The sequence below is a fragment of the Pseudomonas sp. R9.37 genome (assembly GCF_963878885.1).
Classification (GTDB): domain Bacteria; phylum Pseudomonadota; class Gammaproteobacteria; order Pseudomonadales; family Pseudomonadaceae; genus Aquipseudomonas.
This window is the reverse complement of record NZ_CAWNZA010000050.1, coordinates 55,011-166,897: the sequence shown is the minus strand read 5'-3', so window position 1 is coordinate 166,897 and position 111,887 is coordinate 55,011. Positions and strand designations below refer to the sequence as shown.

The window sequence follows — 111,887 nt, the reverse complement described above, 5'->3', positions numbered from 1 at the left end:
ACCTCCTCCACTTGAAATGCCGGGATCGCCGAGCAGTTATTCGCAGTGACGGCCAATCCGTTGTGATGCAAGCGGACCAAGCGCTCGTCGCTTATCGCCAGAACGACACCCTCGAAATCCATCTCGGCAAAACCGTCAGCACGATGCCGCAGCTCGATAGTCGACCGGTTTTAATAACCGTATGCGTTGCTCAAACTGTTGAGTGACGATGGGATCAGATGCAAATTTCATGAGCCGACCTGACAGGAATGCGCAGGCGCACTCTAATTCAGGGCTGCGTCGGATAGTGACAGGAGCATGTCGTGGCGTGTTAAAACCCTCGCCTCGACGGCAGGTTTCTCGTGTAGACCACTGATCTGGCAAGCTTTTTCAACTTTGCGCGAATGCAACAAACACAACGTTCGACCTTGCATCCAAGCGCCTGGGTCTATATATTCCCAACCCTGCTGCACCGCGCTACCGCCCGAATGGCGAAACTGGTAGACGCATGGGACTTAAAATCCCCCGCTCGTAAGGGCGTCCCGGTTCGATTCCGGGTTCGGGCACCATAGATATCAAGGGCTTGCATGAGGAAACTCATGCAGGCCTTTTTCTTTTTTCCGCAATTGACACACCTGTTCCGCAATTGCCCTCCTGCGGCGTCCAGCCGAATGCAATTACCCTCCTGTAACCTCAATCGAACTACCCATACATTCCCATGCTCTATCGAGAGTCGCCTGGGCCCTCCAGGCCAACCCGCAGGGAGTGAGTATGTCTGATGATCTGAAAAACCGTGGGCCTCAAGATCGTGCTCGAGTGAACACATCAGAACCTTGGGAGCTAAAGCACTGGACGAAGGAGTTTGGGGTAACAGAACAACAGCTCAAAGACGCGGTTAAAGCCGTAGGCCCGATGGTGACTGACGTTCGTAAAAAGCTCGGCAAGTAGTGTCAGACGCGCCCTGCGCTTGGCGGGGCGTGTTCAACTTCTTTGCGGTGTCTGCGGCAACCTACGGCGCCACACCGAAGAAGCTCCCTGCTACGCTGTTCGCCTCAGGGAGGAACACCGATGCCACATTCAGATGTGATCCTTCGCCGCTCTCAAACTGCTATGAAAACCTACTCGCTCTTGAGGAAACCTGATGCGCGCTGGATCTGTCGCCGCCTCATCTCTCGTAGTAGACCTTGGCGGAATATGTGTAGTCTCGTGCCAGTTTCGCGCACCATTCGGGGAAGCCGCCTACGGGATTTTCCGAATAGGCTTTCCAGTCCGCGATGAGGCGGTCGAAATGCTGCACTTCAGATGTCAGATACGCCAGCGCTTCGGGATCAGGGGCTTCTGCTATGAGTCGTCTGGCACGCTCCAGCGCTGAGGTCGCCTCGTCAACACTGCCTAAGAAGAAAGACTCGTCAAGATGATGGGTGGCATGGCCAACCCCTCTAAGCGCGAAGTCGATCAGCATCCTGCGCACAGGCATATCTTCCGGGAACCCAGAAAGTGCTCTGGTAAGCAGTTCAGGGTCACGGTTGAGCATCCCGAGCCATCGCACGGGTAAGGTTGTGACTGCATCTTCCTCCATCCATGCCTTCAACGTAGGCAACAGAAACCGGGCGGTGAGCGGCTGCGTCAGAAACTGATGGGTTTTTGAGGATCGCGAATTGGCTTCGAGAATTTCGATTGCTGCGCGACGTGCGGCGGCGCTATCAAACGAACTGGATGCGACGAGAAACCGTTCAAGTGCAGAAAATGCTTCGCGACGTAGCCCTTGTTCTCGATATCGACAATAGCTCGCAAGTGGCTTCAGGTTGGAATGTGCATCAAGGCTCTCCGCAAGCGCCAGAAGCCCTTCGAAATTATCATTGTTCCAATAATACATGGCAGTAAGGCCTAAGAAATGCGGCTCCGAGAGTATGCTCGGCGAGCGGCGCGAGCAAGATGAAAGCCATGCCTCATTAAATTGATGTCGTTGCCAAATGTTTAAACTCCCGCAGCGAGCAAAATTGCTGAGCTGTGCCCGCACAGCTGGATGCCATTACGCAACCAGTAACCCCCGCTCGCTACGGTCCAAAGACGTGATCACCCACCCTTTCCGCAAGCCGGGCACGAATAAATGTTCGAAGGTCTTGCGGTTGGCGCTGGCGTCGATCCTCGCTGATCCCCGGGGGAACTAACATCGGCTGTCCTGATTGCAAAATTGAGCCGTCTTTTCCATGGCCATTTTTTAGGCGGCTTGCACACTGTTCGACCATGCAAAGCCGGCTCTACAGCCTGTCACACCCCGAAAATAGCCTCAATTTCGATATTCAGTTCCGGGGAAAACAACGTTGAAACTTCGACCAGGGAGCTGGCAGGCAGATGTCCTTCATAGTGCTGCATCAGCACCTTGCGCAGTTCGCCGATTTGGCTGAAGTCGGTGATGAATAGAGTCACCTTCAAGAGTGCAGACATATCGGTGCCCTCTTCGGCGGCAACCGCTTTAATCTGCTCCAAAATAGCATTGGCCTGTTTTTCTAGGCTCTGCCCTTGAGCATCAGTTCCGAACGCTGTGAAGCCTGACAGGTACAGGGTATTGCCATGTTTCACCGAATGCGAATAGGGCCCCACGGCAGGAGGAAGTGCTGCGTAAGTTTTACGTTCGATATTATTGCTTGGCATATTGGCGTGTCCGAAATGTCAGTAGAACGGCCGTGGGAAACGTGAGGACTAAGGGGCCTGAATTGATTCGGCCTTTAGATTAATTGTCGTAGAAATACCACATGACGGCCGCCACCGTGACGACCCACCCGAGGGTCAGCAGTATTGACAGACCCGCAAGCCGCTTGTCCATGATGCCCTATCAGTTACCAAAATGATCGAAGTCAGAGCGCTCCCGGCAAGCGTAGTTCAATGCGCGAAGCCTGCAATGGTGAGCCCGTCGTTGCGGCACACCCCCGCTTGGATTAATCGAAAACTCCCCTCCGGCCCGCTTACGGCATAAGCGCCTAAAACTCATAAGCGCGCAATTATTTAGCGCGCCTATTATCTCGATTCATTCTTTTGTATTCCTGGATTTACGTCTGCGCCCCAAGCTGCAGCCGAGAGTCACTGTGCTGCATGAACAGTCTGTTTTGTTCGCGCTCAACAAAATGACGTGGATTGCCACGCCAATAAATCCCGGCCCTCGGAGGCCTATATGAAATTAAGATCCTTGAATATCGCGCGCAGGGCTTTCGTCTGCTTTGGGCTAATCACACTTCTGCTCATCAGCTTGGCAGGGTTCTCGTATCTGCAGATAGATCACCTGCGTAATGCAGAGCAGGACATCGAGCAAAACTCATTGCCCAGCATCCAGGTCATTGACGACATTCAAATCGCGCTGCTCCATGCTCGCCTTGAAAGTATCCGCATGCTGTCGAGCACGACCAAGGATGTGCATGATAAATCGCTGTCATTGGTCGAAGGCGCCATACAGACGCTCCAGTCGAAGACCGAGTTTTACCGTGAACACCTGATTTCTGGCCAGCAGGATGAACTGCAGTTTTCGAAGACAAGCCAAGCTATGAATGTTTACATCGACGGCCTCAAGAACGTACTTGCCCTCGATATTGCTGATCATGATCAAGCTGTCCTTTTTGCGAACACAGAGCAGGCACAGCGAGCAGGCGCCTATCAGGAGCAGCTAACAATTCTTCGTGAGCAAAATGCGCGTCAGGCGGTGGTGTCGGGGCAAGACGCGACAGATGTATATACCCATAGCGTTAACGTCTTGATTTCGGTACTGGTAGTCGCATTTATCTTAACCATCGTCCTGGCGACCCTGTTCACTAAAAGCATCGTCAGCCCCATCAGCGCCTCGCTGAAGTTGGCGGAAGATATCGCGTCTGGCGACCTCACCCACGACCTTGAAGTGACAGGTTCAGACGAAGCCTCGCGCTTGATGCATGCTCTCAATCGGATGCAGAAAAATCTCAGAAGCACGATTTTAGAAATCTCGGGAGCGTCTGCTCAACTGAGTACCGCAGCCGTTGAAATGACTTCGATCACAGAAAGTGCCGATCGCACCCTTCAGCAGCAAAACAGCGAAATCGAGCAAGCAGCCACAGCAGTGACCGAAATGAGCGTCGCCGTCGAAGAGGTCGCGCGCAATGCCAACTCCACATCTGAAGCGGCCACGCAGTCCAGCTTGGCGGCTGATCTGGGCAATCAAAAAGTGACTGAAACGTTAACGGCCATGCGCGGACTGACGGAACTGGTCGAAGTCTCCTCAGACCAGGTGAAAGAACTCGCAGGCCAGGCTCAAGACATCACCAAAGTGCTGAGTGTGATCAGGGCGATTGCCGAGCAAACGAATCTCCTGGCGTTGAATGCAGCAATTGAAGCGGCACGTGCGGGTGAACAGGGCCGTGGTTTTGCAGTGGTGGCCGATGAGGTTCGGGCGTTGGCGCACCGCACCCAAACTTCGACCCAGGAAATTGAACAGATGATATCCACCATTCAAGCCGGTTCTTCAGCCGCAGTGGAGTTGATGCACAAGAGCACTTCTGAGGTTTACACCACGCGAGATACGGCAGAGCAAGCAGGCCAATCGCTGCGCCAAATTATTGATTCCGTGCTGGAAATCAACGACCGCAATATTCAGATCGCAACCGCTTCCGAGGAGCAAGCTCACGTTGCACGTGACGTAGATCGCAGTCTCATAAGCATTCGTGACTTGGCAATTCAAAGCACTGAGGGCACTCGCCAGACGTTGACTGCAAGCAATGAATTATCACGTCTAGCCGTGAACTTGAACGACTTGGTTCTCCGATTCCGGACCTAAAAGCTGGATCAAGCACAGTGCAGGGTTCATGGCACAGATTCACAAATTCAACAGTGACACGCTCAGCGACAGACAGCAGAGGATAAAAATGGCTTCTCATGAGATTGCCTTGCACTCTGTGCTGAGCGCAGATGAACGCTCTGAAATAGCTGAACTGGAGGCCACGAGCACTATTTTGCAGCTTGTTACGCGCCTGACAGGGATGCGATTTGCAGGCATTGCCAAATTCACGGAAAAGGACTGGATAGTTTGCTCAGTGTGCGACCCAACCCATTTAGGGATAGAGGCTGGAAATACCCTGGAGTTGGAAATCACCCTCTGCAGCGAACTGAGAAGAAACCCCAAAGCCCTCTTCATTCCAAAAATCAGTGGCGATCACAGATATTCAGATCGCCATGTCGTCAAGCAATACGGACTGGAAAGTTATGCAGGCGCGCCTATCTTCCTTCCTGATGGACGCCTCTTTGGCGCTTTATGCGCGCTGGACTCACGCTCAATATTGTTTGAAGACCCGGATCTTGAGGAGACGTTAGTTTTATTCGCCAAGTTAATAGGCTGCATTTTTTTCACCAACCTTGCTGCTGAACAAAAGCCAGCAAGTCCTTGTCAGGCTACGTAGAACTCATTGATTTAATCGTCAGCGTGCAACACTCGAGTGTGTTTCCGGTCCTGGGCCGCAAGGTCCTGCTCGATGGCCAGGCGCTTGTTTTTATGGAGCGCGAAGTACTGGAGGAGACTGGGATCGAGTCGAAGTGCGAATCCACCGTGGCGTTTACCCGCAAACACTCCTATCAATTTGGCAAATCGAATATTTCCTTTATTTGTCGAATGACACCCCTTGCGCAGCGTATCAACATACCGGACACCGCCGAGACCTAAGGATTGAAATGGGTGGCGCTGCATGCCTACCTTGCGTGCCGCCTCCGACCGCCTGTCCAACCGGCAGTTCGTCAGCGATGTAGCGCTCAGCCCAGGGCTCGTCCGCCCCCTTCAAATAAGCCTCCGGACCATGCACGTTGAGACTTGCTATCGTCCAGGTTTTTGCTGCCAAGCAAGGCGGACGACGGCACTTAATGACATAGACTGTTAAACTCGCCCTTTCAAATTCCATGTGTGATCAGCGCAGGAGGCTTAAATGTCTGTCCTAATTCGCAACAATGTACGCGTCCACGGTTCAGGCCCTGCCACTCTAGTTTTTGCGCATGGTTTTGGGTGTGATCAAAATATGTGGAGACTGGTCGAGCCGGCATTCCGCGAAAACTTTCGGACGATTCTTTTCGACGTCGTAGGCTGTGGGAAGTCAGACCTCTCAGCCTACGAGGTTGTGAGGTACTCATCATTAAAAGGGTACGCGCAAGACATCGTGGAGATTATTGAGGAGTTTGCGGACTGCCCGGCCATATTTGTCGGGCATTCTGTCAGCGCTATGGCTGGCGTAATCGCCGCCAATAAGCGTCCTGACCTATTTGGGGCGCATGTCATGGTTGGGCCTTCGCCGTCGTATATCAACGATGGTGAATATTTTGGTGGTTTCAGCAGGGAGGACATCGACTCACTTCTGGAGACGTTGGAAAGCAATTACCTTGGTTGGTCGAGCTCCATGGCCCCCGCCATCATGGGCGCGCCTGGACAGCCCCATCTTGGTGTCGAATTAACAAATAGCTTCTGCCAGACAGACCCTGATATTGCGAAGCGGTTCGCCAGGGTGACTTTCCTATCTGATAACCGCAATGACGTGGCCAAGTTACTGGCGCCGGCGCTGATTATTCAGTCCTCCGACGACATCATTGCACCTGTCGAAGTCGGTCGTTACCTCAACAAGGTGATCCCGGATAATCGTCTTGAGGTGATAGAAAACGTGGGGCATTGCCCGCACCTGAGTGCTCCTAATCTATGCATCAATGCGATCCAAAGCTTCATTGCGAGCGTTCAGGGTCGAATTGCTCATGGGGGCTAATGACGACCCACTCCCTGATGCCGACTTGCTTTACGAGCACGCTCCCTGCGCCCTCATTATCACCAGCAAGGCCGGTTTAATCCTTCGGGCAAATGCCACCTTCTGCGAGTGGCTGGGGTACTCCAAAGATCAGTTGGTTGGCCGACGTAAACTTCAAGAGTTGCTGACTATCGGAGGACGGATTTTCCATCAAACTCACTGGATGCCTTTACTTGAGATGCAGCGTTCCATCTGCGAGGTAAAGCTTGAGTTTGCGACGTCTGAGGGTAAAAAATTACCCATGATTCTCAACGCAACAAGGCGGGAGCACCTTGGAGGCATTTTCGATGAGGTTTGCGCTTTTGTAGTGATCGAGCGGCATCGATTCGAGCAGGAAGTGCTGATTTCCAAACGGCAAGCTGAGGAATCGCTCGAAGCTCACCTGGCGCTTCAGCGGGATTTGTCGGTTGCCGATGCCAGGCTGCGGGTTGCTCTGGAGTCGGCCAAAATGCACGTTTGGGACGTCGACCCGGTGACACTTGAGCGTCGTTACGATAACAGCGTCGCGCAATTGCTCGGTTATCCGTCAAACCAAGATGTTTCGGCCTCAGTGTACTCAGACCTAATAGACCCTAATGACCGCCCAAGAGAGGCCGAGTTATTTTCGGCGGCTCTCGGATCGGTTGCTCAGGAGTATCGCTGCACTTATAGATTGAACGGCGTTGATGGCGTTCAGCGCACGGTACTCTCCACTGGGCGTGCGGCATTCGACCCAAATAACAAGCTCGTTCAGTTTGTCGGTATTCTTCATGACATTACAGACGTAAAACGGGAGCAGGCAGCAGCAGAAGATCGTGCTCTGTTCTCTGAGCAAATGATTGGCATAGTGAGTCACGATCTGCGTAATCCCCTCTCGGTGATCTCAATGGCCACCGAGGTGCTTGAGCGCAATGATCTGTCCCCTAAGCAGCGACAATTGGTTCGGCACACTCAGGAAGCGGCGCAAAGGGCACGCAGGCTTATCAACGATTTGTTGGATTTCACGCAGGCCAGAATAGGGCGCGGTATTGGGGTAACAAAAACGACTATCGACCTACACCTGCTGATCGGTGCGGCTGTCGAGCAGCTTCGAATCGTTTATCCCAAACGAGAGTTTCTGCATTCAATCAATGGCCAGGGTCTATGCATGGCTGACAGCGATAGGCTTACGCAGCTTGCAGGCAACCTTATTTCCAATGCTGTTACGTACGGAGCGGTGGATCGCCCGGTGACAGTAACCTCCTCCATTACGGAGCAAGGTTTCGAGTTGGTGGTGCACAACTGGGGTATACCGATTCCTCCAGACTTTCTGGCCACGGTCTTCAGTCCGATGACCCGTGGTGTCAATCTTGCGCAAGACAGTCGCAGCGTTGGATTGGGGCTTTTCATTGTTCGCGAAATCGTGAAGGCACACGGCGGCACGGTTTCGGTTAGTTCAACCATTGAAAGTGGGACAGCATTCATGGCTACCTTTCCGTTAAAGTAAGCCTGGATTAAGTAGCTATAACGCGCTCTACGGAGCGCCTTTCTTATACGTATGCTTTCGCCAGATGCAAAAAGTCCAGCGCGGGGCTGGGCATTGACGGCTGTTATGTACGCTTAAAATTGGCAACGATGCACCCATTTACCTCGTTGCGACAATCAACTGTCAGGTCGTCCAGGTAAGGCTGTATTTCCAGGCACTCCATTAGACCAAGCAGGTTCTGGGCGGAATCACGAACGGGCTGCCATTCTTGATGATCGAATAACATCCAGTCGCCACAACGAAAAGCGTGTTCAGGCAGGTTGCTGCAGAGTTGCCAGAGGTTGTGGAGATTGCTTCCAACTTCGCTGGGCATTGCTGTGCCACAGACGACCAACGTATCGTTCAACGGCAGCATTGTCATTGACCAGGCTTCACAGGCAGGGCAAGACGCAATAGCTCCTCGCTGCTCATCGGCACTCATCGCCAAAAATTCCAGGGCAGGAAACGTTTCACAAACGGCGAGCACCCGCTTGTACTCCCCCTTCCCATACCATTCCCAGAGTGTTGTTGCGAACCCCATCTTGAAGCTCCTGAACCCCTACCGCCGCTATCAAAATCCGCATGTCGTCGCCTCTTTGATTGGGCGGCAATTTAGCATTTGCGGCATCGAAGCCGCCCAGGAAGGATATTTTCCCAATGCATCGCCGGTGTCGAAAACTGATGTATTAGAGGTGGCACCTCTACATTTTTCGGGAAGTAAATTCACTCTCTCGATCATCGATCAACGCTTCAAAGCAATTGTGCACGCAGGTCTCTGTTGGAGATCGAACCACAGCTGCCGTTCCTTGTCTTTTTGCCCTCCGCAAATCCCCCCCGCGTCCTGCCGACCGACAATCACACTCGCATCCTGATCCACTACAACTGGTTACCCACAAACGCATCACGCTCAACTTTATAAAAAAGGTTCTCTTGGGTGCGCCCGGCGACATCCTTCGTCGCGGAATGCGACAACCTTCCGCCGATTTTCTCCATGGCCCGTTGTGAGCGAATGTTCTGAGCGCCGATATGGAACCACACAGTATCGACCCAGCGAAATGCGTGGTCGAGCATCAGCCGCTTGAGTTCCCCATTCGCTGCGCCGCCCCATTTTTCGCGGGCTAAAAATGTGTACCCAATCGCAACCTCACGTTTTTCTTCGCTGAAGTCGTAGTAGCGAGAACTGCCTATCAACGCGTTGCTGGCACGGTCGATCACCACCACAACGCTCTGCGACTTCAATGCCTGGTCGAACCACTCACGAAATACCGGCGCTTGATAGCGGGTTGGGCTCGGGTGCTGAGCCCAGAGCAACGGATCGGCTGCAACGCGGTACAGGGCTTCGAAATCTGCGCTGTCCAAAGGGCGTAACTCAAGCGTGTGCCCGACGATGGACGGCGGGATGGGCAGCGATTGCATCGATGTTTCTCCATGAATTCGATGTGGGCGGGTCGTGACCGTGTAGGCCGTTAGCATCGCAATAATCAGCCTGTTTGCACCAGACCGATGAGCAGCCAGGCAAACCTCACTCACGCTTGAACACTCAAAAAACTCAAATAGATTTTATGCAGAATCTATTTAATAGATGTTTACACTCATGTATCTTCACTCTCGCTTGAGAAATTCCTCAACGAACACGACCCAACCGTCGTGCTTGACCTACGATTAAAGGCCTGATGAGGCCGAGGTGATGCAATGAGTTTGAAAGACAACATTATCGGGCAACTGGGCTTCGGCACGGCGCCGCTGGGCAACATGTTCCGCGCCATTGATGAAGACGAGGCAGCCGCTACCGTCGCCGCCGCCTGGGCTCAAGGCATCCGTTTCTTTGACACCGCGCCGCTGTACGGCGCCGGGCTGTCCGAGACTCGCCTGGGCAAGGCGCTGGCGCATCATCCTCGGGATGCGTACACCCTCTCCACCAAAGTCGGCCGCCTGGTGTCTGACGAAGTGCACGCGAACGCAGGCTCCGGCCCGTTCAGCCAGGGCAACCCGAACAAGATGCTCAGCGACTACTCGGCCGATGCCACGTTGCGTTCGATCGAAAGCAGCCTGCAGCGTCTGGGCACCGACCGCCTGGACATCGTATTCGTCCACGACGTGGCCCAGGACACCCATGGTGATCAGTGGATCGAACACTTCAACATTGCCCGCAAAGGCGCCTTCAAGGCGCTGTCGCGTCTCAAGGAAGAAGGTGTGATTCAGGCCTGGGGGCTGGGCGTCAACCGCGTTGAGCCTTGCGAACTGCTGCTGGATCTGGAGGAGGTTCAGCCCGACGGTTTCCTGCTCGCCGGTCGCTACACGCTGCTGGATCATGAGCAGCCGCTGCAACGGCTGTTCACCAAAGCTCAGGCCAAAGGCGCCGAGTTTGTCGCGGGCGGCCCTTACAGCTCCGGCGTGCTGGTCGGCGGCAAGCACTTCGAGTACCAACCTGCCTCTGCCGCCATGCTCGACAAGGTGGCGAAAATCCACGCGATCGCGCAGCACTACCACGTCGATATCAAGGCAGCAGCGTTGCAATTTGTGCTGGCCAACCCGCTGGTCGCCGCCGTCATCCCTGGCGCAAGTCGGCCTTCGCGTATTACCGAAGACACGCAGGCAATCAAGGCCAGCGTCCCGCGCGAATTTTGGCAAGCGCTGAAAGACCAGGGCTTTATTGCCCCTCATGCGCCTACCCCAAGCAGCCACTGACATGACCGCGTTTATTGTGTTCACCAAAGAACGTACCCACGACCAGTCACAGCTGGACCTGTACCAAAGCCAGGTCCGCGATACGTTTGACGGGCACCCCATTGACCTGGTGGTCAAGGGCACGCCGCACGCACTCGAGGGCGCACAGGCTGAAGGTATGGTAATCCTGGCGTTCCCCACCCCCGCGGCGGCGCGCGCCTGGTACGACAGCCCCGCGTATGAGGCGGTCGCTGCACACCGTTTGAAGGGTGCGACCTACAGCGTCGCCCTGGTTGAAAGCAGCAACGAATAAACCCTATTGATCGGAGAGCGACCATGCACCCGCATAAAACCGCGATTGTGTTGATTGAATACCAGAACGACTTCACCACTCCCGGCGGAGTGTTCCATGACGCCGTCAAAGACGTCATGCACACCTCCAACATGCTGGCAAACACCGCCACCACGATTGAGCAGGCACGCAAGCTGGGCGTGAAGATCATCCACTTACCGATCCAATTTTCCGACGGCTACCCTGAGCTGACCACGCGCTCCTACGGCATCCTCAAGGGCGTGGCCGACGGCAACGCCTTTCGCGCCGGCTCCTGGGGCGCCGAGATCAGCGACGCGCTGACGCGCGAAGCCGCCGATATTGTGATTGAAGGCAAACGCGGGCTGGATGCGTTCGCCACCACCGGCCTGGATTTGGTCCTGCGCAACAATGGCATCCAGAACCTGGTCGTCGCAGGCTTTTTGACCAACTGCTGCGTCGAAGGCACGGTTCGATCAGGTTACGAGAAAGGCTATGACGTGGTGACCTTGACCGATTGCACCGCGACGTTCAGTGAAGAACAACAGCACGCAGCCGAGCAGTTCACCTTGCCGATGTTTTCGCAAACGCTGCAACACACAGCGTTTCTGCAGGCGCTGAACGCCGAATAAAAAAAGGGGTGACTCAGGCTGAGTCGCCCCTTTTTTAGTGCCTGGGTCACTCGGTCGGCGCGTACTGCATTTCACCGTTACCAAATGACCAGTCTTCGCGCTTCACATCGACCAGGCTGATCCACACGTCTTCCTTGCGCAACCCGGTCCTGGCGTGAATGCCTTCGGCGATAAATGTATAAAAAGCTTTTTTCACTTCAATGCTGCGCCCGGCGTTCCACGTTACCTGGATAAACACAATCCTGGGCGTGTAGGTGATCCCCAGATAACCGGCCGCCGGGTACACCAGTTCATCCTTGGCATGCCGGTTGATGATCTGGAATTTATCGTGCTCAGGCACGTTGGCAACGCTGGTCATCGCCGCATATACCACCTCACCGATAGCGGTTACGGTGTCAGTGGAGGTGTCGGCGGCGAGGTCAATTCGGACTAAAGGCATGAACATATCCTTAACAGGGTGAGCGGCCATCCACACCGGCGGCCAGTGGTACCACGCTAGTCGCGACGACAAGATTCATCAAGCGCATAATTTTCTAAAAGATGATGAGTGTTTCGCATGCTATTTCAAGACTTGAAGGCCTTCGTCACCGTGGTCGATAGCGCGTCACTGACCAAGGCAGCGCAAACGCTTTGCCTGACGCAGTCGGCGGTGTCTCGTCGCATTCAGCACTTGGAAGACACCTTGGGCGACGCATTATTCGATCGCTCGACGCGTCCGCCCTCGCCCACTGCCATCGGGCGTCGCGTCTACGAAAAAGCCGTGGCGCTGCTCAAGGACGCGGAGCACCTGCTGAGTATCCCCCAGGAAAATGCCACGCCCAGCGGGCGCTTCCGTGTGGGGTTGACGCAGGTCGTCGCGGACGCGGTGGCGCTCGAGGTGGTCACGCGTATGCGCGACCAGCTGCCCGGGCTCGAACTGCAGATCGTCACCCAGTGGAGTTCCGAGCTCGAGCAAAGCCTGCTCCTGGGCGAACTGGATGCAGCCACGCTGATGCTGCCCGCCGCCAATAGCCCACCCGCCTCGCTGCAAGCGCAACTGATCACCACACTCGACATTCGGGTGGTACAGAGCAAGCGCACACCGCGGGTGGCCCCGACCGCCACGATCAACGACCTGGCAGCCGTCGAGTGGGTGTTGAACCCCAAAGGCTGCGGGTATCGCGCGGCATTGGAAGCGGCCATGGGCGGACACGGCCACACGCTCAAACTGGCCTTGGACACCCATGGCGCGGCGATGCAGATGCGCATGGTCGCGGCCGGTTTCGGGCTGGGTCTAATTCCGGCAACGCTGTTAACCAGCAGTGCTCAGGCAGATGAGCTGACCACCGTCGAGCTGAGTGATTTTCAGCTGAAAATGGACGTTTGGCTGGCACACCCGCAGCAACCAGGCAATCTGCGCCAGGCCAACGCATTGCTGGCCCAAGGCATTACCGAGGGTTTGCGCCAGCGAGACGCAGAGGATGCAGTTCATCGCGAGCCTCACGCTCAAACGCCGCGTTAATGCGGCACTTGACCGATGCGTCAATCAGCCCTGTCGGCACTCAAACCATCGGCGAATGACTGACAACGCGCAGCGCCAGGCCCTCGTAGGCATCCAGCGTGATGGTGAATTCACCCTCGGCAGTGAGGTCGCCCTCAACCCGTTCATTGATGATGTCCACCACCGGCCCCGGCGCGATATTGGGCAGGTGCAGGGTTTCAGTGATCGCGCTGCCGCCAAAGTTGAGCGCGGTAATCTGCGTGCCCTTCCCGGCCGGCAACTCGTGGACCATGATCAGCAAGCCGGGATGCTCGACGTCCGGCACCAGAATCTGCCGGCTGGCGGCGATGCCATAGGCACTGCGCACCGCGAGGATTTTTTGCAGCTGCGAGGCAAACGACTGCGGGTCCTGCAACTGCTGGTTGAGGCTGCCGTACAGGGCTTTCGAGCGCGGCATCTGCCCCGCCGACAGCTCGGCCTCGGGGTTCAAGTCCACCAGGTCGTAGGCGCCACGGTGCACCCAGCGGGTATCGCCGTCGGCCATCAAATGCGCGACTTCATCGGCTGCCAACGGCAGTGCGCCAACCAGGTCCCAACCCGACAAGGCAAACACCCCAGGCTGCATGGCGTTGTACATCACCAACAACAAATGGATCTGCCGGATCTGCTCGATGTCAGTCGGCGTAATCGCCTCCAGGTCACGAATACCCAGCGCTGCGGTAATGATGCTGGCGGTGGTGCAGGACACGCCGTTGGTGACGAATTTGAGGTTATACGGCGCATGTTCGCCGGCCAGTCGTTCGTACATCTGTTCGCGGATATGCTCACGCAAAATGTTGCCGGGGAAAGTCTGGCCCTGATAGAGGTAATTGTCGTGGGCGTGCAAGGTCCAGAAATGCACCAGTTCCAGAGTCAGCTCATCATGGTTCTGCAACGCATGGATCAAGGAGCCTGGGTCGATGCCCTGGCTGTGCATCTCGCGCAGCATCAGGCGCAGAAACTCGGTGTCGCCCATCAGCAACGCATGCTGATATGCCGGGCGGGTGATGAAGTCATAGGACAGGTCCGCGCCGCCGTGTGACATGGCGGCGATGTCATCCACCGTGAGGTTAAGCTCCTGAAAGCTGAACCCCCCGGCCTTGCGAATCGCGCCGCCGAGCAACTGGTTGCCGGTAATCGACAGCGGATGGCTCTCTGACCAGGCGCCGCCCTCAAGCTTGCGCTCCACCCCCAGAAAGCCGTTGGCATCCAGGCGCAGGATCTTGGCGCCCATCACGTCAATCGCATGCAGGGCGTCGCCGATGATCATTTGCTGCGCGGCAAACGAAGGGTCCAGCCAGTTCAGCGACGGCTGCCCTTCTTTGAAGTAATGCAGGTAGACCCAACGGCGCGGCTTGCCATCCACGCCGACCACTACCGGGGTAGCACTCCAGTCGGTTTCCTTCACGCCGGGCTCGAAGAAAATCACCCGCTGCAACTGGCCGACGATGTAATGCTTGTCGCGTAGCGCATCCACCTGCGCGGGGCTGAGGTTCTGCGCGTCGCGGCCTTCGGCGACGTCGGGCAACATCGGCCAGTCTTCTTCGCGGATTTCTACCATGTGGTAGAGCCCGGGATAGTCCTCATACGCCATCTCGGCCAGGCGGAAATCCGCGCCTTTGCCGGTGTGGGATGGGATCACGTCGTCGATGATCACCGCGTTGTGCGCAGCGGCCATGCGTGTCAGGGCTTGCAACTGCGCCTCGGTGCCCAGTTGCGGGTCGATTTCAAAACTGATGCGGTCAAAATTGCCGTCGATGGTCGGTGTATGCCGCGTGCCGGAAAGCCCGCCGGATTTTTTCAGTGGGCCGTTGTGAATGCCCTGGATGCCGATCTTCGACAACGCGTGCCACAAGCTTTCGTCCCCCAGCGCCTCCAGGACCGTGCCGTTTTCACGGGTCACAATCGAGGCCGGGTACGCGGTAAACCACACCGACGACAAGGCTGAAGCATCACGCGGCCGGGTATGCGCATACGGCTGCTGCCACAACCGCCCTTGCCCCGAATAGAGCTTGGCGCGCTGGCGCGCCGCGTGCAGCATCGATTGCTCAACCAGCCAGTTCACATGATCGTTGTCCGCCGCCGTCATAAGCCCGTTACCTGTGTGCGTGAAAAGGTTATTCGTAAGCATAGGAGCGGCCACGAGGGCGATTCGTTGCATTGATACTGTTGGGCTAAGACAGAAACCCGATTCGACGGCTAAGAAAATCAATCAGCACACGCAGCTTGAGCGGCACCTGGCTGCCGGACGGCCACAACAGGTTGAAGGTGCTGGTCTCCTCGCTATACGGCTCCAGCACCGCACACAACTCACCCGACGCCAGGTATTCCCTGACCATGAAGTCTGCCGCGTACGTGATCCCCAAGCCTTTGAGCGCAAAACACACGCGGCCCTCCACCGAGTTGCTGATCAGCGTGCGCGGCAGCTCCAGCTCAGGTTGCTCAGGCTCTCGAATCAGCCAGCGCTGCAGCTTGCCCGTGTCGGGAAAGCGAAAGTGAATGCAGCGGTGTTCAAGCAAATCGAGGGGCCGTGTTGGCAGACCGTGCCGGGCAAAGTACCCCGGCGAACCGACCGCGAGCATGCGGTAACGGCCCAGGCAACGGGCCGACAAGCCAGAGTCCTTGGGCATGCCGCTGCGCACCACGGCATCAAAACCTTCGCCGATGATGTCCACCAGGCGATCGGTGAATTCCAGGTCCAGCTGGATATCCGGGTACAGCAACTGGAAGTCGGCAAACACCGGCAGAAACGGCTTGCCGATCATCGGCAGGCTTACCCGCAAAGGCCCCTGAGGCAAAGAGGCGGTCTGGCGTAACTCCTCCCCTGCCGCTTCCAGCTCCTGAATGACCCGCCGACACCGTTGCAGAAAACGTGTGCCCTCAGCCGTCAGCGTCAGGCTGCGAGTACTGCGGTGAAACAGCCGCACGCCAAGCTTCGCTTCCAGCCGCGCAATGCTTTTGCTGACCGCCGAGGCCGAGATACCCAGGTTTCGCCCTGCACCGACGAAACTGCCGATTTCGCCGGCCTGCACGAACACCGCCATGCCCCCCAAACTGTCCATGAACGTCCTTAATCGTTGAGCCATTCATGACAAAACCGTCACTACTGATCTGACACCTATCCCACTTATTCCGGCCCCAGGCAACCGCTAGATTGCACGCTAACTTGATCCACCTATCAGCGAGGCATTTCATGAGCATATTTCTGACAGGCGCCAATGGGTATGTCGGGGGCACCGTCGCCCTGCGACTGATCAACGCCGGCTACGCCATTCGAGGCCTGGTGCGCGATGAACAAAAAGCGCGCCACGTGCAGGCATTGGGCATCGAACCGGTCATCGGCAACCTCGATGACCTGGCACTGCTGGCCAAGGAAGCGCGCGCCGCCGACGGCGTCATTCACACGGCTGACAGCGACCATCTCGGCGCCGTCCAGACCTTCATCCAGGCGCTGGCAGGCTCGGGCAAACCGTTCCTGCACACCAGCGGCTCCAGCGTGATCGGCGACGATGCCCAGGGTTTAGCCGTCAACCCTGCCGTATTTGATGAAGACAGCACCTTCGTGGTGGCCGCCTCCAAACAACCGCGCCGCGACATAGAGCTCACAGTGCTCGGCGCCGCCGCGCAAAACATTCGCGCGGTGGTGATTTGCCCCAGCAGCATTTATGGCACCGGCACCGGCGTGCACACGCAAAGCGTGCAGATTCCCTGGCTGGTCACTCAGGCTCAGGAAAGTGGCGTGGTGCGCGTGGTCGGCACTGGCGTCAATCGCTGGTCCAACGTGCACATCCACGATGTCGCCGAGCTTTACCTGCTGGCCCTGCAAAACGCCCCGGCCGGCGCGTTCTACTTTGTCGAAAACGGCGAGGCGTCGTTCCTCGAGATCGGCCAGGCGCTAACCCGTCGCCTCAAGCTCGAACCGCTGGGGTTCTGGAGCGTGGAGCAAGCGACCGAGCGCTGGGGCTATTTGCACGCGCACTACACCTTCGGCACCAACAGCCGGGTCACGGCCAAACGCGCACGCCAGGAGTTGGGCTGGGCGCCCATCCACGCATCGGTCCTGGAGTGGATTGAACAGGACATGGTGCTATGAGCAAGGTCTGGCTGATTACTGGCAGTGCCAGCGGCATTGGCAAAGGTATTGCGCACGCGGCGCTGGCAGCGGGCGACCAGGTGGTGGCAACCGACCTTGACCTTGCGCGCTTGCACGACGTCTTCGGCGCCTGCGACGACCAGGTCTTGAGCCTGCATCTGGATATTCGTGACCAGGCCCAGGCGCATGCCGCCGTCAGCGCGTGTATCGCGCGCTTTGGCCGCCTCGACGTGCTGGTCAATAACGCCGGGTATGGCCAGTTCGGGCCTTTCGAGGAAATCGACGCCGACGCTGTCGAGCGCCAGTTCGCCACCAACGTACTGGGCACCTTCAACGTGACACGTGCAGCCCTGCCGACCCTGCGTGAGCAGCGCAGCGGGCACATCCTGAACATGTCGTCCAATGGCGGCTTCAAAGGGGTGGCCGGTGCGTCGATATACTCTGCCAGCAAATTTGCCCTCGAGGGTTTCTCTGAGTCGCTGGCGCAAGAGATCGCCAGCTTCGGTATTCGCCTCACCGTGGTCGAGCCCGGCGCCTTTCGCACTGACTTCCTCGACCCGCGCGCGCTGAAGCTGGCCAGCGGCAGCATTCCCGACTACGACGATTACCGGGCCAACGCGCTGGCCGTGTTCGCCGCGCGCAACCACCAACAGCCCGGCGATCCGGCACGCCTGGGCGACGCCCTGGTGCGCCTGGTCAATGAGCCGGTGCCGCCGCTGCGGTTTATCGCCGGCGCCGACGCACTGAGCGTCATCAACGCCAAGCTGGCCGCGGTCGCCAAGGAAACCGCCGCGTGGCTGGAACTCAGCCTGAGTACCGATTTCCCCACCCATCAGGAGCCAACAGCATGAGCCTGCAAGCATTGAGCGCGCGCCTGGATAACCTCGAAAGCCACTTGGCGATTCAACGTCTGATTGCCGAGTACGCACACGCCTTTGATCGTCGCGATGAAGCGTTGCTGCGCAGTATCTGGCATGCAGATGCCGTGCTGGCGTTGGGCGCTGCGTTCGGCCACTTCGTGGGTGTCGACGCGATTGTCGACTCCGCTCACCAGAACTGGGCGCACATGCCCCACATGCATCACTGGATGGCCAATACGCTGATCGAGCTGCAGGGCGAAACGGCCACCGCCCAGGCCGCCGTGGATTGCATGGTGTTACACCGTGAGCTGGGGCAGGTGCAAATCAGCGGCCATTACCACGACCGGCTCGAACGTCGGGGTGGGCGTTGGGCCTTTGTCGAGCGCCGATTCGACCTGCACTACCTCACGCCGCTGCCCCACTGGAAGCCGGTGGCCGGTAGCGAGGCGCCTGCCGATACTGCCTCGGCGTAAAGCCGGTCAATGCCTTGAACTGGCGAGTGAACGCGCTGTGGTCGGTGTAGCCGCATTGCAGCGCGACCTCGGTGATCGGCAGTTCGGTATGCAGCAACCGGTGCGCGTGTTCCAGACGCACTTTCTGGATCATCTGCCGTGGCGTCAGGTGGAACACGCGTTTGCAGTAGCGCTCCAGCTGCGCCACGGAAATGCCGGCGATGCGCGTCAGTTCACCGAGGCTGACGCGCCGGTTGAAATGCGTGCGGATGTGCGCGTCGACAGCGGCCAGGCGCTGATACGCCGGGTGCGTTTCGCTGGCTGACTGCAAGTCGACGGAGATGCCCGCCAGGCCGATGATCTGGTTGATATCGCTGTACAGCGGCCATTTGTGCGTCAGGCACCAGCCGGGTTCGCGCGTGCCATACAGGTGCAGTTCCAGCTGGTCCTCAAGTACAAAGCCCTGTTCCAGCACGCGCCGATCCTGTTCGGTATAGCCCGGCCCCAGTTGCGCGGGGAACACCTGCGCACTGGTCTTGCCCAGCAGCGGTTGCAGCTGCTTGAGGCCGCAGCGCTGCACCAGCGTGTGGTTGGCGAGCACGTAGCGCGCCTCGATGTCCTTGATGAAGATCGCAGCATTGGGGATCACGTCGAGCATCGGCAACAGCTGCGCCACCCCGGCCAATAGCTGCTGCATGTCGTGGGGACGATTGGCCTGAAAAAGGCTCGCAAATGCGCTCGGCAGCATGAACTGGACTCCCCTGTTTTCGAGCAGATTGCCGCATGCCGATGTGACTGTCGAGCGCGGCCAACTGTGCCGAATTCGTCATCCACGCAGGCGCAAAACATCAATCGCCACGCCCTTGATGCGTTCAGGATAGCGCCACTACCTGCCTATCCAATAACTCACAAGAAGGCGCCGCCATGTCTGCTCAAGGCAAGTTCAAGAAACAACTTTCACTGATGGACCTGACCTTTATCGGGCTGGGCGCCATCTTCGGTTCGGGCTGGCTGTTTGCGGCCAGTCACGTCTCGGCCATCGCCGGGCCGGCCGGGATTTTTTCCTGGCTGATCGGTGGGTTCGCCGTGCTGCTGCTGGGCATTGTCTATTGCGAACTCGGCGCTGCCCTGCCCCGTGCCGGTGGGGTGGTGCGTTACCCGGTGTATTCCCACGGCCCGCTGTTGGGCTACCTGATGGGCTTTATCACGCTGATTGCGTTTTCAAGCCTGGTGGCGATTGAAGTGGTCGCCTCGCGCCAATACGCCGCTGCCTGGTTTCCCGGGCTGACCAAGGCCGGCTCCAGCGACCCCACCCCCTTGGGCTGGCTGATGCAATTGGCCCTGCTGTGCCTGTTCTTTGTGCTTAATTACCGCAGTGTGAAGACCTTCGCCATCGCCAATAACCTGGTGAGTGTGTTCAAGTTCATCGTGCCGCTGCTGGTGATTGGCGTGCTGTTCACCTTCTTTAAACCGGCGAACTTCCAGGCCCAGGGTTTTGCCCCGTTCGGCCTGTCGGGCATTGAGATGGCGGTGTCGGCCGGCGGCGTGATTTTTGCCTATCTGGGCCTGACGCCGATCATCTCGGTGGCCAGTGAAGTGAAGCACCCGCAACGCACAATCCCGATCGCATTGATCCTCTCCGTGCTGCTCTCGACGGCGATCTATGTGCTGCTGCAAACCGCGTTCCTCGGCGGCGTGCCCACCGAGATGCTCGCCAACGGTTGGGCGGGGATCAGCAAGGAACTCGCGCTGCCTTATCGCGATATCGCCCTGGCGCTGGGTGTGGGCTGGCTGGCGTACCTGGTGGTGGCGGACGCGGTGATCTCGCCCAGCGGCTGCGGCAATATCTACATGAATGCCACGCCGCGCGTGGTGTATGGCTGGGCGCAGACCGGCACGTTCTTCAAGATCTTCACGCGCATTGATGAGAAATCCGGCATTCCGCGCCCGGCGCTGTGGCTGACCTTTGGCCTGTCGGTTTTCTGGACCCTGCCGTTCCCATCCTGGGAAGCGCTGATCAATGTGGTGTCGGCCGCGCTGATCCTGAGCTACGCCGTCGCCCCGGTGACCGTCGCCGCGCTGCGCCGCAATGCACCGGGCATGCCACGGCCATTTCGGGTCAAGGGCATGGCGGTACTCGGCCCGCTGTCGTTCATCATCGCCGCGCTGATTGTGTACTGGTCCGGCTGGAGCACCGTGTCGTGGCTGCTCGGCCTGCAAATCCTGATGTTTGGGGTGTACCTGCTGTGCGCACGCTGGGTGCCGACCGCGCACCTGAACATCAAGCAGCAAGTGCGCTCGTCGGCGTGGCTGATCGGCTTTTACGCGGCGACCCTCTTGCTCTCCAAACTCGGCAGCTTTGGTGGCCTCGGCGTGCTCAGCCACCCGTTTGACACGCTGATCGTCGCGGCCTGCGCCTTGGGCATTTATTACTGGGGCGCGGCCACCGGCGTGCCTGCCCACCTTGTGCGCCTGGAACACGAAGACGACGAAAGCGAAGCCGTCAGCCAACCCCGGCACAGCGCACCCTTGTCCCCGGCCACCCACTGAATGGAGCGCTTTATGAAACGGTTGCACGTGATCGACTCCCACACCGGCGGCGAACCCACGCGCCTGGTGCTGGATGGCTTTCCCTCGTTGACAGGCAGCAGTATCGCCGAGCAACTGCAGAACCTGCGCACCGAGCACGACCGGTGGCGCCGCGCCTGCCTGCTGGAACCGCGTGGCAACGATGTACTGGTCGGCGCGCTGTACTGCGAGCCGGTCACACCGGGTGCGACGTGCGGGGTGATCTTCTTCAACAACACCGGCTACCTCGGCATGTGCGGCCACGGCACCATCGGGCTGGTCGCCTCGTTGCACCACTTGGGCCGCATCGAGCCCGGCGTTCACAGCATCGACACGCCGGTCGGCCCTGTAACGGCCACCCTGCACGACGACGGCGCCGTGACCCTGCGCAACGTGCCCGCCTATCGCCATCGCCACCACGTGGCGGTGGACGTGCCGGGCCATGGCGTGGTCCACGGCGACATTGCCTGGGGCGGCAACTGGTTTTTCCTGGTCTCGGAGCACGGTCAGACGCTTGAGATGAGCAACGTCGATGCCCTCACCGACTACACCTGGACGATGCTCAAGGCTTTGGAAAACCAAGGCATCCACGGCGCCGATGGCGCGCTGATCGACCATGTCGAACTGTTCGCAGACGACGCCAACGCCGACAGCCGCAATTTCGTCATGTGCCCCGGCAAAGCCTACGACCGCTCGCCGTGCGGCACCGGCACCAGCGCCAAGCTCGCGTGCCTGGCCGCCGACGGCAAGCTCGCGCCCGGTGCGACCTGGGTGCAAGCCAGCATCACCGGCAGCCAATTCGAAGGCCGCTATGAATGGGACGGCGAGCGCGTACGCCCCTTTATCACCGGCCGCGCCTACATGACCGCCGACAGCACCCTGCTGATCGACGCGCAGGACCCTTTCGCCTGGGGCATCTGAGCCCCGATTTTTACTGAACGCTGCAAGGAGTTAAAACAATGAGCGACAACATTTTCACCGGTTGCATCCCCGCGCTGATGACCCCGTGCACGCGTGAGCGCAAGCCGGACTTCGACGCCCTGGTGGCCAAGGCGCGCGAACTGGTCGATATCGGCATGAGCGCCGTGGTGTACTGCGGCTCCATGGGTGACTGGCCGTTGCTCACCGAAGCCCAGCGGCAGGAAGGTGTGGCGCGCCTGGTGGCTGCCGGTGTGCCGACCATTGTCGGCACGGGCGCGGTGAACAGCCGTGAGGCCGTGGCCCACGCAGCGCACGCGGCCAACGTCGGTGCCCATGGGCTGATGGTGATCCCGCGCGTGCTGTCACGCGGTGCGTCGGCGACCGCGCAAAAGGCGCACTTCTCGGCCATTCTCAATGCCGCGCCAAACCTGCCGGCGGTGATCTACAACAGCCCGTACTACGGCTTTGCCACCCGCGCCGACCTGTTCTTCGAACTGCGCCGCGAACACCCCAACCTCATCGGTTTCAAGGAATTTGGCGGCGCTGCCGACCTGCGTTACGCGGCTGAAAACATCACCTCCCAGGACGATAACGTGACCCTGATGGTCGGCGTCGACACCCAGGTGGTGCACGGCTTCGTCAACTGCAACGCCACCGGCGCCATCACCGGCATCGGCAATGCGCTGCCACGTGAAGTGCTGCAACTGGTGGCCCTGAGCAAGCAAGCCGCCAAAGGTGACGCCAAGGCGCGGCGCCTGGCCCGCGAACTGGAAGCGGCGCTGGGCGTGCTGTCCTCCTTCGACGAAGGCTGCGACCTGGTGCTGTATTACAAACATCTGATGGTGCTTAACGGTGACCACGGTTACGCCCTGCACTTTAATGAAACCGACGTGCTCAGTGATGCGCAGCGCCATTATGCCGAGCACCAATACGCGCTGTTCCGCCAGTGGTACGCCAACTGGTCCGCCGAACAGAACCTCGCCTGAGCCCTCGCGCGCCGCTGTGCTTCTCACAGCGGCCAACCCTCATTTTTCCAGGACGACCCCATGACTCTGACGGGCAAGATGCTGATCGGTCAGCAAGCCATTTCCGGCCATCTCGAAGCGATTCGGGCCATCAATCCCGCCACCGACGCGCCGCTGGAACCGGCTTACGCCGGCGGCGGTCGTGAGCATGTCGAGCAAGCGTGCACCCTGGCGTGGGCTGCGTTCGACACGTATCGCGAAACCTCGCTGGCCGAGCGCGCCAGCTTTCTGGACGTCATTGCCGACGCTATCGAAGCCCTCGGCGATGAGTTGATCGAACGCGCCATGGCCGAAACGGGCCTGCCGCGCCCGCGCATCCAGGGCGAACGTGGCCGCACCTGCGCGCAGTTGCGTACCTTTGCGCGCACCGTGCGCGCCGGTGAATGGCTGGGCGTGCGTGTCGACACCGCGCAGCCCGAGCGCCAGCCGTTGCCACGTCCAGACCTGCGTCAACGGCAGGTGCCACTGGGACCGGTGGCCGTGTTTGGCGCGAGCAATTTCCCCTTGGCGTTCTCGGTGGCGGGCGGTGATACCGCTTCGGCCTTGGCGGCCGGCTGCCCGGTAGTCGTCAAGGCACATGGTGCCCATCCCGGCACCAGTGAACTGGTCGGACGCGCGGTGGCCCAGGCGGTGAAGGCCTGCGGTTTGCCCGACGGGGTGTTTTCACTGCTTTACGGCGCAGGCACGGACATCGGCGTGGCGCTGGTCGCCGACCCGCGCATCAAGGCCGTGGGCTTTACCGGTTCGCGCAACGCTGGTATCGCGTTGACCCAGGCGGCGCAGGCGCGGCCGGAGCCGATCCCGGTGTATGCCGAGATGAGTTCGATCAACCCGGTGTATCTGTTTCCTGCCGCGTTGCAGGCACGTGGCGAAGCGTTGGCGCGGGGTTTTGTCGCGTCGTTGACTCAGGGCGCCGGGCAATTTTGTACCAACCCTGGGTTGGTGATTGCCGTCGCAGGCAGCGCATTGGATGCGTTCATCGCCACCGCAACGCAGTTGCTGCGCGGTTGCGCGGCCCAGACCATGCTGACGCCGGGTATTTTCCACGCCTACCGAACCGGCGTGAGTACGCTGGCCGAACATGCCCGGATTGCAGCAAAAGGTCAGGCGGCCGACGGCCCCAACCAGGGGCAGGCGCACGTGTTCGTCACCCCGGCCCATGACTTTTTGCGCAATCAGCACCTGCAAGCAGAAATCTTCGGCGCCGCATCGCTGGTGGTGGTGTGCGCCAGCGATGATGAAGTGCGCCAGGTCTCGGAACACTTGGAAGGCCAACTGACGGCCACACTCCACTTGGATGATGGCGACGTTGCAAGTGCCAAAGCCTTGCTGCCGGTGCTTGAACGCAAGGCCGGGCGCTTGCTGGTCAACGGCTGGCCCACGGGTGTTGAGGTGTGTGACGCCATGGTCCACGGCGGCCCCTTCCCTGCCACCTCGGACTCACGCAGCACCTCGGTGGGCACGGCGGCGATCCTGCGGTTTTTGCGCCCGGTGTGTTACCAGGACTTCCCCGATGGCTTGTTGCCTCGCGCGCTGCAACAAGGCAACCCGTTGCAGTTAAGGCGTTTGCTCGACGGTCAGAGAGAGGCCTAGGCCATGTCCGACTCCAATACCGCGGACACCGTGGTCATCGGCGCCGGGATTATCGGCGTGGCCTGCGCGTTGCAATTGGCGCGTCAAGGCCGGCGCGTGGTGGTCATCGACCCGCAGCCGCCCGGTATGGGCGCCTCCTATGGCAACGCCGGGCATCTGGCGACCGAGCAGGTGTTTCCGATTGCCGACGTGTCGATCCTCAAGCGCCTGCCGGCGATGCTGCTGGACCCCAGGGGCCCGCTGAGCCTGGACTGGAAATACCTGCCGCGCGCCCTGCCCTGGTTTGTGCGCCTGTTGCTGAACCTGCGCCCGGCGAGCTACCGGCGCACGGTCGCAGGTATTCGCGCGCTGAATGAAGCCAGCCTGGCGGCGTGGCAACGGTTGTTGCAGAGCATTGACCGGCCACAGTTGTTGCGCCCAGACGGCTCCTTGCTGGTGTTTGAGCGCGCCGCGTCAGCTGAGGCGATCAATGCAGTGCGCCTGCGCATGCAGCAGCAAAACGTGGCAGTGGAATTCTGGCCAGGTGAGGCGATACGTCAGGTGGCGCCGCAACTGAGCGAGGCTATCCGAGGCGGCCTGTTTTTCCCCGGCACCGGGCATTTTATTGATCCGTACACCGTGGTCTGCGAACTGGTGAGCGCCGCCAGGGCCAGTGGCGTGCAGTTTGTGCAGCAGCGCGTGCTGGATGGGCGGCTGGATGGCACCGGCGTGTCGCTGATGACCGATCAAGGCGTCGTCGCCGCGCGCCAGGTATTGATCGCCTGCGGTGCCCATTCGGCCAGTCTCACCGCGGCACTCACGGGTAAAACAGTGCCACTGGACACCGAACGCGGCTATCACTTGATGCTGCCAACGGAACAGAACCGCCTGCCGTTTGCCGTCACCTCGTTTGAGCGCAAGTTCATCATGACGCCCATGACCGGTGGCTTGCGCCTGGCCGGCACCGTCGAGTTCGCAGGGCTCAAGCGCCCGGCGAATATGCAACGTGCCTGGCAATTGCACCGGCTGAGCCAAGGCTTGTTTCGTCAGGACCTGAACGCGCAGGACGCGACTGCCTGGATGGGGTTTCGCCCTTCCCTGCCCGACTCATTGCCGATCATTGATCGGCTGTGCGACGGTAAGGTGCTGCTCGCGTTCGGGCACCAGCATTTGGGCCTGACGCAGGCAGCGGTGACGGCAGAGATCGTGGCGCAACTGGCCGCCGCACACCCCTCGCTGTCAGGGCTGCCCACGCTTGCGCCCTACCGACTGGGGCGATTCTGAGCAACGCTGCCGGGTGCGGGCCTCAGTGGCCGGCCCTGGAGGCGTCTGATAAGGCATCCGCCATCTGCTGAATCTCCGCGCGCATCCATACTTTTTCCAGCCAGCCTGCGGGAATGCCTTGGACGCCATAGTGGGCGCCCGCCAACTGACCCACGATGGCGGCCGTGGTGTCCGCATCGTCACCCAGGTTTGCAGCGGCGAGCACGGCATCGGCAAAGCTGTCGGTGTGGTGAAAGCACCAGAACGCGGCTTCCAGCGAGGCAACCGAATAGCCGGAACCGACAACCTCGCCACGCGACTTGTCACGGTATTCGCCGGCGGCGATAGCCAGCACTTTGGGCGCTGTCAGCGCAGCGTCCGAGACGCGCAATACGTCGTCTTTGGGCATGCCGCTCAAGGCATTGCAAAGCGCCTGCGCGAGTACCACACAACACTCGATGGCCTCCGGGGCTGCGTGGGTTGTGCGTGAACTGTCGATGGCAAAGGTGCGCACACGTTGCCGGTCCGGGAAGAAGAACAACACCACAGGCGCGAGGCGCATCATCGAGCCATTGCCGGCCGAATACGGGTGCGTAGAACCCGCAAACGGGTCGCCATGCTGCTGGAAAGCCGCCAGGGCCTCGCGCACGGTCATGCCGATATCAAAGCAGTCTCCCGTGGCACTCAAATAACCCCACTGCCACCAGTTCAGGTACCGGCCCATCTGATCCTTCGCGTCAAAGCCGCCCTTGCTCAGCAGGCTTTCGGCCAGGCACAGGGCCATCGATGTGTCGTCGGTCCACTGGCCAGGCTTCAGGCTGAACGGCCCGCCTCCGACCATGTCCGTCACAGCGGCAAATGTGCCGCGGGGCATGAACTCAACCGTGGTGCCGACCGCGTCGCCACAGGCCAGCCCAAGCAAGCTGCCACGGTAGCGGTCTGGCAGTGTTATAGGCATAGGTACTCCTTGATAAAACGTCGTCCAAATAGAAAATCAACGCGCGCAGCCTACTTGACCAGCCGCTTCTCCTTGGAGGGGCGATAGCCGAAATACGCGCTGTAACATTTGCTGAAATGGCTCGGCGAGACAAAACCGCACGCCACCAGCACGTCCACCTGGGACAGTTCGGTGTGCTGCAACAAGCGCCGCGCCTCGGTTACCCGCAGTTCCATGTAATAGCGCTGCGGCGTGGTACCCAATTGTTCCTTGAACAGCCGCTCCAGTTGACGGCGCGAGCGGCCGGCGTAAACGGCCAGTTGGTCGAGTTCCAGCGGTTCTTCAAGGTTGGCGTCCATCAGCTTCACCACTTCACGCAGTGGCGCACTGACGCAGACATTTTCCGTGGGTTTGATGCGTCGGTAACGCGACTCCTCGAACGCCAGAATGTCTTCAATGCCCTCGACCAGCGCCTTGCCGTGCAGGCCTTTGATCCAGTCCAGGGCCATGTGAAACGCGCCTGAGGGGCTGGAGGCCGTCAGGCGGTCACGGTCGATCACATAGGGCTCGCTGGTCACCTGGGCGGCCTTGGAGACCTCCGCCAGCGCCGGGCGATGTTCCGGGTGAATGGCGCAGCGATAGCCCTGCAGCAGGCCGGCACGGCCGAGAAACCAGGCGCCGTTCCACAACCCGGCAAGGGCGACAGCCTGTTCGGCGGCGCTGCGTAACAAGTGGCTGAATTCGTCATCAGCCTTGAGTTCGGTACGAAAGCCGCCGCACACCACCAACAAGTCCAACTGCGGCAACGCCGACACGTCCAGGCGCGCATCGGGACGGATGACCAGGCCCAGGTCGCTGATGACCTCGCCGTCGCCGCAACCGAACGTACGGGTGGCAAACAGTTCGGGACGCAACAGGTTGGCGGTGATGAGCGTGTCCAGGGTCTGGGTGAATGCGGGCAGGGAGAAGTGTTCGAGCAGCAAAAAACCCACGCGGGTAACCGGCGGCGACTGCTGGGGGGTGTCATTCAGGTAGCGCAGGTTCTTGCCTTGCATGCCACCGCTGAATTGGCGTCTTTCCATCGAGGGTTGGCCCACTCTTATTGTTGATGCAGTGGGCGCTATCTTAGGGGCAAATGCAGACGCTGTCCCCCGGCATTCCCTAGGCGTGGTGCCTGAGGTTGCGGTTGCACCGGCGGCGCTGTTGGACGCCGCCGCGTGCCTGATCTTTAGAAAACAGTGTGCCTTCCAGGACTGCTACCGGGCAGTCGCGGGGCCATCTGATACGGTTTTTTCTTTGCTATCTGCGTCTGTATCGAAAACGCCTGGAAGCGGACAATGGCGCCATCCCGACATTCCTGTCGTCCCCCTTCCCTTCGGAGGCCTTATGACCAAGATGGCACTTTTCCTGTTCGGCTTTTTGGTGTTGACCATCGGCATCGGCTTGCTGGCAACCATCTCGCCCGTGTGATTGCGTCACCGCCTGGGTATCGGCCGAGCTGCGCGCCGCCTGTGTGGCCAGCTCGCTGATGATCAGCGCAGTGGCCGGCCAACCCGTCCATGACTGAGTGGGTCGGCAATACTCGAACAGCGCCCCGACCGCCGCTGCCGCTGGCGCCTCACCTCGTCATAGCGGTCGCCGGCCCGCAGCTGCAACACCTGTAACGTCATCCCGCTTTGTCAACTCGCAAAGAGCATCGGGTACAGCGATACCACCAGCAGCCCGGCCATCGACACGTTGAACAGTCGCAACCAACGCGGTTCACGCAGCACAGTGCGCAGGCCAGTGCCGCAAACCACCCATACACACACGCTGGGCAAGTTGACCACCGCAAACACCAGGGCAATCACCAACACGTTGGTCACATAACCTTCGGCCGGCGTGTAGGTGGTGATCGCCCCCAACGCCATGATCCACGCTTTGGGATTGACCCATTGAAACGCCGCCGCCCCGAGGAAGGTCATGGGTTTGGCGTGTTCGTTGTTGCTCTCGGGTATGCCGCCCGAGGTTGCAATCTTCCACGCCAGGTACAACAAGTAAGCCGCGCCCACATACCGCAACAGGGTGTAGGCCCATGGAAATACCTTGAACACTTCGCCCAGACCCAGCCCCACCGAAATCACCAACAGCATAAAGCCGATGCTGATGCCCATCGCGTGGGGCATCGACCGGCGAAACCCGAAGTTCACGCCTGAAGCCAGCAGCATCGTGTTGTTGGGGCCGGGTGTGATCGAGGACACGAAGGCAAACAGCACAAAGGCTGAGAGCAGGCTGGTAGACATGAACATGGCGCGGCATCCCGACGGCGGTGGTATGCCTGCGACAGTAATCGGTTGCAGCCCTGGCTGCCCCGTACAGCTAGGGGCGGATCGAGGAATACACTTTGGCTTTGTCGAGAAATTCGCGACAGTGCGCGACGGTCTGCTGCGTGGCCTCCACCATCGGCAAGTGGCCGATGCCTTCAAGAATTTCCAGGCGCGCATGCGGGATCCCCTCAAGCCAGGTTTGCGCGCTGGCAACGGGCACCATGCGGTCCTCCCGGCCCCACAGGATCAGGCTTGGCACGCGTACGTGCGGCAACCAGGGCTCCATGCGCGGGCTGTCGGAGAAGTTCGCGAAAATCTCCGCCAGCTCCGCGCGGCGCTTGATGTAGCTTTGCGCCTCGGCCGCCAATAATACTTCGGGGATGAAAGGCGGTGCCGCCATGGTCATGGCGAAAAACCGGTCGAATTGCTGACGGGTGCGAATCAGAAACGGGTTATCGCCACTATTGACCAACGCTTCGACTTCGTTGGGCTGCGGCAGATTCACGCCCGCGGCGCCAATCAAAGCCAGCGACAGCACGCGTTCCGGATAATGAGTGGCCAACCAGCTGGCGACATACGCGCCCATGGAACTGCCAATAACGTGCACTTTGTCGACCTGGCAGGCGTCCAGCAGCGCCACCATGCGCCGCGCCTGGGCCGCAATGCTGTAGTCGCCGCCCGTCACAAAGGCAGTTTTACCGTGGCCGGCCAGATCCGGAATGATCACGCGGTAAGCATCGACAAAGTGCCGCGCAAACCCCAGCCAGACGCCCTTGTCGGCGCTGAAACCGTGTACCAGCAACAGCGCCGGCGCATGCGTGTCGCCCCCCTGATAAGTGGCGAGGGTCATGCCTTTGATCGGTACGTTGAGGGTCTTCAATCGAGACCGCCGCGCTTCTACCCAGGCGATGAGCGCAAACAGCACGTTGCCAACCCGGGGATAGGTCCACCAGATCCACACGGCCACGATGGCAAGTACGCCGACGATCACAAGCATCAAGGTTTCTCCGGCAGTGACGACTGGATTGCTTTCACTGACCGGTATAGTTGCTCACCTCGCTTGAATCTGCGCTGAACGCATCACAAAAGGCCAAGCCATGAGTGTCGGCACAGCGCTGTGTTTGAGTTGCGGGGACTGAATGACACTGACCGCCGGTCAAGCACAAAACGGTCCCCACTGACGCACCGGGAACCGTTTTTGGCGTGGCTGACAACCTGCGGCCTCAGTTCTGCGGCCGTTGTTTGGTCGAGTCCAGTTCGGCTTTTTTAGCGGTGGAAATTTCAGTGATCTGCGCAGACTTGGCGATGGCCATGTCAAACGTGTCCTGCATGTTGGCGATGGCATCGGTCGCCGTGCCCTTCAGCCCGCCATTGGCCGCCCAGTCGAAGTTCCACACGCCGGACAGGTTATCGGCACCGGCCACGTCGTGGGTTTCGATGGCGGTGAATACATCGGGGTGTTTTTCCATGTACTTGGCAGCGTCGGAAACGTTCGCTGGCACCTTGCCTGAGGCATTGCTGGCCAGTTGCGACAGCTCCTGCTTGGTGATGGCCGACTTGCCGGTCTGGCGCATGTAATCGGCAATAACCTTGCTGGACTTGGCAATGTTCAACTTGTCGTCGAAAGACGACGGCGAGGACTTTGGCGTGTTCGACCCGCCAGACGCGGGCGTTACGGTAGTAGACATCGGCGCTGCTCCCTCAATGGAACGAATGAAATCGTCGTGCTGACGATACCCCGATGCGGACGTTAGCATGGGCAAAGGGCCATTCCCCATGCTTCACAACATTTCACAACGGCTGGCCGATTTTCGCAGCCTTTGGGCACAGGCCATCAGCGCAAAAGCGCGGCTGCAGATGCTCGTGTCGACACTGCGCAGCACCACAATCGCCGCCGCCCTTAACGCTGCGTTCAGCCCTGACGCACATACGCGAACATGTGCGGCACATAGTCCGCTTTGCCCAGCGGCACGCCGTTATGGCGCAGGATGTTGTAGGCGGTCATCAGGTGAAAATAGAACTGCGGCGTGGCCCAATTGACGGCGTATTCGTTGCCGGTCATCTGGAAGGCGATACCACCGGGGAGTTCAATGGCGATGGATTCATCCGCACGACGCTCAATCACGCTACGGTCAGCGTCGGCGAGCACTGCCAGCGTTTGGTCGATCAGTGCAAGCGCCTCAGCCATCGAGGTCGGTGCCTGCAGCGTTGACAGCGGATGCCCGCTTAACCGCTCAACCGCCTCGCGCGCCTGGGTGCAGGCGTAGCGAACCTGGGTCGCCAGGGGGTGCATGTCGGGTGCCAGACGTGAATCGAGAAGAACTTGCGGGTCGAAAGCCAGTGCTGCAGCGTGAGCTTCACCTTTGGCGAGCAGGCCTTTGAGCGAGTTCAGCATCTGGGCGAAGCAGGGAATGGTAACGGTATAGAGCGACATCGTTGCGTCCTTGTGTGGGGTTGAAAATCAGATCACGTAGCGATCACGCCGCGTTGCTTGACCAGGCCTTCCAGGGTAAACCGGGCTTGCATCAGCACCACGTCGCGCACCAGTTCCATTTCCTTCTGGTTGACCTCGGCCCACTTCAACGCCTCAAGCAGCTTGGGTTTTTGCACCCGGAATGCCAGGCCTTGGGTGAACAGTGCCATCGAGTGAATCACGGTGCGCTCGTCCTCCACCGCAAAACCGGCCAGGCGCGCGATCAGTTGGCGGATAACTCGGCCAATGCGCGCCTTGAAGCGATCCTCAAAGGCTGTTGTCGCACTTTCTGGACACAGGCCGGCCTGGTGGCGGTCTAGAAACGCACGCCAGGCGGTGGTTTGCGGGCTGTCCTGGATGGTCGAAACCACCGTACCGAGGATGCCCAGCGACACGTCGATCAGGGTTTTATCGTCCGAGGCCTGATCGGCCAACGCGCATTCGGCGGCCTCCACGCAAGGCGCCATCTTGCGCCATAGCAGTGCGATCAAGTGCTCGACACACTCCAGATAGATGCCTTCCTTGCCGTCAAAATAGTACTGAATCGCCGGGGCGTTGACGCCCGCGGCCGTGGCGATGTCGCGGGTCGACGCGCCGTCGTAGCCGCGCTCGCCAAAGACCACGACCGCCGCGTCGACAATACGCGCGCGGGTTTCTTCACCACGCTGATAACCACCCTCGGCGGCAGGTTTATGTCGTGCCATGTGCAGCTCCTTTCGAATACCGGACCAAAATATACCAGTTGACAAAAATTCGCGAAAAATAGAATTTATTCCATCTGTTATAAATCTGGAGTGACCCGATGTCCGCTGCACCTCCCTCGCCTCAGGTCATTCCTGAAGACACCGTCAACCGTCAACGCGGCAAGGCTCGACGGATCCTGCTGACCATCGCCACCGTCGCACTTTTGGGTGCTGTGGGTTGGGCCGCCTGGTGGTGGCTCACCGGACGTTTCATCCAGACCACCGACGACGCCTACCTGCAAGCCGACAGCATCAGCGTGGCGCCCAAGATCAGTGGCTACGTCGCCCAAGTGCTGGTCAGCGACAACCAGAACGTAAAGCGCGGCGACGTGCTGGTGCGCCTGGATGCGCGCAAATACCAGGCCGTCAGCGATGAAGCCTCGGCCACAATCGCCGCGCGCACGGCCGACTACGCCAAGGCCCAGGCCGACCTGGTGCAGCAGGACTCGACCATTGCCGAAGCGCGCGCGCAGTTGCAAGGCGCCGAGGCCGATGCGAAACACGCGCAGGCCGAAGTCGCGCGCTATGCCCCGCTGGCGCGTTCAGGTGCCGAGCCCGAAGAGCGCCTGGCGCAGCTCAATAACCAATTGGCCCAGGCCCGTAGCACCGTGGCAGCCAAACAGGCCGCCTTGCGTTCCAGTCAGACCCGCTATGGCACGCTTGAAGCGCAGCTCAAACAAGCCCAGGCGCAACTCGGCGTGGCCAAGGCCAGCGAGGCGCAGAGCCAGCTGGACGTGGATGACGCAGTGATTCGCAGCCCGCTGGACGGGCGCGTGGCCGACCGCGGCGTGCGTGTCGGTCAATATGTGCAGCCCGGCACCCGCTTGCTGACCGTGGTGCCGATCAGCGCGATTTATCTGACCGCCAACTATAAGGAAACCCAGATCGGCGACATGCGCCCCGGCCAATCCGTCAGCGTGCACGTGGACGCGCTGCCGGGGCGTGATCTGCAGGGCCATATCGACAGCCTGTCCCCAGGCACCGGCGCGCAGTTCGCGCTGCTGCCGCCCTCGAATGCCACCGGCAACTTCACCAAAATCGTGCAGCGCGTACCGGTGCGCATCTCGCTGGACATACCCGATGAGGTGCGCGTGGCGTTGATGCCTGGCCTGTCGGCAACCGTTGACGTCGACACCCGCACCCCTGCCGCGGACGCCAATCATGGCTGAAGCGCTGATGGCCGAGGTGGCCGCAGAAAAACCACGCAACGCCTCGCTGACCGACTGGATCGCCGTGGCTGCCGGCGCACTCGGCGCCTTGCTGGCGACGCTGGACGTGTCGATCACCAACTCGGCGCTGCCGCAGATTCAGGGGCAAATCGGCGCAACCGGCACCGAAGGCACGTGGATCGCCACGGGCTATCTGATGTCGGAAATCGTCATGATCCCCCTCGCCGCCTGGCTGACTCGCGTGTTCGGCCTGCGCCGGTTCCTGATCGGCACGGCCTTGATGTTTACGGCGTTTTCGATGTTCTGTGGCCTGTCCTCCAGCCTCGGCGCCATGATCGCCGGGCGCATCGGCCAGGGGTTCGCCGGCGGCGCGATGATTCCCACCGCGCAAACCATCGTGCGCACGCGCCTGCCGCCGCACCAACTGGCCATCGGCACCACGATGTTTGGCATGACCGTGATCCTCGGCCCCTTGCTTGGCCCGGTCATTGGCGGCTGGCTCACGGAAAACATCAACTGGCGGTGGTGCTTCTTTCTCAATCTGCCCATCAGCATCGCCCTGATCACGCTGCTGATCACCGGCCTGCCAAGCGAGCGCATGAACTTGCAACGCTTCATCAGTGCCGACTGGTTGGGCATCCTCGGCCTGGCCATGGGCCTGAGTTCGCTGACGGTGGTACTGGAAGAAGGCCAGCGTGAGCATTGGTTCGACTCGCTGCTGATCACGTGGCTGAGCATCGCCACGGTGATCGGCTTTTTCCTGATTGCGGTCGGGCAGTTGCGCTCGAGTACGCCGATCGTGCGACTGCAACTGGTGCTGAACAAAAGCTTTGGCAGCGTGCTGTTGATCGGTACCGCCGTGGGCGCCGGGATTTATGGCACGGCGTATCTGGTGCCGCAATTCCTGGGCATCCTCTCGGGCTACAACGCGCAGCAGTCCGGCGCGATCATGTTGCTGTCGGGGATACCGGCGTTTTTGCTGATGCCCATTCTGCCGCGCATGCTCGGCCGTTATGACCTGCGCTGGATGGTCGGTGCCGGCCTGTTGCTGTATTGGGCCAGTTGCTTTGTCGACACCCAACTCACCGCCGAGAGTGTCGGGCACGACTTTGTCTGGTCGCAGCTATTGCGTGGTTTTGGGCAGATTCTGGTGATGATGCCGCTCAGCCAACTGTCGATGCGTTCGGTCGAGACCCGTGACGCCGGGGACGCCGCCGGGCTTTACAACATGTCGCGCAACCTGGGCGGCACCATCGGCCTGGCCTTGCTCGGCGTGCTGATGGACCGGCGCAGCCACTTTCATGACGACAGGCTGCGCGAAGGCATCCAGGCCAACAGCCAGTTGGCGCAGGACCACATGGCCAGCCACACCGCCAGCTACCTCGCGCAAACCGGCGATGCCTCGACGGCGCAAGCGCAGGCGTTCGCACAACTTGCCAATGACATTGCGCAACAAGCCTCGGTGATGGCCTACAACGACTCGTTTTATGTACTGGGACTCGCGATGCTGGCGTGCCTGCCCCTGATCTTCATCCTGAAAAAGCGCACGGTACAACGATGATTCCTCGCACCCTTCCCCTCTTGCTGACCGTCGGCCTTTTGTCGGCCTGCACCGTCGGCCCGGACTACCACGGTGCCCCCGACGTCGCGCCAAAGACCTTGGCGGCCGGGCACCTGCCGCACGCTGACAGCGCATCGGCAAGCACTCCCGGTGTCGCGCAGTGGTGGCGAACCCTGGGCGACGCGCAATTGAACCAGCTGGTGGAGCAAGCCCTGCAAAACAGCCCGGACGTTGCCACGGCCCAGGCGCGCCTCAAGCAGTCCCGCGCAAGCCTCAGCGGCGCGCAAGCCAACGCGATGCCCAAGGTCACCGGGGACGCCGCGATGCTCAAACTGCGCTCCCCGGACACCTCCGCGCTGGGTGGCAGCAATGGCGGTGGCCGAGGCCCGTTGAGCCTGTACCTCGCCGGTTTCGATGCCAGCTGGGAGGCAGACCTGTTTGGCGGCACACGCCGTGCAGTCGAAGCCGCTCAGGCAGAGGCCGGCGCCTCCCAGGCCCGGTTGGCTGACGCCCAAGTGCAACTGGCTGCCGAAACAGTGCAGGCCTACACCGACCTGCGCGACCAGCAAGCACGCCTGGCATTGGTCGACGCCAGCGTCGGCATTGAAAACCAGGCCCTGGACCTCACCCAGCAGCGGCGCGAACGCGGCGTGGCCTCGCAACTGCAGCTGGAGCAGGTGCTGACACAGGCCCAAAACACCCAGGCCCAACGCCTGCCGCTGCAAGCCGCCATCGTTGAATCGCTCGACCAGCTCGGCCTGCTCTGCGGCCTGGAACCCGGCGAGCTGGACGGCCAACTGGCTACCGCGCAGCCCCTGCCCGCTATCCCGGAGGCGGTGCCGGTCGCCGACCCGGCCGCACTCTTGAAGGCCCGCCCGGACATCCGCATCGCTGAACGCCAACTGGCATCGAGCAATGCCCAGATTGGCGAAAAGACCGCAGACTGGTTTCCCAAACTGAGCTTGATGGGCGACCTGTCGTTCTCGGCCGGTGACCCTGGGCACCTTGCACGCAAGGACAACGGCACTTGGTTGATCCTGCCTCGGATCACCTGGAACGCGCTGGATTTCGGCCGCGTTGCCGCCAGCGTCAAAGGTGCAGAGGCTGGACGAGACGAAGCCCTGGCCAACTATAAAAGCGTGGTGTTGAGTGCATTGCGCGATGCCGACGTGGCGTTGGCGCGTTACGGGCACCAGCGCCAGAACGTGCTGCTGTTGCGCTCGGTGGAATCTTCCGCAGTGCGTGCCGCCGACCTGACGCGTCAGCGTTACCGTGCAGGCACCGCCAGTACGCTGGATTGGCTGGATGCGGAGCGCACGCGCTATCAGGCGCAAGAAAGCCGAATCTCCGCGGACGCAGAGTTGCTGAAGGATTTTGCCTCGCTGCACAAGGCAATTGGGCTTGGATGGACACGGTGAGCAGGCGATTGGCGGCAAATCAACTACCATGAGCCTTCCTTCATGGCTACCGGCTTGCATCCGATGAGAGACTTACCGCCCACCGCCACCTTGCGCGCCTTTGAGGTTGCCACGCGGCATGCCACCTTCACCTCGGCTTCGCAGGAGCTGCATGTCACCCAAAGTGCTGTCAGCCATCAGTTAAAACACCTTGAAGCGATTTGGGGCTTGGAGCTTTTTCAGCGCGGCAAGTCGCTGACGTTGACACCCGCCGGCGCCGCGCTAGCGCCGATCGTGCGTGAATTTTTCATGAACCTGCAAGCCACCCTGGCTGACCTTCGGGAACACAAAGGCCGGGTGCGCCTCAAGGTCAGCACCACTTACTCCTTTGCGCTCAAATGGCTGCTTCCCAGGTTGCCGAGTCTGTCGCAGCAGCACCCGGAAATTCTGATCACGCTGGAGACCAGCGACAAAGCGATCACGTTTTCCAGCAGTGAGTCTGACGTGGCGATCCGCCTGGGCAATGGCAATTATCCGGGCCTGCATTCGGAGTTTCTGCTCAGGGAACAGATTTTCCCCGTGGCCAGCCCCGATCTCCTGCACCGCTTTGGCCTGCCACAAACGCCGGCGCAGTTATTGCGTTACCCATTGCTGACGCGCGACGGCGCAGACCTGGTGCCGAAGTGGGAGGCCTGGTTCCAGCATGTCGGCACGGGCATCGCGGCGCTCAAGGAAAGTGTGCGCTTTGCAGACACCAATATGACCATCGAGGCTGCGCTGTTGGGCCAGGGCGTCGCGCTTGCCCGCAGCGGGCATGTCGAAGCGCAGATCCGCGACGGCAGTTTGGTCAGGTTGTTTGACGTGCCGTTCGACTCCCCGGTGGCCTACTACTTTGTCTGCCCAAAAGGCATCGAATCACAGCCCCACGTCGTCAGTTTTCGTCACTGGCTGATGGAAGCGTCACAGCAGGCACAACTGAGCTACCGCTAAAGCATGAGCGTTTGCTCATGCCTGGATGAGAGGACTTCGCTTTAGTGCAGGCGCGCCGTTGCTTAGGATGGCGCATGCCTTTTCATATTGTTTTGCTGATTCTGTTCGCCGCCCTCCTGCACGCCAGCTGGAACGCGCTGCTGCGCGGCGGCGCCGACAGGTTGTGGTCAATGACGGTGATGTGCCTGGCGGTGGCCACTGCCAGCGCGCTCATCGCGCCGTTCGTGACGCCGCCCGCGCGGGCCAGTTGGTGCTACGCCGGCCTCTCGGCGGTGCTGCATGTGGGCTATAACCTGTTCCTGGTTCGCAGCTACAAGGTTGGCGACCTGGGGCAAACCTACCCGATTTCCCGCGGTTCCTCGCCTATCCTGATCGCCCTCAGCGCTGCGTTTTTTGTCGGGGAAGCAGTCACCGGCGTGGCGCTGCTGGGCATTGCGCTGGTGTCTGGCGGCATCGTTTCCCTGGCGTTCAACAACCGCAGGCTTGCCGTTCCCAGCCTGCCGTACGCATTAGGCACTGGGGTTTTTATTGCGGCTTACAGCGTGACCGACGGTATTGGCGCACGGCTGTCTGGCGCGCCTTTGGCGTATACCGTGTGGATGTGCGCGTTGTGGGGCGTGTTGATGCCTCTGGTGTATATCGGTTTACGTGGGACGCGCAGTTTGTTCAGCTGGCGACCCGGTGTCGCGACAGCCTTGGGCGGCGGGCTGGTCTCGCTGCTGGCCTACGCGATCATTATCTACGCGATGTCCTATGCGCCCATGGGCGCGGTGTCTGCATTGCGCGAAACCAGCGTGTTATTTGCCGCGCTGATCGGTTATTGGTTTCTCGGCGAGGCCTTCACGCTGCGCAAGTTTCTGGCCTGCGCAGTGATTGCGCTCGGCGCTGTACTTATCGGCTGAGGCCGTCCATGTGTGTCACACAGTGAGGTTTACGCGTTATGAGCACCCATCCCCAAGCCCCTGTCATCCTGATTACCGGTGGCAGCCGCGGCGTCGGTGCGGCCACCGCGCGACTGGCCGCCGCGCGCGGCTACGATGTCGCGATCAGCTACGTGTCCGACGAGGCCGCCGCCCTGGCCGTGGCGAATGACGTGAAAGCCGCCGGACGGCGAGCGCTGGCGGTACGCGCCGATAGCGCCAAGCCAGAGCAGGTCGCGGCGTTATTCGCCGCGATTGACCGCGAGTTCGGCCGTGTCGACGTGTTGGTCAACAACGCGGGCATACTCGGACCACAATCGCGCCTCGAAGACCTCGACTTTGCACGCATGCAGCGCATCTTCTCGGTCAATGCCATCGGCCCGATGCTGTGCGCGCAACAAGCGGTCAAACGCATGTCCCATCGCCATAACGGCCGCGGCGGCGTTGTTATCAATGTATCCTCGGGCGCGGCCCGGCTCGGCAGTCCGAACGAATATATCGACTACGCTGCCTCAAAAGGCGCCCTGGAGACGTTCACCATCGGCTTCGCCAAGGAAGTCGCGCGAGACGGCATCCGCGTCAACTGCATCCGCCCCGGCCATATCTACACCGACATGCACGCCAGCGGCGGAGAGCCGGGTCGGGTCGATCGGGTCAAGGACTCGATCCCCATGGGCCGCGGCGGACAACCCGAAGAAGTTGCACGGGCTATCCTGTGGCTGGCGAGCGATGAAGCGTCGTTCATTACCGGGACGTTTCTTGACGTCACCGGGGGCAAGTAAGGGCAGGACGCACGGTTTTTTTGAGGCATTTGGGTAATCCCCCCAGACCTGGCTGAGAGTGGGATGGGGGTTAATGGATTGGACTTCAAGCAACATCAGGTAGGCAGGCAGATGGAAGAATTGATGCAGGGGCTCGATGGGCTCAGGACTGCGCAGCAAGAACTGTTTTATGACCTTGAAGATGCGGCCGCTGTTATCGGCTGGTCAGTGGTTGAATTGACGGCCATGGCCGGCACTGGCAGGACGCCGGCCGAAGCGGTGGCGCTGATGAAAATATGTGCGTTGCTGACGGCTCAGCAGGGGAAAATTGGCCTGTATGCAGATGAGGTCAAAGCGCAGCGCATCACCAGGTCCGAGGTCGGGGCTTGATCGGTGCTCAACGCGCAGGGACCGGCCCATCAGTCGAGGATGACATCGCCGCCCTCGGCCTTTAAACGAGCGAGGTTGTCCTTCATCTGCTGCAACCGCTCCGGCGAATGCCCTTGCCACTGGGTCACTTCGGCAACGACCCGCAGTGGCTCGCAGGAGCGATAGGACAGCGTCGGATTGCCGGGAAACTTCTTATCCGTCACGTTGGGGTCGTCCACGATCGGGCCCGTGGGCTCTACGACATAAATGCGTTCGCGCTCATCGCCAAGTGCCAGTTCGGCCCCCCAGATAGCGGCGTCCAACGTGCCCGCAAAATAGACCCAGGACAGCGCACGCCCTTCGGTGAAATTGGACGGATAACCAACGCGGATCATGTCTCCCGGCTCGAGGTCAGCCCGAGTGCCGTGAAAGAACTGTCGCGTAAACATGCTGGCGGCGTTTGACATGGGCTTGTTACTCCAAGAATGCGTGGTGCCAGGCCGCCTGTCTGCAGCGCAAGGCATGCCCTTCTTGTAACTGACTGTCGAACCCCTAGGCAACCTTACGAGGGCAGGCGAGCCCCCTGCCGTCAGCCTTGCAATGCAGGTAATCGCGCCACAGCCTGAATGCCCGTTGCTGCCTGGCAAATGCCGCTTGCCACTCTTCGCCGCCGATTTGCTCGACGGGCGTCGCCATCATCTGCTCCGTTGCAAGGTCCAGTTCTTCTACGAGCTGACGCCCGTTAGGCATATCCAAAATTAGAGATCGCATAGCTACCTGTCTTATTTGTTCTGTAAGTCGACCTCTGTATCCCTTTGATAGTGCGCGGGTTCCGACGAACGGTTACATTTTCTTACAGGTTTAACTGCCGTTGCTTACAGACAATGACGGTGCGGGGTCGACCGCCGGCGAGACACACAGACAAGTAATGGAGACTGAGAGACAAGAGATTTCTCTCTGGAATTATTTGTAACATTTTATAATTAACGCTGGTTAACAGCCGTCGCGAAACAACAGCGCAGGTTCATAACGTGCGCTGTCAGACGACGATAGCTGAACCGCACAAGCGCTTAATTCACGTGTTATAGGCAAAAGGATAAGGAACATGTCACTGCACAAGTTATTTGCACTCGTCATCACTGTGGCATTGCTGGGCGGTTGCAATGCGCTCGCAGGCAAGACCAACATGTTGAGCGATGATGACGTGAAATCGCAAAGCGCCGGCGCACTGGGCTACGCCCCTGCGGACCTGACTATTGTCAATCGCCAAACCCAGGGCACCAATACCTACGTATTGCTGAAAACCAACGACAACAAGCAATTCAACTGCATCATCAACGGCGGCAATATCATGACCTTCGGCATGTCCAACCCGCCCTCTTGCGCGAAAAAAGGCGAGCAGGTAAAGAGCGGGCCGTTTGGTGGATAACTGTCACGCCAACATCGCAGGGCGTGATCAAATCGGCTCTCACTGTCAGCTTTTATATAGTCGAACTTCGGTATAAATCGAGTCATGTACTGCGATGACTAAAAGGGGAACGGACCTATTGAGTTGAATAAATCCGTTCCTTTTTTACGCTGGAAGTTGAACCGCGTTGTTATCAGGTCACGGTTACTCAATGTCTTCGTGAATAACCGCGCCTGCGCGGCGCAATTCATCCAGATACGCCTCGGCGTTCTCAATCAGCTCGGGCATATACAGCCCGGCGGAAAAGGGAGAACCGCCGTTGAGGCCCAGCACGGCTGACAGCGAAAGCACCACGCTCAGTCCGGTGAGCGACGCTTGGCCATGCCTGAACTCAAGGGTAGCGCGTGACCGTCGTGGCAGCCCCTCAGCCTCGCCCTCGATCTCGACGATGATCTCGGCCGCCACGGCGTCGCCGCGACGACGGCTCGATGATTCGCCACTCGCCAGGTCAAAGCGAATATCCGGCGCGCCCGTGGCGGCGTAGAGGCTGATAATGTCGAACGGAGAGTATGCGTCAGCCGCAAGCTCCCGACCGTCAATGGCCTTGATCCTGGCTTTGGCGGCGTCACCGGACACCCAGAAACGCTTCCCGCCTGTGAACACCAACGCGGCAGGCGCCGCCGCACTCAGCCGCTGCATATCTTCCAGCGCCAGTGGGCCTGCAGCGTCTTGTTCATCCAGTACAACCCCGATCCTGATGGATCGCACGCGCTCGAAGCCTTTTACACCGTGCAGCGCAAGAAACACCGCGACCCCGGCGCCCCATTGACTGGCAAGGACCACGGGCGCCGCCGTCGCACGGTGCGCGAACAGCGCCATCTCCGGCCCTACCTCTACCAGCCCGTTACCGATGTTCAGGTACGCAATGCCCAAGTCCTGCGCATAGCGCAAACCCCGGAGTCCATCATCAGGTGCCAGCATGACCACCGCCGCTAATGCGACGCCGTCATCAAAGCCCAGGCGAGGCTTATCAAGGTCGATTGCCACCGCGTGGGCAGCACCCGCCTCCCGCGCAACCTCGCGCGCCGCATCCAAATTGCGGCCGCCCACCAGTAAGGGCATACCGGGCTGGCGCTCACGAAACCACCGGATGGCAGCACGCCCAACGATGCCCGACCCACCGGCAAACAGTATGTGTTTTGTCGTCATCGACCTGTCCTCTGTCTAGCCCGAAAAAGGCGCAATCGAGACCAGCAGCTATCGCCCCAGAGGTGCACCCGGCTACGCAAACAGCGCATACAGCGTCGATGAAGAAAACCGACACACGTCACAGCACCTCAGCATTGCGTCAATAAGGTAGTGACGGACAGGGTAATTTGTAGGTTCCAAAAACTTTGTAAGGCATGGGATGCGGTAGCATCACGCCACAAGAACCGGATGACAGGCTGAGCGCAGTCAATTTGAGGGCAATAAAAAACCCCGTAGACGTTAATCTACGGGGTTTCTAAGAGTGGAGGCCGAGGTCGGAATCGAACCGGCGTAGGCGGATTTGCAATCCGCTGCATAACCATTTTGCTACTCGGCCTCAAACGATAAATGCTCTGATCGCTAACATTCACCGCATAAAAACTTGAGTGGGCTATAGAACCCTGCCTCTACTCTAAATCATTGAATACATTGAAGTTTTTAATGCTTCGTTGCGTTCGATGGGCGCCATTATGTACTCATTTGCTTTTACCTGCAACCCCTTGATTTCAAAAATATTTCGTATTGGCATCAAGGGGTTGCGCACCTGCCCTACTCCTTGATGAGCTGTTGCTGATACTGCGGGTCAGCCTGGATCTGTGCGTCGGTGAAGGGCAGCGGGCGCAGTTTTTTCTCGGAGAAGGCGCGGGTCTGATCCTTCGAATACTGGGAGGCTGGGTTGCTGGATTCGGAGAATGCCAATACGCCCAGGGCCTGCGGGCCGTTGTCGTCGAAGGTGACGATTTGCAAATAGCTGGTGCCGCTGACGACTTCGCGTTTGCCATCGGCACGTGGCACGGTTTGCATCGCGTTGTAGATGCCCAGCTGCTGCGGGCCGCCGTGCATCGGAGTTTGGCCGCTGACCTGGATGTCGCCCCAGCGGGTCAACCCAAGCTGGCTCACCGCCGCCGTCGAGGCCAGCATGGCTTCGCGCAGGGCGTTGGCCACGGGTTCGCGCTCGATGGCCAGCCCACGCGGAGTGGTCAGCGGGTGTGCCGGGTCGAAGGCGACGCGCCAGGCGTCGGGGAGTGCCTGCAGGTGTTCGAACAGATTGATGAAGTGCACCAGGCCGACGCCGCTGTCGAGGTTGGCGTGTTGGTCCCAGTGTTTAAGGCTGGTGCACAGTGGCTGCAATGTTGCCGCATCCGCGCCGAGGCGGTTGGCGCAGAACGCGAGCAGGTCGGGCATGACTTGGCTGGCGAGGTAGACCTCGTTGTCCATGACCATGTTTTGCAGGTCCGTCACCTTGATCGGTTGTTTGGCCAACGATTGCAGGCGCTGCAGGGCGAATCGGGCGCGTGGTCCCAGGCCGATATGATCCTGGCTGATCACCGGCGAAAACCCGGTCAACGGCGCCTTGGGGTTGGCCATCCACGCTGAATCATTGGCGTGTTGCACGTAGTCGGTGCGCTCCAGTTGCGGCAGGTCGGCGGCGGCGAAGATGCCGGGTTGGGCGGCACGCGGGTCAATGTCCCAGGCACAGGCGCTGTGGGAGCCGTCGAGCACGATCAGTTGCAGGCCGGCGCGCGGGTCACTGCATTGCGCAAGTTTGGCCGCGCTGACGTTGGGCACCACTGACAGGTTCATGTACAGGCTCTGGCCTTGGTCATCGGCGGCCAGGGTGTTGACCCACGGGATGCCTTGCAGGGTGTGCACCGAGGTTTGCAGCGCCTTGAGGCTGGTAGCGCGGTTCATGGCGTCCCACTGCTGCAGGACGCGGTCGTTGCCCAGGTTGGCGTCGCGCAGGCTGAAGGCATAGTGGCTGTCCCAATCCAGCTTGCCGGGCCATTGCACCACCGGGCCGAACTGCGAGCTGTAAACCGTCTGCGCCTGCGGCCTCAGGCTGCCATCGGCCTGCTTGACCTGCACGGTGACGGAGGTTTTCTCCAGGGGAATGGATTGACCGTCGAGCAGGTAGCGCGTCGAATCCTTGGGATCAAGGGTCAGGCGGTAGAGGGTGAAATGCTTGGACGTGTCGACCGTGTGGGTCCAGGCCACATGCTGGTTGAAGCCGATGTTGATCAGCGGCAAGCCTGGCAGCGCGGCGCCCATCACGTCCAGTTGGCCGGGGATGGTCAGGTGCATCTCATAAAAACGCATGCCGCCGACCCACGGAAAATGCGGGTTGGCCAACAGCATGCCACGGCCATTGAACGAACGATCACGGCCTACCGCGACGGCGTTACTGCCGCGGTCGAGGCTGAAACGCTGCTGGTTGGCCGATGCCTGTTCAAAGGCTTTCAAACCGGGTTTCACACTGGCAGTGGCTTGAGGCGGTGTGGCGCCAGCCAGGGCGTCGGCAAATTGCCCGACACCGCCTTCCACCAGCAGCCTGCGCGTCAGCTTGATCACGTCTTGCGCCACAAGCGGTCGAACCCACGCCGCCTGGCATTGTGCCGGCGCGCCCTGCTCTTTCAGGTAGCGGTTGTAGCCGGCGACGTAGCCTTCAATCCGCTGCTGTATCTGTGGCGTCTGGGCGTTCCAAAAAGCGCTCACCGCTTGGGGTGTATTCAGCCAGGTGAAAAACACATCGCTGACAAGGTTGTTGCGCTCCTCCAGGGTCGCCTGTTCGGGGCCGAAATACTTGGCGCGCTCGCCGCTCACCGTGACCACTTCGTTGGCCAGCAGGCACAGGTTGTCTTGGGCATAGGCGTAGCCGATGCCATAGCCCAGGCCGCGTTCGTCGTTGGCGCGAATGTGCGGCACCCCAAACGTGGTGCGGCGAATGTCCGCCGACGCCTGCGTCACTTGCTCGCGCGCCGACGCGGCAAGACTCGCCCCCAGCAACAGCCCCGCCACGCATACTCTGGACAACCGGTTGGAAATAATCACGCAAGCTCCACAGTCAAATTGAACACCCTCACAAGGGGCAGCTACCCCACCGTAAGGACGCAATGAACCGGGAATAATTTAGCCGCCGGACGCGTTTATTTGAGGCGTGCGCGCTGTGACAAAGTCGATACCGACAAAATTTCTACATCCAGCACTTCATGATTTCTGTCGCTCGTTCGTCTTATTAGCTAAGAGCGCCATCATTTTCCTGATCAGGCTCTGATAAGGAGTTTTTTGCATGTACAACTCGCAACTGCCCACGGACGGACATTCACCGGCCGCCGACGCCAATTACGGCAGCGGCGGCGCACACGCGTTCGGCAAAGCGCCCGAACAGCAAGGCAACCAGCGTATACGCCATTTGCTCAAGTGCTTCGGTTTGCGCACCAGCCTGATTCGGCTGAAGGTCATCGACGCCCTCCTCACCGCTGCCGACAACCAGCGCACCCTCGGGGTGCGCGGCGTGCACAGCCATTTGCTGGAGCTGGGCATTCCGTTGTCGTTTCTCAGCGTGCGTGAGGTGCTCAAGCGCTTGTGCAGCGAGGGCGTGATCACCCTCAATGCCGATAAAAGCTACAGCCTCCATGAAGAGGCTGCCAAAATGCTCGATGGTCGCGCCTGACTGACGCGATCAGAAGTTGGGCTTGACCTTGCGGCGCATGATGCCGTTGATCACTACCACGGTCACCGCCACGGCAATGGCGATGTACTGGAACGTTTTTTCGCTGATGACCCCAGTGTTCTGCAGGTAGGACAGGCCGAACATCGTCCCCAGCACCACAAGGGAAATCAGAATCGAATATTTCAAACGTTGCTTTTGGGTCATGACGGGGTTCCTGAACCTGATAAATGTATCCACTTTGTATCGCCGAACATGCCAAGCACATACCCAGTGACGGGGATGGATGAGGGTCGGCAGGGTCGTATGTTACAGGCGATGAAAAAGTTTGGCTTGTCCCACGCCTGATTGACCTTGTGAGCACCCTAGAGGATTTTCAAATGTTACGTCGAATCACACTGCTGATTCCATTGCTGATCATGCTGAGCATGAGCGGCTGCTTCTTTTTCCCACACGGCGGCGGTGGCGGCTGGCACGATCATCGCTACGACGGCGGCCCAGGCTACGAGCACCGCTGATCGCGCCTGCGCCCCGCTTTCCAGGCCGGAAACCGGGGCGCTCAGCCAGCATGCACCCAGCGCTGATGCAACCAACGCGCAAACGCATCCAGGGTAAACCCCAACAGCCCGATCAGCAGCACCATGGCCATCAGTTCCGAATAGGCCAGACGGTCCCGAGTGTCGAGGATGTAGTAGCCCAGCCCCGCACTGACCCCAAGCATTTCGCACGGCACCAGCACGATCCACAAGATACCGATGGCCAGGCGCACGCCGGTCAGCACATGCCCCACCACGCCGGGGATGATCACCCGCCGCAAGGTTTCCCAGCGCGTAGCGCTCAAACTCTTACTCAACTGCAGCCAACGCGGGTCCAGCTGACGCACGCCGGCAGCGGTGTTGAGCATGATCGGCCACACAGCCGCGAAGGCCAGCAGGAAATAGATCGGCTGGTCGCCTACGCCCATCAACATCACCACGATCGGCATCCACGACAGCGGCGAAATCATCCGCAGAAACTGGAAAGCCGGCGTGGTGGCCGCCTCCAGGTTGCGCGAACTGCCCACCAGCAGGCCCAGTGGCACGCCTACCCACAACGCCAGAAACAACCCGACGAAAATGCGTTTCAGGCTGACCGCGATGTGCAGGTACAGTTCGCTGCGCCCGAGCAGTTCCCGCAAGCTGCTGAAGGTCGCCGCCACTGAAAAGCGCGCCGACAAGCCGTCGGCGTCGCCGAATACCTTGACGCCCAGCCACCACAAAAACAGCAAGCCTGCCAAGCCACTCAGCCCCAGCAGCCAGCCCGGGATTCTGCCTTTACTCAAGCGCCAATCTCCTCGTGCCGTTCGTACCCTTCCGGCAAACCGAAGGTCTTCATGCCGCCCACCGACTCGATGGCGTTACGCACAAAACGGTCGTCGACCAAGTCTTTGGCAACGAACGCCGGATCGAGGTCGGCGAGGAATTTCTTGTCGCCTTCAATCAGCGTGTCTTTCAAGCGCCGCACCAGTTCCTCGGTGTAGCTGGGGAATGGGTAAGGCTGGAAGTCGATACGGTGTTCATCCCAATTGGCATGCTGGATCGCACCGTCGGCCAGGTAGGCAGCACGGTCGGCGGCAGCGGGCGCGAGGACTTTGCTCAAGACTGGCTCGGCGTGTGGCGTGTAGCGGTTCGGGCCGTCTTTGGACAGCAGCTTCACCGCCTCTTCACGGTTGTCGCGCGTCCAGACCTGGGCCTTGACGATCGCATTCACGACCTTTTGCGACCATTCGGGGCGATTGGTCAGGTCATGCTCGTGCATGAACACCACGCAGCACGCATGGTTGCGCCACACATCGCCGGTAAAGCGCTGCACCCGGCCGACCTTGAGGTTTTCTGCCAGGGCGTTGAACGGCTCAGCGACGATATAGCCGTCGATGCGCTTGCTGGCCAGGGCCGGCGGCATGTCGGAGGGCGGCAACACGATGAGGTTGACCTCGTTGGCGGCAATCGCACTGCCGGCAGCACGCGCCACGGGGGTCAGGCCGTTGTCACGGAACAACTGCTGCACGACTACGTTGTGGATCGAGTACCAGAACGGAATCGCCACCGACTTGCCGCCCAGTTGCTTGACGTCGGTGATGCCCGGCGACACCGTCAGGCCGGAACCGCCGACGTGGTTCCAGGCCACAACCTTGGCAGGCACCTTGCTGCCATAGCGCGCCCACACCGTCATCGGCGACAACAGGTGAATCACGTTGACCTGTCCCGAAATGAACGCCTCGATCACCTGGGCCCAACTGCGCAGCAGCACCGGGCGCTCGGCCTTGATGCCTTCGGCTTCGAACAGGCCGTTGTTGTGTGCGACCAGCAGCGGCGTGGCGTCGGTGATCGGCAAATAACCGATGCGCACCGGCGCGTCCGGTTCGCTGGCGGCGCGCGCCTGCAAACTGCTCAGCAGCGGCATGGCACCGGCAGCACTGAGCACCGCCGAAAGTTTGAGAAAGTCACGGCGCGAGTGAGTGAGGTCATCCAGACACATGGTTGGGCTCCAGCAGTTCAAGGGGGTTGGGTTGAGGGCGGCTCGCCTGCCGTAAGGTTTTCAGAATGTCGATACGCAGCGCGCCGATGGCCTCGACCTGCTCTTCACGCGGCTGTGGCAGGTCAATGTGCCACTCACCCAAAGTCCGCGCCGGGCGGTTGCCCAGTAGCAGGATGCGGTCGGACAGCAACAGCGCCTCATCGATGTCGTGGGTGATCAGCACCGCCGCCGAACCTTGCTCGCGGTTGACCTTGAGCAGCAGGTGTTGCATATCGGCGCGAGTCACTTCATCCAACGCGCCGAACGGCTCATCCAGCAACAGCACCTGTGGCTGGCGTGCCAGACAGCGGGCCAATGCGGTGCGCTGGGCCATGCCGCCGGACAATTGCGCCGGAAACTGTTGGCGGGCATGTTCCAGCCCGACCGCCGCAATGGCGTGATCAACGCGACGGCGCCGCTCCTCGGTGCTCAAGTGCGGCTGGCGGGCGAAATCCAGGCCAAACGCGACATTCTTTTCCAGGCTCAGCCAGGGCAACAGGCTGGGGTCCTGGAATGCCACTGCAACGCGTGGATGCGGGCCATTCAAGGGCTCGCCCAGCACGCGCACGCTACCGTCCTGGGGCGCCTGCAAACCGGCAAGCACACGCAACAGGCTGGATTTGCCGACGCCGCTGGGGCCCAGGATCGATACCACTTCGCCCGGTTGCAGCTGCAAATCAAACCCATGCAACACGGGGCCGCTGGCATACCCAAGGCAAATGCCCTGGGCCGTCAATACCGCCTGGTTCATAGATTGGCCTGGCGATGCAACTCGGTGCGCAACTGCACCAGGCTTGGCGTCACGATCGGCACAAAGGCCGATTCACGCCAACGGCGTGCAAAACCGCTGCCGTGGGCGGTGAGGTAGGCCTTGCCGCCGCTGGCTTGCAGTTCCAGCTGCACGGCACTGGCGGCAGTTTCGGCGAGGGCAATCCGCAGCTTGAACAGCGGCACTGGCTCGGCAGCAAAGCGCCCGGCGAGCAGGCCCTTTTTCAGGTCGTTGACCAAGTGATCAAGGGTCACCCGCAGCGCTTCCAACTCATCGCGCAACACCGTGCGACTCGACCCCAGGTGGTTGGCCACCTCCGCCAGCGAACGACGCGCCAGGCCAATGGACATGCCGCATTGCAAGCCCAGAAACGCCGGGCGTACCGCCGGCAGGAACTTGCGCGCATCTTCATGCAACAACCACTCACGGCTCAGCTCGACGCCTTCGAGGCCCAACGCGGCGGTGTTGCTCGACTGCAACCCCATCAGTTCGAGGTCGCGCGAGCGTTGCAAGCCGGCAACCGAATCGGGAATCGCCAGGATAAACGGCGCACCGCCCGCGGCATGCTCGATAGCGGCCGCCGCGACAAAGCCGTTCTTGCGCAAATTGGTCACCCAGTGCAGGCGGCCGTTGAGGGTCCAGCCGTCTTCGGTCGGCTCGGCGCTGATTTGCAGGGTCTCGATGCCTGACAAAAACTTCATCGCATTCGACAGGCCAGTCGCCCCGGCCAGCTTGCCGCTGAGCAAGTCCGGCAACAGGTGCTCGCGCAGCCGCTCATTGGGGCTTTGCAGCAAGTATTCGATAAAGGAGCGCTGGCCCCAGCAGACAAATGCCGCCGCCAGGGAATGGCTGGCGACATTGGCGATGGCGTCAACCGCGGCGGTGACGTCGCCGCCCAGGCCACCCAGCGCTTTGGGCACGCCGATACGTAAGACATTGGACTCTGCCAGCCTTGGCAGCACTTCCTGTGGATCGCAACTGCCCACATCCAGGGCCTGCGCTTGAACATCGAGCCAACGGCTCAAGATTGGGTCAAGCATTCATGTTTCTCCTTGTTACAGCAGGTGGACCATCGCCGACGCATGCGCGCTTCAGCTTGCCGGTTTTTCCCAACGGTATTGCGCCAGCTCCGGGTTCAGCGGTGTACGGGCAAACACGTTAGCGAAGTTGCACAGGGTTGCCAGGCTCACGCCCAAAATAACTTCCAGGGCCTGGCCTTCGGAATAACCGGCAGCACGGAACGCCTCGAAGCCTGCATCGCTGACATCACCGCGCGTGGCGATCACTTCGCGCGTAAAGGCGGCGAGTGTCTCATAGCGGGCATTGGGCAGTTCGCCGCGCTGGCGGAGCGCATCGATCACGTCTTCAGGCAGTTTGGCCTTGTTGCGCGCCACGGCGGTGTGGCCGGCAACGCAAAAATCACAGCCGTGGGTGGTGGCGGCAATCAGCTGCACCACTTCGCGGTCGGCCAGGCTCAATTCTGCCTTGGCGTTGAGGCCCGAAACCGTGATGTAGGTTTCCAGCGCAGCCGGTGCATTGGCCAATACGGCGAGTAGATTTGGGATGAAACCCGAGGCCTTCAGGGCGTTTTCGAGGAAGGGTTTGGCGGCTTCCGGCGCGGTTTCGGGGGTGAGCAACGGTACACGGGACATGGAGTGGTCTCCTGATGGATTCGTGTATCCAGTCTGTTGGTTATAAAAAATCGCCTCAATAGGCTAAAGTAGCGATTACTTGCTCTTGAGTCTTTCCGTTAGATGAATTCGTCCAGTGCACTTGTCGATTGGTTATTAGACAGCTTCGAACTCAACACCAGTCTGTTCCATGTCGGCCGCTATTGCGGTGACTGGCATGCGAGCACGCAAGGGCTGGCGAGGGCGAGCTTTCACTTGATCGTTCAGGGCCAATGCTGGCTGCATATCGATGGCGAATCCACCCCTCTGCAGCTGAACAATGGCGACGCGGTGTTTCTGTTGCGCGATTTGGCCTATCGCCTGTCAAGCGAGGCCACGGCCGCCGGCGCGCAGGAGTGCCCGCGCCGGCCAATGCTGCCGCTGGACAGCCTGGCCAGCGATGGCGTGGGCCTGGTCTGCGGGTTCTTTCACTTTCATTCGGGCTTGTCGGCGATGATCGTCGACACCCTGCCCGCCTGGATCATCCTGCGTGCCGGCGACCCGTCCCTGATCGCCGCACGCAACCTGTTCGAACTGATCCTGCAAGAATGCGAGCGCACGCCGGCGCCCTCTTCGGCCTTGCTGGAACGTCTTTGCCACCTGCTGTTTCTGTACGTGCTGCGTCAACAGGTCATCGATAACCCCGAATTGGGCGGCCTTGCCGCACTGGGCCGGCAACCGGCGTTCGCCAACCTGCTGGAACAGTTGATCGCGCACCCCGCTGATGCCTGGACGCTGGAAAGCATGGCCGCCTGCACCGGGCTGTCGCGTTCGGCGTTTTTCAAGCGCTTCAACGAGTTGTGCGGGCAGTCGCCGGGGCAAGTGCTGTTGATGATGCGCATGCGCCACGCTTGCCAACTGTTCAAGCAAGACCAGACCGTGGCGGATGTGGCGCTGGCCGTGGGTTATCAATCGGTGGCGGCGTTTACCCGGGCGTTTTACAAGGTCACCGGGCAGCAACCCGGCGCCTATCGCAAGGCTCAAGCCTGACGTTGCAACCCAGTGCCCGGCCGCGCGCACAGCTCCACCAGCCAATCGACCAATACCCGCACCCGGGGTGACAGCTGGCGGTGCGGCGGGTACAGCGCCGTCAGCGCTAATCGCGGCGGCTTGATCGCGCCCAACACCTCCACCAGGCTGCCGGCCTGCAGTTGCTGCATGACGTGGTAATAAGGCGTTTGCACCAGGCCATAGCCCGCTTCGCAGGCGGCGAGGTAACCATCGGCACTGTTGACGGCAACCTGCTTGGGCAGGTCCACCAGGCGCAGCGCCTGCCCTACTTGAAACTCCAGGCCATAGCGCTTGCCACTGCTGCTGGAGAAGTATTCCACCACCTGGTGGCCGGCCAGCTCTTCCAGGTTGGCGGGCACGCCGAAACGCTGCAGGTACGCGGGGCTGGCACAGGTCACCTGATCCATCATTGCCAGCGGACGCGCCACCAGCGAGTCGTCCAGCGCCAGGCCACCGCGCAGCACGCAGTCCACACCTTCGCGAATCAGGTCGACCGGGCGGTCGTTGAGGCCGATTTCCAGGTCGATGTTCGGGTAGCGAGTGGAAAATTCCGGCAACGCGGGTATGACTAGAAATCGGCCGATGCCCGAGGGCATATCGACGCGTAATGTGCCACGCGGGCTGCCTCGGGTAGCGAACACCGCTTCGGTCTCTTCAAGGTCTGCCAGCAAGCTGACGCAGCGCTGGTAGTACGCGGCGCCATCCAGCGTCGGGCTGACTTGCCGGGTGGTGCGCTGCAGCAACTGCACGCCCAGGTGCGCTTCCAGTTGCTTGATCAGGACAGTGACCGAGGCGCGTGGCAGTTGCAGGCTGTCGGCGGCCTTGGCAAAGCCACCCAGTTCGACGATTCGGGTAAACACCCGCATGGCGTTAAATCGGTCCAAAGCCGGGCTCTCCCATGGCATTGTTTAGAAAATCTTAATAGTGATAGCGGTTTTAGCCGCTTTATCCCTCAGTTGTCGAGGAGAACAATGGGGCCTTTCCCCTCCAAGGAGCTCTCCCGATGCATACTCGCCAACTCGGCAAAAACGGCCCTCACGTCTGCGCCATCGGCCTGGGCTGCATGGGCATGACTGATTTCTACACCACCGGCACCGATACCCGGGAAGCGATTGCAACCTTGCACCGCGCCCTGGAGTTGGGCGTCACGTTGCTCGACACCGCCGACATGTATGGCCCTCACACCAATGAGGCACTGATCGGCAAAGCCATCACCGGCAAACGCGACCAGGTGTTTCTGGCGAGTAAATTCGGCTTTGTGCGTGACCCGGCCAATCCGTCGGCACGCGGTGTGAATGGCCGCCCCGAGTACATTCGCAAGGCCATTGACGGCACCTTGAAACGTTTGGGCATCGAAACGCTGGACCTGTATTACCAGCACCGCGTTGACCCCGACGTGGCAATCGAAGAAAGCGTTGGCGCGATGGCCGAGCTGGTCAAGCAAGGCAAGGTGCGTTACCTGGGCCTGAGTGAAGCCTCCGCGGCCAGCCTGGAGCGCGCGCACAAGGTGCACCCGATCAGCGCCCTGCAAAGTGAATATTCACTGTGGAGCCGCGACCAGGAAGACAACGGTTGCCTGGCGGCCTGCCAGCGCCTGGGCATCGCCTTTGTGCCTTACAGCCCGCTGGGGCGCGGGTTTCTCACCGGCGCGCTGAAAAGTCCGGAGGATTTCGCCGCCGACGACTACCGCCACTCCAGCCCGCGCTTTCAAGGTGAGAACTTTGCCAAAAACCTGCTGCTGGTGGAGCAAGTGAAAGCGCTGGCTGAGCAAAAAGGCGTGACAGCCGGGCAACTGGCGCTGGCCTGGGTGCTGGCGCAGGGTGATTACCTGATCCCGATTCCGGGCACCAAGCAGCGCAAATACCTGGAAGAAAACGTGGCGGCCCTGGATATCAGCTTGAACCCTGCCGAATTGGCGGCGCTGATGTCGATCTTTCCGGCGGGCGCTACCGCGGGTTTGCGCTACACCGAAGCGTCAATGGGCCTGGTGAATAAATAGCCTGTGTGGTCGGGGCGTACCCACTGACGGTGCGCCCTGACTTTTCTTGCACGATGGTACCTCAAGCTCCTCCTTGCCAAGCCGATAGCCCGATGAAGCTCTAACACAGCCGCGTCGATAATAAACGCTTCGTAAGGACGACCTCATGCCCCCACTGCGCTCCATCCAAACTCGCTACACCCTGTTTCTGGTGCTGTTCGTCCTGGTGTTATTTATGTTGACGGTGGTGGGGATCGGCCAGTTGGTCGCGCCCAAGCTGCGGCACACTGAAGAACAGGTGGTGCTCAACCGCATCGCGGAAGTAGCCGAACAGATTCAGGGCGAACTGAACAAGGTTCAGGCCCAGCAACGCAGCATCACCCAGACCATTCCCCTGCTCGACAGCGATGCCATCGACAAAGTCCTGCCCGGCCTGGTGGACCAGTACGGCGAGCTGAAAGTCTTCGGCGGCGGCATCTGGCCATTGCCGAATCAGCGCACGCCGGGGCGCAACAAGCACAGCACGTTCTGGCACCGCGATGCGTCGGGCAAGCTGGCAGTCAATACCTTCTGGAACAGCGACGCGGCGCCCAATTACTACGACCAGAGCTGGTACAAAGGCGGTCTCGCCTCACCGCGTGGCCAGTGCGCCTGGGCGGCAGCTTACAAAGACGACGCCAGCCAGGAGCCGCGCACCAACTGCGCCATGGCCATCCAGCGCGACGGAGCCGCCTACGGCGTTGCCACCATTGACGTGACCCTGGGTTTCTTCAATGACCTGGTGGCCAGCAAAGAGAAAGACATCGGTGGGCAGATGCTGATCGTCGAAGGCGACGGCAAGATCATCAGCAACAGCACGCGCATCAGCGGCCCGGTGGTGTTGAAAAACATCAGCGAATTGGCTGGCACCTCGGCGTTTGCCGCTCAGGTCAGCAAGGCCCTCGCCCACCGCGACCAGGCCCAGCGCGCCGAATTCGACAACCAGGGCGTGGCCAGCACCTTTTACATGCGCCCGATCGAGGGCACGCCGTGGTTCCTGGCTACCGCCCTGCCGACCTCGCTGATCACCGCTCAGCGTGATGATGTGCTCGGCAGCCTGGCCCTGTTGCAAATTCCCATGGTGTTGCTGCTGGTGCTGCTGGCATTCTATGCCATCCGCCAACTGGTGCAGCGCATGAAGTCGCTGAGCATCAATATCGACGCGCTGTCTGCCGGCGATGCCGACCTGACACGCCGCATCACCATCCGCGCGGAAGATGAAATGGGCGCTATCGGCCATTCGGTCAACCGCTTCATCATCTACCTGCAAAACATGATCGGTGAAGTGACCCTGGCCACGGGCGCCATGTCGACGGGGCTTGAGCAATTGCAGCAGACCTCGGCGCAAACCAACCGGATTCTGGTGCGGCATGCCTCGGAGACCGATCAAACGGTCACGGCCATCACCGAAATGAGCTCCACTGCCGACACCGTGGCGCAGAACGCCGCAGAAACCGCCTCCTTCACCCAACGCGCCAACGAACACGCGGACCGCTCACGGGTGGTGGTCGGAGAAGCCTCCACCAGCGTCAGTGCGTTGATCGGCGAAGTGGCCAGCGCCACCCACACCGTGGAAAACATGCGCCAGGACGCTGCTCGCATCACCGAAACCCTTGGCGTGATCGGCGCAATTGCCGGCCAGACCAACCTTCTGGCGTTGAACGCCGCGATTGAAGCGGCGCGGGCCGGTGAGCAAGGCCGTGGTTTTGCGGTGGTGGCCGACGAAGTCCGGGCGCTGGCGGCACGCACCCAGGCCAGCACCTCGCAGATCAACGAAATGCTCGCACGCCTGACCACCGGGGTCAGTTCGTCGGTGACCGCCATGGAAAACACCCAGGCCAGTTGCCAGTCGGCCGCGGATGCAACCGCGCGAGTCAACACGGGCCTGGACGAGATGGCCGGCTCGGTCAGCCATATCAACAACCTCAGCACTCAAATCGCCACTGCCGCCGAGCAGCAAAGCGCGGTGACCGAGGAGATCAACCGCAGCATGGTGCAGATCCGACATATGGTCGAAGAACTGGTGGAAAGTGGCCACGCCACTGAAACCAATACACAAAGCCTGCTGGACGCCAATGGCCGAGTGATTGCGTTGATGAGTCGCTTCAAGGTGCGCTGATAAATGCATGAAACACTCCCGTGCAAAACACGGGAGTGCGACTATTCTGACAGCTCCTAGTGCAAAGTCTCGCCACACAGGAGGTGTGTCATGCACGCTGTCGAGCATTCGAGCCGCTTGGAGCGGATCATTCAGGAACGGTTTATGGAAGCCCCCATTGATGTCGTTTACGACTACGTGACCCAGCCTGACCGCTGGCACGAGTGGCACCCCACGTCCCTCAGTGCCGACACCGGCACCACCGGCTCACTCCCGGCCGGCACCCGCTTTACCGAAGTCATCGACCTGCTGGGTGTGCGTGTGCCCATGAGTTATCGCGTGCAAATCGCCCGCCATCCAACTGAATTCAAGACCGTGTTCACTTCCCTGGCCGTGGACGGCGCCATTCACTATTTCTTGCAGTCCCATCGCGGTGGCACGCTGTTCAAGCGCGTGTTGACCTACGAAACCGAGCTGCAACTGGCTACCTTGCATGAGCGCATGGTCGAGCTGTCCGACATTGCCCTGGACCAGCTCAAGCATCGGCTGGAAAACGCGCCCTTCGTATAATTTGGAAACATTACTGGCACCTTCTTCGACCTGTAGACGCTGGCTTGCCTGCGATGACGTCGTCATGATCGCCCCCCATTCCGACGACGTCCCCTTGCTCACGAGACCCGCATGAAAAACCCATTGCGACTGGCCCTGCTTTCAGCCCTGCTCACCTCCAGCCTGGCCCAGGCTGCCGAGCTGATCCCTATCGACGTACACCGCGACGCCAACTGCGGCTGCTGCAAAAAGTGGATCAGTCACCTGCAAAGCAACGGGTTCAAGGTCAACGACCATGTCGAAGCCGACATGAGTGCCGTCAAGCAGCGCCTGGGCGTGGCACCGCGCCTGGGCTCGTGCCACACCGCCGTGATCGACGGCAAATTCGTCGAAGGCCATGTGCCCGCCGAACAGGTGCTGGCCTTGCGCAAGCGCGACGACTTGCTCGGCATCGCGGCGCCGGGCATGCCCATGGGGTCACCGGGCATGGAGATGGGCGGCAAAAGCGACGCCTATCAGGTCATCGGCCTGACCCGTGAAGGCAAAGACGTGGTGGTGGCCGACTACCCGGCCCATTGAGTCGTGCTCACCGGTTACCTGGGCCTTTTCTTCGCCGCCTTCGGGGCCGCCACGCTGTTGCCGTTGCAATCGGAAGCAGTGCTGGTGGGCCTGTTGATCAGCGGCCATTACAGCCTGTGGTGGCTGCTCGCGCTTGCCACCGTTGGCAACGTATTGGGCTCGGTGGTGAATTGGTGGCTGGGACGCTCGGTCGAGCGTTTCAAGGCGCGGCGCTGGTTTCCGGTCAGCCCGCGGCACCTGGAAAAGGCCCGCGCGCACTACCAACGCTGGGGGCATTGGTCGTTGTTGCTCAGTTGGCTGCCGATTATCGGCGACCCGCTGACCCTGGTGGCTGGCGTCATGCGTGAGCCGTTCTGGCGCTTCCTGCTGCTGGTCAGCGTGGCCAAGGGCGCGCGATACGCGGTGCTGGCGCTCGTGACACTGAGCCAGCTCACGCACCGGTAACGCGGGACCACTGGTCGACACTGTCAAATCTGACAGCTAGACGCGAGCCCGGTGGGCCCTTAATTTCCTATGCATACGCACGGTTATGCGGGCATTCCCCGTAGGAATCTTCTGTTTATCCGCGCGGTTGAGCTGTGCCTATCGGCAGTTCCAAGGGGTTAATCCTCGATTAATCGCTTGCCGACAGCATCCGATTTTCACTGCGGAGCCCACCATGCAAGCCAAGCGTATGTTCTATCTCAGCGGCCTGTTACTCGCCGCCACCCTTACCGGATGCGCCACCGGCAAACACGACACCTACGGTCCCGAGCTGCAGGGGTTCAAATACCCCTACCCGGTGGAACGGTTCAAATTCGTGTCTCAAGGCCAAACCGTGCAAATGGGGTACATGGACGTTGCCCCCAAAGGCACGCCCAATGGCCGCAGCATTGTGCTGATGCACGGCAAGAACTTCTGCGCCGCCACCTGGGAAGGCTCGATCAAACCGCTCAGCGATGCCGGTTATCGGGTGGTGGTGCCAGACCAGATCGGCTTTTGTACTTCCAGCAAGCCTGATCACTACCAATACAGCTTCCAGCAGCTGGCGATCAACACCCATCAATTGCTGCAAAAGCTTGGCATTCAAAAGGCCACGGTCCTGGGCCATTCCGCCGGCGGCATGCTTGCCACCCGCTACGCCTTGCTCTACCCACAGCAAACCGAGCAACTGGTGATGGTCAACCCCATCGGCCTGGAGGACTGGAAAGCCCTCGGCGTGCCATACCGTACCGTCGACCAGTGGGCTCAATCAGAGAGCCGGCTGACCTACCAAAGCGTGCGCGCCTATCAACAGCGTCATTATTACGCGGGGCGCTGGGAACCGGCCCTCGACCGTTGGGTGGACATGCTGGTAGGGCTGACCAATGGCTCCGGCCACGCGGAGGTGGTGCGCAATTCAGCCGCGCTGTACGACATGCTCTTCACCCAGCCGGTGTACTACGAGTTCAAAAACCTGCAGGTGCCGACGCTGCTGCTGATTGGCACCGAGGACACCACGGCCCTCAACAGTGACCTTGCGTCGCCGCAAGTGCAGGCGAAAATCGGCAACTACAAGGTGCTGGGCAAGCAAGTCGCTCAATTTATACCGCGTGCCACGCTGGTGGAATTCGACGGCCTGGGCCACTCGCCACAAGTGGAAGACCCTGAACGGTTCAACGCGGCGTTGCTGCAGGGTCTGAGCGCGCCCTGAAGCGATTATCGCAGGGGCGCTGGCTGATCACGCGGCGCTCCGTTAATCCTCGCTTAATCCCCTCGCCACAGCATCCGAGACACTGTTTTCGGAGCCTGACCCATGACGTTGATCCGCTCACTGTGCGCAGCCAGCCTGTTGCTGAGCACTGCCGTCCCCGCCTTCGCTGCCACTGAAGGCCCCGCCTATGGCCCCGAGCTGCAAGGCTTCAAGTACCCCTATCCCGTCGAGCATTTCAACTTTGAGTCCCAGGGCAAAAGCCTGCAGATGGGTTATATGGACGTGCCCGCCCAAGGCAAGGCCAACGGGCGCGCCGTGGTACTGATGCATGGCAAGAATTTTTGCGGCGCCACCTGGGATGAATCGATTAAAGCCTTGAGCGGCGCCGGTTACCGGGTGATCGCGCCCGACCAGATCGGCTTCTGCACGTCCAGCAAGCCCGACCACTACCAATACAGTTTCCAGCAACTGGCGCTCAACACCCACCAACTGCTGGATAAACTCGGCATTCAAAAGGCCACCATCGTCGGCCACTCCACCGGCGGCATGCTTGCCACCCGCTACGCGCTGCTGTACCCGGCGCAGACCGAGCAACTGGCGCTGGTCAACCCGATCGGCCTGGAAGACTGGAAAGCGCTGGGCGTGCCCTATCGCAGCGTTGACCAATGGTATGAACGCGAGCTGAAACTGAGCGCCGACGGCATTCGCCAGTATGAACTCAACACTTACTACGTCGGGCGCTGGAAGCCTGAGTACGACCGTTGGGTCGACATGCTCGCCGGCTTGAACAAAGGCCCGGGGCACACCCAGGTGGCATGGAACTCGGCGTTGATTTACGACATGATCTTCACCCAGCCGGTGTACTACGAATTCAAGGATTTGCAGATGCCCACGCTGCTGCTGATCGGCACGTCCGATACCACCGCCATCGGCAGCGATATCGCGCCGCCGGCGGTCAAGGCCAGGCTCGGTCATTACGACGTGCTCGGCAAGCAAGTGGCCAAGTTGATCCCCCGCGCAACCCTGGTGGAATTCCCGGGACTTGGGCACGCGCCGCAGATGGAAGAGCCAGTAAAGTTTAATCAGACGCTGTTGCAGGGGTTGAACGCCCTTTAATCCAACCTTTTTCGAGGCACTCGTGAATGTCGGTACAGATCGCAGTCATTGATGATTGGCAGGATGTAGCCAGTGGCGTGGTGGATTGGTCGGTGCTGCAGTCGGTGGGCCAGGTGCATTTCCTGCACGACTACCCGGCGGACACTGCGTTGATGATTGAGCGCTTGAAGGGCTTTGAAGTGATTTGCGTGATGCGCGAACGCTCGACCTTCGACAAGGCTCTGCTGGAGGGCCTGCCCCGGCTGAAATTGCTGGTGACCGGCGGCATGCGCAATGCCGCCATCGACATTGCGGCGGCCAAGGCCTTGGGAATCCAGGTGTGCGGCACCGACAGCTATAAGCAGGCGGCGCCGGAATTGACCTGGGCACTGATCATGGCGTCGACCCGCAACCTGTTGGTCGAGGCCAATGCGGTGCGCGACGGCGGCTGGCAGGTTGGCCTGGGCGGTGATCTGTATGGCAAGACCCTGGGAATCCTGGGGCTGGGCAGCATTGGCCAGAAGGTCGCGCAATTTGCCCAGGTGTTCGGCATGCGCGTGATTGCCTGGAGTGAAAACCTCACGCCAGAACGTGCGGCCGAGTCGGGAGTGACCTGGGTCAGCAAGCGTGAGCTGTTTGAACAGGCCGACATCCTGACTGTGCACCTGGTACTCAGCGATCGCAGCCGTGGCCTGGTGGATGCCCAGGCGTTGGGCTGGATGAAGCCGACCGCACGGCTGGTGAATACGGCGCGCGGGCCGATCGTGGACGAACAGGCACTGGTGCAGGCCTTGTCCACCGGACGCCTGGCCGGGGCGGCGCTGGACGTGTATAGCCAAGAGCCACTGCCTGCTGAGCATCCGTTTCGGCGCTTGCCCAATGTATTGGCCACGCCGCATGTGGGTTACGTGAGCGAGCAGAATTACCGGCAGTTCTACCAGCAGATGATCGAGGATATCCAGGCTTGGGCCGGCGGCATGCCCATTCGCGTGCTCGGGTAGCGCACCAATCAAGGGCGTACGCACTGCTGTGGCGAGGTGCGTGCACCCGCTGGTGCGCGCGAAGCGCGCCTAGGTCTCGACCGCAGACATCGGGCGGTGTTGCAACCCGGCGCGAACAAACTTCGGGGCCAAGCCTTGCTGGACAGCCCCGCGATCAGCGCAAGCATTCAACCTTGCATAAGGTTAAAAGTTTTTTGTCCTACAAAATTCCCGCATAAACCCTACAGGCTCTAGGATCTGGCCTAGACTCATGACCGATGGGTCCGTTCCAAAATAAAAACCCCGCAAAAAATCGAAACTTTCCAACTCTGCCGTAGGTCCAGTTTTTAAGGGAGGCGAGTGCACGCGGTTCACGCCAAATGCCCGTCCATCCACTCTTTTTTAGCAATGAGTGCAACTGGCATACGCCTTGCCAGTTTGTACAGTGCTTGTGCGCCTGGCCGCAGGATGCGGTCTTCGGAGCCGATGGCAGCGGGCCATTAGCCAACCAGACATGTCGGAGAGAATTATGATCAGTGCTGCAGTAGATACTCAGGGAGAGCGTTTTAGTCAGCCGGTAGGGGGGCCCACTGCGTTGGCCGACCTGCCCAACACTGTGCGGCCGATCGTGAGTCAGAACCCGAACCGAAAGAAAGTCCTGTTCGTCACCTCCGAATTCGCCGACCTGGTGAAAACCGGCGGCCTGGGCGACGTGTCCGCCGCCCTGCCCCGCGCCATGGCACACTTGCACGACGTGCGCGTGCTGATTCCGGGTTATCCGCAAGTGATGGAAAGCGACAACCCGATCCATATCATCGGCGAACTGGGTGGCCATGCAGCGCTGCCGCCGTGCAAGATCGGGCGCATGGATCTCAAGGATGGTCTGGTCATCTATGTCCTGATCTGCCCCGAGCTGTATGAGCGCGAAGGCACGCCGTACGGCGCCAACAACGGGCGCGACTGGCCGGACAACCATATTCGCTTCGCACGCCTGGGCCTGGCCGCCGCCGACATGGCCGCCAACCTCGCACAGATCCACTGGTGCCCGGACCTGGTGCACGCCCATGACTGGCCAGCAGGCCTGGCACCGGCGTACATGCACTGGCGTGGTTCGCGTACGCCAACGCTGTTCACCATTCATAACCTCGCCTACCAAGGCGTGGTCAGCCTGGCTTCCACCCCTGAACTGGGGATTCCGCCGCATGCCCTGCAACAGGAAGGCATGGAGTTCTACGGCAAAATGTCGTTCCTCAAGGCCGGCATGGCGTATTCCAGCCACATCACCACCGTGAGCGCCACTTACGCCCAGGAAATCACCACGCCGGAATTCGGTTGCGGCCTCGACGGCTTCCTGGCGAGCAAGACTCAACAAGGCCTGCTCAGTGGCATCCCCAACGGTATCGATGAAAGCTGGGAAACCTCCACTGACACGCACCTGACCCACAACTTCAACATTGGTGACTGGGAAGGCAAAGCCATCAATGCCGCCCATGTGCGCGAGTTGTTCGGCCTGCACGACTCCACCGGCCCACTGTTTGCGGTGGTTTCGCGCCTGGTGTACCAAAAAGGCCTGGACCTCACCGAGGCAGTCAGCAGCTTTATCGTCGAGAACGGTGGCCAGATTGCCATCATCGGCCGCGGTGAACCTGAAGAAGAACACGCCATGCGTGAGCTGGCCCTGCGGTTCCCGGGCCAGGTGGGCGTGCGCATCGGTTTCAACGAAACCGACGCCCGCCGCATGTTCGCCGGCAGTGACTTCCTATTGATGCCATCGCGCTACGAGCCCTGCGGCTTGAGCCAGATGTACGCCCAGCGCTTCGGCTCGCTGCCGGTGGCGCGCAATACCGGTGGCCTGGCTGACACCATTGAAAATGGCGTTACCGGGTTTCTGTTCAACGAATCCACGGTTGAAAGCTACAAGGAAGCGTTGAGCCGCGCCTTCAGGGTATTTGCCAATACCGGCCTGCTCAATGCGATGCGCAGCCGCGCCATGACGCAGCCGTTCAACTGGTCCCAGGCGGTGGAACCCTACGCCGAACTGTACGAACAGCTTGTGGTTAAAGCACTGGGGAAATCGAACAAATAATCAAGGGAGGGCTTCATAGATGCCGTCACGGACTCTGGAAACCTGGCCCCACGGCGCAATCATGCTGGACGCGCAACACACGCGTTTTGCCCTGTGGGCGCCAGACGCGTTTTATGTCAGCGTTGAATTGGAAGACGGCAAGTCCATCGCCATGCTGCCCCAGGCAGATGGCTGGTTTGAGGTAGAGATACAGTGCCCGGCGGGCACTCGCTACCGCTACAACATCGACGGCGAAAACGACGTGCCCGACCCGGCATCCAGGGCGCAAGCCGAGGATGTTCATGGTTGGAGCGTGGTTGTCGATCCGCTCGCCTATCAGTGGCGACACAGCCATTGGCAAGGCCGCCCATGGCACGAAGCGGTGATCTACGAGCTGCACGTGGGTGTGCTGGGTGGCTACGCCGCCGTACAAAAGCAGCTGCCGCGCCTGGCTGAACTGGGCGTCACCGCGATTGAATTGATGCCGTTGGCGCAATTTCCCGGCGAACGCAATTGGGGTTACGACGGGGTTCTGCCCTATGCGCCCCACTCTTCTTATGGCTCGCCGGAACAGCTCAAGCAATTGATCGACAGCGCTCACGAACACGGCTTGGCGGTGATGCTCGACGTGGTTTACAACCACTTCGGCCCGGACGGCAACTACCTGGGCCAATACGCCAACGGTTTCTTTCAAGAAGACGTGCACACGCCCTGGGGCGCAGGCATTGATTTTGATCGTCGCGAGGTGCGCGACTTCTTCCTCGACAATGCGTTGATGTGGTTGCTCGAATACCGCTTTGATGGCCTGCGCCTGGATGCGGTGCACGCGATCGACAATCCCGATTTTCTCAAGGAGCTGGCCCACCGTGTTCGCCAACAGGTAGACACAGGTCGGCATGTCTGGCTGGTGCTGGAAAACGAGCTGAACCAGGCCAGCTTGCTGAAGAACGATTTCGACGCACAGTGGAACGATGACTTCCACAACGTGCTGCACGTATTGCTCACCGGCGAAACCGACGCCTATTACAGCGACTTCGCCGAAAACCCTACCGAAAAACTCGCGCGCTGCCTGGGTGAGGGATTTATCTATCAGGGCCACACCACCCGCCACGGCCATGAGCGCGGCGAACCCAGTGGGGACTTGCCGCCCAGCGCCTTCGTGGCGTTTTTGCAGAACCATGACCAGATCGGCAACCGCGCACTGGGCGAACGCCTGCATCAGCTGTGCTCGCCGCAGGCGCTCAAGGCAGCCACGACGTTATTGCTGCTGTCGCCGATGATTCCGTTGCTGTTCATGGGTGATGAAGTGAACGCCGAGGAACCGTTCCTGTTTTTCACCGATCACCATGGCGAGCTGGCCGAAGCCGTGCGCGAAGGCCGGCGCAACGAGTTTGCTGATTTTGCCGCATTCAAAGACCCGCAAAGGCGTGAACACATTCCCGACCCGAATGCCCTGCCCACCTTTTTACTATCAGCACCCGCCTTCACCGAAAACCAGCACGCCCAGTTCTACCGCCAACTGTTGAGCCTGCGCCACCAGCAGATCGTGCCGCACTTGCCCGGCAGTGTGGCCTTGGGCGCGCAGGTACTGGGGCCAGGCGCCGTCAGCGCGCGCTGGCGCCTGGGCAACGGCAGTGTGTTGCAGATTGACTTGAACCTGGGCGCCGAACCGCTGGATCACCCTGCGCCGCCGCACCTGCTATTTGAAACGCCTGCCGGTGAAGGGGCGCACTTGGCGCCTTTCAGCGCACGCGTTGCCCTATCCCCTGTTGGAGAGCACCTTTGAGCGAAGCGAACCTGGAAATACTCGCCAGCCGAGCGGGCCTGGCCGTCGATTGGATCGACGCGAACGGCCGTCCGCAACATGTTAAACCCGGCGCCTTGCGCGCCGTTCTCAAAGGCCTGGGCCACCCGGCCGATACCGATGCCGAAACCAACGCCAGCCTGCTCGAACTCGAACAGGTGCAGCAAGACAAGCATCTGCCGCCCTTGATGACCGTCGACAGCGGCGAAGGCCTCGACCTGGCACGCTACTTTGCCGCAGACACGCCCTGCCGGGTCAGCCTGGAAACCGGCGAAACCCTGGAGCTGCGCCTCGACGGTGATGCCGTGCTGCCAGGCGTCATCGCGCTGGGCTATCACCAGGTGCACATCGACGACCAGACCTTCACCCTGGCCGTGGCGCCCGCTCACTGCTACAGCGTGGCTGAAGCCGTCGACGCCCAACCGGCGCGCGCCTGGGGTTTGAGCGCCCAACTGTACGCGCTGCGTCGTCTGGGCGACGGTGGCTTTGGCGACACGCAGGCGTTGGAGCACATGGTTCGCGCCGCCGCCGAACGCGGCGCCGATGCCTTGGCGATCAGCCCGATGCATGCGATGTTCAGCGCCGACACCGAGCGCTATAGCCCCTACTCGCCGTCCAGCCGCCTGTTTCTGAACAGCCTGTACGCCTCGCCTGCCTGCATCCTGGGCGAGCGCGAAGTGCGCAATGCCATCGACGCCTGCGGTTTGACCGAAGAACTGCACACGCTGGAACAGCACACCCTGATCGACTGGCCCGCCGCCGCCAAGGCCAAGCAGCGCCTGCTGCGCGCGCTGTATGAAGACTTCCGCCACGGCGGACACCCGCAGCATGCCGATTTCCTGAGCTTTCGCCAGAATGGCGGTGAGGCCCTGGAGAACCATTGCCGTTTCGAAGCCGTGCAGGCCGTTCGCGCCGCCGCGGGAGAGGACCTCGACTGGCGTCACTGGCCCGAAGCCTGGCGCTCGCCGCAAAGCCCTGAACTGGTTAAGTTCGCCGCTGAACACCGCGACGAAATCGGCTTCTACGCGTTCAGCCAATGGCTGATCGCGCGTTGCCTGGAGCGTGCGCAACAAGCCGCGCGTGGCAGCGGCATGGGCGTCGGCCTGATTGCCGACCTGGCCGTCGGCGCCGACGGCGGCGGCAGCCAGGCCTGGAGCCGCCAGGATGAATTGCTGGCGAACCTCACCGTGGGTGCGCCGCCCGATATTCTCAACCGCGCCGGTCAAGGTTGGGGCATCTCTGCGTTTTCCCCCGAAGGTCTCAAACGCAACGGCTTCCGCGCCTTCATCGAGATGCTGCGGGCCAACTTCGCCCATGCCGGTGGCCTGCGCATCGACCATGTGATGGGCCTGCAACGCCTGTGGGTGATCCCCATGGATGCCTCCCCGCGCGAGGGTGCGTACCTGTATTACCCGGTGGACGACCTGCTGCGACTGCTGGCGCTGGAATCCCAGCGTCACAAGGCGATTGTGCTGGGTGAAGACCTCGGCACCGTGCCCGATGGCCTGCGCGAAAAACTCAGCGCGCGGTCGATTCTGGGCATGCGCGTGCTGCTGTTCGAGCAAGGTCACGATGGCCAATTCCGGCCGATCCTTGACTGGCCGGACAACGCCCTGGCGACCACCAGCACCCACGACTTGCCGACCCTCAACGGCTGGTGGCACAGCCGCGACATCGAGTGGAATATCCAGCTCGGCCTGATCGACGCACCGACGGTGGAGCAATGGAGCGAACACCGCCTGCGCGAACGTCAGGCACTGCGCCAGGCCTTGAGCCAGGACCCGCAGAACTTTGTCGATGAAATCCGCAACGACACCGACCACATGATCGACGCCAGCGTGCGCTACCTCGGCCATACCCGTGCGCCGCTGGTATTGCTGCCGCTGGAAGACGCGCTGGGCATCGAAGAACAATCCAACCTGCCCGGCACCACCGACACCCATCCCAATTGGCGCCGTCGCCTGCCGGGCGAAGCCGCCAGCCTGCTCGACAACGCCGGCGCCGCCCGCCGCCTCGAACTGCTGGCCGTTGCGCGCAACCAAGCCTATGAGCGTGACCGATGAAAGCACTGCCCCTGCGCGCTACCCAGCGCCTGCAATTCCATAAAGGTTTTACCCTGGACGATGCGGTGCCTCTGGTGCCGTACTTCGCCCAGCTAGGCATCAGCCATGTGTACGCCTCACCGATACTCAGTGCCCGCGCCGGCTCCATGCACGGCTACGACGTGGTCGACCCGACGACCGTCAACCCCGAACTGGGCGGCGAACCCGCGTTGCGGCGCCTGGTTGCTGCACTGCGCGAGCACCAGATGGGGCTGATCCTCGATATCGTCTCCAACCATATGGCCGTGGGTGGCGCGGACAATCCGTGGTGGCTGGACCTGCTCGAATGGGGACGCCTGAGCCCCTACAGCGAGTTCTTCGATATTCAGTGGCACTCGCCGGACCCGTTGCTCAAAGGCCAACTGCTGATGCCGTTTCTGGGCAGCGACTATGGCGAGGCTTTGCAGACCGGCGCGCTGACGCTGCATTTTGACGCCGAGCATGGGGCGTTTTACGTCGAGCATTACGAGCACCGCTTCCCGATCTGCCCGCGCGACTACGCGTTGATCCTCGGCGCCGACGCGCTGCTCCGGCCGCTGGCCGAGCGTTTCAGCGCGCTGGCCTATCAGGATGATGCCTACCACGAAGCCGCCTGGCTCAAGCAGGCGCTGGCCGAACGCGCGACCGAAAGCGACGTGCGCCGTGCCATCGAGCAACGCCTGGGCGAGTTCGACGCACGCCAGCCCGAGGGTTTCAATCGCCTGCATCAATTGCTCGAAGAACAAGTCTACCGGCTCGCCAGCTGGCGCACGGCGGCGGACGATATCAACTGGCGGCGCTTCTTTGATGTCAATGAATTGGGCGGCTTGCGCGTTGAACGCAAGGCGGTATTCGAGGCCACCCACGGCAAGATCTTCGAGCTGATCAGCGAGGGCCTGATAGATGGCTTGCGCATCGACCACATCGACGGCCTGGCCGACCCACGCGGTTATTGCCGCAAGCTGCGGCGTCGGGTTGATTCACTGGCGCCCGAACGGCACTTGCCGATCTTCGTGGAAAAAATCCTCGGTGAAGGCGAAACCCTGCGCGAAGATTGGAAAGTAGACGGCACCACCGGCTACGAATTCATGAATCAGCTGTCGTTGCTGCAGCATGATCCTCAAGGCTTCGAGCCGCTTGCCGAGTTGTGGACCCGCCACAGCGGACGGCCAGCGGCCTTTATCGAAGAAGCCTGGCTGGCACGCCAGCAGATCCTGAATGGCTCGCTGGCCGGTGACTTCGAAAGCGTGGCCCAGGCCCTGCTGCAAGTGGCCCGTGACGATGTGATGACCCGCGACCTGACCCTGGGCGCGATCCGCCGCGCCTTGCAGGAGCTGATTGTGCACTTCCCGGTGTACCGCACTTACATCAGCGCCCGTGGCCGCAGCGAAAACGATGATGTGTTTTTCCTGCAAGCCCTGGCCAGTGCTCGCAGCACGTTGAGCGAAGGCGACTGGCCGGTGCTCGATCACCTGGAAAAATGGCTGGGCGGCCAGCCGTGGCGCCATCGCCCGATCGGGCGCGAGCGCAAGATACTCAAACATGCCTGTGTACGCTTCCAGCAACTGACCTCTCCGGCCGCGGCCAAGGCCGTGGAAGACACCGCGTTCTATCGCTCGGCAGTACTGTTGTCGCGCAATGACGTGGGTTTCAGCACCGAGCAGTTCAGTGCGCCGGTGGCGGCGTTTCACACCGTCAACCAACAGCGCTTGCAGACCTTTCCCGACAACCTGCTGGCCACCGCCACCCACGACCACAAGCGCGGCGAAGATACCCGCGCACGCCTGGCGGTATTGAGTGAATGCGCGCCGTGGTATGTCGAACAGGTTGAGCACTGGCGCACCCTCGCCGCCCCCTTGCGCGAGGATGCCAATAGCCCGTCGGCCGGTGATGAGCTGATCCTGTATCAAGTGTTGCTGGGCAGTTGGCCGCTGGACCTGCACCTGGACGTCGAGAATTACCAGCAGCGCCTCTGGCAATGGCAGCAAAAGGCCCTGCGCGAAGCCAAGCTGCAAAGCAGCTGGAGCGCGCCGAACGAGGCGTATGAGCAAGGCGTCGAAGCGTTTCTGTCGCGCCTATTGCTCAGCGATGCGGGCAGCGCATTGCGCACCGCTCTGGGCAACGCCGCTCACGCCATTGCCGCGGCCGGTGCGGTCAACAGCCTGGCGCAATCCTTGCTTCGTATCACCGTGCCGGGTGTGCCGGACTTGTACCAGGGCGATGAGTTCTGGGACTTCAGCCTGGTGGACCCGGACAACCGTCGTCCGGTGGACTTCAGCGCGCGGCAACACGCGCTGAACACACCGCCGGACATCCCTGAACTGTTATCCAACTGGCGCGACGGGCGCGTCAAGCAGGCGCTGATTGCCCAGGTGCTGGCGTTGCGCAAGGCCGACTCGGAGATCTTTCGCAGCGGCCACTACACACCGCTGGAGGTCACCGGCACGCACGCAGAACATGTGGTCGCATTCTGTCGCGAACATCAAGGCAAACGCCTGTTGGTGGTGGTGCCGCGCTGGCCTCATCGCTTGCTGGAAAACGGTGAGCGGCCCCACATCGACGCGCAGGTTTGGGGCGATACGCGGGTTAAATTACCGTTCGCCGCGACAACGCAAAACTGGAAGGGACTTTTTCATACAGGCGCAGTCACACCAAACAAGGAGCTGTTGATCAGCGCTGCCCTGGGGGATTTCCCGGTCAATGTCTTTATCAATCCTGATGATCAAGAAAGCTGAAACTTTTCTGTGAGGAGCATTGTGATGAGTACTGAAGACAAACGTATTCGCGAATTGGCGCATCAGATCTGGGAATCCGAGGGCAAGCCCCACGGAGAGGACACTCGCCACTGGGAGATGGCGCGCAAACTGGCCGAAGCCGAAGCGCTGACGCCAAGCAAGCCCAAGGCCGCTGCCAAGCCAAAAACCGCGCCCAAGCCTGCGCCCAAAGCCAAGCCGCCGGCACCGGCAGCGAGCAAACCGGCGCCGCCTGCGGCGAAAAAGCCCGCAGCGCCGAAAAAACCCAAGCCTTAAGCATCACGACCTTACGGGCCTCCTCCCGGCGCTGCCGGCAGGAGGTTCCCTTTTGAATATCCACTGCGTCAGCTGAACGATCGCCAGCACGGTCGCGCTCGGCCCGAAAAAAGACCCTTGCAGGAGCAACTCAATGAGCAAACCAGATAAAAACCAACCGACGCCGGAAAACGAGCCGTCGCGGATTCGTGAAGGTTTGCCCTTCCCCCTCGGCGCCACCTGGGACGGCCTGGGCGTCAACTTTGCGCTGTTCTCGGCCAACGCCACCAAAGTTGAACTGTGCCTGTTTGACGACACCGGCGAAGTTGAGCTGGAACGCATCGAACTGCCTGAATACACCGACGAAACCTTCCACGGTTACCTGCCCGACGCCCACCCTGGGCTGATTTACGGCTACCGCGTATACGGTGCATATGACCCGGCCAATGGTCACCGCTTCAACCACAACAAATTGCTGATCGACCCCTATGCCAAACAGCTGGTGGGCGAACTCAAATGGTCCGAAGCGTTGTTCGGCTACACCATCGGCCACCCCGACGATGACCTCAGTTTCGACGAACGCGACAGCGCGCCCTTCGTGCCCAAGTGCAAGGTCATCGACCCGGCGCACACCTGGGGTAACGACCAGCCGGTGAGGGTGCCGTGGGACCGCACGATCATTTATGAAACCCACTTGCGCGGCATCAGCATGCGCCATCCTTCGGTTGGCGAGTCGGTGCGCGGTACCTGCGCCGGGCTGATGGAAGATGACGTGCTCAAGCACATCCGCCAGCTGGGTGTGTCGTCGGTGGAATTGCTGCCCGTGCACGCATTCGTCAACGACCAGCACTTGCTGCAAAAAGGCATGACCAACTATTGGGGCTACAACAGCATCGCCTTTTTCGCCCCGGACCCGCGTTACCTGGCCAGCGGCAAGATTGCCGAGTTCAAGGAAATGGTCGCGCACCTGCACGAAGCCAAGCTGGAAGTGATCCTCGACGTGGTCTACAACCACACCGCCGAAGGTAACGAGCGCGGCCCGACCCTGTCCATGCGCGGCATCGACAACGCCTCCTACTATCGCCTGATGCCTGACGACAAGCGCTTCTACATCAACGATTCCGGCACCGGCAACACCCTGGACCTGAGCCACCCGTGCGTGCTGCAAATGGTCACCGACTCCTTGCGTTACTGGGCCACCGAGATGCACGTGGACGGTTTCCGCTTTGACCTGGCGACCATTCTGGGCCGTTACCGCGATGGCTTCGACGAACGCCACAGCTTCCTCGTGGCCTGCCGCCAGGACCCGGTGCTGCGCCAGGTGAAAATGATCGCTGAGCCGTGGGACTGCGGCCCCGGTGGCTATCAAGTGGGCAAATTCCCACCGGGCTGGGTGGAATGGAACGACCGCTTCCGCGACACCGTGCGCGCCTTCTGGAAAGGCGACGACGGCCAGTTGGCAGACTTTGCTGCACGCATGACTGCGTCCGGCGAGATGTTCAACCAGCGTGGTCGACGCCCGTACAGTTCGGTGAACTTCATCACCGCGCACGACGGCTTCACCTTGCACGACCTGGTGTCGTACAACGACAAGCACAACGAAGCCAACGACGAAAACAACCAGGATGGCAGCAACAACAACCTGTCCTGGAACCACGGCGTCGAAGGGCCTACCGAAGACCCGGAAATCAACGCGCTGCGCCTGCGCCAGATGCGCAACTTTTTCGCCACCCTGCTCTTGGCCCAAGGCACACCGATGCTGGTGGCCGGTGACGAGTTCGCTCGCACCCAGCACGGCAACAACAATGCCTACTGCCAGGACAGCGAGATCGGCTGGGTCAACTGGGAGCTGGACGACGACGGCAAGGCGCTGCTCAAGTTTGTAAAACGCCTGATCAAGCTGCGCCTGGCGTATCCGATCCTGCGCCGTGGACGCTTCCTGGTGGGTGACTACAACGAAGACATCGGGGTGAAGGACGTCACCTGGCTGGCGCCGGATGGCAACGAGATGACCACCGAACAGTGGGAAGACAGCCATGGCCGCTGCCTGGGCATGCTGATGGATGGCCGCGCCCAGGAAACCGGGATTCGCCGCCCGGGTGGCGATGCGACGTTGCTGCTGGTGGTCAACGCCCACCACGACATGGTCAATTTCCGCCTGCCACCGGTGCCGGAAGGCGAGTTCTGGACCTGCATGCTCGACACCAACGAGCCAGCGGTGCGCGGTCAGGAGCGCTTTGATTTCGAGCACGAGTACGCAGTCACCGGCCGCTCGCTGTTGCTGTTTGAACTGCAGCACGACGAGGTGTGAAATGGCGTTGCATGGATTCCTTCAAAGCTACCGGGGCTATGCGGACACGCACGCTTTGGGCCAAGCCCTGAAGGCACTTCAGGAAGAAGGCCTGGACCAGCTGCCGTTACCCGGCAGTGGCCAGACGCTGGAGCGATTCAGTCGTCTGGCGCAGGTGGCGGGCCACGATTTACGCCTGTGCAAGTTGTTCGAAGGCCACACCGATGCGTTGGCGATCATCGCTGAACTCGACAGCCCCCTGCCGCCCTTGGGCAGTTTGTGGGGCATGTGGGCCGCCGAACCGCCGACCGCCAAGGTGCGTGTGCGCCGTGATGGCCATCGGTTGATCGTCGATGGGCGCAAGGCCTGGTGTTCCGGGGCGGCGGTGGTCAGTCATGGCTTGCTGACCGCCTGGGACGACGAAGACCGTCAGCAACTGGTTGCCGTGGACATGGATCAGCCCGGCATTATGGTCACCAATGAAGGCTGGAACGCCGTGGGCATGGCCGCCACTGGCAGCGTCGAGATTGTGTTTGACGGGGCCAAGGGTATTGCCGTCGGCGGGCCGGGGGATTACCTGTCCCGCCCTGGCTTCTGGCAAGGCGGGATTGGCATTGCCGCCTGCTGGTACGGCGGCGCGCAACGCCTGGCCGAGGTGTTGCGCGAGCAATGCAGCAAGCGCCCCGAGCCCCATGCCCTCGCCCACCTGGGCGCGGTGGACAGCGTGCTCAACAGTGCGGCCTGTGTGTTGCGTGACAGTGCAGAACAGGTTGACCGCGCTCCGCGGGCAGATGCGCGGCTGTTAGCGCAGCAGGTGCGCGCGTGCATCGAAGACACTGTCGAGCAGGTCATCCACCATGTGGGCCGTGCGGCAGGTGCCGGGCCTTATTGCAAAGACCCGCACTTTGCCCAGTTGATGGCGGACCTGCCGGTGTACGTGCGCCAAAGCCATGCAGAGCGCGACCTGGCGGCGTTGGGCGAACAGGTGGCCGAGCAACCCACAGGGAGGTGGCAGTTATGAAACCCAATCCGATCGTAGGCCAGGGCACGCCGCTGCATCAGTGGCAAGCCTCGTCGCACATGGCCGAGCTGCCGCACATCAGCGTCGAACAGTTGGTACCCGAAGGGCATCGGGCAGTCATCATTGCCCCGCATCCGGACGATGAAGTGCTCGGTTGCGGCGGCCTGCTGCAAGGCCTGGCGGCCATCGGCCGGCCGATTCAGCTGATTTCCGTGACCGATGGCAGCGCCAGCCATCCGGGTTCCCAGCGCTGGCCGGTGGAGCGCCTGAGTGTGGTGCGTCCGCAGGAATCAGCCCAGGCATTGCACCGCCTGGGTTTGCCATTGCACAGCCTCAAATGGTTGCGCGCGGGGTTCAGCGACAGTCAGGTGGCGGCGCAGGAAGAACAGCTGAGTGCGTTCATTCAACGCTACCTCAAACCCACCGACGTGGTGTTCACCACGTGGCGCGAAGATGGGCACTGCGACCATGAGGCTGTCGGCCGCGCCAGTGCAAAGGCCGCGCAGGCGGTTGGGGCGACCCTGTATGAGTTGCCCGTATGGACCTGGCACTGGGCAACCCCGGAAGACAGCCAAGTGCCGTGGGACCGTGCGCGCAAAATCCTGCTGACGCCCGAAACAGTGGCGCGTAAGCGTCATGCCATCCACGCGTTTGCCAGCCAATTGGAGGGCGACCCGCAGATCGGCCTGCCGCCTGTGCTCGCGCCTTATGTAGTGGAACGCCTGCTGCAGCCTTTTGAAGTGGTGTTTGTATGAGCGTAGCCACGCCGTATTTCGACCAACTGTTCGCCGGCAACGACGACCCGTGGGCATTTCGCCAACGCTGGTACGAGCAGCGCAAACGCGCGCTGACCCTGGCGGCGCTGACCCGCCCGCGGTATGCGTCGATATTCGAACCCGGTTGCGCCAACGGCGAGCTGAGCGCCGAACTGGCGCCGCGCTGTGACCGCCTGGTGTGTTGTGACACGGCCAGTGCCGCCGTGGCGCTGGCGCAAACCAGGCTGCTGGGGTTTGCCCATGCCGAGGTGCAGCAAAGCCGTTTGCCGGAACAGTGGCCGACAGGTTCATTCGAACTGATCGTGTTGAGCGAGCTGTGCTACTACCTGGATGCCGATGATCTGCACCGCCTGGTTGACTGCGCCCTTGGCGCCTTGACCGAAGACGGGCAACTGCTGGCCTGTCACTGGCGCCCACGCATTGAAGGGTGCCCGCAGACCGCTGAACAGGTGCATGCCCTGCTGCAGCAAAGGCTGAATATGCCGCCGGTGGTGCAGCATCACGAAAGTGATTTCCTGCTCGACCTGTGGAGCCGCGACCGCACCTCGGTCGCAACCCTCGAGGGGCTGCGATGATCGGCGTTCTGATCCCGGTGCTTAACGAAGAAGCGCTGCTGGGCGAATGCCTGAAGTCTGCGTTGGTTGCCGCACGCCATCCGGAGCTGCTTGGCGAAACGGTCCAGATCCTCACCGTGCTCGACAGCTGCAACGATGGCAGTGCGGCGATCGTGCAGGCCTATGCGGTGCAAAGCCTGCACGTGCAGGCGCGCAATGTCGGGCAGGTGCGCGGTGTGGGTGCGCGGCACTTGCTGAATCAAGGTGCACGCTGGATTTCGTGCACGGACGCCGACAGCCGCGTCGCCCCTGACTGGCTGGTGGCGCAATTGGCGCTGGGTGTCGACGCGGTGTGCGGCACTGTGACCGTGGACGGCTGGAGTGAAGGCTTCGACCCCGCGGCGCAGATTCGCTACACCCAGGCCTACCAGGCCCGAGACGGCCATCGGCATGTACACGGTGCCAATCTGGGCGTGAGTGCTGGCGCCTATGTGCAAGCCGGCGGGTTCGAGCCCCTGGCCTGCCATGAAGATGTGCAACTGGTGCGCAATCTGGAGCGTTGCGGCGCGTCCATCGCCTGGAGCCACCGGCCACAGGTGATTACCAGTGGCCGGCTCGACGGCCGCGCCGAAGGCGGTTTTGGTGACTATTTGAAAAGCCTCATGCAGGCCAGCTGAAAAAATCAACATTTCACGATGTAAAAGCCATGAATCCTTGACTATGCTGAGAGCGCCTTGCCGGTATTCCAGGGTTGGAGTGCCGCGCATCACCGCAGCGGAGTCTGCGCTGAAAAAAAAGAGCGTCGTCCCGTCAACGGGGTACGGCCCAGCATCAATCGACAAGGACGTGACACCCATGAAGCCTGCCTCCTTAAGCGAGGGCCGCCGCGGTCCCGCGCAAATCTGGAACAGCGCGCCACAGTTGGCGCAAATTCCCGCTATCCCTCCCTCTTCGCTGGTGCCACCTGGTGCGCGCGTGGTGGTGATTGCTCCGCACCCTGGCGATGAAGTGCTGGCGTGTGGAGGGCTGCTGCAACTGCTCAGTACCCTGGAGCACCCGCTGCTGCTGATCTCGATCACCGACGGCAGCGCCAGCCATCCGGGGTCTCACGCATGGCCGGCGAGCCGTCTGAGTGTGATCCGCCCACAGGAAAGCGCCGAGGCGCTGCGCCGGTTGGGCATGCCGCTGCACAGCTTGAAGTGGATTCGCGGCGGTTTTCGTGACGACGCCCTGGCGAGCAGTGAACAGCCGATGAGCCAGTTCATTGCGCGTTACCTGCAACCGGGCGACGTGGTGTTCACCACGTGGCGCAACGACGGCAATGACGACCACGACGCCGTCGGACGTGCCAGCGCCAAGGCCTGTAGCCTGATCGGCGCGCGGCTTTATGAACTGCCCATCTGGGCCTGGCACAGTCCGGCGCGTGAAGCGGCGATGATGCCTTGGCAACGGGCGCATAAGGTGCGTCTGGACAGCTGGAGCGTCGCGCGCAAACTGCACGCCGCTCATGCCTACGCCAGCCAATTGGTCGGCGACCCGGCCATCGGGCTCGCGCCGATGCTCGCCCAGGAACTGCTCGAACGCATGCGCGAGCCGTATGAGATCGTGTTCACGTAGAGCGGGCGGTTATGTATCGCACTGTGTACAGCAGCCGTGGCGATACACAGCGTTTAACCCGGGACCGTTCCTGAAACATGCGCGATACAGCGCAGCGGTCAACTGAGTGTCAGGCACCCATCAGCCGCAGGAGGCTCGCCATGCACACTCTGTTGACCCGTCGCTCCAAACACCGTCCGCTTGCTCTGGCATTGGCCTTGTTGCCATTCGGCGCCCTGGGCGTGGCTCATGCTGAAATGCCCGAGCCACCAACGCCGGCCGGCCATCACCAAACCGCCTTCGGCGCGCTCAAGCACGTCAAGGCCGGGGTGCTCGATGTGGCCTACGCCGACGTTGGCCCGGCCAACGGCCAGGTGGTGATCCTGCTGCACGGTTGGCCCTACGACATCGACAGTTACGCCGATGTCGCGCCGTGGCTGGCAGCCAAAGGCTACCGCGTGTTGATCCCGTATGCCCGCGGCTATGGCGCCACGCGTTTTGTGTCGGATAAAACCCTGCGCAACGGCGAACCGGCAGCGTTGGCACAAGACGTGATCGACTTCATGGACGCACTGAAGATCAAGCAAGCGGTGCTCGGTGGCTACGACTGGGGCGCGCGCTCGGCGGATATCGTCTCGGCGCGGTGGCCGGAGCGGGTCAAGGCATTGGTGTCTGTCAGCGGCTACCTGATCGGCAACCAGGCCGCCGGCAAGCAACCGCTGCCGCCCAAGGCTGAATTGCAGTGGTGGTACCAGTTTTACTTCGCCACCGAGCGCGGCGCCGCCGGCTACCAGAAGAACACTCACGAATTTGCCAGGCTGATCTGGCAAACCGCTTCGCCGAAGTGGGCCTTTGACGACGCCACGTTCGCGCGCAGCGCCAAAGGCCTGGATAACCCCGATCACGTCGCCATCACGGTTTTCAACTACCGTTGGCGCCTGGGTTTGGTGCAAGGCGAGGCGCAATACGACGCGCTGGAACAGCGACTGGCCCAGTCGCCCACCATCGGCGTGCCGACCATCACCCTCGAAGGCGACGCCAACGGCGCACCGCACCCGCAACCCGAGGACTACGCCAAGCGCTTCACCGGCAAGTACGAATTTCGCCAGATCAATGGCGGGATCGGCCACAACCTGCCGCAGGAAGCGCCGGCAGCGTTCGCCAAGGCCGTGTTCGACGCCGATCACCTGTGACCTTATCGCGACGACCTGGCGGGGTTACCGACTGTGGGCGGGGAGTGTTTTTTGCTGTTCAGCGCACGACTGTCGGGAAGGACATTCTTTGGCTTGAACAGTGGTGCCAATTGAACACGGTGGGCCGAATGGACTCGGGCCACCGTGCGTTGATCAGGCCGGCACGCCGAGAATGATGTGCGAGGCTTTGATCACCGCCGTCGCGCTGACGCCCGGCGCCAGGCCCAACTCCGCCACCGCGTCGCGGGTGACGATGGCGTAAACCTTCGAACCACCGGCCAATTCGATCACCACTTCGGCGTTGACCGCACCGTCGTTGACGCTCAGTACCGTGCCTTCCAGGCAGTTGCGCGCCGACAGGCGAATGTCGCTGGAATCGGTCATCAGCATGACCCACGGCGCCTTGATCAGTGCCACGGCCTCTTTGCCCACGGCGATGCCCAGGTTGCGCACGCTCTGTATGGTTACCACCGCCACCAGTTGCTCACCACCGGCCAAGGTCAGGACGACTTCTGCATTAACGGCGCCCTCCTGCACTTGGCTGACTTGGCCTTTGAATACGTTGCGTGCGCTGACTTTCATCGTGACGGGGCCTTTTCTTGACTTGCCGGTTAGGAATTAACCCGCATGTTTAAACGTAACGCTGTGTAAAAACAACTATAGCGTCCCATCTGCCGGGGTTCTGCGCCGGATAGTGACTACCTGCAGTCGCCCGAGCTAGCGATAAGGCTGCATCAACGATGTGAAAAATTTGTTAAGCATTTAACGTCAAAGGCTTTTTTGCTCGGATCCAATCTGACACACTGATGCGAATAATTATCATCATCTTTATTATTCGCTAGGGACGGCACTTCCGGGAGAGTCGGTTTCATGTCTGTGCAACAACATGGCGGTAAAGGTTTTTCACGCAATTTGATCGCGATGGCCATCTGCATTGCCAGCTCACAAGCGGCCTTCGCCGCCGACACGCAGCAGGCAGCAGACGTCGTCGAGTTGGGCGCGACGCAGATCAACACCGAGCAGCAACTCGGTGCGACCACCGAAGGCAGTCCGTCCTACACCACCGGCTCGATGGCAACGGCGACCAAACTTCCACTCACGATGCGCGAAACCCCACAGGCCGTTACCGTCATCACGCGACAGCGCATGGATGACCAGGCGATGACCAGCATCAACGACGTGGTCAAGGCCACGCCCGGGTTGTTCCTGAACTCCTCCAACGGGCCTGGCCGGCAGTCGTACACCTCGCGCGGTTTCGACATCGACAACCTGATGTATGACGGCATTCCCAGCGGCTACAACGGGGCCACAGTCGGCGCCCAGCCGAACCTGGCCATGTTCGACCGCGTCGAGGTAGTGCGCGGCGCAACAGGCCTGGTCACCGGGGCCGGCAACCCTTCAGCGGCCATCAACCTGATCCGCAAGCGGCCGTTGGACGAGCAAAAAGTCACCCTCACCGGCGCCGCCGGTAGTTGGGACAATTACCGTGGCGAGCTGGACGCATCCAGCCCGCTCAACGACAGCGGCACATTGCGCGGCCGGGTGGTCACTTCTTACGGTGATGCCAACAGTTTCATCGATAAAGTCCAGGAAGATCACGGCCTGTTCTACGCCGTCACCGAAGCGGATCTGAGCGAAGACACCACCCTGACCCTGGGTTTCTCCAACCAGAAGGACAAGACCAACTACTTCTGGGGATCGGCGATGGTCGGTCAGGACGGCCATCATCTGGACCTGCCGCGCTCCTACAACCCCGGTACTCGCTGGGAGAACAAGGACCAGGAAATCAACACGGTGTTCGCCGAGCTGCGTCAGCGCCTGGCCAACGACTGGAGCCTTCAAGTCAACGCCAACTACGCCGAACAGAACGCGTTGTTTTCAGGCTCCTACCAGTCGCGCTGGGTCAACAATACCCCGGCCCGCACGGTCTACCAGGCGGCCTACGATGAAAACCAGGCCGGCATCGACGCCTTTGCCAGCGGCCCTTTCCAGGCGTTCGGGCGTACCCATGAACTGGTGGTGGGCGCCAGCAAGCGCATCTATGACCTGACCACCCACAGCTACAGTCCGTACGACACCAACTGGCCACTCACCGCGGGCAAGCCAGACTTCGTCCACACCGACAACCAGCGCGAAGTCACCACTCAGGATGGCGTCTACGTCACCACGCGCCTGAGCCTCGCCGACCCGTTGAAACTGATCCTCGGCGGGCGCCTGGACTGGTATGACTATGACAACCGTGACGGCGACGGCGACTATCACGTCACCCGCAACCTCACCCGCTACGCAGGTTTGATTTACGAGCTGGACGACCATCACTCGGTCTACGTCAGCTACAGCGACATCTTCACGCCGCAGAGTGACAAGGACACGTCCGGTAAGCCGGTCAAGCCGATTGTCGGCAAGAACTACGAAGTCGGCATCAAGGGCGAATACCTTGGCGGCGCGCTGAACGCGAGCCTGGCGCTGTTCCGCGTCGATCAGGAGAACCGGGCGGTGCAAGTGTTCGTGCCAAACTGCCCGCAGGCCTCCTGCAACGAAGCCTCCGGCGAAATTCGCAGCGAGGGCATCGACGTCGAACTGCAAGGCGCGTTAACCGAGAATTGGCAGGTCGGCGGTGGCTACACCTACGCCCGTACGCACACCATCAAGGATGAGGCCAACCCGCAGAAGGTCAACAAGCAGTTCGACACCGACACGCCAGAACAGCTGTTCAAACTGACTACACGCTACAACCTGCAGGGCCCGCTGGAAAAATTCCGTGTGGGCGGCAACGTCTCCTGGCAGAGCCGCATGTACAACGACCTTGACCTCGCGGACGGCAGCAAATATCGGCTTAAACAGGGCAGCTATGCCATCACCGACCTGATGGCCGGCTACCAGGTCAACCAGCACCTGGACCTGCAGCTCAACGCCAACAACATCTTCGATCGGCGCTACTACTCCACCATCGCCAATTCGGTGAGCTACGGCGGTGATGCTTACGGCAACCCGCGTAACATGATGCTGACCGCCAAGTACACCTTCTGATCGTTATCGCAGCGTCGGCTATCCGTTCGGATAGCCATTTTTTAAAGTCCCGTTCAGGGATGCCGATAAGGTTTTGGCATCCCTGAATCAAAAAGCACACGAATACCTGCTTCACTCCACCGGCGGCCCGTCGTGGCACGCCGCATGCTTGCCTGTTACCCGTCGATCACATGGAGTAAGAGTGAATGCCCACCCGCCCGCGTTTTCTGGAGCACTACCGCAAGGCCGATCGCATCATGCTGGCGTTGGTCTGGCTGATGTTTCTGTTCTCACTCGGGCTGGCGTTCTGGCACGACACTTGGCTGCAGGCACTGACCGTAGGCGCAGGCACCAGTGTGGTGCTGACGGTGCTCTATCGCGCCCTCGGCGGGACACGCTTGATGCGCTGCCTGCTGGGCGCCGGCCTGATGGTAATGGCTGCCCTGCACATCAACCAGGCGCAAGGCGTGATCGAATCACACTTCGGCATTTTCGCGTTGCTGGCGGTGCTGACGTTCTACCGCGACTGGCTGCCAATCCTGGTCGCGGCGGCAACGATCGCCGTGCATCACGTGGTCTTTCATGCCTTGCAACATCAAGGCTTTCCGGTGTTTGTGATGGAACACCACGGCGGCTGGAGCATGGTGTTCGTCCACGCTTTCTATGTGGTGATGGAGACCGTCGCCCTGCTCTACCTGGCCATTCACAGCCAGCGTGAGGCGGTCGAAAGCCAGGAAATGCTCGAGAAAATGCTCGCCGTGACCACCCAGCTCACCGTCGAAACCGCCCAAGGTGAAGGCAAGGTGCACGTCTCCCTGGCCAAGCGCTTTGACCACTTCCTGCAGCAAATCACCCACCTGATCGACGGTGTGGCCCGCGACTCCCAAGGCCTTGGCCAACTCGGCCAGGAACTGGCCAGTGCCAGCGGCACCCTGGAAAAAGGCGCACGCCATCAGTTGGCAGAAATCACCCAGATGACCGGCTCGATGCAGCGCATGGAAGACGCCATGGGCCACATCACCGTGCACGTTGAACAGGCTGTCGAGCACGCAGGCCAAGCCAGCCAACAAATCGTACGCGGCCAGGAAAGCGTCGGCCGCGCGCAGCATGAAATCAGCCAACTGGCTCTACGCATTCACGGCACCCACTCAACCGTGCAAGACCTCGCGGTGCAGGCCGAGCAGATCGGCTCGGTGCTCGAAGTGATCAGCAGCATCGCCAACCAGACCAACCTGCTCGCCCTCAACGCCGCCATCGAAGCCGCGCGCGCCGGCGAGCAAGGCCGAGGGTTTGCCGTGGTCGCCGATGAAGTGCGCAGCCTGGCCCAGCGCACGGCGGTGTCCACTCAGGAAATCAAACAGATCATCGAAGGCTTGCAACACGGCAGCCGTCAGGCCGTCGAGGCGATGCATGACAGCCAGCAAGGCGTAGAGCGTTGCGTACAAGACAGCCAGTTGGCGGTACAGATGCTGCAAGCGGTGGGCGCCGATATCGCGCGCATCGACGCACTGAATGGGCGAATTGTGAGCACCACGCGCGAGCAGTCCACGGCCAACCTGGAGATTGTCGGGCGCTTGCAGGCGGTGCAAAGCATTGCGCAAAGCACCGCGGATGATGTGGAGACGCTGGCGCGCAGCAGTGAACGGTTACCGCCGATTGCCGTGCGCCTGGATGCCTTGGGGCGCAGGTTTCATCAATGAAGTCATGCGTCTCGGGACAATGAGGAGGTGATCTGAGCAATCGCGCCCTGATCCGCCTCGTGCAGCGTGCGGTACTGATTGACGACTTCAGTTTCTTCCACAGTAAGGTCATCCGCGCTCATGTGCGAACGCTCACCGCTCAGCACATAAAGCACATCGACCCCTTTGCGACGGATAGCCATCAGATAATCCGATTTGGGTAATCTCTCGCCCCTTTCATAGTGGCCTTGTGCGTTTTCGGCCACGCCCCCTATCACACCAAAATCGTGCTGGGAGAGTAAAAGCCTTTTGCGCTCTTCCTTTAAGCGCCCGCCTAAATTGCCGTCCATGTTGAATGCCTGAACTGAGGGTATAAACCACCATACGCCTATACACCTCAAAGAAGGTCATTCATTTGAATTGACGTTTCAGGGCATAGTCCGGCAGGTCAATGGCGTCAGCCTTGGGGGAAAGAAACTTGCCAAGCAGCTTTTTAAAAACAGGCGCTGTCGCCAGCCGCAATACGGCGTGGCCGAGCGCTATTGCAACGCGCGAATGAGGTGACGCCAACCGCGGTGCAAATTTGGGCACGCCTTGCGCCTGAGCCACGTAGGGCCGCATCAGGGTTTCATAGGCGGCGAACGCTTGGGTGTGATCTGCATGGCGCCCCAGCTCGCCGGCCAACACATACGCCCCGCACAGGCCCAGGCTGGTGCCCATGCCACTGATGGGCGAGGCGCAATAGGCTGCGTCGCCCACCAGTGCAATACGGCCCTTGGACCAACGGGGCATTTTGACCTGACCTACCGCTTCCAGGTAAAGGTCGGTTGTGTCATCCAGCCCCGCCAATACGCGGGGCGTCTCCCAACCGGCGTCGGCAAAGCGTTGCTTGAGCAAGGATTTCTGCGCGTCTGGCGCGAGTTTTTCGTAGCCGTTGGGTGCTTGCTGAAACGACAAAAACGCCCGCGTTGTGCCCAGGTTGTCTGGGCGTAAACACACACAGCGCCCGCCGGGAATGTTGTACCAGCGCATGATCTGGCCGTCGCTTGGCTCACGCGGCAGGGTGAAATAGGCGGTGTATACGTCCAGCGGGCGGCGCTGGACTTCGCTGCCGAACACGTGATTGCGCGTGGTAGAGCCAATTCCTTCTGCCACAATCACCAGGTCGAAAACCTGCTCGGCCCCCTGCGCAAAGCGCACATGCACCTGCTGGCCATCGTCGTGCAGGGTTTCAATGCTGTCGCCAAACCGGTACGTGACCCGGTCCTCGCTGTGCTGGATCAACAGCTTGGCGAGTTCGCCACGCAGAATCTCCAGTTCAGCGATCGGCCCTTCGCCGTCAAAGTCGTTCACGCCGATGAAGGCCTTCGTCCGGTTGTGGCGGTCAACGAAGGTAATGCCTTGTTCGTGGGTTGTATTGGCCCGAATCAGTTCCTCCAGGCCCATGCGCTGCACCACAACACGGCCCGCACCCCGCACGTCGATCGTCTGCCCACCATCGCGAAAAGCCGGTGCCCTTTCCACCACTGTGACGTGCATGCCCTGCCGGGACAGCCAATACGCCAGCGCCGGGCCGGCGACACTGGCGCCGGTGACAAGAATCTTTTGGGGTTTCATCAGGCCTCCTGCTGTGGATTTGAAGCGGCGCTGCTGCCCGGCAACGTGCTGCGGTAAACCTCTATCACTTGGCCAAGAAACGCCTCGACCACCGCGCGCTCCTGGCCCCCAAGCGCCGCCAGCACGGCGTTCAGGCCGCTGAGCATTGGCGCAATGTGCTGATAAGCCAGGGTCACCGAGGCGGGAACCGGACACACCATCACGCGGCGCTTGTCATCAAGCTGGCGCTCACGAATCACATGGCCGGCACGCTCCAGGCGGTCGATGACTTGAGTGATGCCGGCAGTCGTCACCGACAGGCGCGAGGCAAGCTCGGTCGGTGGCAACGGGCCGTCCGTGATCAAGTGCTCCAGCGCCGCCATGTCGGTCTGGTTGATGGACAAAGAATCGGCAAGATGGCTGGCGGCTTTGCGCGTCAGGATGGCGATCTGTTGCAGCTGCTGCGCAACAGCATCACTGGCGATCTGCAGGCCACGTGGGTCGTGGTCGGGGATGGGGACAGATGCGGATGGTTTCATGCGTTTGGCTGCTCTGGATCGCGACGTGGCAGCCACATTAGCATATAGCTAACTTGCTTAGCTATCTTCCAAAAATGTCGAACGGGTATCCATGGGCAGGCGAAATCCCTCACGTTTTACTAGCCTGAGTTCAGGCGAGAACCCCCTCGCTGACCGTGGGCACCAAAGGGAGCGTGCAGCATGACCGACGACACAACAACAAGCGGGCCGGCGTCGTACTTCCCCGCCATTGAAAAAAACTATGGGCAGCCCATCAGCCATTGGCTGGACCTGCTCAAAACCGTCAATGCCCAGAAGCACATGGAAAGGGTCGCGTGGCTTAAAACCGAACACGGCATGGGCCATGGCCACGCCAATGCGCTGGTGGCGTATTACGCGGCGATGGAAAAAGGCGACTGAGCCGCCGCCCTACCCTTCAAGGCTGCGTTTGAGTCGCTTCAGGTCACGGTTGACGATCAGCTTGTGCACCTGACCGACCGGCACCCTATAAAAGCGGCCAAAGGCGTTATGAATGACCGCCGATGAGGTGATCGTGAACACACGATCGCTGATCGACAGGCAGATCATCACATCCAGATGCCGGTCGCGCTCGGTCAGCACCAGTACGTCGGGAGCGCTGTGCTCCACCAAAAAGAAGTCCAGCCGCTCGCCGACCTGCACACGCTCTCGCCGCGTGCCGGAAAACCCGCCAATACGTTTCACACCAAACAATGCGCAAATGGCGTCCCTGATCCCAAACGCCATGCGCAGGAATGGTCCCGGTTCGGCCGTCATGATATTCCAGGCTTCAAGCGCGGTGACATCGACCGGCAGCAGGATCGACCTGCGATCGTAATAATCCAGGTCGCCCGGCAGGCGCAGTGTGTGAACAATATCGGTGCTCGCCAAACAGTTTCTCCTTGAAAGGTGGCCGCGGTTGAATGTGCTCAACCGCAAGCCTCACCGCAATTCGTCCAATAAATGTGACGCGCCTGACTGTGCCTGAAAACGGCAGGACGCCGCTTGCGGGCAGAGATTATTTTGCGCCTGCGCTCAAGTAAAGCGCGAAATGGCCTTGAAGAATGTGGGCGCAAGAATGCGCTGCCATCGCCTTCCTGAGCTGGCAGCGCCTGCCGCATGACTTATAAGGAGGCGTTATCCCTGCCGGGCTGGCCCTGCCTTTTTGTCGCCCTGCAGGGTTCCCGCGGCTCTGGGATCAGGTGCTGCTTGCCTTGGTGCCCGGCGGCGTGTTCGTCGGGCATCGGTTTGGCGCACGCCTAGCTGGGCGACGCGTACGCACACGACCTTCCACACCGAGCAAGCCATTCGCGCGATGTGCGAGGGCTTGGAAATAACGCTGCTTTGTGAGTCGCAGACATCCAGCACAACTCCTTCCGGCCTGCTCAACGGGCCCGTTTTGATGTGATCGTTCGCAAGCCTTCTCATCCGCTGGCGGCAGCCCTCAGCTCAAACCTAGGCGGCTGACTCGCACATTGACATATCGGTAAATCCCGATACTATCGGGCGCATGGACCTACTCGACATATTCAAAGCCCTCTCAAACCGCACGCGACTCGATATCCTGCAAGGTTTGAAAGATCCCGAAAAAAACTTCCCCGCCCAAGACGAGGGAGACGTTCATACCGTGGGCGTCTGCGTCAGCAGCATCCAGGAAGGCGTCGGCCTCTCTCAGTCGACCGTGTCTGACTACTTGGCGACCCTGCACCGCGCAGGCCTGGTTGAAATCCGCCGTATCGGCCAGTGGACCTACTACAAACGTAACGAAGCCAACATCAGCGCGCTGACGGAGATCCTGGGGAAAGAACTCTAGGTTTTTTTTATGGCGTTATATCGACATTTCCCGATATCCCTTTTTGCCGAAACGAGGTAATGCAATGAAAGCGATGATTCTTAAATCCTTTGGCGGGCCCGAGGCGTTCGAACTCTGCGACGTGCCCAAGCCCGTGCCCCATACGGGGCACGTTTTGGTGCGCGTACACGCCACCGCCATCAACCCACTGGATTACCAGGTGCGACGGGGTGACTACGCCGACGCGGTGACACTGCCAGCCATTACCGGCCACGACGTGTCTGGCGTTGTCGAAGCCATCGGGCCAGGTGTGACCGCCTTCGCCCCAGGCGACGAAGTCTGGTACACCCCACAAATATTCGACGGCCCCGGCAGCTACGCCGAGTACCACGTGGCCGCCGAAAGCATCATCGGCAAAAAGCCTGCCTCGCTCAGCCACCTCGAAGCCGCCAGCCTCAGCCTGGTCGGCGGCACTGCGTGGGAAGCACTCGCCGAACGCGCGGCGCTCAGGGTTGGCGAAAGCGTGCTGATACACGGTGGCGCGGGCGGCGTCGGCCACGTGGCAATCCAGCTGGCCAAAGCTATTGGCGCAAGGGTGTTCACCACCGTGCGCGCGGCCAACATTGAGTTTGCGCGAAGCATGGGCGCTGACGTGATCATCGACTACGAAAGCGAGGATTACGTGGAGGCCATCCTGCGCGAAACGGCGGGCCGCGGCGTCGATGTGGTGTTCGACACCCTCGGCGGCGACACCTTGTCACGCAGCCCCGACGCGCTCGCACAACGGGGCCGCGTGGTCTCGATCGTGGACATCACGCAGCCGCAAAACCTGGTTCAGGCCTGGGGCAAAAACGCGGCCTATCACTTTGTGTTCACCCGACAACATCGCGGCAAGCTGGACGAGCTGAGCGCATTAGTGGCGCGTGGTCAGCTGCGGCCCCACGTGGGCGCGGTTTATTCGTTGGCCGACATCGCGTTGGCCCATGCTCGGCTGGAAAGCCGCCACAACGGTGTTCAAGGAAAAGTCGCGATTGCCGTCGTACCATCGCTCATCGCGTGAGCACCGTTGAACTCATTTTTGGAGGAACACCATGATTTATGAAATCGCCCAGCTCCCGGTTTACACAGAACAGGTTGAAGCGTTCAGGCGCGCATTTACCCAGGTCGAGCCGTTGCTGTGTCGAGCGAAGGGCTATTGCGGGCACCTGCTCGCACAAGGCATTGAAACGCCGCAGGTGTTCAACTTGATCGTGAAGTGGGCATCACTTGAAGATCACACGCCAGGGTTCGAGGCGAGTGAGGACCATCGGGTGTTTATGCAGGGGTTGGAGACCTATTTCGCCGACGAACCAACGGTTTACCATATCGAAGGCGCAGCCTTTGTCAGGCATATGGGCAACGCCGATGCCCCGAGTAGTTCGTGGTTTTAAGCGCCTTGCCTGGTGTTGATTGTCAGCGGTGAAATGATCCACGTGCGTTGTCGCCATTGCGGCCTCAACGCACGCATCGCTCGACGCCTTCCGGTGTAATTAAGGGCGTTGGTACGGCCAGCCTTTCTGGTGCTCGCGGGCAGCCTGGAGTAGTTGAGGTGCAGTTTCCTGAACGGCTGTTGTCGGCCCAAAGCGAACATTGCCACTGAAAAAACAACCCGTTGCCAGCACGCTAAAAACCGTTGGCGGGATAACGTTGTGCTTTACACCACTTCCACCAACTCGAATTCTTCTGCCACAAGCTCCATCGCCGCGTCGAACGAGCCCTCCCGTTGAAAAAAAGCTTTATGACCCTGCGCCCAATACCCGAGGCTGAGATCCCCTTCGCCTTCCTTTCTTGCAAACGCTTCATTCACGTCGCAGTAACGAATGATACGCAGCGAAACAAGCCTGATGACACATACCGGCTCGCCCTGACTGTTGAGGATGATGCTGTAACCACCAATCGCTGACGAATCATCTTGATGGTTGAATGATGAAAGTGAGCAACATGACGCTGTTTTAATGCCTTTAGCTACACGTTCAGCCAGCTCATCTGCCATCTCTGGAGTATCCCCAAATGCCCATGCACTGGCTTTGGGGTACCTGATCTTTAAATCGTCAATCATGCGCATCATTCGTTTAAACCTTATCGTTGACTGCAGCGTCAGCACCCATTCGCGAATGATTAGCCCGGCCCCTTAATCGGTTACACCGCCGCCGGTAATGGCGCGACCCGCTCAGCAGGTCGCGCCCTGGGCGACAGTTTTAATTGCCGTGATAGACAGGTAATCGCCCTTCAGCCTCTGCCTTGCGCCCCTCCTGGAAGTCGTTTGACTTATACAGCGTTGCGCGTTGCGCATCCAATTCCGACAGAGCGCCGGCCTGCACCGGGTCGATGACGCGATGCGCAGAGGCCAGCGATGCCTTGATCCCTAAGGGGCCATTGGCGGCGATCCTGTTTGCCAACTCGATCGCTTTGTCGAGGGCTGACTGTGGGTCAGGGATCTCCTGCACCGTGCCCATGCGATAGGCTTCACGGGCGGTCCAATGATCGCCCGTCAGAATGTAGCGCATGGCATTGGCCCAGCCGGCTTCGCGCACGAATCGTACTGTCGATCCACCGCCCGGGAACCGACCATGGGTGTTTTCATCCTGTCCGAAGTCAGTGTTGTTCGCCGCAACCCGTATGTCGCCGACAAGAAACAGCTCATGCGCAATGTTCCAAGTGTCGCCGTGAACCGCCACGATCAGAGGCTTGGTGAGATAGGGCATTTTCTTGCCGAGCGGGTCGATCAGCCCCGCACCGAGCGTAAGTCCGCCCGAGCTGGCAACCGCCTTGAAGCCCTCAACGTCAAGGCCCTGCGAGAAATTGTCGCCGTGCCCGAACAACACAGCGGCACGCAGTGAAGGATCATGGTCGTAGTCGTAATACGCCTTGGCGAGGGCCAGGTACGCTTGCGGATCAAGCCTGTTCTGGATATCGGGTCGGTTGATACCAATCAATACAATCTTGCCACGTCGCTCGACGGTAATTTTGTGAGCGGCACTGGTCGGAATATCGACCAGGGTGACGTCGTCGGGGCGTGTTTTGACGTCGTCGCCAGATTGCGCACTTACAACGCCGGCGAACAAGGACAATGCTGAGAACATGATGATCTTGCGCAATACTCTTTGCATCGATACATCCTTTGGCGAAGTTGGCTGTGCGAATGGGTTTGCCGCGCCAATCAGATAACGCGGCCGTCCCCACTCGGTACTCAAGTTTTCAGTTCAGTACTGCGAGACACCGCCATCGACATCAAGCTCGATGCCGGTAACGTAGGCACTGTCATCAGAGGCGAGAAATACAGCCGCCTTGCCCAAGTCTTCCGGGCTTCCCAAGCGGGACAGCGGGATGCTGCCAACAAGGCCGGCACGCGCAGCCTCGGGAATCAGCGACTGCAGTCCTGGGGTAAGCGTATGGCCGGGGCTCAATACGTTGATGCGGATGCCCAGTTCCTTGGTGTCCAGTATGAAACCGCGCGCCAGGTTGCGGACGGCCGCCTTGGTCGATGAATAGACGGACATACTGGGGATGCCGATGGAAGCGGCGATTGAACCGGTGAATATTACCGATGCACCTGTTCCCAGAAGCGGCAGCGCTTTCTGCAGGCCGAACAGCAGGCCCTTGACGTTCGCATTGTAGGTCTTGTCGAAATGCTCCTCGGTAATCTCGCCGAGCTTCATGAACTCATAGAAACCCGCGTTCAACGCCAGTACATCAATGCGCCCGGCTTTTTCCTTGATGCGCGCGTACAGCGCGTCCAGGTCGGCAAGCTTGCCCGCATCGCCTTGAATGCCCACCGCACCGTGGCCAATCTCAGCGACCGCGCGGTCGAGCTCAGGTTGACGCCGGCCCGTGATGAACACGCGAGCGCCTTCATTGGCAAACGCCTTGGCGATACCGAGGCCGATTCCGGCGCTGGCACCCGTGACAACCGCGACCTTGCCTTCAAGTTTTTTGCTCATGTGGCGTACCTTCAATCTGGCTTGCATTGCGCCGCCCGCCCATGTGGGAACGACCCGGCGAGGCGCCAAGCTGGCGCCACAGCGGGAAGATTGAAGGAGGCAATGAACCCCCTGTAGACGGCAACCGGGACTAACATTTATGCCGGAATGGAATGCTGGTTACTGGTATAGATCGGCCCGCTTGCCCCCTTCGCTGCAACGCGCAGATTGTCCAGCCAGCTCAACTGCCCTTATCCTCAACGCTCCCCGCCCAACCCGGAGCCGCCATGGACCTTGCCACGCTCGCCCTCTTCCTCCCCGCCTGCTTCGCCCTGAACATGGCGCCAGGCCCGAATAACTTGCTGTCGGTCAGCAACGCCACCTGCTACGGCTATCGCACGTCTTGCCTCGCCGGTGTTGGCCGCTTGCTGGCCTTCGCCGGCATGATCGCCCTCGCCTCGGCAGGCCTGGCGGTGGTGCTGCAAACCTCGGAGTTGTTGTTTTACGCGATCAAGATTCTGGGCGCGGCGTATCTGTTTTATCTGGCGTTTCAGTTGTGGCGGGCTAATCCGCAGGCAGAGGCTGAATCGGCGACGGCCAAGGTGGGTTTGTGGGCGTTGGCGCGTCAGGAGTTTCTGGTGGCAGCGGGCAACCCGAAGGCTATCTTGATCTTCACGGCCTTCCTGCCGCAGTTCGTGGTGCCAGGCCAGCCGATCACGCCACAATTTGCGCTGCTGGGCGCGATGTTCCTGGTGCTGGAATGGATCGCCATCAGCGCCTATGCCTACATGGGCCTGCACATGCGTCGCTGGTTTGCCGAGCCACGCGGTAAACGGATTTTCAATCGATGCTGCGCGGGGTTGTTGTCGGCAGCGGCGACGGTGCTGTTGATGGCGCGTCGCGCTTGAGGTCGCTGCGAAACAGCGAGTGATGCCATCGCTCGCAAGCGCCGCTACACTGCCCACCTGCACCTCACGAATGGATTCGACATTGCGCCGCTTTGCCCTACCCCTCGCTTTACTGTGCTTTGGCCTGCTGGCCTATTGCTTAGTCGCCTTGGCGATCAGTCTGTGGCGCAGCCCCCACAGCCCCACACTGTTGATGGGCGCCTTCTACGACGAAGGCATCATCGTCGATAAAAACCCGGTCAAGGCCGCAGAGTGGTATTTGCGCGCGGCGGAAAAAGGCGAGACCTTCGCACAGTTCAAAACCGGCTTTTTTTACTTTTTCGGGCGCGGTGTAGCCGTTGATCACCGCAAGGGCCTGGAGTGGATCACGCTATCAGCCGAGAAAGGCAACTCTGAAGCCCAGTTTTTTTTGGGGGATGCAAACTATGGCGGCGTGGAAATGCCGCGCGATAGCGCTCAAGCCGCGGTGTGGTATCGCAAGGCTGCGCAGCAAGGTCATGCCCGCGCCCAGCAACGGCTTGCCGACGCCTATTTCAGAGGCATTGGCGTTGAGCAAAGCGACCGCAAGGCATTCTACTGGGCGCGCAAAGCCAGTGCGCGAGGCGATGCTGAGGGCCAAACGCTGTTGGCGACCTTTTATTTCACGGGCGTAGGCACGCCGAAAAACCCTCAGCAAGGCATCCAGCTGCTGACCCAGGCCGCCCAGTCAGGCAATAGCGAGGCGTACGAATGGCTTGGGATGGCCAACCTGAATGGCATCGGCACCCCCAAAGACGTACCCGCCGCCATTGGGTGGTATACCCGCGCTGGCGACGCGGGCCGGGCCAAAGCGCAGTACATGCTTGGCTATCTGTACAGCAGCAGCGGTGCAGTGCCGGCAGACTATCCAACGGCGAACCGATGGCTGCTCAAGGCCGCGACACAAGGGTACGCTTACGCAACAGCGACCCTCGCCGAGCATGTGGATACGGGAAAGGGCTTTGAACCTAACAAGCTCAGGGCATGCGGTCTCGTGCGCGTGGCGCTGAATCAAAAGCTGTCCGAGTACGAGGACGATTTACGCGGCCAGCTTGAGCATGAGGAAAAAGCCTTGTCCGCAGAACAACTGGCCGACGTCGCGGCGCTGGAAGCCCTCTATTCAACCCCGCAAGGGCTTGGGCAATTGCGGGGTGATATAACCAGCGCGCCGTAGACTCACACAAGGGCAAAGTCGATGAGTGCTTTTTTCAAAAAGGAGAACACGCCATGACCCGCAACCAGCTCGCCGACCTTTACCGAGGGTATATCGACTGCCTCAACCGCCAGGGCTGGGAGCGCCTCGGCGATTTCGTGCACCCGCAGGTGACCTACAACGCCACCCCCGTCGGCCTTGCCGGCTACCGCGCGATGCTGGAGCGGGACTTTCGCGAGATCCCCGACCTGGTGTTCCGCATCCAACTGCTGGTCGCGGACCCGCCCACCGTCGCCAGCCGGTTGAACTTCCACGTCACGCCCACAGGTGAATTTTTCGGCTTGCCGATCAACGGCAAGACGGTGACCTTCGATGAGAACGTATTCTACGAATTCGTCGACGGGAAGATCGCGCACGTCTGGTCCGTGATCGATAAGGCGGCGATCAAACAACAGCTTTAATGGATGGAGCCGCTTGTGGAGAACCCGCTTTTCACCTTTACCACTCAACCCTACCCGCCGCGCCAACGCTTTGAAGTGTGGCGTGAAGAAGTGAATGCGATCTTCGATATCACCATCAGCGAGCCTGAATCCGCCGCCTTCAATTACCGCCTGGCCACCGGTTACCTGGGTTCGTTATTGATGGGCTGCGGTGCCTGGGACGGTGCCGGCGAGCCGGTGCCGTATCGGGTCAAGCGTTCCACACACATGATTCGCCGTGACAGCCTCGACCACTACTACCTCTGCCTCGGCCTGTCTCACACGATTAATGGCACGGCAGGCCGCACAACACTGGCGGCGGGTAACTCGCAGATCTACATCCTGGACCTGGCCCGTGAACTCGATTGCCTGATCACGGCTGGCGATACCGTGATCCTCACCATTCCTCGCGACTTGCTGGCGCAAAGCCTCGGCTACAAAGACGTGCATGGCCAAGTGCTGCAGGGCGGCTTGAGCGAGCTGCTCGCAGACCATATGCGCGCGTTGCAACAGCGCCTGCCGCGCCTGACACCCGAGGAAATCCCGCACGCCCAACAGGCGACGCTGGCCATGATATCGGCAGCCCTGGCGCCGACAGTGGCCAACCTGCAAACCGCCGAGCAAGCGATCGACCACACCCTGCTCAACCGCGCCCGTCGCTTGATTGAACAGCACCTGCGCAGCCCGGAATTGTCCCCGGCTTTCCTGTGCAAACACCTGGGTATTTCGCGGGCGCAACTGTATCGAGTGTTCAGCCAGGAGTCCGGCGTGGCGGCGTATATCCAGCAGCGCCGGTTGAACCGCGCGCGGGTGATTATCCAGAGTGATTCCGGCGCGCGGCAGCGGGTGTCGGGGCTGGCCTTCCAGTTCGGGTTCAAGAGTGATGCGCACTTCAGCCGCACCTTCAAGCAAGCCTTTGGCTATTCGCCGCGCGAGGCCCGGGAGTTGAGCGCCGCGGCCCAGGCACCGGAACGCGTGAGCCGCCACACCGGGTTCTCGTTACGCAACATCCTGGGGCAGATGAAGGCGGTCTGAGACACCCAGGCAAGTCATTGAGACGCGGGGACAGGAAGATTTTCTCCGCGTGTTTTTCACCGTTTTATCATTGGCCGACGTTCTAAAGCCCTGACTAAACGGAGAAAATCATGGCCCGTCGTACTGTTATCGCAACGCTTGCCACCGCCCTCTTGCTGACGGGTTGCGCCAATGGCGTCAACGGCCTCAGCAGCTTGAACAACCTGTCATTGCCGGGTATCCAGGGCAAAGCCGGGCCGGATATTTCGCTGTTCGACACCACGTATGTCAGGACGCACATCATTTCTGGCAAGACCACCTCCCAACAGCTCAAAGCCCTGTATGGCGAACCGCAGGATCAGTCGATTTCATCCGACGGCACCGAAACCTGGAACTACGCGCCCTCCACCACCCAGAACGCATCCATGCGCCACTTGCTCGGGCTGGTCTCCAACCGTATCCCCGGCAATACCTACGACAACGCCCTCGACACCCGGCGCACAGCCATCGACAACCTTGCACCGCAGCAACAGAGCCGCCGCCTGAACATCCACCTCAACAATGGCGTGGTCAGGGACTACAGCATTCTGTAACAGCACCGCCCGGCAGTTCTGCCGGGCTCGCTTCAGCCCTCATCTAAACTCCACGCACCCTTGATACGTGGAGCCCTGAAATGACCCACAAAAATACCCTGTGCCTCTGGTACAACGGCACCGCCCTGGAAGCCGCGACCTTCTATGCCTCCCTCTTTCCGGACAGCGCCGTCAAGGCCGTGCATCACGCCCCAGGCGACTACCCGGCAGGCAAGCAAGGCGACGTGTTGACCGTCGAGTTCACCGTCCTGGCCATTCCATGCCTGGGGCTGAATGGCGGCCCGGCATTCCCACACACAGAGGCGTTCTCCTTCCAGGTGGCGACGGACGATCAAGCCGAAACCGACCGTTATTGGCACGCAATCATCGATAACGGTGGCCAGGCCAGCGCATGCGGCTGGTGCAAGGACAAGTGGGGGCTGTCGTGGCAGATATCTCCGCGCGTGTTGACCGACGCAGTGACCCACCCCGACCCGGTGATCGCCAAGCGCGCCTTTGACGCGATGATGACCATGACCAAAATCGATGTGGCCGCCATTGAGGCTGCAGTGGCCGGGCGCTGACTCGTGTAGCAAACGGGCTTATTGTGGCGAGCGGGCTTGCCCCGCGTTGGAGTGCGAAGCGCTCCCAATTCAAACGCCCCGGTATAACTGACAGATCCCATCAGCAGGTTCTGGGCCTGCTGCGCCGCCCAACGCGGGGCAAGCCCGCTCGCCACACCGGCCCACGTTCTGGCATCCTGCCCCCCCAAAGTCGTCGAATGCGAGCTGCAAGCCCATGAACCACGGCGTCAAACTTGACCCTCGCACGATCCCAGTGCCGCAATCAATCAGCCCTCAAGCCCAGGCCACACTGCAACGCCTGGTCGGGGCTGACGGTGTGCCCCTCAACGCGCTGCACGCGATGCCCGCGCCCGAGGACCATGACGGCTGGCGCCGTCTGCAGGCTGCCGTGGCTCAGAACTACGCCAGCGCCAACGCGGCGCAAGCGGCGTCGCTGCGGGCCAGCCTGCACACCCTCAGGGTTGAAAACGCCAGCGTGCATGTCGCCACACCAGCGTCTGCCACGCCTTTTGCCTACATCGACCTGCACGGCGGCGCGCTGGTGTTCGGCGGCGGCGAAAACTGCCGCCTCGCGGCCGGCAGGCAAGCCGATCTGCACGACGTGATCTGCTATGGCGTGGACTACCGCATGCCACCCGGCCATCCCTACCCCGCAGCGCTGGATGACTGCCTGGCTGTCTATCGGCACGTTCTCAAGCATCACGCGCCGCAACAGATCGTGATCGGTGGCCGCTCAGCGGGCGGCAACCTTGCGGCGGCCCTGGTGTTGCGTGCGCGTGACGAAGGTTTGCCATTGCCCGCTGCGCTGGTGTTGCTGTCGCCGGAAGTCGACCTCACCGAATCCGGCGACAGCTTCCAGGTCAACCGCACCGTCGACGTGGTGCTGCCCAACCCGTTGATGAACGTCAATCTGTTGTATGCCAACGGTGCGGACTTGTCTCACCCGTACCTGTCACCGCTGTTTGGCGATTTCACCCAGGGTTTCCCACCAACTTTTCTGCAAAGCGGCACCCGTGATCTGTTTCTGTCCAACACCGTGCGCCTGCACCGCGCCTTGCGCCAGGCGCGGGTAACGGCGCAGCTGCATGTGTTTGAAGCCATGCCGCACGGCGGTTTCATGGGCGCGCCGGAAGACGCGGAGCTGGCCAACGAGGTCGCAGAATTTGTCCGTGAGCAGTTAAAGCGGGGTTGACACATTCCGTCACATCCGCTGAAGATGGAGGCCTTATTTAGGGTGTGTCAGCGCATGTCTGCATCGTCTTTCGTTAACCTTTGTGCCATTGGCTTGATTGCCAAGGCGCAAGGTTGCGTGGCGCACGCCCTCAAATCGAAGAAACAGTCGCTCATGTGACCGGGGCGCGCTGTCCCGTCAGATGAGCTGACAGGACATTGAGCGCGACGGACCTCCCTCCCTTTGCACAATCCCCCTCTGCCCTTCTGACGGTGACTCCAGCGGTCAACCATCAGGAGAAAGTGCATGTCATCGTTTCAAGGTATCTGGGTTCCCGTGGTCACGCCGTTTCACGACGGCGCCATCGACTTCATCGGCCTGCGCCGGCTGGTCAGCCACCTGCTGGAAAAGCACGTCGCCGGCATCATGGTCTGCACCACCACCGGAGAAGCGGCGTCACTGAGCCGCGAGGAACAACTGGCCGTGCTGGATGCGGTGCTGCAACTCATGCCGGCGCAGCGCGTGGTGATGGGCCTGGCAGGCAACAACCAGCGTGAACTACTGCAGTTCCAGAGCGAAATCCTCAAACGCGCGGTGGCCGGCTTGCTGGTGCCGGCGCCCAGCTATATCCGCCCCTCCCAGGCCGGCCTCGAAGCGTTTTTCCGCACGGTGGCCGACGCCTCCAGTGTGCCGGTCATTCTCTATGACATTCCCTACCGTACCGGCGTGACCTTCGAACAGGCCACTTTGCTGAACATCGTCAAGCACACACGAATCGTCGCGATCAAAGACTGCGGCGGCAACCTGGCGACTACCTTGGCGCTGCTCGCCAGCGGCGACGTGGAGGTGTTGTGTGGCGAGGATCTTCAAATCTTCAACGCGCTGTGCCTGGGCGCCAGTGGTGCGATTGCAGCCTCGGCCCATGTGCACACCGAAGACTTTGTGGCGCTGTACCAGCAGGTACGCGACAACCAGATCAGCGAGGCCAGGGCGACTTTTTTCAGGTTGATGCCCCTGATCAACACCCTGTTCATGGAGCCCAACCCCGCGCCGGTAAAGGCGGCGCTGGCGATGCAAGGCTTGATCGCCAGTGAGCTGCGCGCGCCGATGCAAACAGCCAGCACTGGCGTTATAGAGCGGTTGCAGCAGGTTTCGATGCGCGGCGTTTAAGCGTCAACACGCGCTCATGCGCCAAAAAAAGACATCCAACGGACCGCCCGGTTGCGACCGGCGCGATCCCGGCCTATGTTCCAAGCCATGCTTTGCATTTTTGCTGTCCCTCCCCCTACGCCTCTTCCGTACCAGGTGACGACATGCCCACGCTTTCCCGCCCCGCCGTACTCGAATTGATCGGCAACACGCCGCTGGTCAAGGTCAGCCGATTTGATACCGGCCTGTGCACGCTGTTCCTCAAGCTTGAATGCCAAAACCCCGGTGGTTCCATCAAAGACCGCATCGGCCTGGCCATGATTGACGCCGCCGAACGCGACGGCCGCCTGCGCCCCGGCGGCACCATCATCGAAGCCACCGCCGGCAACACCGGCCTGGGGCTTGCGCTGGTCGGCCGGGCCAAGGGCTACCGCGTGGTGCTGGTGGTACCCGACAAGATGTCCACCGAAAAAGTCCTGCACTTGAAGGCCATGGGTGCCGAGGTGCATATCACCCGCTCCGACGTCGGCAAGGGCCATCCCGAGTATTACCAGGACGTGGCTGCGCGCCTGGCCAAGGACATTCCCGGTTCATTTTTTGCCGACCAGTTCAACAACCCGGCCAACCCGCTGGCTCACGAAACCAGCACCGCGCCGGAAATCTGGGCGCAAACCCAGCACGACGTGGATGCGATCGTGGTGGGCGTCGGCTCGGCCGGCACCCTCACCGGCCTGACGCGTTTCTTCAAACGCGTACAGCCGGAATTGGCCATGGTGCTGGCGGATCCGGTGGGTTCGGTGATGGCTGAATACAGCCGCAGCGGCAGGATGGAAGCGCCGGGGTCATGGGCCGTGGAAGGCATCGGCGAAGACTTCATCCCCTCGATCGCCGACCTCTCCAGCGTGCGCCACGCCTATTCCATCAGCGATGAAGAAAGCTTCGACCACGCCCGCCAACTGCTCAAGGCCGAAGGCATTCTCGGCGGCTCGTCAACCGGCACCCTGCTCGCTGCTGCGCTGCGTTATTGCCGCGAGCAGACCGAACCCAAACGCGTGGTCACCTTCGTCTGCGACACTGGCACGCGGTACCTGTCCAAGGTCTACAACGACCAATGGATGAACGACGCGGGCCTGCTCCAGTACAAACACTACGGCGACCTGCGCGACCTGATCGCCCGCCGCTTCGAAGACGGCCGCGTGATCAGCGTGAGCCCCGACGATACCCTGCTCACGGCCTTCCAGCGCATGCGCCTGGCCGATGTCTCGCAACTGCCGGTGCTGGTCGAAGGCCGCGAGCTGGTTGGCGTGATCGACGAGTCCGACATCCTGCTGGGGTTGCACCATGACGCCGCCGACTTTTCCATGATCGTTGCCAGCGCCATGACCGACACCTTGCAAACCCTGGCCCCGAGTGCCAGCCTGGCCGAACTGCAGGCGGAACTTGATCGCGGCCTGGTTGCCATCATTGCTGACGCTTCAGGTTTTTATGGCCTGATCACCCGCGTCGACCTGCTTAATCACCTACGGAGATCCCTTGCATGAGTCATCCCGATAAAAGCGCCTTTGCCACCCGCGTGATCCACGCCGGGCAATCACCCGACCCGACCACGGGAGCGCTGATGCCGCCGATCTATGCCAACTCCACGTATCTGCAAGACAGCCCCGGCGTGCACAAGGGCTTTGATTATGGTCGTTCCCACAATCCCACGCGCTTTGCCCTGGAACGCTGCGTGGCCGACCTTGAAGGCGGCAGCCAGGCGTTTGCCTTTGCCTCCGGGCTGGCGGCGATTTCCACCGTGCTGGAACTGCTCGATGCCGGCGCGCACATCGTCTCCGGCAACGACCTGTACGGCGGCACCTTCCGCCTGTTCGACAAGGTGCGCCAGCGCAGCGCCGGGCACCGGTTCAGCTTTGTCGACTTGAGCGACTTGCAGGCGTTCGAGGCGTCGTTGCAGGACGACACTCGCATGGTCTGGGTCGAGACCCCGAGCAATCCGCTGCTCAGCCTCACTGACCTGAGTGCAATCGCGCGAATCTGCCGCGACCGCGGCATCATCTGCGTAGCCGACAACACCTTTGCCAGCCCATGGATCCAGCGCCCGCTGGAGCTGGGGTTCGACATCGTGGTGCACTCCACCACCAAATACCTCAACGGCCACTCCGACGTGATCGGCGGCATCGCCATTGTCGGCCACAACCCAGAGCTCGCCGAACGCCTGGGCTTCCTGCAGAACTCAGTCGGCGCGATTGCCGGCCCGTTCGATGCATTCCTGACGCTGCGCGGCGTGAAAACCCTGGCTTTGCGCATGGAGCGCCATTGCAGCAATGCCCTGGAGTTGGCCACCTGGCTGGAAAAACAGCCGCAAGTCTCACGGGTTTATTACCCAGGCCTGACCTCGCATCCCCAGCACGAACTGGCACGCAAGCAGATGCGTGGGTTTGGCGGGATGATTTCGGTGGATTTGAACAGTGACCTGGCCGGCGCCACACGCTTTCTGGAAAACGTGAAGATCTTTGCCTTGGCCGAGAGCCTGGGCGGTGTCGAAAGCCTGATCGAACACCCGGCGATCATGACCCACGCCAGCATCCCGGCAGCAACGCGGGCGCAACTGGGCATTGGCGACGGTTTGGTGCGTTTGTCGGTGGGTGTTGAAGACGTCGAGGACCTGCGGGCCGACCTGGCGCAGGCATTGGCCCTGATCTAACCCAATCGCCCAAACAATTAAGCCTTACCTGTGGGAGCGGGCAAGCCCGCTCCCACAGGGGTTTAGCGTCGGGCTGAAATGATGTTGATTGTTCCCACACTCAAAGGTGGGAGCTGGCTTGCCTGCGAAAGCATCAGCTCGGTACACCTGAAACACCTAGGTGTCTGCATCGCGGGCAAGCCCGCTCCCACAGGGGTTTAGCGTCGGGGCTGAAATGATGTTGATTGTTCCGACACTCAAAGGTGGGAGCTGGCTTGCCTGCGAAAGCATCAGCTCGGTACACCTGAAACACCGAAGTGTCTGCATCGCGGGCAAGCCCGCTCCCACAGGGGTTTAGCGTCGGGCTCAGATGATGTTGATTGCCCCACAATCAAAGGTGGGAGCTGGCTTGCCTGCGAAAGCATCACCTCGGTACACCTGAAACACCGAGGTATCTGCATCGCGGGCAAGCCCGCTCCCACAGGGGTTTAGCGTCGGGCTGAAATGATGTTGATTGCCCCCCACACTCAAAGGTGGGAGCTGGCTTGCCTGCGAAAGCATCAGCTCGGTACACCTGAACACCGAAGTGTCTGCATCGCGGGCAAGCCCGCTCCCACAGGGGTTTAGCGCCGGGCTGGATGATGTTGATTGCCCCCACACTCAAAGGTGGGGGCTGGCTTGCCTGCGAAAGCATCAGCTCGGTACACCTGAAACACCTAGGTGTCTGCATCGCGGGCAAGCCCGCTCCCACAGGGGTTTAGCGTCGGGCTGAAATGATGTTAATTGTCCCCGCACTCAAAGGTGGGAGCCGGCTTGCCTGCGAAAGCATCAGCTCGGTACACCTGAAACACCGACGTGTCTGCATCGCGGGTAAGCCCGCCCCTACAAGGGTTTACGCGTCAGGCTGAGGTGATATTCGCACGCGCCGCGTGCAGCTTTTTGTAGCTGTCGATCAAGCGCAAATGCCGATCCAGCCCTTCCAGCTTCATGCTGGTCGGCGTCAAGCCATAGAAACGCAGCGTGCCGTTGACCGAGCCGATCACCGCGTCCATGCGCTCATTGCCGAACATGCGGCGGAAGTTGGCCTCGTAATCCGCGAGTTCCAGGTCCTCGTCCAGGTGCATCTCCAACACCGCGTTCACCGCCTGATAGAACAGGCCGCGATCAGCAGTGTTGTCGTTGTACTGCAGGAACATCTCCACGCACTCTTTCGCCTCCTCATATTGCTGCAAGGCGAGGTAGATCAGCAGCTTCAACTCCAGAATGGTCAGTTGGCCCCACGCGGTGTTGTCGTCGAACTCGATGCCGATCAAGGTGGTGATGTCGGTGTAATCGTCCAGCTCGCTTTCCACCAGACGCTCAGCCAGCGCTTTGAGCTCGTCATCGCTGAGGCTGTGCAGGTTGAGGATGTCGGCCCGGAAAAACAGCGCCTTGTTGGTGTTGTCCCAGATCAGGTCATCCACCGGGTAAATTTCCGAGTAGTCCGGTACCAGGATGCGGCAGGCGGTTGCGCCTAGGTGTTCGTACACCGCCATGTAGGACTCTTTGCCCATGCCTTCGAGAATGCCGAACAAGGTCGCGGCTTCCTGGACGTTGGAGTCTTCGCCCTGACCGGAGAAATCCCACTCAACGAACTCGTAGTCTGACTGGGCACTGAAGAAGCGCCACGAGACCACGCCGCTGGAGTCGATAAAATGCTCGACGAAGTTGTTCGGTTCGGTCACCGCGTGGCCTTCAAAGGTCGGCTGCGGCAGGTCGTTCAAGCCTTCGAAGCTGCGGCCCTGAAGCAATTCGGTGAGGCTGCGTTCCAGCGCCACTTCCAGGCTTGGGTGGGCGCCGAACGAGGCGAATACGCCGCCGGTGCGTGGGTTCATCAAGGTCACGCACATCACCGGGAATTCACCGCCCAGGGACGCGTCCTTGACCAGCACCGGGAAGCCCTGGGCTTCCAGGCCTTGAATACCGGCAAGAATTCCCGGGTATTTGGCGAGCACTTCAGCCGGTACGTCCGGCAGGGCGAATTCGCCTTCGATGATTTCGCGCTTGACCGCGCGCTCGAAAATCTCCGACAGGCACTGCACCTGGGCTTCGGCCAGGGTATTGCCCGCGCTCATGCCGTTGCTGAGGTAGAGGTTTTCGATCAGGTTGGACGGGAAGTACACCACCTCGCCATCGGACTGGCGCACGAACGGCAGCGAAACAATGCCGCGTTCTTCATTGCCCGAGTTGGTGTCATACAGGTGCGAGCCGCGCAGTTCGCCATCGCGGTTGTAGATTTTCAGGCAGTAGGCGTCGAGGATTTCAGGCGGCAGCTCGTCTTTGCTGCCCGGCTGGAACCAGCGCTCATCCGGGTAATGCACGAACGGCGCGTTGGCCAGTTCCTCACCCCAGAACTGGTCGTTGTAGAAGAAGTTGCAGTTGAGCCGCTCGATGAACTCGCCCAACGCCGACGCCAGTGCGCCCTCTTTGGTCGCGCCCTTGCCGTTGGTGAAGCACATCGGCGAGTGAGCATCGCGGATATGCAGCGACCAGACGTTGGGCACGATATTGCGCCACGAGGCGATTTCAATCTTCATGCCCAGCCCCGCGAGGATGCCGGACATGTTGGCGATGGTCTGCTCCAGCGGCAGGTCCTTGCCAGCGATGTAGGTGCCCGTTTCAGAAGCAGCATTAGGCATCAGCAACGCCTGGGCATCGGCGTCGAGGTTGTCCACCTCCTCAATTACAAACTGGGGCCCCGCCTGCACGACTTTCTTGACGGTGCAACGGTCGATGGAGCGCAAAATGCCCTGGCGGTCCTTGTCGGAGATATCCGCCGGCAACTCGACCTGGATCTTGAAGATCTGGTTGTAGCGGTTTTCCGGGTCAACGATGTTGTTTTGCGACAGACGAATATTTTCGGTGGGGATATTGCGCGTTTCGCAGTACAGCTTCACAAAGTACGCCGCACACAACGCCGACGAAGCCAGGAAGTAATCGAACGGACCCGGGGCCGAACCATCGCCTTTATAGCGAATGGGTTGGTCGGCAATCACCGTGAAGTCATCGAACTTGGCTTCAAGCCGAAGGTTGTCGAGAAAGTTGACCTTAATTTCCATGCGGGCACACCAGAACGAGCTAAACAAATTGGCCGCCATTATGAAGATTTTCGCCGGGAAGTCTCAGGGTTTTCCGAATTGGCTGCCGATCGGTGCTAACGTTCCAGCCAACCTCTCGTTGAAGTTGTGCGCCCATGCCCCTCACCGACAACCTCCTCGCCTTCACCTTCGCCGCCACTGTGCTGACACTCACGCCCGGGCTCGACACCGCCTTGGTGCTGCGCACCGCTACGGTAGAAGGCAAGCGTCAGGCGCTGCACGCTGCCCTCGGCATCAACGCCGGTTGCCTGGTGTGGGGCGCGGCCGTGGCTTTTGGGCTGGGCGCGTTGATTGCAGTGTCGGAGGTGGCGTTCAACCTGCTCAAGTATTGCGGCGCCGCTTACCTGGCCTGGTTGGGCGTGAACATGCTGCTGCGCCCGCGCCGTTCACTGTCGTCGGCCAACGCTGACGCCAGGCCCGGCGGCAACTGGTTTTTCAAGGGCATGCTGGGCAATGTGCTGAACGCTAAGGTGGGGATTTTTTACGTGTCGTTCCTGCCGCAGTTCATTCCCCAAGGCCATTCGTTGATTGCCTGGACGTTCGGCCTGGTGAGCATTCACGTGGTGTTGGGGCTGGCGTGGTCGTTGGCGTTGATTGGCGCCACCCGGCCACTGTCCGGCTTCCTGCGCCGAGAAAAGGTCATTCAGTGGATGGACCGCACCACGGGCCTGATCTTTGTTGTATTTGCCGCGCGCCTGGCCTTCAGCAAGCGCTGAGTTCAGGCTGTTTAGCCAACAACAGCCACGCCACCACCACCGACATCGTCACCGCCACGGCGCCTGCCAGGTACACCGACCCTACGTCGGTAGCACCGGCCAAGGCGCCGGCGAGCGGGGTGCTGATCCCCAACGCAATATCGAGGAAGGCCACATAGGCGCCCATGGCCAGCCCGCGCGTTTGCGGGGGCGCACGCTTGATCGCCTCGACACCAAACCCCGGGAACGCCAACGAATAACCGAAGCCGGTCAGGGCTGCGCCCAGGTACGCCATCAGCGGTGAGCCTGCGCCCCAGATCAACAACTGCCCCGCCGCTTCGATCAGTACACAGACCAAGGCGACGACTGCGCCACCGAGCTTGTCCGGCAGGTGCCCGAAGAAGATTCGCGCGCCAATAAATGCAAGGCCAAACGCAGTGAAGGCGAACGACGCGTTGCCCCAGTCCTTGGACGCAAACAGCAGCGCGATAAACGCTGTGATCAGCCCAAAACCGATGCTAGAAAACGCCAGCCCCAGGCCCGGCAACCACACTGTGCCCAGTACTTTGTAAAACGAGGTGCGCCGCTGGCTGGTGGGCGCAACACCCTTGGCCCCCGCGACGATGGCCAGCGCGCACAGCGGCAACAGCAGGGTCGCGATGCTGATTCCACTGAACCCCCACTGGCTGTTGATTGCCACGCCCAACGGTGCACCCAGCGCAAATGCGGCATAGATCGCAATGCCGATCCAAGCCATGACCTTGCCGGCGTTTTGCGGCCCGACCAGGCCCATGCCCCAGCCCATCGAGCCGGTGATGATCAGGCTTTCACCCACGGCCAGCACCACGCGCCCGGCGAGCAGCACCCACACCGACAGCGCCGGTGTGTCGACAAACGCCAGCGACGCCAGGTACAGCACACCGGAACTGGCCGCCACCAGCATGCCAATCAACATCGCGCGCTTGGGCCCGCGCATGTCGGCAAAATTGCCGGCCCAGGCCCGTGACAGCAACGCCGCCGCGAACTGCGCGCCCACCACCACGCCGACCACCAGGGTGCTCATGCCCAAGGTGTGGTTCAGGTGCAGTGCCAGCACCGGCAACTGCAGGCCGATGATCAGGAAACCGACGAACACCGCCAGGGTGATCGGCAGTATTTTCAGCAAGACAGGTTGAGTCATGAAAACCTTCCGTCACAGGGTGAAGTAGTCGGTTTGATCAAGGTCTGTGAGCAAGCCCGGGCCGCTGGGCACCCAGCCCAGCAGGTCGCGGGTGCGCGCGCTGGAAACGGCCATGTCGGCCCCGGCCATCATCGCGAACCAACCAAAATGCTCACGCGGCCGGGATTGCACCGGCACACCCAGGCGGCGCCCGATGACCTCGGCGATGGCTTTGAACGGCACGGCCTCGTCCGCAACCGCGTGGTACACGGCTTGGCTGACGCCCTCCTCCAGCGCCAGGCGGTAGACCCGCGCCGCATCGGTGCGGTACACGCCCGACCAGCAATTCTCGCCGTCGCCGATATAGGCCGACACGCCCGTCTGCCGTGCCAGGCGAATCAAAATCGGCAGAAAACCATGGTCGCCTACCCCGTGCACCGATGGCGCCAGTCGCACGGTTGCCGCCCGTATGCCACGCTCGGCCAACCGGCGCGCGGCGGGTTCGGATTGGCGCGGGGCGCCAGCGTTCGGCACGTCACTCTCGAGCGCGCCGCGCGCCAGGCCAGACAAACCCGAGGTCACGATCAGCGGCGTATCCGAACCTTTGAGCACACTTTCCAGCGCCTCGATCACGCGACGGTCCTGTGCGCAGTTTTCGATGAACCGTGTGAAGTCATGATTGAACGCGGTATGGACGACCGCATCTGCGCTCCAGGCCGCACGGCGCAAAACATCCAGGTCATCCAGGCAGCCGCGCAGCACTTTCGCGCCGGTGGCCGCCAGTGCCTGGGCCTTTTCATCGCTGCGGGCCAAACCGGTGACCCGGTAGCCGGCGCCGATCAGATCCTTGACCACTTCGCCGCCAACCCAGCCGGTGGCTCCCGTGACAAATACATGCATGAGGTGACTCCTGTTAGCGCAAGCGGATCGAGAGTTCGATGTCATCGGCAAAGGGCACGGACAGGTAGCCGTTCGCAGGCTCGCGCACGTGTGCCAGGTAATGCGGGCAATAGTCGGTATTGTCGGCTATCACCAGCGCGCCAGGCCGCAGGTGTTTTTGCACCCGGTGCAGCACGTCGCCATACAGGCTCTTGGCGCCATCGAGCAGCAGCAGATCGACCGCTTCCGGCAGGTCTCTTGCCAACGTCACCAAGGCGTCGCCCTCACGGATTTCGATCAGGTCGCTGACGCCGCCCTGAATGAAATGCTCGCGTGCCAGGGCGATCTTCGAGGGCTCGAATTCACTGCCAATCAGCACGCCGCCACCGTTGTCGCGCAACGCGGCGGCCAGGAACAAGGTAGAAAGGCCAAACGACGTCCCAAACTCCACGATGGCCCGCGCCTTAGTGCTGCGCGCCAACAGGTACAACAAGGTGCCGGTGTCGCGGGAGACCGGCAGCCACAGGTCTTTGAGCATCGTGTAGAGCGCGAGGTAGTCGGTTTTGCTGTGCATCAGACGGTCGCGTTCTTCACGCGAAACGCTGTTGATGAGAGGGCTGGTGGCCGCATTGGCTTGTGCGTACAGGCGTTCGATCAAGGGCGCCATTGGCGCCGAGGTCAGGGTCGACATGATTGATTTCCGTGAGGTTGGGACTAAGATGCGACTAATTCGTCGCATTAAAAGTATGCGAGTGATTCGTCGCATTCGCTATTCGCGTTAGCCCCGCCGCTGGAGCCCTTGATGACAACCCGCCAGACCGCCCATATTTCCTCACGCAAACAGCCACAACAGGCGCGTTCCACCGAGCTGGTGGCGGCGATCCTGCAAGCAGCTGTTCAGGTTTTGGCCAAGGAAGGCGCGACGCGTTTCACCACCGCACGCGTGGCGGAAAAAGCCGGCGTGAGTGTCGGTTCGGTGTACCAGTACTTCCCGAACAAGGCGGCCATCCTGTTCCGACTGCAGAGCGATGAGTGGCAGCAGACCACGCAGATGCTGCGCGACATTCTGGATAAAACCGACGTTGCGCCGCTTGAGCGCCTGCGCACCCTGGTGCATGCGTTTATCCATTCCGAATGCGAGGAAGCGCAGATGCGCGTAGCGCTGAACGACGCCGCGCCGCTGTATCGCGATGCGCCCGAAGCCGTGGAAGTGCGCGCGGCAGGTCAGCGCGCCTTTGAGACGTTCATGCTTGAATTGCTACCCGATGTGCCTGCTGAACGCCGCGCACTGGCCTGCGATTTGATCCTGACCACGCTCAGCTCGGTGGGTAAGGATTTTTCCGGCAGCCCACGTACGGCGGCGGAAATAGCTGTTTACGCCGATGGAATGGCTGATATGTTTCGCGCCTATGTAAACGCACTGAATCTGCTGTAAAGCACTTATCTCCAGCAAAGGAATGCCCATGGACTTCTTCAAGAAGTTGTTCGGTACCGCCAAAAAACCTCACGCCGAGGCAGCCCTGTCCGCGCCGACTGAACCTGTTGAGCCGGTTGAAACTGCAGCCGATGCAGCCAATATCGCCGCGCGCCTTGCCAGCGGCGAATGCCTGGACCGTCACTGGCAGACCGTGGGTCGCGTGGAACAGGACGTGCTGACGTACATGATCAGCCCAAGCTTTACCGGCGGTCCTCATTGGCCCTCCACCCGCCAGGCGTACCGCGTGGTGCGCCGTGATGAATCCATCGTCCTCGCCACCGAAGGCCTGTCCGACCCCTTCGACGATGCAGAAGGGCTGGGCAATGGGTTTGAGATGGAATTGTTCCTGGAAACACCGGATATCCCCGACGACGCCCGTGGCGAGCCGGGTGATGTCGACCCTTTGCGTCGCAGTTGGGCGTTCGAGCTGCTCGAACACGTCGCCAAGACCGTGGCCAACGCGGGCGGCATTACCCACCAGTTGGACAATCACGGCGTACTGTCTTTGGAACTGCCAGGGTTCAGCCTGTCACATCAGATGAGCGATCAAGTGCCCACGCTGTTCGTCACCGAAGACGACGCCGCCGGCGTGCTGCTCGGTGGGCCGGAACCAGACTTCCCTACCCGCCTTGAAGACATGCCGCTATCGCCGGTGCGACTGGTGCCGGTGGTGTTGATTACCGCGTCGGAGCTTGAGTATGTGCGTGCAGGTGGGCGTGCGGCTCGAGAGGACCTGGTGGCGCGTTTGAACGCCGCCGGCGTAGGGCATACCAGCACCTTGTGTCGCCAAAGCGTGGTATGAGGGAGCGTTGCGCCGCCGCGACGATTGTTTAACGAAGCCATAACTGAAGGTACACAAACGGCGATTTAACGCACCTGCGCGTGGTGGGAGCATCGGCAACCATGATTTCGCTATTGCGTGTGTTCCCTCGCCACCTGCACCCTTACTTCCCGAAGGCGCGTGCGCGTCCCTGCGAAAACCCGCTGTTCAATATCATCCTGGCCTTCTGGGCGCTGTGGCATTGCCGTCATGCGCGTCCGCCCGATGCACGCCTCTGATCAAGTCGAAACGCCTCGCCGGCATTCATTTTTTCAGAAGGATCATTCCATGACCGCAGCCATGCGCCATGTCATCGGTGCTGCCCAGCGCAGCGCCTCGTATTACACCGCCAGCCTCAATGACGCTACCCAGTACCCGACCCTGCAAGGCCAGGTCAGCGTTGACGTGGTGATTATCGGCGGCGGCTTCACCGGCGTTGCCAGTGCCGTCGAGCTGGCTGAACGCGGGCTCAAGGTTGCGATTGTCGAAGCCAACCGGATCGGCTGGGGCGCCAGCGGGCGCAATGGTGGGCAAGTCACCGGCAGCCTGTCGGGCGATGAGGCCATGCGCGAGCAAATGCGCAACCGCCTGGGCACGCAGGTGGACGACTTCATCTGGCACCTGCGCTGGCGTGGTCACGAGATCATCGAGCAACGCGTGAACACGTACGCCATTGACTGCGACCTCAAGCACGGCCACTTGCACGCGGCGATGAAGCCCTCGCACCTGAGCGAACTGCGTGCTTTCCACGACCAGGCACAACGGCGCGGCATGGGCGATCAGGTCAGTCTGCTCGATCAGGCCGCTATGCGTGAGCATCTGGACAGCCCGTTGTACCTCGGTGCGCTGAAAAACACGCGCAACCTGCACGTGCATCCACTGAACCTATGCCTGGGCGAAGCCCGCGCGGCGCACAGCCTGGGCGCGTTGATTTATGAGAATTCCGCAGTGCTGGAAATCGTGCATGGCGACCGGCCTGCCGTGATCACCGCCCTTGGCCGCATCGACGCGCGCCAGGTGCTGCTGGCCGGCGACGTGTACCACAGGCTCGAACCCAAACAGCTCAAGGGCAAAATCTTCCCGGCCATGGGCGGCATTGTCACGACCGCGCCACTGGGCGCGCTGGCGCAGCAGATCAACCCACAGGACCTGGCGGTGTACGACTGCCGGTTCGTGCTCGATTACTACCGCCTGACGGGCGATGGGCGCTTGCTGTTCGGTGGCGGCGCAAACTATTCCGGGCGCGACTCACGCGACATTGCCGCAGAGCTGCGCCCATGCATCGAGCGTACGTTTCCCGCACTGAGAGGGGTAGACATCGAGTTCCAGTGGAATTGTGCGATGGGCATTGTGATCAATCGCATCCCGCAGTTGGGCAAGCTCTCAGAGCATGTCTGGTACTGCCAGGGCTACTCGGGGCATGGCATCGCCACCAGCCACATCATGGGCGAGATCATGGCCGAAGCGCTGACCGGCACGCTGGAAAAGTACGACACCTTTGCCGGCTGCAAACACATCAAGGTGCCGCTGGGCGATGTGTTCGGCAGCCCGATGCTGGCGGTGGGCATGTGGTACTACCAGATGCTCGAGAAGCTGCGCTGACCCACTCAGGGTTGAGCGGGTTGCTTGCGGTACATGCCGGTGAAGAACGTGTCATTGTCTGGCGCCGAGTTATGCTCGATCACCGCGAAATTTTTCACCAGTTGAATGTGGTACGGGCCGTTTGAAGGGGGTGCCAACGGCTCACGCACGATGATCAGGTTCTCGGTTTCCATTGGCCCCGTGTAGCCGCGCGGCATGCTGGAGCTTTCACCGAACTCGGTGGGCGGGACTTCTTCCTGGGTGTAGGCGCTCAGCCGTACCCGCTCGCCGTTGCGCATTTTCCAGCGGGTAGAACGGGTCCAGCAACAATCGCGGTCCACTTGGGAGAGCAAAATGCCCTTTGAGGGACTGAGCGAGAACATACCGCTGCTGGTCTACCAGGCCAGCTTGGTCAAGGGCGCGTTGATTACCCAGCGCTGGGTTCGCGGGTCTTGCAGGTAAACATCGAACATCGGTTTGTAGCGCTGGGTGGGGTCGTTGCCATTGCGAATCGCCAGGCCCTGGCGACCGTCCGGGTCGAAGTCGGCGAAATACAGCAGGCTGAACGGCCCAAGCAGCCCATTGTCGGTCTTGCCATGTTGGTCCACCGGCACATTGGCGGCCGGCGAGTGCAACTAGTGGGGGGGCCGTTTCAGGCGCCCTTACTGGGCGACACCCACCACGTCATTGCACACCGGCTACCGGCTTCAAAGCCGTGGGCGTACTCGTCGGCCAGGATATCTGCCAGGCGCTTGTCCCCTTCCGGCTGGAAACCCAGGCGGCTGTAAAACGGCGCGTTCCACGGCACATGCTTGAACGTCGTCAGTGTCACCGCACGCAGTGGATAGGAACGCGCACAGTCCATCGCCGTTTCCACCAGTTTGCGCCCCCATCCCTGGCCTTGTATGGATTGCGCGACGGACACTTCATGAATATGCAAAGCATCGCCCTGGCGTTCTGCGCTGAGGAAACCCTGTGGCTGCGCGTCAGCATCGACGACCACCCAACAGGTCGATAGTCCGATCAGCTGGCGATGGCGTTCAACGCTCATCGTGGGGGTGTCCGCCAGCCAGCTCAAGCCATCGATATGACGGAATACGTGAGCGGCGCTCAGCTCAACGCTGGGCAATAGCGGCGCGTCATCGGCAAGCGCCGGGCGAATGTGTACAGGCATGAGTTCTCAGGTCCGAGGCTGGCAGGTGAATCAGGGCTGTTTGCGGTACATGCCCGTGAAGTAGTCCGGGCTGTCCGGCGCCGAGTTATGTTCGATCACCGCGAAGTTTTTCACCAGTTGGATGTGGTACGGGCCAACGCGCTGCGACGCCAGCGGCTCGCGCACGATGATCAGGTTCTCGGTTTCCATCGGCACCGTATAGTGCGCCGTCGCGATCGCTTTGGCGCTCGCGGTGTCTTTCAGGGTGAGGGTGATTTCTGCCAGTTCCCTGCCCTGGGCATCGCGCTCGGGCAGGATTTTCAGGTCGAGGTCGCCGTCGCGGTCCAGAAAGTCACTGCGCATCTGGTAGTGGCCGCTGCGCTGGTCACGCGCAACTTCATCGAGTTTGGTGTAGTCCGGTTCCTGGTACTCATCGTGCAATTGGATCGCCAATTCGCGGTCGTCGCCCCTGGCGCCGCTGACCCAGGTGCCGCCATAGTCTGTGGAGATCCGCCAGATGCCGGTTTGATGGCCGTCGTCGGTGTATTCATGCAGGTTGAGAAAAGGCTCACCGTCATAGTCTGCTCTCGAACCAATCAATTTGATCGGCGCACCGCTGCCACTCTTGGTGTATCGCAACTCACCAATCACCACCGCGCCCTGGTCCTGGTACCAGATTTCGACCGGGATCTTGCCGTTGAGCGTGCCGACCAACCGGCGTGCATCTTCGTTGACGGGGCCTTCCAGCCTCGGGGTTTCCAGCCATTGGCCGGCCTTCCATTCGCCGGTGGTACGCAGCATATAGCCGCGGGGCATGCTGGAGTTCTGGCCAAATTCGGTGGGCGGGACCTCTTCCTGTGTATACGAACTCAGCTGCACCAACTGACCGTCGCGCATTTGCCACTGCGCCGAGCGCGTCCAGCAGCAACCACGATCTGTTTGCGAATGGATAACGCCGTCCTGCGCGTTGACCGAAAACATCCCGCCGGAGGTTGCGTTAGCCAACTCGGTCAGCGGCTCATTCAGCACCCACTGGGTTTTCTGCGGGTCTTGCAGGTACACATCGTAGTTGTACTGGAAACCTTCATCGGCGCCGTTGCCATTGCGGATCGCCAGGTCCTGGCGGCCATCAGCGTTGATGTCGGCGAAGTACAGCAAGCCGTACTGCCCAACCAAATGATCCGGGTCGGTTTTGCCGTTGCGCAGCGGTACGTTACCGGCCGGGGTCTGCAACTGCTGGAGGACTTCGAGGGTGTTTTTGTCGCGCACGGTGATCAGTGCCGGTGCCGGTTGATCCAGCGCTTCGGGCACTTCGGGGAATAGCACTTCGACCAGGTAGTTACCGCTGGGGTCGTTGACCGAGAACGAGCGTGGTTCGGCCATGACCGGCACCGCGAGGGTCATGGAAAGGATCACACCGCAACGTAGCGCG

The 111,887-nt window shown here is 60.8% G+C and carries 112 protein-coding genes, 2 tRNA genes and 1 pseudogene (1 of these 115 only partly in view); 73 read left to right on the top strand and 42 right to left on the bottom strand.

The window, feature by feature from the left end; all coding sequences use genetic code 11:
* Positions 1–461: 461 nt before the first annotated feature.
* Together AACU78_RS29500 and AACU78_RS29495 are read left to right on the top strand one after the other, a co-directional pair.
* Positions 462–548, top strand: a tRNA-Leu gene (locus tag AACU78_RS29500).
* Between the two features lie 202 nt (positions 549–750).
* On the top strand, positions 751–927 hold the full coding sequence (locus tag AACU78_RS29495; RefSeq protein ID WP_106579125.1) for a DUF3606 domain-containing protein: 177 nt from the start codon (positions 751–753) through the stop codon (positions 925–927).
* Between the two features lie 217 nt (positions 928–1,144).
* On the opposite strand, the gene AACU78_RS29490 is transcribed toward AACU78_RS29495, so the two are convergent.
* The gene (locus AACU78_RS29490) at positions 1,145–1,855 is read right to left on the bottom strand and encodes a hypothetical protein (protein ID WP_106579124.1); all 711 of its coding nucleotides are present in this window, start codon (positions 1,853–1,855) and stop codon (positions 1,145–1,147) included.
* A gap of 395 nt (positions 1,856–2,250) precedes the next feature.
* On the bottom strand, positions 2,251–2,634 hold the full coding sequence (locus AACU78_RS29485; RefSeq protein ID WP_106579123.1) for a RidA family protein: 384 nt from the start codon (positions 2,632–2,634) through the stop codon (positions 2,251–2,253).
* Positions 2,635–3,151: 517 nt separating this feature from the next.
* Here AACU78_RS29485 and AACU78_RS30220 point away from each other — a divergent pair.
* The 6 genes and pseudogenes from AACU78_RS30220 to AACU78_RS29460 all read left to right on the top strand — a co-directional run.
* A pseudogene (locus AACU78_RS30220) lies at positions 3,152–3,871 on the top strand (MCP four helix bundle domain-containing protein); the annotation flags it as partial.
* 24 nt (positions 3,872–3,895) lie between these two features.
* Complete coding sequence (locus AACU78_RS30215) at positions 3,896–4,777, top strand: methyl-accepting chemotaxis protein (RefSeq protein WP_371924180.1); 882 nt, start codon at positions 3,896–3,898, stop codon at positions 4,775–4,777.
* Positions 4,778–4,865: 88 nt separating this feature from the next.
* A complete protein-coding gene (locus AACU78_RS29475; protein ID WP_106579221.1) occupies positions 4,866–5,396 on the top strand; it encodes a GAF domain-containing protein in 531 nt (176 codons plus the stop codon).
* Positions 5,381–5,656, top strand: coding sequence for a hypothetical protein (locus AACU78_RS29470; protein ID WP_250212131.1), 276 nt, complete (start codon positions 5,381–5,383; stop codon positions 5,654–5,656). The genes AACU78_RS29475 and AACU78_RS29470 overlap by 16 nt, the downstream gene beginning before the upstream one ends.
* Before the next feature lie 256 nt (positions 5,657–5,912).
* On the top strand, positions 5,913–6,734 hold the full coding sequence (locus tag AACU78_RS29465; protein WP_106579121.1) for an alpha/beta fold hydrolase: 822 nt from the start codon (positions 5,913–5,915) through the stop codon (positions 6,732–6,734).
* Positions 6,724–8,238: a sensor histidine kinase gene (locus AACU78_RS29460; protein WP_158266162.1), complete on the top strand. Its 1,515-nt coding sequence runs from the start codon at positions 6,724–6,726 to the stop codon at positions 8,236–8,238. The genes AACU78_RS29465 and AACU78_RS29460 overlap by 11 nt, the downstream gene beginning before the upstream one ends.
* A 103-nt stretch (positions 8,239–8,341) precedes the next feature.
* On the opposite strand, the gene AACU78_RS29455 is transcribed toward AACU78_RS29460, so the two are convergent.
* Both AACU78_RS29455 and AACU78_RS29450 read right to left on the bottom strand, forming a co-directional pair.
* Positions 8,342–8,797 carry a hypothetical protein gene (locus tag AACU78_RS29455; protein ID WP_106579119.1) on the bottom strand — a complete coding sequence of 152 codons (456 nt, stop codon included), beginning with the start codon at positions 8,795–8,797 and terminating at the stop codon, positions 8,342–8,344.
* A 335-nt stretch (positions 8,798–9,132) separates the two neighbouring features.
* Positions 9,133–9,672: a GNAT family N-acetyltransferase gene (locus AACU78_RS29450; RefSeq protein ID WP_106579118.1), complete on the bottom strand. Its 540-nt coding sequence runs from the start codon at positions 9,670–9,672 to the stop codon at positions 9,133–9,135.
* 276 nt (positions 9,673–9,948) lie between these two features.
* On the opposite strand from AACU78_RS29450, the gene AACU78_RS29445 reads away from it, so the two are divergent.
* The 3 genes from AACU78_RS29445 to AACU78_RS29435 are packed head-to-tail and all read left to right on the top strand — an operon-like array spanning position 9,949 to position 11,865.
* Positions 9,949–10,944 carry an aldo/keto reductase gene (locus tag AACU78_RS29445; protein ID WP_106579117.1) on the top strand — a complete coding sequence of 332 codons (996 nt, stop codon included), beginning with the start codon at positions 9,949–9,951 and terminating at the stop codon, positions 10,942–10,944.
* A 1-nt stretch (position 10,945) separates the two neighbouring features.
* Positions 10,946–11,236: a DUF1330 domain-containing protein gene (locus AACU78_RS29440; RefSeq protein WP_106579116.1), complete on the top strand. Its 291-nt coding sequence runs from the start codon at positions 10,946–10,948 to the stop codon at positions 11,234–11,236.
* 23 nt (positions 11,237–11,259) lie between these two features.
* Complete coding sequence (locus tag AACU78_RS29435; RefSeq protein ID WP_106579115.1) at positions 11,260–11,865, top strand: cysteine hydrolase; 606 nt, start codon at positions 11,260–11,262, stop codon at positions 11,863–11,865.
* A 46-nt stretch (positions 11,866–11,911) separates the two neighbouring features.
* On the opposite strand, the gene AACU78_RS29430 is transcribed toward AACU78_RS29435, so the two are convergent.
* Positions 11,912–12,304, bottom strand: a complete 393-nt coding sequence (locus AACU78_RS29430) for a tautomerase family protein (RefSeq protein ID WP_106579114.1) — start codon at positions 12,302–12,304, stop codon at positions 11,912–11,914.
* A gap of 117 nt (positions 12,305–12,421) precedes the next feature.
* Between AACU78_RS29430 and AACU78_RS29425 the strand changes: the two genes are divergently transcribed.
* Complete coding sequence (locus tag AACU78_RS29425; protein ID WP_106579113.1) at positions 12,422–13,366, top strand: LysR family transcriptional regulator; 945 nt, start codon at positions 12,422–12,424, stop codon at positions 13,364–13,366.
* Positions 13,367–13,406: 40 nt separating this feature from the next.
* On the opposite strand, the gene treS is transcribed toward AACU78_RS29425, so the two are convergent.
* A complete protein-coding gene (gene treS, locus AACU78_RS29420; RefSeq protein WP_106579112.1) occupies positions 13,407–15,473 on the bottom strand; it encodes a maltose alpha-D-glucosyltransferase in 2,067 nt (688 codons plus the stop codon).
* A gap of 85 nt (positions 15,474–15,558) precedes the next feature.
* Positions 15,559–16,446 carry a LysR family transcriptional regulator gene (locus AACU78_RS29415; protein ID WP_106579111.1) on the bottom strand — a complete coding sequence of 296 codons (888 nt, stop codon included), beginning with the start codon at positions 16,444–16,446 and terminating at the stop codon, positions 15,559–15,561.
* A gap of 131 nt (positions 16,447–16,577) precedes the next feature.
* Between AACU78_RS29415 and AACU78_RS29410 the strand changes: the two genes are divergently transcribed.
* From AACU78_RS29410 to AACU78_RS29400, 3 genes are read left to right on the top strand one after another with little or no spacing between them, the layout of a single operon-like run.
* Positions 16,578–17,477: an NAD-dependent epimerase/dehydratase family protein gene (locus tag AACU78_RS29410; RefSeq protein ID WP_106579110.1), complete on the top strand. Its 900-nt coding sequence runs from the start codon at positions 16,578–16,580 to the stop codon at positions 17,475–17,477.
* Positions 17,474–18,328 (top strand): SDR family NAD(P)-dependent oxidoreductase, encoded by an 855-nt coding sequence (locus AACU78_RS29405; protein WP_106579109.1) that lies wholly within the window; start codon positions 17,474–17,476, stop codon positions 18,326–18,328. Before AACU78_RS29410 ends, AACU78_RS29405 begins: the two co-directional genes overlap by 4 nt.
* Positions 18,325–18,810, top strand: a complete 486-nt coding sequence (locus AACU78_RS29400; protein ID WP_106579108.1) for a nuclear transport factor 2 family protein — start codon at positions 18,325–18,327, stop codon at positions 18,808–18,810. The genes AACU78_RS29405 and AACU78_RS29400 overlap by 4 nt, the downstream gene beginning before the upstream one ends.
* Here the strand turns inward: AACU78_RS29400 and AACU78_RS29395 are convergent.
* Positions 18,743–19,537, bottom strand: a complete 795-nt coding sequence (locus tag AACU78_RS29395) for an AraC family transcriptional regulator (RefSeq protein ID WP_106579107.1) — start codon at positions 19,535–19,537, stop codon at positions 18,743–18,745. The two genes, AACU78_RS29400 and AACU78_RS29395, sit on opposite strands and share 68 nt — an antisense overlap.
* Before the next feature lie 176 nt (positions 19,538–19,713).
* On the opposite strand from AACU78_RS29395, the gene AACU78_RS29390 reads away from it, so the two are divergent.
* The 5 genes from AACU78_RS29390 to AACU78_RS29370 are packed head-to-tail and all read left to right on the top strand — an operon-like array spanning position 19,714 to position 26,159.
* Positions 19,714–21,339: an APC family permease gene (locus AACU78_RS29390; RefSeq protein WP_106579106.1), complete on the top strand. Its 1,626-nt coding sequence runs from the start codon at positions 19,714–19,716 to the stop codon at positions 21,337–21,339.
* A gap of 12 nt (positions 21,340–21,351) precedes the next feature.
* Positions 21,352–22,278 (top strand): 4-hydroxyproline epimerase, encoded by a 927-nt coding sequence (locus tag AACU78_RS29385; protein WP_106579105.1) that lies wholly within the window; start codon positions 21,352–21,354, stop codon positions 22,276–22,278.
* 38 nt (positions 22,279–22,316) lie between these two features.
* Positions 22,317–23,264, top strand: a complete 948-nt coding sequence (locus AACU78_RS29380) for a dihydrodipicolinate synthase family protein (RefSeq protein ID WP_106579104.1) — start codon at positions 22,317–22,319, stop codon at positions 23,262–23,264.
* Between the two features lie 60 nt (positions 23,265–23,324).
* Positions 23,325–24,896, top strand: coding sequence for an aldehyde dehydrogenase (NADP(+)) (locus tag AACU78_RS29375; RefSeq protein WP_106579103.1), 1,572 nt, complete (start codon positions 23,325–23,327; stop codon positions 24,894–24,896).
* Positions 24,897–24,899: 3 nt separating this feature from the next.
* Positions 24,900–26,159: an NAD(P)/FAD-dependent oxidoreductase gene (locus AACU78_RS29370; RefSeq protein WP_106579102.1), complete on the top strand. Its 1,260-nt coding sequence runs from the start codon at positions 24,900–24,902 to the stop codon at positions 26,157–26,159.
* A gap of 22 nt (positions 26,160–26,181) precedes the next feature.
* Here AACU78_RS29370 and AACU78_RS29365 read toward each other — a convergent pair whose 3' ends face one another.
* A complete protein-coding gene (locus AACU78_RS29365; protein ID WP_106579101.1) occupies positions 26,182–27,096 on the bottom strand; it encodes an ADP-ribosylglycohydrolase family protein in 915 nt (304 codons plus the stop codon).
* A 50-nt stretch (positions 27,097–27,146) separates the two neighbouring features.
* Entirely contained in the window at positions 27,147–28,130 is a 984-nt protein-coding gene (locus AACU78_RS29360) for a GlxA family transcriptional regulator (protein ID WP_106579100.1), read from the bottom strand.
* Here AACU78_RS29360 and AACU78_RS29355 point away from each other — a divergent pair.
* Entirely contained in the window at positions 28,129–28,545 is a 417-nt protein-coding gene (locus AACU78_RS29355) for a hypothetical protein (protein ID WP_146151449.1), read from the top strand. The genes AACU78_RS29360 and AACU78_RS29355 overlap by 2 nt on opposite strands.
* A 209-nt stretch (positions 28,546–28,754) precedes the next feature.
* On the opposite strand, the gene AACU78_RS29350 is transcribed toward AACU78_RS29355, so the two are convergent.
* From AACU78_RS29350 to AACU78_RS29330, 5 genes are all read right to left on the bottom strand, one after another.
* Positions 28,755–29,363 carry a LysE family translocator gene (locus AACU78_RS29350; RefSeq protein WP_106579099.1) on the bottom strand — a complete coding sequence of 203 codons (609 nt, stop codon included), beginning with the start codon at positions 29,361–29,363 and terminating at the stop codon, positions 28,755–28,757.
* Between the two features lie 70 nt (positions 29,364–29,433).
* Positions 29,434–30,378 carry an alpha/beta fold hydrolase gene (locus AACU78_RS29345; RefSeq protein ID WP_106579098.1) on the bottom strand — a complete coding sequence of 315 codons (945 nt, stop codon included), beginning with the start codon at positions 30,376–30,378 and terminating at the stop codon, positions 29,434–29,436.
* A gap of 226 nt (positions 30,379–30,604) precedes the next feature.
* Positions 30,605–31,069, bottom strand: a complete 465-nt coding sequence (locus AACU78_RS29340) for a hypothetical protein (RefSeq protein ID WP_106579097.1) — start codon at positions 31,067–31,069, stop codon at positions 30,605–30,607.
* Positions 31,070–31,293: 224 nt separating this feature from the next.
* Positions 31,294–31,815 carry a DUF1993 domain-containing protein gene (locus tag AACU78_RS29335; RefSeq protein ID WP_106579096.1) on the bottom strand — a complete coding sequence of 174 codons (522 nt, stop codon included), beginning with the start codon at positions 31,813–31,815 and terminating at the stop codon, positions 31,294–31,296.
* A gap of 32 nt (positions 31,816–31,847) precedes the next feature.
* Positions 31,848–32,558 carry a CerR family C-terminal domain-containing protein gene (locus AACU78_RS29330; RefSeq protein ID WP_106579095.1) on the bottom strand — a complete coding sequence of 237 codons (711 nt, stop codon included), beginning with the start codon at positions 32,556–32,558 and terminating at the stop codon, positions 31,848–31,850.
* 98 nt (positions 32,559–32,656) lie between these two features.
* On the opposite strand from AACU78_RS29330, the gene AACU78_RS29325 reads away from it, so the two are divergent.
* The 7 genes from AACU78_RS29325 (at position 32,657) to AACU78_RS29295 (ending at position 39,785) form a co-directional block, all read left to right on the top strand.
* Positions 32,657–33,766 carry an HlyD family secretion protein gene (locus tag AACU78_RS29325; protein ID WP_106579094.1) on the top strand — a complete coding sequence of 370 codons (1,110 nt, stop codon included), beginning with the start codon at positions 32,657–32,659 and terminating at the stop codon, positions 33,764–33,766.
* Positions 33,759–35,327, top strand: coding sequence for a DHA2 family efflux MFS transporter permease subunit (locus tag AACU78_RS29320; RefSeq protein ID WP_106579093.1), 1,569 nt, complete (start codon positions 33,759–33,761; stop codon positions 35,325–35,327). Before AACU78_RS29325 ends, AACU78_RS29320 begins: the two co-directional genes overlap by 8 nt.
* On the top strand, positions 35,324–36,745 hold the full coding sequence (locus tag AACU78_RS29315; protein WP_106579092.1) for an efflux transporter outer membrane subunit: 1,422 nt from the start codon (positions 35,324–35,326) through the stop codon (positions 36,743–36,745). Before AACU78_RS29320 ends, AACU78_RS29315 begins: the two co-directional genes overlap by 4 nt.
* 63 nt (positions 36,746–36,808) lie before the next feature.
* Positions 36,809–37,714 carry a transcriptional regulator GcvA gene (gene gcvA / locus AACU78_RS29310; protein ID WP_106579220.1) on the top strand — a complete coding sequence of 302 codons (906 nt, stop codon included), beginning with the start codon at positions 36,809–36,811 and terminating at the stop codon, positions 37,712–37,714.
* 74 nt (positions 37,715–37,788) lie between these two features.
* A complete protein-coding gene (locus tag AACU78_RS29305; RefSeq protein WP_106579091.1) occupies positions 37,789–38,616 on the top strand; it encodes a DMT family transporter in 828 nt (275 codons plus the stop codon).
* 38 nt (positions 38,617–38,654) lie between these two features.
* Complete coding sequence (locus AACU78_RS29300; protein WP_106579090.1) at positions 38,655–39,416, top strand: SDR family oxidoreductase; 762 nt, start codon at positions 38,655–38,657, stop codon at positions 39,414–39,416.
* 111 nt (positions 39,417–39,527) lie between these two features.
* Positions 39,528–39,785, top strand: coding sequence for a hypothetical protein (locus AACU78_RS29295; RefSeq protein WP_106579219.1), 258 nt, complete (start codon positions 39,528–39,530; stop codon positions 39,783–39,785).
* Positions 39,786–39,814: 29 nt separating this feature from the next.
* On the opposite strand, the gene arr is transcribed toward AACU78_RS29295, so the two are convergent.
* Positions 39,815–40,231: an NAD(+)--rifampin ADP-ribosyltransferase gene (arr, locus tag AACU78_RS29290; RefSeq protein ID WP_106579089.1), complete on the bottom strand. Its 417-nt coding sequence runs from the start codon at positions 40,229–40,231 to the stop codon at positions 39,815–39,817.
* A 638-nt stretch (positions 40,232–40,869) separates the two neighbouring features.
* Between arr and AACU78_RS29285 the strand changes: the two genes are divergently transcribed.
* Positions 40,870–41,193, top strand: a complete 324-nt coding sequence (locus tag AACU78_RS29285; RefSeq protein ID WP_106579087.1) for a hypothetical protein — start codon at positions 40,870–40,872, stop codon at positions 41,191–41,193.
* Between the two features lie 183 nt (positions 41,194–41,376).
* On the opposite strand, the gene AACU78_RS29280 is transcribed toward AACU78_RS29285, so the two are convergent.
* The 3 genes from AACU78_RS29280 to pvdQ form a co-directional block, all read right to left on the bottom strand.
* A complete protein-coding gene (locus AACU78_RS29280) occupies positions 41,377–42,381 on the bottom strand; it encodes a hypothetical protein (protein WP_106579086.1) in 1,005 nt (334 codons plus the stop codon).
* A gap of 302 nt (positions 42,382–42,683) precedes the next feature.
* Positions 42,684–42,757 (bottom strand) — tRNA-Cys (locus AACU78_RS29275).
* A 212-nt stretch (positions 42,758–42,969) separates the two neighbouring features.
* Positions 42,970–45,249 (bottom strand): bifunctional acylase PvdQ, encoded by a 2,280-nt coding sequence (pvdQ, locus tag AACU78_RS29270; RefSeq protein ID WP_106579085.1) that lies wholly within the window; start codon positions 45,247–45,249, stop codon positions 42,970–42,972.
* A gap of 238 nt (positions 45,250–45,487) precedes the next feature.
* Here pvdQ and AACU78_RS29265 point away from each other — a divergent pair, with 238 nt between their 5' ends.
* Positions 45,488–45,871, top strand: a complete 384-nt coding sequence (locus AACU78_RS29265) for a fe2+ zn2+ uptake regulation protein (RefSeq protein WP_106579084.1) — start codon at positions 45,488–45,490, stop codon at positions 45,869–45,871.
* A gap of 9 nt (positions 45,872–45,880) precedes the next feature.
* Here the strand turns inward: AACU78_RS29265 and AACU78_RS29260 are convergent, their stop codons facing one another.
* On the bottom strand, positions 45,881–46,075 hold the full coding sequence (locus AACU78_RS29260) for a hypothetical protein (RefSeq protein ID WP_053255884.1): 195 nt from the start codon (positions 46,073–46,075) through the stop codon (positions 45,881–45,883).
* A 173-nt stretch (positions 46,076–46,248) separates the two neighbouring features.
* Here AACU78_RS29260 and AACU78_RS29255 point away from each other — a divergent pair, with 173 nt between their 5' ends.
* Positions 46,249–46,386: a hypothetical protein gene (locus tag AACU78_RS29255; RefSeq protein ID WP_164487942.1), complete on the top strand. Its 138-nt coding sequence runs from the start codon at positions 46,249–46,251 to the stop codon at positions 46,384–46,386.
* A 41-nt stretch (positions 46,387–46,427) separates the two neighbouring features.
* Here AACU78_RS29255 and AACU78_RS29250 read toward each other — a convergent pair whose 3' ends face one another.
* From AACU78_RS29250 to AACU78_RS29230, 5 genes are read right to left on the bottom strand one after another with little or no spacing between them, the layout of a single operon-like run.
* Complete coding sequence (locus tag AACU78_RS29250; RefSeq protein ID WP_371924179.1) at positions 46,428–47,174, bottom strand: ABC transporter permease; 747 nt, start codon at positions 47,172–47,174, stop codon at positions 46,428–46,430.
* An 11-nt stretch (positions 47,175–47,185) separates the two neighbouring features.
* Complete coding sequence (locus tag AACU78_RS29245) at positions 47,186–48,385, bottom strand: ABC transporter substrate-binding protein (RefSeq protein WP_106579082.1); 1,200 nt, start codon at positions 48,383–48,385, stop codon at positions 47,186–47,188.
* Positions 48,372–49,175 carry an ABC transporter ATP-binding protein gene (locus tag AACU78_RS29240; protein ID WP_106579081.1) on the bottom strand — a complete coding sequence of 268 codons (804 nt, stop codon included), beginning with the start codon at positions 49,173–49,175 and terminating at the stop codon, positions 48,372–48,374. Before AACU78_RS29240 ends, AACU78_RS29245 begins: the two co-directional genes overlap by 14 nt.
* Positions 49,172–50,233 (bottom strand): acyl-CoA dehydrogenase family protein, encoded by a 1,062-nt coding sequence (locus AACU78_RS29235; protein ID WP_106579080.1) that lies wholly within the window; start codon positions 50,231–50,233, stop codon positions 49,172–49,174. The genes AACU78_RS29240 and AACU78_RS29235 overlap by 4 nt, the downstream gene beginning before the upstream one ends.
* A gap of 51 nt (positions 50,234–50,284) precedes the next feature.
* Complete coding sequence (locus AACU78_RS29230) at positions 50,285–50,845, bottom strand: carboxymuconolactone decarboxylase family protein (RefSeq protein WP_106579079.1); 561 nt, start codon at positions 50,843–50,845, stop codon at positions 50,285–50,287.
* A 102-nt stretch (positions 50,846–50,947) separates the two neighbouring features.
* Here AACU78_RS29230 and AACU78_RS29225 point away from each other — a divergent pair, with 102 nt between their 5' ends.
* Entirely contained in the window at positions 50,948–51,853 is a 906-nt protein-coding gene (locus AACU78_RS29225) for an AraC family transcriptional regulator (RefSeq protein ID WP_106579078.1), read from the top strand.
* On the opposite strand, the gene AACU78_RS29220 is transcribed toward AACU78_RS29225, so the two are convergent.
* Positions 51,844–52,758, bottom strand: a complete 915-nt coding sequence (locus AACU78_RS29220) for a LysR family transcriptional regulator (RefSeq protein ID WP_106579077.1) — start codon at positions 52,756–52,758, stop codon at positions 51,844–51,846. The two genes, AACU78_RS29225 and AACU78_RS29220, sit on opposite strands and share 10 nt — an antisense overlap.
* A gap of 119 nt (positions 52,759–52,877) precedes the next feature.
* Here AACU78_RS29220 and AACU78_RS29215 point away from each other — a divergent pair, with 119 nt between their 5' ends.
* The 20 genes from AACU78_RS29215 to AACU78_RS29120 all read left to right on the top strand — a co-directional run bounded on the left by AACU78_RS29215 (position 52,878) and on the right by AACU78_RS29120 (position 77,252).
* Positions 52,878–53,873, top strand: coding sequence for an aldo/keto reductase (locus AACU78_RS29215; protein WP_106579076.1), 996 nt, complete (start codon positions 52,878–52,880; stop codon positions 53,871–53,873).
* A 145-nt stretch (positions 53,874–54,018) separates the two neighbouring features.
* Complete coding sequence (locus AACU78_RS29210; RefSeq protein ID WP_106579075.1) at positions 54,019–56,010, top strand: methyl-accepting chemotaxis protein; 1,992 nt, start codon at positions 54,019–54,021, stop codon at positions 56,008–56,010.
* Positions 56,011–56,100: 90 nt separating this feature from the next.
* Positions 56,101–56,559, top strand: coding sequence for an SRPBCC family protein (locus AACU78_RS29205; RefSeq protein WP_106579074.1), 459 nt, complete (start codon positions 56,101–56,103; stop codon positions 56,557–56,559).
* A gap of 111 nt (positions 56,560–56,670) precedes the next feature.
* Complete coding sequence (locus tag AACU78_RS29200; protein ID WP_106579073.1) at positions 56,671–57,117, top strand: DUF411 domain-containing protein; 447 nt, start codon at positions 56,671–56,673, stop codon at positions 57,115–57,117.
* Positions 57,118–57,120: 3 nt separating this feature from the next.
* Positions 57,121–57,561, top strand: coding sequence for a YqaA family protein (locus AACU78_RS29195; RefSeq protein ID WP_106579072.1), 441 nt, complete (start codon positions 57,121–57,123; stop codon positions 57,559–57,561).
* A gap of 214 nt (positions 57,562–57,775) precedes the next feature.
* Positions 57,776–58,789 carry an alpha/beta fold hydrolase gene (locus AACU78_RS29190; RefSeq protein ID WP_106579071.1) on the top strand — a complete coding sequence of 338 codons (1,014 nt, stop codon included), beginning with the start codon at positions 57,776–57,778 and terminating at the stop codon, positions 58,787–58,789.
* Positions 58,790–58,891: 102 nt separating this feature from the next.
* A complete protein-coding gene (locus AACU78_RS29185; RefSeq protein WP_106579070.1) occupies positions 58,892–59,905 on the top strand; it encodes an alpha/beta fold hydrolase in 1,014 nt (337 codons plus the stop codon).
* A gap of 26 nt (positions 59,906–59,931) precedes the next feature.
* Positions 59,932–60,885 carry a D-2-hydroxyacid dehydrogenase family protein gene (locus AACU78_RS29180; protein ID WP_106579069.1) on the top strand — a complete coding sequence of 318 codons (954 nt, stop codon included), beginning with the start codon at positions 59,932–59,934 and terminating at the stop codon, positions 60,883–60,885.
* A 508-nt stretch (positions 60,886–61,393) separates the two neighbouring features.
* On the top strand, positions 61,394–62,950 hold the full coding sequence (gene glgA / locus AACU78_RS29175; protein WP_106579068.1) for a glycogen synthase GlgA: 1,557 nt from the start codon (positions 61,394–61,396) through the stop codon (positions 62,948–62,950).
* 19 nt (positions 62,951–62,969) lie between these two features.
* On the top strand, positions 62,970–64,715 hold the full coding sequence (gene treZ / locus AACU78_RS29170; protein ID WP_106579067.1) for a malto-oligosyltrehalose trehalohydrolase: 1,746 nt from the start codon (positions 62,970–62,972) through the stop codon (positions 64,713–64,715).
* Positions 64,712–66,796, top strand: a complete 2,085-nt coding sequence (malQ, locus tag AACU78_RS29165; protein ID WP_106579066.1) for a 4-alpha-glucanotransferase — start codon at positions 64,712–64,714, stop codon at positions 66,794–66,796. Before treZ ends, malQ begins: the two co-directional genes overlap by 4 nt.
* Positions 66,793–69,549 carry a malto-oligosyltrehalose synthase gene (locus AACU78_RS29160; protein WP_106579065.1) on the top strand — a complete coding sequence of 919 codons (2,757 nt, stop codon included), beginning with the start codon at positions 66,793–66,795 and terminating at the stop codon, positions 69,547–69,549. The genes malQ and AACU78_RS29160 overlap by 4 nt, the downstream gene beginning before the upstream one ends.
* Positions 69,550–69,573: 24 nt before the next feature.
* Complete coding sequence (locus AACU78_RS29155; protein ID WP_106579064.1) at positions 69,574–69,843, top strand: DUF2934 domain-containing protein; 270 nt, start codon at positions 69,574–69,576, stop codon at positions 69,841–69,843.
* A 133-nt stretch (positions 69,844–69,976) separates the two neighbouring features.
* Positions 69,977–72,133 (top strand): glycogen debranching protein GlgX, encoded by a 2,157-nt coding sequence (glgX, locus tag AACU78_RS29150; protein WP_106579063.1) that lies wholly within the window; start codon positions 69,977–69,979, stop codon positions 72,131–72,133.
* Position 72,134: 1 nt separating this feature from the next.
* Positions 72,135–73,133, top strand: a complete 999-nt coding sequence (locus AACU78_RS29145; RefSeq protein ID WP_106579062.1) for an acyl-CoA dehydrogenase family protein — start codon at positions 72,135–72,137, stop codon at positions 73,131–73,133.
* The gene (locus AACU78_RS29140) at positions 73,130–73,888 is read left to right on the top strand and encodes a PIG-L deacetylase family protein (RefSeq protein WP_106579061.1); all 759 of its coding nucleotides are present in this window, start codon (positions 73,130–73,132) and stop codon (positions 73,886–73,888) included. The genes AACU78_RS29145 and AACU78_RS29140 overlap by 4 nt, the downstream gene beginning before the upstream one ends.
* Entirely contained in the window at positions 73,885–74,484 is a 600-nt protein-coding gene (locus AACU78_RS29135) for an SAM-dependent methyltransferase (protein ID WP_106579060.1), read from the top strand. The genes AACU78_RS29140 and AACU78_RS29135 overlap by 4 nt, the downstream gene beginning before the upstream one ends.
* The gene (locus tag AACU78_RS29130; protein WP_106579059.1) at positions 74,481–75,140 is read left to right on the top strand and encodes a glycosyltransferase; all 660 of its coding nucleotides are present in this window, start codon (positions 74,481–74,483) and stop codon (positions 75,138–75,140) included. Before AACU78_RS29135 ends, AACU78_RS29130 begins: the two co-directional genes overlap by 4 nt.
* A gap of 178 nt (positions 75,141–75,318) precedes the next feature.
* Positions 75,319–76,080, top strand: coding sequence for a PIG-L deacetylase family protein (locus tag AACU78_RS29125; protein WP_106579058.1), 762 nt, complete (start codon positions 75,319–75,321; stop codon positions 76,078–76,080).
* A gap of 140 nt (positions 76,081–76,220) precedes the next feature.
* Entirely contained in the window at positions 76,221–77,252 is a 1,032-nt protein-coding gene (locus AACU78_RS29120; protein WP_106579057.1) for an alpha/beta fold hydrolase, read from the top strand.
* A gap of 153 nt (positions 77,253–77,405) precedes the next feature.
* On the opposite strand, the gene AACU78_RS29115 is transcribed toward AACU78_RS29120, so the two are convergent.
* Complete coding sequence (locus AACU78_RS29115; RefSeq protein ID WP_106579056.1) at positions 77,406–77,834, bottom strand: TOBE domain-containing protein; 429 nt, start codon at positions 77,832–77,834, stop codon at positions 77,406–77,408.
* A gap of 288 nt (positions 77,835–78,122) precedes the next feature.
* Here AACU78_RS29115 and AACU78_RS29110 point away from each other — a divergent pair, with 288 nt between their 5' ends.
* Positions 78,123–80,282 carry a TonB-dependent siderophore receptor gene (locus tag AACU78_RS29110; RefSeq protein ID WP_106579055.1) on the top strand — a complete coding sequence of 720 codons (2,160 nt, stop codon included), beginning with the start codon at positions 78,123–78,125 and terminating at the stop codon, positions 80,280–80,282.
* 185 nt (positions 80,283–80,467) lie between these two features.
* Entirely contained in the window at positions 80,468–81,961 is a 1,494-nt protein-coding gene (locus AACU78_RS29105; RefSeq protein ID WP_106579054.1) for a methyl-accepting chemotaxis protein, read from the top strand.
* 2 nt (positions 81,962–81,963) lie between these two features.
* Here AACU78_RS29105 and AACU78_RS29100 read toward each other — a convergent pair whose 3' ends face one another.
* The 3 genes from AACU78_RS29100 to AACU78_RS29090 all read right to left on the bottom strand — a co-directional run bounded on the left by AACU78_RS29100 (position 81,964) and on the right by AACU78_RS29090 (position 84,075).
* Entirely contained in the window at positions 81,964–82,290 is a 327-nt protein-coding gene (locus AACU78_RS29100; protein ID WP_106579053.1) for a helix-turn-helix domain-containing protein, read from the bottom strand.
* A gap of 61 nt (positions 82,291–82,351) precedes the next feature.
* Positions 82,352–83,557, bottom strand: a complete 1,206-nt coding sequence (locus AACU78_RS29095; RefSeq protein ID WP_106579052.1) for an FAD-dependent monooxygenase — start codon at positions 83,555–83,557, stop codon at positions 82,352–82,354.
* Positions 83,557–84,075 carry a MarR family winged helix-turn-helix transcriptional regulator gene (locus tag AACU78_RS29090; RefSeq protein ID WP_106579051.1) on the bottom strand — a complete coding sequence of 173 codons (519 nt, stop codon included), beginning with the start codon at positions 84,073–84,075 and terminating at the stop codon, positions 83,557–83,559. The genes AACU78_RS29095 and AACU78_RS29090 overlap by 1 nt, the downstream gene beginning before the upstream one ends.
* A 180-nt stretch (positions 84,076–84,255) precedes the next feature.
* Between AACU78_RS29090 and AACU78_RS29085 the strand changes: the two genes are divergently transcribed.
* On the top strand, positions 84,256–84,474 hold the full coding sequence (locus AACU78_RS29085; protein ID WP_106579050.1) for a DUF4287 domain-containing protein: 219 nt from the start codon (positions 84,256–84,258) through the stop codon (positions 84,472–84,474).
* A 9-nt stretch (positions 84,475–84,483) separates the two neighbouring features.
* Here the strand turns inward: AACU78_RS29085 and AACU78_RS29080 are convergent, their stop codons facing one another.
* Positions 84,484–84,963 carry a DUF2867 domain-containing protein gene (locus AACU78_RS29080; RefSeq protein ID WP_106579049.1) on the bottom strand — a complete coding sequence of 160 codons (480 nt, stop codon included), beginning with the start codon at positions 84,961–84,963 and terminating at the stop codon, positions 84,484–84,486.
* Between the two features lie 619 nt (positions 84,964–85,582).
* On the opposite strand from AACU78_RS29080, the gene AACU78_RS29075 reads away from it, so the two are divergent.
* The 3 genes from AACU78_RS29075 to AACU78_RS29065 all read left to right on the top strand — a co-directional run bounded on the left by AACU78_RS29075 (position 85,583) and on the right by AACU78_RS29065 (position 87,294).
* The gene (locus AACU78_RS29075; RefSeq protein ID WP_106579048.1) at positions 85,583–85,885 is read left to right on the top strand and encodes an ArsR/SmtB family transcription factor; all 303 of its coding nucleotides are present in this window, start codon (positions 85,583–85,585) and stop codon (positions 85,883–85,885) included.
* Between the two features lie 64 nt (positions 85,886–85,949).
* On the top strand, positions 85,950–86,924 hold the full coding sequence (locus AACU78_RS29070) for a zinc-dependent alcohol dehydrogenase family protein (protein WP_106579047.1): 975 nt from the start codon (positions 85,950–85,952) through the stop codon (positions 86,922–86,924).
* Between the two features lie 31 nt (positions 86,925–86,955).
* Complete coding sequence (locus AACU78_RS29065) at positions 86,956–87,294, top strand: antibiotic biosynthesis monooxygenase family protein (RefSeq protein ID WP_106579046.1); 339 nt, start codon at positions 86,956–86,958, stop codon at positions 87,292–87,294.
* 263 nt (positions 87,295–87,557) lie between these two features.
* Here AACU78_RS29065 and AACU78_RS29060 read toward each other — a convergent pair whose 3' ends face one another.
* The 3 genes from AACU78_RS29060 to AACU78_RS29050 all read right to left on the bottom strand — a co-directional run bounded on the left by AACU78_RS29060 (position 87,558) and on the right by AACU78_RS29050 (position 89,844).
* Positions 87,558–87,962, bottom strand: a complete 405-nt coding sequence (locus tag AACU78_RS29060) for an ASCH domain-containing protein (RefSeq protein ID WP_218276856.1) — start codon at positions 87,960–87,962, stop codon at positions 87,558–87,560.
* A gap of 139 nt (positions 87,963–88,101) precedes the next feature.
* Entirely contained in the window at positions 88,102–89,013 is a 912-nt protein-coding gene (locus AACU78_RS29055; protein ID WP_106579045.1) for an enoyl-CoA hydratase-related protein, read from the bottom strand.
* A gap of 93 nt (positions 89,014–89,106) precedes the next feature.
* Positions 89,107–89,844, bottom strand: coding sequence for an SDR family NAD(P)-dependent oxidoreductase (locus AACU78_RS29050; protein WP_106579044.1), 738 nt, complete (start codon positions 89,842–89,844; stop codon positions 89,107–89,109).
* A 266-nt stretch (positions 89,845–90,110) separates the two neighbouring features.
* Here AACU78_RS29050 and AACU78_RS29045 point away from each other — a divergent pair, with 266 nt between their 5' ends.
* The 10 genes from AACU78_RS29045 to AACU78_RS29000 all read left to right on the top strand — a co-directional run bounded on the left by AACU78_RS29045 (position 90,111) and on the right by AACU78_RS29000 (position 99,575).
* Positions 90,111–90,731 carry a LysE family translocator gene (locus AACU78_RS29045; RefSeq protein WP_106579043.1) on the top strand — a complete coding sequence of 207 codons (621 nt, stop codon included), beginning with the start codon at positions 90,111–90,113 and terminating at the stop codon, positions 90,729–90,731.
* Between the two features lie 70 nt (positions 90,732–90,801).
* Positions 90,802–91,923, top strand: a complete 1,122-nt coding sequence (locus AACU78_RS29040; RefSeq protein WP_106579042.1) for an SEL1-like repeat protein — start codon at positions 90,802–90,804, stop codon at positions 91,921–91,923.
* Positions 91,924–91,976: 53 nt separating this feature from the next.
* Positions 91,977–92,363, top strand: coding sequence for an ester cyclase (locus AACU78_RS29035; protein ID WP_106579041.1), 387 nt, complete (start codon positions 91,977–91,979; stop codon positions 92,361–92,363).
* A 15-nt stretch (positions 92,364–92,378) separates the two neighbouring features.
* Positions 92,379–93,416 carry a helix-turn-helix domain-containing protein gene (locus AACU78_RS29030; RefSeq protein WP_237266733.1) on the top strand — a complete coding sequence of 346 codons (1,038 nt, stop codon included), beginning with the start codon at positions 92,379–92,381 and terminating at the stop codon, positions 93,414–93,416.
* Positions 93,417–93,526: 110 nt separating this feature from the next.
* Positions 93,527–93,988 carry a hypothetical protein gene (locus AACU78_RS29025; protein WP_106579039.1) on the top strand — a complete coding sequence of 154 codons (462 nt, stop codon included), beginning with the start codon at positions 93,527–93,529 and terminating at the stop codon, positions 93,986–93,988.
* Between the two features lie 80 nt (positions 93,989–94,068).
* On the top strand, positions 94,069–94,551 hold the full coding sequence (locus tag AACU78_RS29020; RefSeq protein ID WP_106579038.1) for a VOC family protein: 483 nt from the start codon (positions 94,069–94,071) through the stop codon (positions 94,549–94,551).
* Between the two features lie 214 nt (positions 94,552–94,765).
* Positions 94,766–95,743, top strand: coding sequence for an alpha/beta hydrolase (locus AACU78_RS29015; protein ID WP_106579037.1), 978 nt, complete (start codon positions 94,766–94,768; stop codon positions 95,741–95,743).
* A gap of 285 nt (positions 95,744–96,028) precedes the next feature.
* A complete protein-coding gene (dapA, locus tag AACU78_RS29010) occupies positions 96,029–96,892 on the top strand; it encodes a 4-hydroxy-tetrahydrodipicolinate synthase (RefSeq protein WP_106579036.1) in 864 nt (287 codons plus the stop codon).
* Positions 96,893–97,035: 143 nt separating this feature from the next.
* Entirely contained in the window at positions 97,036–98,412 is a 1,377-nt protein-coding gene (locus AACU78_RS29005) for a pyridoxal-phosphate dependent enzyme (RefSeq protein ID WP_106579035.1), read from the top strand.
* Positions 98,409–99,575, top strand: a complete 1,167-nt coding sequence (locus AACU78_RS29000; protein ID WP_106579034.1) for a cystathionine gamma-synthase — start codon at positions 98,409–98,411, stop codon at positions 99,573–99,575. Before AACU78_RS29005 ends, AACU78_RS29000 begins: the two co-directional genes overlap by 4 nt.
* An 878-nt stretch (positions 99,576–100,453) precedes the next feature.
* Here the strand turns inward: AACU78_RS29000 and AACU78_RS28995 are convergent.
* Positions 100,454–102,652: an OsmC domain/YcaO domain-containing protein gene (locus AACU78_RS28995; protein ID WP_106579033.1), complete on the bottom strand. Its 2,199-nt coding sequence runs from the start codon at positions 102,650–102,652 to the stop codon at positions 100,454–100,456.
* A gap of 134 nt (positions 102,653–102,786) precedes the next feature.
* Between AACU78_RS28995 and AACU78_RS28990 the strand changes: the two genes are divergently transcribed.
* Positions 102,787–103,407 (top strand): LysE family translocator, encoded by a 621-nt coding sequence (locus AACU78_RS28990; RefSeq protein WP_106579032.1) that lies wholly within the window; start codon positions 102,787–102,789, stop codon positions 103,405–103,407.
* On the opposite strand, the gene AACU78_RS28985 is transcribed toward AACU78_RS28990, so the two are convergent.
* Genes AACU78_RS28985 through AACU78_RS28975 form a run of 3 tightly spaced genes read right to left on the bottom strand, consistent with a single transcriptional unit; the run spans position 103,394 to position 106,115 of the window.
* Positions 103,394–104,566, bottom strand: a complete 1,173-nt coding sequence (locus AACU78_RS28985) for an arabinose transporter (protein ID WP_106579031.1) — start codon at positions 104,564–104,566, stop codon at positions 103,394–103,396. The two genes, AACU78_RS28990 and AACU78_RS28985, sit on opposite strands and share 14 nt — an antisense overlap.
* A 12-nt stretch (positions 104,567–104,578) precedes the next feature.
* Positions 104,579–105,445 (bottom strand): SDR family oxidoreductase, encoded by an 867-nt coding sequence (locus AACU78_RS28980; RefSeq protein WP_106579030.1) that lies wholly within the window; start codon positions 105,443–105,445, stop codon positions 104,579–104,581.
* Positions 105,446–105,458: 13 nt separating this feature from the next.
* Complete coding sequence (locus tag AACU78_RS28975; RefSeq protein ID WP_106579029.1) at positions 105,459–106,115, bottom strand: O-methyltransferase; 657 nt, start codon at positions 106,113–106,115, stop codon at positions 105,459–105,461.
* A 111-nt stretch (positions 106,116–106,226) separates the two neighbouring features.
* Between AACU78_RS28975 and AACU78_RS28970 the strand changes: the two genes are divergently transcribed.
* The 4 genes from AACU78_RS28970 to AACU78_RS28955 all read left to right on the top strand — a co-directional run bounded on the left by AACU78_RS28970 (position 106,227) and on the right by AACU78_RS28955 (position 109,323).
* Positions 106,227–106,859: a TetR family transcriptional regulator gene (locus tag AACU78_RS28970; protein ID WP_106579028.1), complete on the top strand. Its 633-nt coding sequence runs from the start codon at positions 106,227–106,229 to the stop codon at positions 106,857–106,859.
* A gap of 28 nt (positions 106,860–106,887) precedes the next feature.
* Positions 106,888–107,703 carry a suppressor of fused domain protein gene (locus tag AACU78_RS28965; RefSeq protein WP_106579027.1) on the top strand — a complete coding sequence of 272 codons (816 nt, stop codon included), beginning with the start codon at positions 106,888–106,890 and terminating at the stop codon, positions 107,701–107,703.
* A gap of 101 nt (positions 107,704–107,804) precedes the next feature.
* Entirely contained in the window at positions 107,805–107,960 is a 156-nt protein-coding gene (locus AACU78_RS28960; RefSeq protein ID WP_177410115.1) for a hypothetical protein, read from the top strand.
* Between the two features lie 49 nt (positions 107,961–108,009).
* The gene (locus AACU78_RS28955; RefSeq protein ID WP_106579026.1) at positions 108,010–109,323 is read left to right on the top strand and encodes an NAD(P)/FAD-dependent oxidoreductase; all 1,314 of its coding nucleotides are present in this window, start codon (positions 108,010–108,012) and stop codon (positions 109,321–109,323) included.
* Positions 109,324–109,328: 5 nt separating this feature from the next.
* Here the strand turns inward: AACU78_RS28955 and AACU78_RS28950 are convergent, their stop codons facing one another.
* The 4 genes in view from AACU78_RS28950 to AACU78_RS28935 are tightly spaced (at most 30 nt apart) and all read right to left on the bottom strand, a layout consistent with a single transcriptional unit that may run on beyond the window.
* Positions 109,329–109,685 (bottom strand): hypothetical protein, encoded by a 357-nt coding sequence (locus tag AACU78_RS28950; RefSeq protein WP_146151448.1) that lies wholly within the window; start codon positions 109,683–109,685, stop codon positions 109,329–109,331.
* Positions 109,686–109,697: 12 nt separating this feature from the next.
* Positions 109,698–109,937, bottom strand: coding sequence for a hypothetical protein (locus AACU78_RS28945; protein ID WP_106579024.1), 240 nt, complete (start codon positions 109,935–109,937; stop codon positions 109,698–109,700).
* 17 nt (positions 109,938–109,954) lie between these two features.
* Positions 109,955–110,476: a GNAT family N-acetyltransferase gene (locus AACU78_RS28940; protein WP_106579023.1), complete on the bottom strand. Its 522-nt coding sequence runs from the start codon at positions 110,474–110,476 to the stop codon at positions 109,955–109,957.
* Between the two features lie 30 nt (positions 110,477–110,506).
* A protein-coding gene (locus tag AACU78_RS28935) for an XAC2610-related protein (RefSeq protein WP_106579022.1) crosses the window boundary here: on the bottom strand, positions 110,507–111,887 show its 3' portion. The gene runs 5 nt beyond the window's last position; 1,381 of the gene's 1,386 nt are visible here — the last part of the coding sequence; its start codon lies beyond the right edge, outside the window; it ends in the stop codon at positions 110,507–110,509.

Coding starts and splice junctions, on each gene's coding strand:
- AACU78_RS29395 (WP_106579107.1), bottom strand. CDS start 19,537: ATGCTGCCGAGCGCATTTGCGAGCCTTTTTCAGGCCAATCGTCCCCAC.
- AACU78_RS29065 (WP_106579046.1), top strand. CDS start 86,956: ATGATTTATGAAATCGCCCAGCTCCCGGTTTACACAGAACAGGTTGAA.
- AACU78_RS29260 (WP_053255884.1), bottom strand. CDS start 46,075: ATGACCCAAAAGCAACGTTTGAAATATTCGATTCTGATTTCCCTTGTG.
- AACU78_RS29460 (WP_158266162.1), top strand. CDS start 6,724: ATGGGGGCTAATGACGACCCACTCCCTGATGCCGACTTGCTTTACGAG.
- AACU78_RS29405 (WP_106579109.1), top strand. CDS start 17,474: ATGAGCAAGGTCTGGCTGATTACTGGCAGTGCCAGCGGCATTGGCAAA.
- AACU78_RS29100 (WP_106579053.1), bottom strand. CDS start 82,290: ATGGACGGCAATTTAGGCGGGCGCTTAAAGGAAGAGCGCAAAAGGCTT.
- treS (WP_106579112.1), bottom strand. CDS start 15,473: ATGACGGCGGCGGACAACGATCATGTGAACTGGCTGGTTGAGCAATCG.
- AACU78_RS29495 (WP_106579125.1), top strand. CDS start 751: ATGTCTGATGATCTGAAAAACCGTGGGCCTCAAGATCGTGCTCGAGTG.
- AACU78_RS29255 (WP_164487942.1), top strand. CDS start 46,249: ATGTTACGTCGAATCACACTGCTGATTCCATTGCTGATCATGCTGAGC.
- gcvA (WP_106579220.1), top strand. CDS start 36,809: ATGAGAGACTTACCGCCCACCGCCACCTTGCGCGCCTTTGAGGTTGCC.
- AACU78_RS29125 (WP_106579058.1), top strand. CDS start 75,319: ATGAAGCCTGCCTCCTTAAGCGAGGGCCGCCGCGGTCCCGCGCAAATC.
- AACU78_RS29055 (WP_106579045.1), bottom strand. CDS start 89,013: ATGCAAAGAGTATTGCGCAAGATCATCATGTTCTCAGCATTGTCCTTG.
- AACU78_RS29115 (WP_106579056.1), bottom strand. CDS start 77,834: ATGAAAGTCAGCGCACGCAACGTATTCAAAGGCCAAGTCAGCCAAGTG.
- AACU78_RS29240 (WP_106579081.1), bottom strand. CDS start 49,175: ATGAACCAGGCGGTATTGACGGCCCAGGGCATTTGCCTTGGGTATGCC.
- AACU78_RS29320 (WP_106579093.1), top strand. CDS start 33,759: ATGGCTGAAGCGCTGATGGCCGAGGTGGCCGCAGAAAAACCACGCAAC.
- AACU78_RS29385 (WP_106579105.1), top strand. CDS start 21,352: ATGAAACGGTTGCACGTGATCGACTCCCACACCGGCGGCGAACCCACG.
- AACU78_RS28960 (WP_177410115.1), top strand. CDS start 107,805: ATGATTTCGCTATTGCGTGTGTTCCCTCGCCACCTGCACCCTTACTTC.
- AACU78_RS29000 (WP_106579034.1), top strand. CDS start 98,409: ATGAGTCATCCCGATAAAAGCGCCTTTGCCACCCGCGTGATCCACGCC.
- AACU78_RS29130 (WP_106579059.1), top strand. CDS start 74,481: ATGATCGGCGTTCTGATCCCGGTGCTTAACGAAGAAGCGCTGCTGGGC.
- AACU78_RS29425 (WP_106579113.1), top strand. CDS start 12,422: ATGCTATTTCAAGACTTGAAGGCCTTCGTCACCGTGGTCGATAGCGCG.
- glgA (WP_106579068.1), top strand. CDS start 61,394: ATGATCAGTGCTGCAGTAGATACTCAGGGAGAGCGTTTTAGTCAGCCG.
- AACU78_RS29465 (WP_106579121.1), top strand. CDS start 5,913: ATGTCTGTCCTAATTCGCAACAATGTACGCGTCCACGGTTCAGGCCCT.
- AACU78_RS28995 (WP_106579033.1), bottom strand. CDS start 102,652: ATGGAAATTAAGGTCAACTTTCTCGACAACCTTCGGCTTGAAGCCAAG.
- AACU78_RS29345 (WP_106579098.1), bottom strand. CDS start 30,378: ATGCTTGTGATCGTCGGCGTACTTGCCATCGTGGCCGTGTGGATCTGG.
- AACU78_RS29235 (WP_106579080.1), bottom strand. CDS start 50,233: ATGCTTGACCCAATCTTGAGCCGTTGGCTCGATGTTCAAGCGCAGGCC.
- dapA (WP_106579036.1), top strand. CDS start 96,029: ATGTCATCGTTTCAAGGTATCTGGGTTCCCGTGGTCACGCCGTTTCAC.
- AACU78_RS28965 (WP_106579027.1), top strand. CDS start 106,888: ATGGACTTCTTCAAGAAGTTGTTCGGTACCGCCAAAAAACCTCACGCC.
- AACU78_RS29365 (WP_106579101.1), bottom strand. CDS start 27,096: ATGCCTATAACACTGCCAGACCGCTACCGTGGCAGCTTGCTTGGGCTG.
- AACU78_RS29305 (WP_106579091.1), top strand. CDS start 37,789: ATGCCTTTTCATATTGTTTTGCTGATTCTGTTCGCCGCCCTCCTGCAC.
- AACU78_RS29205 (WP_106579074.1), top strand. CDS start 56,101: ATGCACGCTGTCGAGCATTCGAGCCGCTTGGAGCGGATCATTCAGGAA.
- AACU78_RS29200 (WP_106579073.1), top strand. CDS start 56,671: ATGAAAAACCCATTGCGACTGGCCCTGCTTTCAGCCCTGCTCACCTCC.
- AACU78_RS30215 (WP_371924180.1), top strand. CDS start 3,896: ATGCATGCTCTCAATCGGATGCAGAAAAATCTCAGAAGCACGATTTTA.
- AACU78_RS29095 (WP_106579052.1), bottom strand. CDS start 83,557: ATGAAACCCCAAAAGATTCTTGTCACCGGCGCCAGTGTCGCCGGCCCG.
- AACU78_RS29135 (WP_106579060.1), top strand. CDS start 73,885: ATGAGCGTAGCCACGCCGTATTTCGACCAACTGTTCGCCGGCAACGAC.
- AACU78_RS28990 (WP_106579032.1), top strand. CDS start 102,787: ATGCCCCTCACCGACAACCTCCTCGCCTTCACCTTCGCCGCCACTGTG.
- AACU78_RS28940 (WP_106579023.1), bottom strand. CDS start 110,476: ATGCCTGTACACATTCGCCCGGCGCTTGCCGATGACGCGCCGCTATTG.
- AACU78_RS28985 (WP_106579031.1), bottom strand. CDS start 104,566: ATGACTCAACCTGTCTTGCTGAAAATACTGCCGATCACCCTGGCGGTG.
- AACU78_RS29110 (WP_106579055.1), top strand. CDS start 78,123: ATGTCTGTGCAACAACATGGCGGTAAAGGTTTTTCACGCAATTTGATC.
- AACU78_RS29105 (WP_106579054.1), top strand. CDS start 80,468: ATGCCCACCCGCCCGCGTTTTCTGGAGCACTACCGCAAGGCCGATCGC.
- AACU78_RS29485 (WP_106579123.1), bottom strand. CDS start 2,634: ATGCCAAGCAATAATATCGAACGTAAAACTTACGCAGCACTTCCTCCT.
- AACU78_RS29045 (WP_106579043.1), top strand. CDS start 90,111: ATGGACCTTGCCACGCTCGCCCTCTTCCTCCCCGCCTGCTTCGCCCTG.
- AACU78_RS29295 (WP_106579219.1), top strand. CDS start 39,528: ATGGAAGAATTGATGCAGGGGCTCGATGGGCTCAGGACTGCGCAGCAA.
- AACU78_RS29400 (WP_106579108.1), top strand. CDS start 18,325: ATGAGCCTGCAAGCATTGAGCGCGCGCCTGGATAACCTCGAAAGCCAC.
- AACU78_RS29070 (WP_106579047.1), top strand. CDS start 85,950: ATGAAAGCGATGATTCTTAAATCCTTTGGCGGGCCCGAGGCGTTCGAA.
- AACU78_RS29140 (WP_106579061.1), top strand. CDS start 73,130: ATGAAACCCAATCCGATCGTAGGCCAGGGCACGCCGCTGCATCAGTGG.
- AACU78_RS29120 (WP_106579057.1), top strand. CDS start 76,221: ATGCACACTCTGTTGACCCGTCGCTCCAAACACCGTCCGCTTGCTCTG.
- AACU78_RS29180 (WP_106579069.1), top strand. CDS start 59,932: ATGTCGGTACAGATCGCAGTCATTGATGATTGGCAGGATGTAGCCAGT.
- AACU78_RS29160 (WP_106579065.1), top strand. CDS start 66,793: ATGAAAGCACTGCCCCTGCGCGCTACCCAGCGCCTGCAATTCCATAAA.
- AACU78_RS29190 (WP_106579071.1), top strand. CDS start 57,776: ATGCAAGCCAAGCGTATGTTCTATCTCAGCGGCCTGTTACTCGCCGCC.
- AACU78_RS29225 (WP_106579078.1), top strand. CDS start 50,948: ATGAATTCGTCCAGTGCACTTGTCGATTGGTTATTAGACAGCTTCGAA.
- AACU78_RS29450 (WP_106579118.1), bottom strand. CDS start 9,672: ATGCAATCGCTGCCCATCCCGCCGTCCATCGTCGGGCACACGCTTGAG.
- AACU78_RS29005 (WP_106579035.1), top strand. CDS start 97,036: ATGCCCACGCTTTCCCGCCCCGCCGTACTCGAATTGATCGGCAACACG.
- AACU78_RS29440 (WP_106579116.1), top strand. CDS start 10,946: ATGACCGCGTTTATTGTGTTCACCAAAGAACGTACCCACGACCAGTCA.
- AACU78_RS29155 (WP_106579064.1), top strand. CDS start 69,574: ATGAGTACTGAAGACAAACGTATTCGCGAATTGGCGCATCAGATCTGG.
- AACU78_RS29210 (WP_106579075.1), top strand. CDS start 54,019: ATGCCCCCACTGCGCTCCATCCAAACTCGCTACACCCTGTTTCTGGTG.
- AACU78_RS29375 (WP_106579103.1), top strand. CDS start 23,325: ATGACTCTGACGGGCAAGATGCTGATCGGTCAGCAAGCCATTTCCGGC.
- AACU78_RS28980 (WP_106579030.1), bottom strand. CDS start 105,445: ATGCATGTATTTGTCACGGGAGCCACCGGCTGGGTTGGCGGCGAAGTG.
- AACU78_RS28955 (WP_106579026.1), top strand. CDS start 108,010: ATGACCGCAGCCATGCGCCATGTCATCGGTGCTGCCCAGCGCAGCGCC.
- AACU78_RS29435 (WP_106579115.1), top strand. CDS start 11,260: ATGCACCCGCATAAAACCGCGATTGTGTTGATTGAATACCAGAACGAC.
- AACU78_RS29355 (WP_146151449.1), top strand. CDS start 28,129: ATGCCACCGCTGAATTGGCGTCTTTCCATCGAGGGTTGGCCCACTCTT.
- AACU78_RS29025 (WP_106579039.1), top strand. CDS start 93,527: ATGGCCCGTCGTACTGTTATCGCAACGCTTGCCACCGCCCTCTTGCTG.
- AACU78_RS29340 (WP_106579097.1), bottom strand. CDS start 31,069: ATGTCTACTACCGTAACGCCCGCGTCTGGCGGGTCGAACACGCCAAAG.
- AACU78_RS29040 (WP_106579042.1), top strand. CDS start 90,802: ATGGATTCGACATTGCGCCGCTTTGCCCTACCCCTCGCTTTACTGTGC.
- treZ (WP_106579067.1), top strand. CDS start 62,970: ATGCCGTCACGGACTCTGGAAACCTGGCCCCACGGCGCAATCATGCTG.
- AACU78_RS29145 (WP_106579062.1), top strand. CDS start 72,135: ATGGCGTTGCATGGATTCCTTCAAAGCTACCGGGGCTATGCGGACACG.
- AACU78_RS29360 (WP_106579100.1), bottom strand. CDS start 28,130: ATGCAAGGCAAGAACCTGCGCTACCTGAATGACACCCCCCAGCAGTCG.
- AACU78_RS29315 (WP_106579092.1), top strand. CDS start 35,324: ATGATTCCTCGCACCCTTCCCCTCTTGCTGACCGTCGGCCTTTTGTCG.
- AACU78_RS29075 (WP_106579048.1), top strand. CDS start 85,583: ATGGACCTACTCGACATATTCAAAGCCCTCTCAAACCGCACGCGACTC.
- AACU78_RS29050 (WP_106579044.1), bottom strand. CDS start 89,844: ATGAGCAAAAAACTTGAAGGCAAGGTCGCGGTTGTCACGGGTGCCAGC.
- AACU78_RS29015 (WP_106579037.1), top strand. CDS start 94,766: ATGAACCACGGCGTCAAACTTGACCCTCGCACGATCCCAGTGCCGCAA.
- AACU78_RS29060 (WP_218276856.1), bottom strand. CDS start 87,962: ATGATTGACGATTTAAAGATCAGGTACCCCAAAGCCAGTGCATGGGCA.
- glgX (WP_106579063.1), top strand. CDS start 69,977: ATGAGCAAACCAGATAAAAACCAACCGACGCCGGAAAACGAGCCGTCG.
- AACU78_RS29035 (WP_106579041.1), top strand. CDS start 91,977: ATGACCCGCAACCAGCTCGCCGACCTTTACCGAGGGTATATCGACTGC.
- AACU78_RS28975 (WP_106579029.1), bottom strand. CDS start 106,115: ATGTCGACCCTGACCTCGGCGCCAATGGCGCCCTTGATCGAACGCCTG.
- AACU78_RS29390 (WP_106579106.1), top strand. CDS start 19,714: ATGTCTGCTCAAGGCAAGTTCAAGAAACAACTTTCACTGATGGACCTG.
- AACU78_RS29350 (WP_106579099.1), bottom strand. CDS start 29,363: ATGTTCATGTCTACCAGCCTGCTCTCAGCCTTTGTGCTGTTTGCCTTC.
- AACU78_RS29430 (WP_106579114.1), bottom strand. CDS start 12,304: ATGCCTTTAGTCCGAATTGACCTCGCCGCCGACACCTCCACTGACACC.
- AACU78_RS29265 (WP_106579084.1), top strand. CDS start 45,488: ATGTACAACTCGCAACTGCCCACGGACGGACATTCACCGGCCGCCGAC.
- AACU78_RS28970 (WP_106579028.1), top strand. CDS start 106,227: ATGACAACCCGCCAGACCGCCCATATTTCCTCACGCAAACAGCCACAA.
- AACU78_RS29230 (WP_106579079.1), bottom strand. CDS start 50,845: ATGTCCCGTGTACCGTTGCTCACCCCCGAAACCGCGCCGGAAGCCGCC.
- AACU78_RS29445 (WP_106579117.1), top strand. CDS start 9,949: ATGAGTTTGAAAGACAACATTATCGGGCAACTGGGCTTCGGCACGGCG.
- AACU78_RS29085 (WP_106579050.1), top strand. CDS start 84,256: ATGACCGACGACACAACAACAAGCGGGCCGGCGTCGTACTTCCCCGCC.
- AACU78_RS29475 (WP_106579221.1), top strand. CDS start 4,866: ATGGCTTCTCATGAGATTGCCTTGCACTCTGTGCTGAGCGCAGATGAA.
- arr (WP_106579089.1), bottom strand. CDS start 40,231: ATGTCAAACGCCGCCAGCATGTTTACGCGACAGTTCTTTCACGGCACT.
- AACU78_RS29300 (WP_106579090.1), top strand. CDS start 38,655: ATGAGCACCCATCCCCAAGCCCCTGTCATCCTGATTACCGGTGGCAGC.
- AACU78_RS29415 (WP_106579111.1), bottom strand. CDS start 16,446: ATGGACAGTTTGGGGGGCATGGCGGTGTTCGTGCAGGCCGGCGAAATC.
- AACU78_RS29330 (WP_106579095.1), bottom strand. CDS start 32,558: ATGGCACGACATAAACCTGCCGCCGAGGGTGGTTATCAGCGTGGTGAA.
- AACU78_RS29380 (WP_106579104.1), top strand. CDS start 22,317: ATGAGCGACAACATTTTCACCGGTTGCATCCCCGCGCTGATGACCCCG.
- AACU78_RS29245 (WP_106579082.1), bottom strand. CDS start 48,385: ATGTGTCTGGATGACCTCACTCACTCGCGCCGTGACTTTCTCAAACTT.
- AACU78_RS29335 (WP_106579096.1), bottom strand. CDS start 31,815: ATGTCGCTCTATACCGTTACCATTCCCTGCTTCGCCCAGATGCTGAAC.
- AACU78_RS29490 (WP_106579124.1), bottom strand. CDS start 1,855: ATGTATTATTGGAACAATGATAATTTCGAAGGGCTTCTGGCGCTTGCG.
- AACU78_RS29285 (WP_106579087.1), top strand. CDS start 40,870: ATGTCACTGCACAAGTTATTTGCACTCGTCATCACTGTGGCATTGCTG.
- AACU78_RS29020 (WP_106579038.1), top strand. CDS start 94,069: ATGACCCACAAAAATACCCTGTGCCTCTGGTACAACGGCACCGCCCTG.
- AACU78_RS29370 (WP_106579102.1), top strand. CDS start 24,900: ATGTCCGACTCCAATACCGCGGACACCGTGGTCATCGGCGCCGGGATT.
- AACU78_RS29280 (WP_106579086.1), bottom strand. CDS start 42,381: ATGACGACAAAACACATACTGTTTGCCGGTGGGTCGGGCATCGTTGGG.
- AACU78_RS28950 (WP_146151448.1), bottom strand. CDS start 109,685: ATGTTCTCGCTCAGTCCCTCAAAGGGCATTTTGCTCTCCCAAGTGGAC.
- AACU78_RS29215 (WP_106579076.1), top strand. CDS start 52,878: ATGCATACTCGCCAACTCGGCAAAAACGGCCCTCACGTCTGCGCCATC.
- AACU78_RS29185 (WP_106579070.1), top strand. CDS start 58,892: ATGACGTTGATCCGCTCACTGTGCGCAGCCAGCCTGTTGCTGAGCACT.
- AACU78_RS29325 (WP_106579094.1), top strand. CDS start 32,657: ATGTCCGCTGCACCTCCCTCGCCTCAGGTCATTCCTGAAGACACCGTC.
- AACU78_RS29090 (WP_106579051.1), bottom strand. CDS start 84,075: ATGAAACCATCCGCATCTGTCCCCATCCCCGACCACGACCCACGTGGC.
- AACU78_RS29455 (WP_106579119.1), bottom strand. CDS start 8,797: ATGGGGTTCGCAACAACACTCTGGGAATGGTATGGGAAGGGGGAGTAC.
- AACU78_RS29410 (WP_106579110.1), top strand. CDS start 16,578: ATGAGCATATTTCTGACAGGCGCCAATGGGTATGTCGGGGGCACCGTC.